Origin of the sequence: Cohnella nanjingensis, from assembly GCF_014212125.1 — a bacterium.
Lineage (GTDB): Bacteria > Bacillota > Bacilli > Paenibacillales > Paenibacillaceae > Cohnella > Cohnella nanjingensis.
Window position 1 is genome coordinate 29,228 of record NZ_JACJVP010000032.1, and the last position, 115,343, is coordinate 144,570.

A 115,343-nucleotide genomic window follows, 5' to 3' on the forward strand; every position below is an offset into this window, starting at 1 on the left:
ACCCAGTACGTCACTTTACGCTCCTTCGCCTCACCAAGGCTAAAGAGACGTACCCAGTACGTCTCTTTACGCGTGTTCGCCGCTCGCGGGAAAATAAGAAGCCGAAACGCTCCCGGGGAGGAGACGTTTCGGCTTCTTCGGTTGCCAATCCAAGATTAAGGAATCTGTTTCTCTCCGCCGCCGTCGGCCGGTGCGAAGTTGTGTTCGACCGAGGCTTCGAGGATGTCGCGTACAGCCCAGTGGCTGTTCGGAACGTCCCGCCATGGGGACTGCTCGACGCCATAGAGCGGCCCTCGGACCAGCGTCCGGTTGAGGACGACGACCGCTTCGGCCCGCGTCAGCGAATGATTCGGCCGGAACGCGCCGTCCTCGTAGCCTTTCAGGTAGCCTGCGCCTTGCGCGGCTCGGATCTCGTTCTCCGCCCAGTGGCCGATCGTATCCTTGAAGCCTTCGCCCGGAGCTTCAGACGTGGCTGTGACGCGAACGGCGAGGGCGGCCATCTCGGCGCGGGTGATAGGCTGCTCCGGCTTGAACGTGCCGTCGGCAAAGCCGTTCATCAATCCCATTTCCGTCGCCTGGGCGATGGCTTCCGCCGCCCAATGCCCCGGCTTGACGTCGCTGTACGCGCGGGTCGATCCGCCGGCATCGCGCGTGACGACGCGGGACAGGATCGTCGCCATCTCGGCGCGGGTGATGACTTTCTCCGGCTTGAACAGTCCGCCTTCGAAGCCTTGGATATAGGCGGCATGCGCGGCGGCGGCCGTATCGGCCGCTTTGACGAGCGCGAACGTGCTGAACTTGGAAGTCGTGAACTGGAGGCCGAAGCTGCCGCCGAACGCCGCGACGCTTCCCTTCTTGAATTCCTTCGTGCCGTCGCCGTGCTCGATGTAGACGCCGAGCCGTCCTAGTTCGGCTGCGCTCGGATTGCCGCCCTGTAGCGGCAGCATGAGCGACACTTCGCGATTCTGCAGATTCGTCTCGATCTCTACCGGCCGGCCGTTCAGCGCGACCTTGGCGCCGCCCGTCGCCGAGGCGACGGCCGTCGTCCCGTTCGCGCGCTGCACGATCTGCGCTCCAAGCTCCGCCGATCTGACCGGCACGAGCGTGAAGATCACGTCGCCGTCCAGTCCTTGGAGGGATGCGTTCGGAATATGGATCTTCGCGTGGACCGTGTCGAGGTCCAGATCGAGCCCGCTGCGGAAGATCCGGCCGACCGCGTCTTGGTCCAGCGTCACGTTGATTGAAGACGCCTCGTCCTTCGCATCCGTGATGGCGACGACGACCGCTTTCGAGCCGGACGCCTGCTGCCGGTCGATCAGCGCTTTCGCGATGTCGCCCGTGAGCTTCGCTTCGTCTTTGAAGGTTCCATCGGGCTGCTGCGTCCGCTTGACGATGACGATCGGCGTCGTATCGACGGTTCCCCCGCCGCCACCACCGCCGCCACCGCCGCCGCTACCGCCGTCGCCCGGGGACCCCGGATCCGGCTCGCTTGTCGATGCCGGTACGGCGAATCGGAGCGCGTCCACGAGCATCAGCTCGCCCGACGTTTTGACGACCTTGATCGTATGCAGGCCGTTCGCTAGCCCGCCGATCGCGAACAGCTGCTGCTGCGCGTTGCGGGTCGCCGCATGCGCGCTCACCGTCTGTCTCAGCTGTCCGTCGATATAGACGTCCATATCGCCTTGTCGCGGACCGGTCGGAGACAGCAGCTCCACGCCCGTGCCCTTGAACGCATACTGGAAGTATGCGCCGTTCTCCGCAGATGCGTGCACATCGTCTCCATAATCGCCCGCGAAGCTGAACGTCAGCTTCGTCGTGCCGACCGGCTGCGCTGCCAGATAGGTCGGCAGGAAAGTGACCCGACTGCCTTCTACCGTATAGTCGGCGCCGCGGACGAGCGCGCTCGCGCCGTTCGAGATGCCGGTCAAGCTATCGATGCTGGCGAGCACGTTCACGCTCAAGCCCGACGGCCCGGCAACGGCCTTGTCGTAGTCGACCGAAGAGACGTCGAGCAGATCGGGGAGCTGCACCCGCAGCGCGTCCAGCAGCATGAATTGGCCCGATCGCTTGACCGCTTTGATCGTATGGAGACCGTTCGTGAGGCCCGAGATGGAGAAGACAGTCTGCTGCGGCTTGTTGTGGGCATTCGCCTCATAGGTGCTGAACAAGCCTTGGCTCGCGTCGTCGATGTAGATCTCGATATTCCCTTGGCCCTGATCGACCTCGGTTAAGTAGTCGATGCCCGTTCCTTGGAACGTATACGTGAAGGAATCCCCGTTGTTCTCGACCCAATGCACATCGTCCTTGTAGTCCCCGAGGTTACGGCCGCTGCTGCGGTTCCACGCCCCGGTGTACCGAATGGCGGGATCGTCGTCGTTGATCATCGCGTAGCGCCCAGGCGAAGACGAATTATTCACCGTGACGGCGAGCGTCCGCGCGTCGCTGCGGGCGAACTCGAACGTCAGCTTTGTCACGCCGACCGGGCGGTTCGCCAGATACGCCTTCAGGATATGGACGACGTCGCCGGCTACGACGTAGTCTTCGCCTTCCTTCAGGCTGCCGTCGCCGTTCTTGATGCCGGTCAGACTGTTTCCTTCGGGAAGCGTCAGCTTCACCGCGAGGTCGGCCTGGGCCGTCGGACGCTTGTCGAAGCTGGCGACCGTCGGTTCGATCGACGTGCCGGAGATCGCCAAGGTCAGGCGCTGCGTATCGCCTCCGGCGAATTCGAACGTCAGCTCGGCCGGCTGGCCGGACGGCTGCCGCATCAGGTAGTCCGACTTGATCGTCACGACGTCGTCGCTGACCGTATAGTCGGTGCCAAGCTGCAGCGCCGCAGCGCCATTCTTGATGCCGGCGAACGAAGCGGAGCCGAACGGCAGCGCCGTCGTGATATCCGCCGGTTGATCCTTGTTGAAGCTGTTCGACGAAGGCGCCTCGAGCAGCGAGTTCGTCGTCACCTTGAAGGCGTCGAGGAGGAAGTAGTATTGGCCGCCGTCGTTCCGCACGATCCTAATGGTGTGCGATCCCTGATCCAGGCCCGAGATGCCGTACGCGGCATACTGGCCCGCCTGCGACGCGTTCTCGGCGTCAACCGTTTCCTTGAATTCTCCGTCGACATAGACGTCCAGCTTGCCGCTGCTGGGGCTCCGCTCCACCAGCACCTCGATGCCCGTGCCGCTGAACGTATACGAAACCTCCGGCTGCGTGCCGTTGTCCGGCTCTCCGTAGTGGACGTCGCCCATGTAATCGCCGAAGGAGCGGCCGCTGCTGTAGCCCCAGCGGTTGGCATATTGGATCGCCGGATCGTTGTCGTTAATCATGACGGTATGGGAGACGGCCGCGGCATCCGCCGCCAGCGCTTCCGGCTGCGTCTGGCTATCGCCGGCTGCCCCGTCCCCGGTCGATTGCGCCGTTCGCGCAGACGAGGAATCCGAGACGAGGACGGTCAGATCCTGCGCGTCCCGCACCAGTTCGTTGCCGCCGTTTCGCGTCCACGTTCCGGTGTATCTCATGCCGGTGTCGTCGTCGTTGACCGTGGCCGTGCCGCTGTTGGCCGTTACCTTGAACAGACGGGAAGCATGCGGCTCCAGGTAGACCGGCGCGATGCCGGAGGCGAAGGCGCCGAGCTCCTGATGGCTCCACAGATCGCGCACGGAGGCGGAGCCGTTCAAGCCGATATCCCGCCAGTTGACGCCGACCGAAGCGCCCTTGCTGCCGAGGTTGAACAAGGCTACCGTATACGTCCCGTCGCCGTTGTTGGCGTACCAGGCTTGCTGGTCGGACGCCGTCGACACCGGATGCACCGGGTGGCCGGCCTGATTGACGGCGATGACTTCGTCGTTGGTCAGCAGGCCGAGGCCGTATTCGTCCAGATTGGACAGGTCGTCGCCGGTGTAGAGCTGCGCGGACGAGGCGGCCCACAGCGTCATGGCCGTCTGACGCTCGTCCTTGGTCAGCCCGGAGGTCGCGCCATTGCCGACGTTGAGGGAGTCGAAGTCGTTCCATCCCCCGGGGCCGGCATCGCGCCACCACATCGCCGCGTCCGGGAACAGCCTGGCGATGTTGCTCCATTGCGTCATCCCGACGTCGCGGTTGTACGCTTCCACGTCCCAATCGACGCGCCAGCCGTTGGCGTATTGCTTCCAATAATCCGCGTAATTGTGATCGAGCGCCCAACTGAGCTCGAACCAGATGTGGTGCTTGCTCAGCGCCTGCGACCAAGCTTTGACGTCGTCGCGGGCGTCGATAGACGTATCGTTATGGCCGGAGCCGGGCGTCACGCTATCGAATTTGACGAAGTCGACGCCCCATGAAGCAATCAGATCGGCGATCGAATCGACATATTTCTGCGCGCAGGGGTTGCTGAAGTCGATCTTGTATCCGATGTTCCAATAATCCGCATATTTGTAGGGCTTTACGGCGATATCCCCGATCGTGCAGCCGGACGGCCCCGAAGGATCGTAGATCGGGAGGTTCTGCTCGACCGCGGCCGGGGATACGCCCGGGATGAGATAGATCCCGATCTTCTGCCCGTTGCGGTGCACGTAGTCGACGAGATTCTCGAATCCGCCGGGATACAGCTGCGCGCTCGGGATCGGCCGGCCGTAGCCGTCCATGCTGCCGTTCCAGCCCGCATCGATATTGATATAATTGTAGCCGTGAGCTTGCAGCTTCTCGTGCATGGCATCGGACATCTTCTTGATCTTCGCTTCGGAGATCCAATTGCCGGCTTGGCCGTCGTACACCTGCAGGCTGTAGCTGCTCCAGCCCATGTACGGCTTCAAGGCCAGTCCGTTGTCGGCCGCCGCCGCTACGTTCGGCCTCGGGCCGGCGAATCCGATCTGCGCGATGACGACGAGCGCGAGCAGCAGTCCGATCCAGCTCTTGCGCCGCCGATGTGAATGATGTTTCAATTCCCGCAACCCCTTTTAAAAGAAGAGTGGTCTTGCCCCCGCGCGGCAAAGCCTATCGCCTTCGACCGCGAGCGACGGTCTGGCGCGCCCTCCTTCGCAACCTCCTTTCTTCGTCAGGCCAATCATTTATGAGAGCGCTTACCGTACATCGATTGTAGATCAGGTCGCCTTTCTCCAGGTAGGTACAACTCGGTCGTTCATCGTACGAATTGTCCGATATCCGGGGTACAAATCGCGCGAAGAGCGGACATTTCGCTCCGGGATCCGGCGCGTCCCGCGAAGGACGGAGGTTCTGATCGCTTCTTTATAGAAGGAAGAGATGCGGCTATCGTCCTGCGCCCGGCCGGACCGTCCGTCTCGAAGCCGCCGGATTCCGCAATGAGTTCCGGTCTAAGGGGCGCCAAGGATGTGCCTAATCGAAGCCAACCTGCCATCGCTCCCAGGGCGGCACCTCGCAACCGTACGATGAAGGCGGGAGGAGGCGCGCGAGAGTGGCCGCCCAGCGCGAAACTGTACCTCGTTTAACGGGAGAGCTGTACGGTTGAAAACGCAATTGTACCTACCTCGCAGGCTTGAAACCCTTTACGATTGATCCTGTAGAAAACGCTCTCATAACATCGCGCATTGCATCCATCACGAATTGGAAGAAGGGATTCATTTGGAAGCCGCAGGCAAACGCCCCGAAGCCAGAAAAAGCTTCGCCAGGCACTGGCAGTTGTATCTCGTTATCGCACCGCCGCTTTTGTTCTTTCTGATCTTCAAATACTATCCGATGCTGAACGCCGTGCTCGCCTTCAAGGACTACTACGTCACGAAGGGCATATGGGGAAGTCCGTGGATCGGATTCAAAAACTTCGAAATGTTTTTCGAGAATCCGATATTCTGGACGCTCGTCAAAAATACGCTGCTCATCAGCTTCTATCTGCTGCTGGCGGGATTCCCGATTCCGATCTTGCTCGCGCTCATGCTCAATGAAGTGAGGAACCAGAGGTTCAAGCGGCTCGTGCAGCTGGTTACCTTCGCTCCTTACTTCATTTCGACCGTCGTCATGGTGTCGATTCTCATGCTGTTCCTGGCGCCGCGCCTCGGATTCGTGAACGTCTTCCTGAACCATCTGGGGATGAGCTCCGTGAACTTCCTCGGCAACCCCGGCCTGTTCTCCTCCATCTTCGTATGGTCGGATATCTGGCAGACGGCGGGATACTCCGCGGTGATCTATCTGGCGGCGCTGTCGGCGGTCGATCCCACGCTCTACGAAGCGGCGAAGGTAGACGGGGCTTCCCGGTTCCAGAAGATATGGAACGTCGACCTCCCGGGCATTCTGCCGACGATCACGATCATTCTCATTCTGAACGTCGGCAGCGTCATGGCGATCGGCTTCGAGAAGATCTATCTGCTGCAGAACAACTTGAACATCTCGAGTTCCGAGATCATCGCCACGTACGTGTACCGGATCGGCTTGCTGAACGCCAACTATAGCTTCGCGACGGCGGTCGGCCTGTTCAATTCGGTCATCAACCTGGTACTGTTGTTCTCGGTGAACGCGTTGGCTCGACGTTTCTCCAATTCTAGCATTTGGTAATCGAGGGGTGATGACATGGCAACAGCAGCAACCAGAATCAAGGAATCCGCAGCGGATCGGGCGTTTCTCATCGTCGTCTACGCTATATTGATCGTCGTGGTGATCGCCGTGCTCTATCCGCTCATCTATATCGTCAGCAGTTCGGTCAGCAGTCCGTCCGCCGTGTCCGCGGGGCGGGTATGGCTGTGGCCCGTCGATCTCTCGTTGAAGGGCTACCAGACGCTGTTCAAAGATCCGCAGGTGCTGACCGGTTACGGCAATTCCCTGTTCTACACGGCAGCCGGCACGGCCATCAGCGTGTGCCTGACGGTGATGCTCGCTTACCCGCTATCGCGCAAAACGCTGTTCGGCCGCAATCTGCTCATGATGGTGATCACGTTCACGATGCTGTTCAGCGGCGGACTGATCCCCACGTACATGGTCGTCAAAGCGCTCGGCATGATCGACTCGCGTTGGGCGCTGCTCATTCCGAACGCGGTCTGGGTGTGGCAGGTGATCATCGCCCGATCGTTCTTTCAATCGTCGATCCCCGAAGAACTCGTCGAAGCGAGCGAGATGGACGGCTGCAGCGACCTTCGCTTCATGCGGAGCGTCGTGATCCCGCTGTCCAAGCCGATCATCGCCGTACTCGTCCTCATGTACGCGGTCGGCCAATGGAACGCCTACTTCGACGCGCTGATCTATCTGAAGACCGCGGACAAGTTCCCGCTGCAGCTCATCCTGCGCAGCATCATCATCCAGAACAACAGCGGCAACTCCGTCATGGACGCGATGAAGCAGGTCGAACGCCAGCAGCTCGCCGAGCTGCTCAAGTATTCGTTGATCGTCGTCGCTACGCTGCCCGTGCTGATCATCTATCCGTTCGTGCAGCGCCACTTCGTGCAAGGCATGCTCGTCGGCTCGGTCAAAGGATGACCGGGCCCCGCGCCAATCGGAACCGGCATTCCTCGGGAGGGGTGATCGACATGTAGCGCGCCGTCGGAGATCGCGAACGAAACGGCAAAGGGAACGGCATGTACAGCTTCACCCAACCGACATGATGAAAAAGGGAGCGAAAAACGCATGTTGAAAAAGAGAATGGTAAGTCTGCTGGCGATCGTCCTGGTGCTGGGAGCGGTATTGTCGGCCTGTTCCAAAAACGGCAACGGGGAAGGCGGCGCCTCCTCGCCGGCGGCATCCGGCTCCTCCTCGGAGGCGGCCGCCAAGCCGGTCAACATCAAGATGTTCGCGGTGCAGGAGCCCAACATCGATCTGGCGACCAACAAATACACGCAGTTCGCGGAAAAGAAATTCAACATCAAGTTCAACTTCGAGACGGTCACCTCGGACGGCGCCAAGGAGAAACGCCAAATCTCGCTGGCGAGCGGCGACTATCCGGACGCGTATATGCTGACGGCCTACATCGATCAATTCTCGCAGGCGGATCTGCTGAAGTACGGCAAGCAAGGCGTGCTTATTCCGCTCAACGATCTGATCGACCAGTATGCGCCCAACATCAAAGCCGCCCTCGACAGCAACGCGGACTTCAAGGCGTTAAGCGTCTCCCCGGACGGCAACATCTACGGCTTGCCTTCCTATACGCAGTGCTTCCACTGCTCGTATCCGAACAAGATGTGGATCAACACGAAGTGGCTCACCGACCTGAAGCTGGATATGCCGAAAACGACGGAAGACTTCAAAAAAGTTTTGGAAGCGTTTAAAAACGAAGATCCGAACCATAACGGCGCGAAAGACGAAGTACCGCTCAGCGGCTCGATCGAGGATTACGGCGTGCGCGTCATTCCGTTCCTCATGAACGCGTTCGTCTACGACGACGACCGCAATCACCTGCTCATGAAAGACGGCAAAGTCTCTTCCGCCGCCACGACGGAACAATGGAAGCAAGGTTTGGCTTATATCAAATCGCTGTACGACGAGGGCTTGATCGATCCGGGCGCGTTCACCCAGAACTCCGAAGCGTTCAAGAAAATCGGCGAGAACGGCAGCGCGCAAATTCTGGGCGCCGGCGCGGGCATGCACCCGGCCATCTTCGTGAACATCGACGTCGGCAACAAAAATTCCAAAGACTATAACCCCGTTCCCCCTCTGACGGGGCCGGGCGGCATCGCCTTGGCCACGCACGACGGCGGCGGCGTATCCCCGGGCGCGAAGTTCGCCATCACGAATAAGGCGAGCAAGGACGCGCAAATCGCGCTGATCAAGTTCGTGGACTACATGTACACCCCCGAAGGTCAAACGAACGCGGCGTCGGGCATGGAAGGCATCGACTGGAGAAAGCCGAAGGAAGGCGAAGTCGCGCTCGGAGAAGGCGTAACGCCGCAGTTCGCTTCGATTCCCGCGGTGGAAGGCGAAGCGCCGCGCAACGCCGGCTGGAGCGGCATGGGCCACTTCTATCAGCCGAAGGAGTATCGCGACAGCTTCGTTCAAGGCACGGACATCTACGATTCCGCCAACTACGAGCGCCGGTTGTACCAAGCGACCCTGCTCTATCAAGGGCACGAGCCGCAGGAGCTGTTCCCGCTGTGGGCGATCTGGCTCGATCCGTCCGAGACCGACGAAGCAAGCCTGCTGCAGACGAACATCCGGACGTATATCGACGAGAACGCGCTGCAGTTCATCACCGGCCACAAGAACCTCGACAAGGACTGGGACGGCTACCTGAAAGGGCTGAAGGATCTGAAGCTGGACCGCTATCTCGAGATTTTGCAAAAAGCATACGACGGTTCCACCTTCAAGTAAACGGAAGGATGGCGGGCCGGGCGCTTGACCGCGATTCGCGGCAGCGCCCGGCTTTCTTTTATGAAAATGGGTCTTGGCCATTATCGCTTTCAGGGCTTACACGCCTAATAATCGCAGGGAATATTCGTCTTCGGTTGAGCAAAGGTCACCTGGAATTCATCGGCTGGGACCTGTCCGGTGGTGCTTGATGGTGGTTCTTTCTTGTGGCTCTTTCTCGTGGTGGCTGTTCCCCAATAAATTGTATTCATNNTACATTTACAACTGTTCGGTCGGAGTTGGAGGTCCGGAGGTCTGGAGGTCTGGAGGTCTGGAGTTCTGGAGGTCTGGAGGTCCGGAGGTCTGGAGGTCCGGAGATCCGGAGGTCTGATAAATCTATGATGATGGAACAATAGGTGCATAGAATGTCAGAATGTCCGCTTACCACCAAATAAGAATCAGATAGGCCATGTAGAATTTATCGTTGCAGCTCGTAAAGCCGGAAGACGATGACCGCGATTTTCTGACCGTGATCCGCCGTAAGCACATGATTAAGCAAAGTTGTCTTGCCTGCTCCTAGAAAACCGGTTAGCACGGTGACGGGAATGCGGGTATCGACGGGGGAGACTGTCATTGCTTTTCACTCCTTCAGATGTTTATTAAATGTAATAATTACTATTAAGAGAATAATGGATGAAGAATCGCTTGTCAAACGTACGGAACGATCCGTTGTCTGAAATATCATCATGTTCATGTGGAGGTTCAATAGGATCGGAGCTTTGCGGCATGATGACAACGTCCCGCATCCGATGGATGCGGGACGTTGTCGCGGGATGAAGAAGGGGATAGGGGATGAGGGGATGTCTCTTATCGAATAGAAGCTTCGTAAATGTCCCGAACGGATTGGGACAGCATCGCGTCGAATTCCTCGTCGGTCTGTCCGGCAGCGAGTCCCTGCGACAGGGCGCGCGAGAAGCTGGCGATCAATCCGTGATGGCGCGCGAGCTTCTCGTTGGCTTCCGCTTGCGAGTAGCCGCCGGACAGCGCCACGACCCGCACGACATGCGGATCCGCCATCAGATCGCTGTAGAAGTTGTCTTCCGTCGGGATGGAGAGTTTAAGCATGATTTTCTCGTCATCGCCAAGGGCCGACAACTGCTCGACGATCGCCGCCTTCAACAGCTTTTCCGAGGCAGCCTTGTCCGCGCTGTAGATATCGACTTCCGGTTCGATGATCGGAACCAGGCCCTTGGCTATGATTTGTTTGCCGATGGCGAACTGCTGCTCCACGACTTTGCGGATGCCGGCGGGATTGGCTTCCTTAATGACCGACCGCATCTTCGTCCCGAAGATGTTGCGCCCGACCGCCCGCTTTAACAAGTCGTCCAGATCGGGGATGGGCTTCAGGAGCTGAACCCCGTCTTCCGGGTCGGCGAGCCCTTTGTCGACTTTGAGGAACGGTACGATGCCCTTCCGCTCCCAGAGATAATCGGCGGTCCATTGACCGTCGATGGCACGGTCCATCGTGTTCTCGAATAAGATCGCGCCTAAGATGTGCCGGGAATCGAATGCGGGACTCTTGATGATGCGCGTTCTCATCTCGTGCACCAAGGCGTACATCTCATCCTCGTTGGAATAGCTGTTTTCCGCAACGCCATACTGCAACAGTGCCTTGGGGGTGCTTCCGCCGCTCTGGTCCAAGGCCGCGATAAAGCCTTTGCCCTTACGGATTCGATCCAATTGCTCGGCATTCATGGATAGTTCTCCTTCCCTTTGGTGGACTGAATGGCATCTTTGATATCATCATTATAGCACTTGGACGGTCCAAGCGGCGACATAGGCACACCTTGTCAGTCAGGAAGCGTGATTAACAAGCGAATGAAATGGATTTGGTTCGCGCATCCTACACGCAAGGAGGCGAAAACTGAAAATGTATAAAAAATTTGGGGTAGTGGCGTTGACTATGTTGCTTGTTTTTGTCGGAACAGGATGTACGAAACATAATGGTTTAAAAACGAATCAATATAAAGCACGTTCAACTCAACAAAGTACAAACGCCAATTCGACACATCCTTCCTTTAACAAAAAGGTTTCTGAAAAAATCACAAAGCATGTTATGACAGTTAAGGGCGTTAAAAAAGCAACTGTCTTTGTGCATGATCGCGATGCGATTGTCGGCATCGATGTAAAAGATGGCGAAAATACGACAAGGGTTGCGCAGAACGTGCGGAATAGCGCCGAAAAGGCCGAATCTGGATACAAAGTCCATGTAACGGCAGATAAAAATCTGCATACTCGTATACAAACCATTCATACGCAAAGTTTGGCGCCTCTGGACGGTCATCCGGTTCGAAACTTTGCGGAAGATGTCAGGATTCTCATTCGCGATATTGGCCAAACTGCTACTGCTCCTTTCCGTTGAAGCGGGGTGCGTTAACGCTCGCGAGCAGGGACGGTTATCCTATCCCAAGCGATGACCATCACGAATGGAAGGCTTGATTCCCAAAAGGGGTCATCCCGTAAGCGAACCGCTTAAGGGATGACCCTTCTTTTCTTACGACCCGCGGCAAGTCGGGTTATTCAAGCACGTAGGTTCTGAGCATGCCGCTATGCATGAGCTTGATATCGACGTCGATCGATTCCAGCGAATCTTTGGTCAAATGAACGTTACCTTGTTTTTCGATTCGCTTCCACCTATCGTAATGATGTACATACGTGGAGTAGTCAAGTTGGTAGATATCCGCTTTTAACGCAACCGCGTGAAGGAATGTCTCCCGGATCTCCTTCCGGATAAGGGATTTCGCGAGTCGCTTCATTTCCTGCTCGGTTGCGGCGTCGTTCATCTCGACGATATTGCCCTTAACGGACAGTTTGATTCGGTAACGGGGCAACCCCTTCACGAATGTCTCCCTCATTTTCACCTTGGGACTCCCTAACGATAGAACCCCGATCACCCGACCGCCGTCCATGATCGGAAGCGGCGTTCGCTCCGTCCCCGGGTTCATCCAGCGCAGCCCGATCAGTTGATCGTTGCTCAGCCATCCTTTGACGGTCTTGCCGCTGATGAGGAAGGCGCCGCTAACTTGCAGTTTGGGTTCCGCCTCCCGGTTCTTTTTCCATTGACTCTGGTTGACGCTAAGCGTGGGCAGAACGACGGTCTTGCCGGGCTCCAGAATGTCCGCAAAAAAATGAAGCCAGCGAATCGGTTTGATCCACGATCTTTGTTTGTAATTGCTAATCGGTTCGTGAAGAATCGTCGATATGGAAGACATATTGAATAAATCGGGCGTCGTGAACAACGTTTCGATGTTATCCCGCGTCCCGTAAATCCATTGCGAGAAGCGCGTATCGTAAAACCGGTCATAAGCGTCCTCGAATCCCTGAACCCCTTCTTTCAAAGCGGCTTCCGTCACGACGATCGAGGTGATATGGCTCCACAGCGTTTTTTGCTGAGCCGTCTGATACAAATGGTTGGCGGCCATGTTGACGGTTGCCCCTACCCCTTTCCCGACATAAGTAACGGGCGGAGACTCGCTCTTCCCTTTTTCCTGTTTCGCCACGTAACTGAAGTCAAGCATCTGCGCGAACATGGTATGCCGATGATCGGCATAGTCGAAGGCGATCGCGGATACGTATCGATTTTTTTCGATGTCGGAGCTGTCCCAACATCCGGTTAGCGATAACGTCGCGAGCGCGGCCGAGGCTATTCCAACGATCCGAATCGGATTCATGACTGTCCTTACTCCTTATCTTCGAGATCCGGTCGTCTTAGCATGACCGGCTTCTTGTCTTTCCAACGCTTCGGAACGTCCAATACCGCCTTTAGAATATCCTTGAACGAGACCGGGGATAGTGGTTCCAAATATCCGATGCCCAGCGAGCTTAGTCCCGACAAATAGACGACAATGGAGAACATGCCGATAAAAAAGCCGAACATGCCAAGTACGGAAGAGACGATCAGTACATACAGCCTCATGACGCTGACGGTTCCGCTAAGAGACAAGTTAACTAGCGTAAATGTCGATACGGCCGTAACCGCCGAAACGACCAGCATCGTAGGAGACGTTAACCCCGCGCGAATCGCCGCATCGCCGACGATCAAACCTCCGACGACCGCTACCGTTTGGCCAACGGCCTTCGGAAGTCGGGCCCCCGCCTCGCGAAACAACTCGAACATTCCCAGCATGAGCACCGCCTCCATCGAGACCGAGAGCGGCAGGCCGACTCTGGAGTTGGCCACGGTGGCCAGCAGACGGAAAGGCAATTGCTCGCTGTTGAAAGCGCATAACGCGACCCAAAAACCCGGCAAAAAAATGGCGACGAATAGACCGATCATACGAAGCAAGCGTTCGAAAGCCACGAAGTAATACGGCAAATGCAAATCTTCCGGCGACTTGATCTGCTCCAACAAATTGCTTGGAAAGATGAGGGCCATCGGCGATCCGTTCATCAGCACCGCCAGGCGTCCCCGCACCAAGGACTCAGCGACGAAATCGGGCCTTCCGATGTAATCGATCAGCGGGAAGAGGGGGGATTTTGAATCTCCCAGCGCTTCTTCCAATTGGGAACTGCTCAGCAACGACTCGGATTCAAACGCTTTGATCCGGTCGCGCGCTTCCTTGATCAAGGCGGAGGGGGCGATTCCGCTTATATGCATCAGGGACACTTCCGTCCTGGAATGGTCCCCCAACGTAAATTTTTCATTGTGTAGTTTGGAGGTGCGCAATCGTTTGCGGATTAACGCGACGTTCGTCGACAACTCTTCGGTAAACCCGTCCCGGGGGCCTTTTAACGAAATTTCGGTTAATGATTCCGAAGGGGTTCTCTTTGGAATGTTCTCCATGTTATGGGCGAAAAACCGTTTCGTCCGATGATGAAGCAGAAGCAGCGCCCCGCTGAACAGGCGGAGCGACAAGTCCTCGTCGGATTGCAGCTCCGTCAGCTCCAATCGGGCCTGCAGGGCGGTCCACGCTTCAGAATCGGATTTGCCGCTGCGGAACGACTGCTCCAAGGAGGGGAGAACGGTCTCGGACAACTGCTTGCTGTCCCCCATCCCTTCGCAATAAACCAACGTAAACGTCTCACCCGTTTCGCCGAAGGCGTTGGTGCTGATTTTGATATCCTCGCTGCCCCGATAATACGAACGCAGCTTCTCCTCATCCCACTCATGAATGTAGCTTTTCTTGTTCATGCCCCTGCCCCTTTCTTGCGCGCAGTCCATACTACCGTCAATAGCAGCCATAAGGAGGAGAAGAGAATAATGGCGAAAGCGCCGATATAGTACCATCTGACGATGCGCAGATAAACCATATCGTTGATCATCGGTATGGCTACCAGCAGCAGCAAAATGCCGGCTACGATGGCGATCGTGTATTTTCGCGAACGCTCGCTCTTGCTTTTCAGCAAATCGGCGATCAAATAAAGCATCAGCGAAATACGGATAAAGGCGCCCGCAAGCCATTGGTAGATCGACAGAAAATCCAGGTGGGAAACGTAGTCTCCGATCCGGACCAGCCGCCATTGCTCGAAGGTCGGGTATCTGATCTGCGCGGACTTATATCCGAAGGAGGCAATGGACCCCGCCAAAGGACCGATGGTCAATCCGGATATGATCAGCACCAGAATCATGAGATGATACCACTTGAATTTGCCGCGGATATGATGCTGAATCAGCACGAGAATGAATATCTCGATAAAGCTGCCGGCTGCATACATCATGCAAGATGCGATCGAGGAGAAGCGGTTCGTAAAGAGGGGAAAGAGAAGGGCATAACGCTTGAATTGGAAATTCGCCGACATGACGAAATAACCGAGCACCCAGACGGCAGGCAGCAACACTCCCGCGCAGATGGCAATGGATCGGATGCCTTTCATGGCCGAATAAACGCAGAGCGCGAGCAAGGAGAGAGCCGTCACCAGAATCGGGGTTTCCGGCAAGTACGAAGTCCTTGTCCAGACGATCACTTCTTTGAACGTCACAAAAGCGTTCGTCAGGAAAAAGGATAGAAACGGGACGAGTAGAAGCAGGGCTAAAGCAGGGTGAGCGTGCGTGCGAAGCCACGATAAAATGTTCGTCTGGCGGGTTTTTTTGGCGATCCAGTAGGGCAGCAGCGTCCACAACAGGCAGAGGGGGAGCACTAGAATGACGCTGATCCAGGAATCTTTATTGGCGGTATGGAGGAGCAAAGGGATGATCGTCACGTGGTTGTCGAGGCCGATCGCCATGATCAAGACCATGCTGGCCTGTAGAATGGTAATGCTTCCTTTGGGCAGCAAGGCTCGTATCCCTCCTCGGACTCGGTCACTCCAAGTATGGACAGTTACCAATCTAATTAGCCCTCTCCGCGCGACAAAAAATCCATACCGAATGCAGTTGCCGGCCGAACGCTAAGACGCAGCTGGCCTTCATGTTTCAATGCCCTCACTTATGATCAAACTAGGTTGGTGAGGAAAGCGAGGGGACATGGAGTGAAACGGAATAACCGTCCGCTACAAGAGCAAATCGGACAATTCAAAAGCGAGTTGGGCAACAGCGCCGACTTGTCCATACGCGAATGCGCCGTTGGGGTCAAACAAATACCGATCGCGGTCCTATGGCTGGACGGGATTGTTGACACCCAATCGCTGAATGAAGGCGTGCTGGCTCCGTTGATTTCTCGTACCCGAGAGTTAGACGTGACCGCGCATGAAGACTTATATATATGGCTTCAAAATTCCGTCATCACCGCCAAAAAAGTATCGCATGCGCTATCGATCGATCAGGCGATTACGCTTCTGCTTTCCGGGCATTCGATTGTGGTCATGGACGGATGCGAGGGGAGCATCGCAGTCGAGACTTTGGGAATTGAGACGCGCAGCATCGAGGAACCTGCTTCCACGGTCGTTGTGCGAGGCCCGCGCGACGGGTTCGTTGAATCGCTCGAGGTGAATGTGTCTCTCATTCGCCGGCGAATCCAGAACAAGAAGCTGCGAGTAGAAGCGATGACGGTCGGCAGCGTTACCCATACCTCAATCCTGATCCTCTATTTACAGGACCGCGCTCCGGAGGAGACCGTCGCCGAAGTGCGCAGACGTCTGAGTCAAATTCATATCGATGCCGTTCTCGAGTCGCATTATATTGAAGAAATCATCAGAGACAATGCCCGGTCCCTTTTCCCTACCGTCTACAGCACGGAACGTCCGGACGATATCGCGGGCGGAATCGTCGAAGGCAGGGTTGCGCTAATGGTCAATGGCACGCCGTTCGTCCTGCTCGTCCCGTGTACGCTATTTCATTTGATGAAGACTTCGGAAGATTATTATTTAGCTTACCCGGTGGCGACCTTCGTCCGCTGGCTTCGTTATATCGGCTTGTTCATTGCCTTATTATTTCCATCCCTATATGTGGGCGTGCTCATGTTTCATCCCGAGATGGTTCCGCCGTATCTCCTGAGCAGTATACTTTCCGCGCGCGAAGGCGTTCCGTTTCCGCTGTTGATCGAAGCGCTTCTCATGGAGCTCACCTTCGAAGGTTTGCGAGAAGCCGGTATTCGGATGCCGCGCGCGGTCGGTTCGGCTATCAGCATCGTCGGGGCGCTTGTTATCGGGGAATCGGCAGTCAGAGCGGGGATCATTTCTTCTCCGACCGTCATTATCGTTGCCGGCACAGCTATTTCCTCTTTTATTATTCCATCCATCGACCTGTCGGGCACCATACGATTGCTCCGGTTTTTCATGCTGATTTGCGCTTCGTTGTTTGGATTATACGGCGTTTTATTCGGTTTGATCCTAATTGGCATTCATTTAACGACGCTCCGCTCCTTCGGGATCTCGTATCTGGCCCCTATTGCTCCGTACAAGAAGGATGAAGCCCGGAAAACCTTGATTCGCGTACCCTGGTGGACACTACGAACCCATTCCAGAAGACATCGGTGATTGGGGGAACGGCATGCATACTTGGAAGCGCCCCTATTCCCGCTTGGGGCTTCGTTTATTAAAGGGATTTTCCCTTCTATTTTTGTTGCTTGTAATGAGCGGATGCTGGGGGCAAAAAAATATCGATCAACTCACGGTAGTCGCGGCGATCGGGCTGGATGCCGCCCCGGACGATCGAATCGAGATGAGCGTACAATTGGTGAATCCTACGCTGCCCGTAGCTGCAGGCGCAGGCGGACAGCGGCGACCGTTCGCCATGTATGCCGCCGAAGGCGACACGATTTTCGAGGCGATGGAGCAGATTCGCAAACAGGCGAAAAAAAATCTTTTTTTTCCGCAATCGCGAATCATTCTGATCGAAGAGGAGCTGGCCCGACGCGGAATTGAAGAATATACGGATTTCTTTTGGCGCGACACGCAGCAGAACCCGCTCAGCTGGATCTTGATCTCTAAACAACCCGCCCGCGATACGCTGCAGAAGTCGAAGGAATTGGAAGATGTCCCCTCCGAAGAATGGAGCGATTTTATTAAAAACAGACGCGGGAATTCATCCGTTACTTTGGAGCTGTATAAGTTTCTGCCGCGGCTGGATCAAGTCGGTTTCCAAGCGTACGCGGCAGGCATAGCTCCGGTATCCAAGGGCGGGGAAGAGACCATGGCCATTCGCGAAATAGCTGTTTTCAAGCAGCATAAGCTGGTGGGTTGGCTGACCGATAGGCAAGCGCAAGTCCTTGGCTGGCTGCAAGGCAAGTCGCACAACGGAATGATCCAATTTGAGCTGCAAGATCGAGGACCGAAGCCTGTCGTATTCGAATTGAAACAAATCAAAGTGCGACTGGTTCCCAGTGTTTACCGCAATCGGGTTGCGTATCGCGTCGGGATCAGGGCAAAGGCCGAGCTCAAATCCTCCGTAAAAAGTCTTGACTTGACAGATGTTCAAACGAATCGGTTATTGGAAAAGAAATTGGCCGCGCAAATCCGGGAATCCGTCGAACAAACGATTGAACGCGTATGCAGAACATATAACAGCGATGTCATCGGGTTCGGCGAAGCTTTGCATCAATCCTACCCGCGGCAATGGAAACGGATGAAGAAGCGCTGGAACGAAGAGTTGGCTGATCTGGACGTTCAGGTCAGCGTATCGGTTCCCATTATTAAAACCGGATTGAAAAGCGATCAACGCGGATTACAACCGGAATGAGCGAAAGGAGGAGGAGCGTTGAAACGTAAAATTTCGGATCTCCAATTCTTTTTCATCATTTTCGTCTCCGTTGCTTCCCTTACCTATTTCTCCATCCCGACGCAGCTCGTTCCGAAAGCGAGGCAGGATTTATGGCTATCGATGGCGATCGGTGCCGCCGTCGACATTTATGTCGCCTATATTCTTCATTGGCTGGGGCGAAAATACCCCGGCCAATCGCTTATCCAGTACAGTCGAACCGTACTGGGGCCAATCGGGACGCTATTTGGCTTTATTTTTGTCCTGTTTTTCTTAATCGTGATCGTTTCCGCCATGTGGCTGTTCTGCAAATTTCTTTCAACCACGCTGATGCCGGATACGCCAGGGATCATATTTTCGGCAACAATGACGCTTGCGACCGGCTGGGCGGCTTATCACGGTTTGGAATCTATCGCCAGATTGGCTCAATTCATTTCGGTTCTCATCCTGTCGGCTTCCGTGCTGCTGATTCTGTTTTCGATTCGGGAACTGAACCTCCATTATTTGCTGCCCCCATTCGAAAACGGAGTAGGCCCTGCGATCAAAGGGGCGGTTTACCCGGCGAGCTGGTTTGGCATCTGCATCGTCATAGGGATGTTAATGCCGCACCTTGCAAATCCGAAACGTACGTTCAAGATGAAAGCTTCTGCCGTTTTGCTCGGCGCTTTCGTCATGACCGTTACGTTTCTATGCAGTATGGCCGTCATCGGGCCCTATATGGCCAGTCGCATCGATTATCCGATTTACATGTTTTCCCGCATTATTCATTTGGCCTTTTTTGAACGGTTCGATATTTTATTGATGCTCATTTATATTTCCGGAACGTTCATCACTTTTTCGACGTTGTATTATGGCGCGGCGGTAGGCGCGGCACAGTTGTTCGGCACCCGAACGCATCGCAATTGGGTGAAAGCTTTTGCGATTTTTTTTGTCGCAAGTCCGCTTCTGCCGTTCAGCAATAATGCTTCGTATGCATTTCTCTTTTTCGATAAATGGTTTCCGTTATTCGGTTTGCTAATTGAGGGGGGAATCACGACGCTGATCTTCGTTGCGGCACTCGCCAAAGATAGAATCGAACGTCGAAGATAGCAAGGATTAAGATGTGTATGAGTTGCCCGAAGCGGCCTCGACCTTGGAAGTTCATCGGATTACAATGCTTCGAACACGCCTTGAGGCGTGTTTTTTTTGCGCCTTATTCGGTAATAGATTTGCCGGTCCAATTTACATACAATAAAGGGGGAAGGCAACGCTCCTCTCCATCAGAATCGTCAGATTCAAAAGATTCTTTTCATTCTCATTGAAAATGATTATCATTTATAGTGGCATGCCGGAGCATGTTCAGCAGGGGGAGAACGATGCCGAACGTATTGGAAATAACCGGACTCGCGAAACGATCGCGACAGGAGGGGAACGAGGCTTCCTCTTCCGGTCTTTTGTTCTCCGAAGTGACCGCGACGATCAAGGAGCCGGAACGGATCGCGCTGCTCGGCGTGTCGGGCCAGGGCAAATCGACGCTGCTGCGCATTCTGGCCAAGCTGGATACGGCGGATAACGGAAGCATCGCGCTCTACGGGACCGCGTCGGACGGCGCGGATCCGCGCAGGTGGAGGATGCGGATGGGCTATGTCGCCCAGCTGCCGGTCATGCTGCCGGGGAGCGTCGAATTCAATCTGAGGACCGTCAGCAGGTTGCATGGAACCGAATATGACCGCAAGCTGGCGGAGCGGCTGATGGGCGAGCTCGGTCTTGAGAATCTGGCGTTGTCGAAGCCGGCGACGGAGCTGTCCGGCGGCGAGAAGCAGCGGCTGTCGCTGGCTCGCTCGCTGATGCTGAGACCCGATGTGCTCTTGCTTGACGAGATTACGGCATCGCTGGACCGGGGCAGCAAGGAGAGAGTCGAGCGGCTGCTGCTGCGATGGCATCAGGAAGAAGGAACGGCGATGATCTGGGTGACCCATGACCTCGAGCAGGCGCGGCAAACGTGCGGCCGGGTATGGTTCATGGGGGAAGGCACGCTGCTGGAGGATACGCCTGCCGATGCATTCTTTCGGGCGCCGGCGACGGAACTGGCTAGCGCGTATCTGCGAACCCCCGCCGGAAGGGAGCTGGAGCATTCATGACGTATACGGCGCTTAGCTTCACGCTGTTGTTCGTGATCGCGACGATTCTGGTGTCCGTCTGGCAGAAACTCGGCCTCGAGCGGGATATCGCGTTGGGGACCATCCGCGCGGCCGTTCAGCTGCTGGCGGTCGGCTATGTGCTGCAATTCGTGTTCGAGGCCGATCATCCGGCTTTTCTGGTCCTCATTATCGCGTGCATGATCGGCGTCGCTTCCTGGAATGCGGGCAAGCGCGGCCGGGGTATGCCGGGTATCGTCTGGCGGATCGCCATGGCGTTAACGGCGACCGAAGCGGTATTAATGTCGCTGTTTCTAGGTCTACATATGATTAAAGCCACGCCCCAATACATCATCCCGTTAAGCGGCATGACGATCGGCAGCGGGATGATCGTCGCGGGATTGTTCATCGGTCATCTGAAGCGGGAGGCCGAGACGGTCCGGGGAGAGATCGAGACGCTGCTGTCGCTGGGCGCGACGGCGAAGCAGGCGATCCACGATTGCCTGAAGCGGGCGGTCAAGTTCAGCATGATCCCGACCATCGACGGGATGAAGACGGTCGGGCTGGTGCAGCTTCCCGGCATGATGACGGGGATGATCGTCGCCGGAGCCGATCCGGTCGAAGCGGTGCGCTACCAGATTCTGATCGTCTTCTCGTTTACTTGCTCGGCCGCGCTCATGAGCATGCTGCTGAGCGCCCTGATCTACCGTTTATGGTTCACCGCGGATCTGCGGATTCGAGAATGACGAAGAAGGAGGCGGATGCGGGAATGCGCTCGCAGGAGAACGATTACTTGAGCGGAACGATATTCGAGATCGTCGAGGCTCGCGTCGCGGCGCAGGCGCCGTCTTGGGCAGGAGGGGACTCGGCGCTCCGCCGCCACACGTTGTTGTTCGCGTCCGCGGGGTGCGGCGAACTGACCGTGAGCGGCCGATCGGCGAAGCTGGCGCCGGATCATCTGTACCTGTTCGCCCCGGGGACCGACGTTCAGCTGGAACTGGAGGAGGGACGGGAAGCGGAGATCTATTGGGTCGCGTTCGACCTGTTCCGCATGGCGGAGCGCTCCGATTCGATCCGGTCGTTCGAGCGGGACCTCACCTTCCCGGCCGAAGGGAATTACCGGATGAGCGGGAGCCGCTTCAAGCGCTTCTTCAGCCTGCTCGCCCAGGAAGGGGAGGCGCCGACGGGCGGAAGCCGGTTCCTCGCCCAACAATATTTGTACGAGATGCTGGATGACCTGCTCCAGCGGCGTACCGAATCGGCGGATTCGGACGACGCGCAGGCGGGGCTCAAGCTATCCATCTCCTATATGCAGCGGCACTATCGGGAAGACATACGCGTGGACAAGCTCGCGGAGCTCGCCCGTCTGCACCCGACTTACTACTCCCATCTCTTCAAGCGGACGATGAAGCGGACGCCCGTCTCTTTCCTGACCCATCTGCGCATGAACAAAGCCAAAGAGATGCTGCTGCAGACCGACAAGCCGGTGCGCGATATCGCGCGGGACGTCGGGTACGACGACGAATTCTACTTCAGCCGGCGCTTCAAGAAAACGAACGGCATCGCCCCGACCGTCTACACGAAGCGAAGCGATCTGAAGATCGTCTCGTTGTCCTATCCTTACACCGACCACTTGTATACGCTCGGACTGACGCCCTGCGCCGCCCAAGTCCATCGTTATATCCCATTGGAGACCCGCAAGCTGGATCTGCCCAAGCATGCGTCGGAGCCTTGGGAGATCGGCAGACAGGCATTCATCGACATCCAGCCCGACCTCATTCTATGCAAGGATAACGTGCTGCCGAAGGCAAGAGAGCACGTGAACGACATCGCGCCGATCATCTCTATCCCTTGGACGAGCAAGGATGTCTTCGAGCATCTGCGCGTGATCGCCGAGCTGCTAGGCAGGAAGCAGGAGGCCCGGCTCTGGCTCGACAACCACGAGAGGCGGGCGGAGCAGCTCCGCCGTCAGGTGCGCAGCTCGATCGGATCGGCGACCGTGGCGATCTGCGTCGTGAAGGAATCGGGTCTGCGGATGTACGGATCGCGCAACGTCGGACACGTGTTCTACCGGTCGCTCCAGCTCTCCCCGCCGGAGCGGATTGCGCAACTCATGGAGCCCCATCCGGCGGGAACGGCTTTCAATTGGACCGGATTCGCTCCCGAGGAGCTGGCGCATTTCGAAGCGGATTACTTGCTGCTCGCCGTATCGAGCGCGAATCAGCGGAGGAGCATCCAGCGGCTGCTGATGACGGAGCCGGCCTGGAAGACGCATCCCGCGGTACTCGGCCGTCGGGTCCGATGAGAGAACGGAATGTCGGCTCCAGGAGCGGCAAGGCCGTCGCCGCGTGCGCCATCTTGACTGTCGTCGCGCTGGCCGTTATCCTCGTCGGACTGAATACGGGAACGCTCCGCTTGTCCCCGGCCGAGGTAGGGAGAACCTTGTTCGGCTACGGGCCCGCCGACGGCAGCATCGCGCTGTTCGAATACCGTATGCCGCGCATCTTCGTGACCGTGCTTGCCGGCATCGGTCTGGGCACCGCGGGCGCGGTTCTCCAAGGCGTGTCGCGCAATGCGCTGGCCGATCCGGGCATTCTGGGACTGTATGCGGGGGCCGCGTTCGGTCTGATCGCATTCGTCTCCTTTTTCCGGACGATGGAAGGACCGGCGGCGCTGCTGATCCCGCTTTTTACCTTTGCCGGCGGGATCGTCATTGCGGTCATCGTCTTCGCGCTATCGTACGACCGCTATCGGGGGCTGCTGCCGATTCGGCTCATCCTGGTCGGCATCGCCGTCGAAGCCGGATTTAGCGCGGTGACGCTGTTCCTGTCGCTGCGCCTGGACGAGAATACTTACGCGTTCGCGGCCCGCTGGCTGGCCGGCAGCGTATGGGGCCGCGATTGGATCAACGCGTGGGCGCTGCTACCTTGGATCGCGGTACTCGTACCGTACGTCTATTCCCGCTCCCGCACGCTGGACGTATTGGCGATTGGCGACGATCGGGCTACCGGCCTTGGGATCGCCGTCACGCGACACCGGATCGCCTTGCTGGCGGCGGCGGTCGCCCTCTCTTGCGCAAGCGTCTCGATGGCGGGCGGGATCGGCTTCATCGGACTCATATCCCCGCATATCGCCAGAAAGCTGGCGGGCCCGATACACCGCCATTTCCTGCCGGTGTCGGGACTGACCGGCATGGTCATCCTGGTGACGGCGGATACGATCGGGCGGTCCGTATTCGCGCCGAACGCGATTCCCGCCGGCGTCGTCGTAGCTGCGCTCGGCGCGCCGTTCTTCTTGTATCTGCTGCTCAGGCATAAAACCTAAACGCATGGAGGTCATTTTCGCAATGAAAAAGTTTCGCATCGTCTGGCTCGTTAGTCTCGTCCTTATGCTCGTCGTTCTGTCCGCTTGCGGCCAACGCGCCAGCTCCAATACCGGCGGCTCCTCGCCGTCCGCTTCGGCCGGGAGCTCCGGCTCCGCGGAGACTGCGGCATCCGGCGCGTCGGCAAATCCGGTATCCGTAGCGACGTCCACGTCCGCCAAAGCCGACGAGATCTTGCACCGCAATCCGAATGCGAAGATCGCTTCCGTGTCGATTCATATTACGAATAACTTGCTGGCGCTCGGGATCACCCCGGCGGGTTCGGTCGTAGGCGGCGACGTGAAGGATTTCCTGCCGCTTGTCAAGGATCGGCTGCAGGGCGTCGCCCGGTTCGGCGTCGTGACGGATCCCGATATGGAGGCGATCCTGGCGCTCAAGCCGGACGTCATCTTCATCGACGAGACGTATTCCGGCAAGGATGTCGCCAAGTTCGAGCAGATCGCTCCGACGATCAGCATCGACATGGACGAAGGCACCTGGCGGGATCATCTGACGGCTGTCGCGGAGCATGCCGGCCGCGAGCAGCAGGCGCAGGCGTTTATCCAAAGCTACGACGCCAAAGCGGAGAAGGTCGGCAAGCTCATCCGCGCGGAGCTGGGCGAGAACGCCAAGGTCATGACCATCCGGTCGACGGCGAAGGAGCTTCGGGTGATGGGGATGAAGCGTCCCGTGGGTCCGATCATGTATGACGATCTGGACCTGCGGCCCGCCGCGGGCGTCGAGAAGATCGCCAAAGCCTACGAGGTCATCTCGCAGGAAGTGCTGCCCGACTTCGACGCCGATGCGATCTTCGTCATCATCAGCAAAGGCAGCGAAGCGCAGAGCAACTATGACGCATTGAGAGCCAATCCGCTCTGGGCCGGTCTAAAGGCGGTGAAGAACGGCCACGTGTACCTGCTCGACGGACAGACCTGGCTCGATTATTCGTCGATCGGACAGGACCTGGCGCTTGACGACGCCGACAAGCTGTTCTCCCGGACCTAGGCCGCGGTTCCCCCAGCTATTTTGAATTTCAGCCGGGACCATTTCCTGCTATATTAGAGAGAGATCAAAAAAGGAAGTGATGAGATGGGCGATTTATTGGCTCCCTGGCATATCTTAACGCTGGTCGTCATCGGGCTATTGTTGTTCGGACCGAACAAGCTTCCGCAGCTGGGCCACGCATCGGGAAGGATGCTGAGAGAGTTCAGAACCGCGCTTAGAGGCGAGGACAAGACCTCGGATACGGAGAAACCCAAAGAGCTGGAAGGCTAATTCCGGCAGGGCGAACGCCTGTGCAGGCTTGCGTTCTCCGCAAGGTACGATCGCATGGACGAAACCCTTCCGAGGAAGGGTTTTTTCTTTTTAATAGATCCCCTTACGGCCTTGGAATTACTGACAACGCCAGTCTCCTTCTTTAACTCTCAATACACATTTAATAACTAGGAATAGTTTGTTTTTTTCGTTGACGGTGTACCGTCCAGCCAGTATAGTAAATATTAGGGGGCCCAATCATGCCGCATCATTCGAAACGCTCTGCCATTCTGCAAGTCGCTTGCAGACTCGTCCGGGAAAGAGGAGCATCCCGGCTTACGCTCGACGCCGTCGCGAAGGAGGCGGGCGTAAGCAAGGGAGGTTTGCTCTACCATTTCCCGACGAAGGAAGCGCTCATTCAAGCTGCATTGGACGACTTCCTGAACCGATTCGATTCGAGCACGGAAGAAGAAGCCGCGCGCAACGCGAAGCTGGACAACCGTTGGGCGCAAGCTTATCTCAGGCAGACCTTCGAGATCAGCAAGGAAGATTTGGAGATGAGCTTCGGCATCTTGGCTGCCGCTTCCAGCAATCCCGACTTGCTCGAGCCTATGCGCCAGCGGTATATCGATTGGCAGAGCCGTATGACTGCCGAGTGCAGAGATCCGGTGGAAGCAACCGTGGCACGGCTGGCAGCCGATGGATTGTTCTACTGCGAGCTGTTCGGTTTTGCGCCTATGGATGAGAAGCTGCGTTCGGAAGTGCTGTCCTGCCTCCTCACCATGGTCAGGAAGAAGGAATCCTGATTCAGCGAATGATGCTTCAACGCGGTCGCGCCCCAGGCCCATCCTCGTTCGAGGCCGACGACCCGACAACGGGAGAAGAGAAAACAGGTTGGTTTTTTTATTGATTTAAAGCCAACTATTTCAATAAGTATAGTTACAAAACAAGTGAGGTGTTCGGATCTTGATCGCGCAGCGGAAACCCCATAGAAGAGGCAAGGAAAAAGGCAACGCGTTCTATCTGGGCATCTCCGGCCTATCCGTCTTGGCGGCCCTGTTCCTGTGGTGGCTCGCCGCCCGGAACGCTTGGGTCAACCCGCTATTCCTTCCCTCGCCATCGGACGTATGGGCCGCATTCGCGGATATCGCCAAGGAAGGCTACAAGGGTTCGACGCTGCTTGCGCACATTGGCGCCAGCATGAGGCGTATCTTCATCGCGCTGGCTTATATCTTCGTTACTGCCATTACACTCGGGATTCTATGCGGCAGAGTAAGGTGGATACGGGCGATATTCGATCCTTTCGTGGAATTCTATCGGCCGCTACCCCCGCTAGCGTATTATTCCCTACTCGTCCTATGGTTCGGCATTCAGGATACTTCTAAGATTGTGCTGTTGTTCTTGAGTGGATTCGCGCCGTTATTCATCACCGCCGTCCACAGCAGTAGCAGCGTGCCGATCGACCGGATCAACGGAGCGAAGTCCCTCGGGGCGAAGGGCTGGCGCTTGTATGTTTACGTGATTCTCCCGTCCTGTCTGCCCGATCTATTGACCGGATTGCGGACCGCGGTCGGCGTCACCTACGCGACCCTGGTGGCGGCGGAGATGATCGCGGCTGTCTCGGGCATCGGATGGATGGTATTGGATGCCAGCAAGTATCTAAGAAGCGATATTATCTATGCGGCCATCATCGTCATGGGGATCATCGCTATTCTCATCGATACCGCGCTGCGCCTGTTGATCAGGAGAGTGTCGCCGTGGGTTGAACATTAACCACTTTTGGAGGAGGAGATCTTATCCGATGAACAACATTCGAATCGCTTCGAAAAAAAATCTGCTTGCGCTGCTCTTGGCAGGGATGATCGCGGTACTCGCGGCTTGCGGCGGCAATAACGGCGATGCCGGCAAACAATCTGCTTCGTCCGGCAACGGGGCGAGCTCGAGCTCCTCGGCTGGCGCATCTGCAACCGCGGCAACCGACCTTCCCAAAGAGATCCGTATCGGCTATCAAGTATCCCCGAACGGAGAATTGACCGCCAAGGCGCTGGGCCTCGCGGAGAAGGAGTTCCCCGGCGTGAAGATCTCGTGGCTGAAGTTCGATTCGGGCCGCGACGTGAATACCGCGATCGCCAGCGGGAGCATCGACTTCGGCCTGGTCGGTACGCCTCCGGGAGCGTCGGCCGTCGCGCAGGGACTTCCCGATGAGATCTATTACATTCATGACGTGATCGGAGAGAGCGAAGCGCTGGTCGTACAAGACGCATCCGGCATTCGATCGCTGGAGGATCTAAAGGGCAAGACGATCGCCACGACCTTCGGCTCGACGTCTCATTTCAGTCTCCTCTCCGCCTTGAAGCAGGCGAACATCGATCCGTCCGCGATCAAGATTATCGACATGCAGGCTCCCGACCTGCTCGCCGCTTGGCAGCGAGGCGACATCGACGGAGCGTACATCTGGCAACCTGTCCAATCCAAGCTGCTTGGCGAGAAGGGCAAGATCGTCATCACTTCGAAGGAAGTCGCCGAAAAGGGCGCGCTAACCGGCGAATTCGGCGTCGTGCACAAGGACTTTATCGCGAAATATCCGAATGTCGTCAAACGTTACATCGCGATTCTGGACGCAGGGACGAAGTATTATCGCGACCATCCGAAGGAAGCGTCCGAAGCGCTATCGAAGGAGCTGGGTCTGACCCCGGAGGAAACGCTCAAGGCTATGAACGAGATTACGGTGCTGGATGCGTCTCAGCAGACCGATCCCAAGTATATGGGGACGCCCGAACAACCGGGCGAGTTCGGAACGCTGCTCAAAGCTACCGCAGACTTCCTCGTAGAGCAAAAGTCGATCAAGGAAGCGCCTGACGTATCTGTGTTCCAGAAGGCGATTCGCAACGACCTATACGCCAAATCCTGATCCCTACACCGGCATGAATGTCAATTCATAAGGAGTGGCGACCATGACCATGATAGCAACGGCGGAATCCGGCGGGATCGCGTTGAACGGAATTAGCTTAACATACAACCGGAAGCGATCGACCGTATCCGCGCTCCAGGGCATTGAATTGGACCTTGCGCCTGACGACTTCGTCTGCGTGCTCGGCCCGTCCGGCTGCGGGAAGTCCTCCTTGCTGAACATCGTTGCGGGGTATTTGGAACCGACCGAAGGCACGGTGCTCATTAACGGCAACGAGCATACCGAACCTAATGCCCAAGTCGGCGTCGTCTTTCAGCACGCAAATCTGTTCCCTTGGCTTAACATCGCCAAGAACATCGAATTCGGCGTCAAGATGGCGAAGCTTCCCCGCGCCGAGCGCAAACGGCGGGTCAACTTCTACTTGGATCTGGTCGGTCTTGGCCAGGCAGGGGCGCTGCTGCCGCACCAATTGTCCGGCGGCATGAAGCAGCGGGCGGCGATTGCCCGCACGCTCGCTACCGAACCGCGCATCGTGCTGATGGATGAGCCGTTCAGCGCGTTGGACGCTTTGACCCGAGAATCCATGCAGATGCATCTTCGCCGCATTTGGCTGCAGACGCGCAAATGCATTTTTTTCATCACCCACGACGTGGACGAAGCGCTGCTGCTTGGAAGGCGGATTCTGATCATGCATCCGAATCCCGGACGTATCGTACAAGATTTCGTCAATCCTGTCTTCGTTCCGGAAGGCGAATTCTCCTTCAGCGACGCGCGCGGCGGGCAGGCGTTCGCCGAGCTCCGCGCGTTGTTGATCTCGCAGATCGCGAACGGGAGCGGGAACGGGAGCTAAGCAAGAATAAGAGCTAATATAAGGAGGTCCTGAACGTGGAGATGTTCTGGTATTTGCCGACGATGGGGGACGGAAGATATTTGGGGACCGCCCACGGGGCTAAGGTGACCGACCTGCACTACTTTCGGCAGGTTGCGCAAGCCGTCGATCGCCTTGGTTATACCGGGATGCTGGTCCCAACGGGACATGCTTGCGAGGATGGCTGGGTCGTCGCGTCGGCGCTGGCACCGGTTACGGAGCGGTTGAAGTTCCTCGTCGCCGTGCGGCCTGGCGGGGTCTCGGTCTCGATCGCGGCTCGGATGGCCGCCTCCTTTGATCGCTTGTCGAACGGACGGCTGCTCATTAATGTCGTTGCGGGAGGCGACCCGGTCGAGATGAAGGGGGACGGCATCTTCCTCGACCACAAGGAAAGATACGAGGCGACGGACGAATTCCTTGTCGTATGGAAGCGTCTGATGGCCGGCGAAGAAGTGACTTTCTCCGGGAAGCACATCCAGGTGGAGGGTGCCAAGCTGCTCTACCCGCCATTCAATCGGCAATCGCCGCCGCTGTTCATCGGAGCCTCTTCGGCAGCTGGCCATCAGGTCGCGGCCAAGCATATCGATACGTATCTGACTTGGGCCGAGACCCCGGCGATGGTAGCCGAGAAAGTCGCCGACGTCAAAGCGCAAGCGAAGGCGCAGCATCGAGAGATCGAGATCGGATTGCGCGTACAGGTTATCGTTCGGGAGACCGCCGATGAAGCTTGGGCGGCAGCGAACAGGCTCGTGCAGCATGTCAGCCAAGCGGATATTCAAGAAGCGCAGTCCGTCTTGGATCGCTTCGACTCCGTCGGTCAGCGCCGCATGACTCAGCTGGTTCGCGATCACCAGGACCGTCTGGAGATCAGCCCGAACCTATGGGCGGGCATCGGCCAGGTCAGGGGCGGCGTAGGCACCGCCCTCGTCGGAGATCCGGATTCGGTCGCCGAACGGCTGCAGGAGTATGCGGCGCTTGGCATCGACCGGTTCATCTTATCCGGTTACCCGCATCTCGAGGAAGCCTACCGGGTCGCGGAACTGCTGTTCCCAAGGCTGCCTGTGGCGTATTCCAAACCGCCGGCGGTGTCGGAGTGGACGGCAATGGGAGAACTGCTCGCGGAGAATATTGCGCCTAAATGATGCAGAACCCGAGAGAAGGGGTACCCTGAAGTACCCGCTCTCGGGTTCTCTAGTCTGAAGCGGAGACACTCCGCTTCGCCCTTCAACGGCGGGTCATTTGCGATCTTCGTCCGAATGGCCCCCGAAGGTCTCTTGAAGATCGTCGATGATCTCGCGTACCGCGTCGCTGACCATGTCCGTCGGCGTCACGTCCTCTTGGCCGGCGGGGGTGGGCGAGGTGGCTTCGGTGTAGGAATCGGTATTTCCTGGTCCGGCGCTTAGGAGAGCAAGGTCAGGATGGTTTCTACAGCATGGTCTACAAATCGTCGATCGGGACGCGACTTCATCATCACGGTTAGTCCGATTAAGGCGACAACGAATGTCTGCGCCAAAGCTTTGGCATTCGTGTTCGCCGCTAGTTCGCCTGATCGGATCCCTTGTTCGATCGTTTCCTGGAACAGAACGGACAAATACATCTGATGCTCCCTGGTCAGCACTTCGAATTTCTCATCGTGAGGCGCAAGCTCGACCATCGTATTGATGCAGAAGCATCCCCGGTTGGGGCTTGCTTGGTATTCCTCCGCGACCAGGTCTTCAAAAAAAGCGCGGAACGCTTCTTTTGCGGAGGACTGATGCTGAAGTTTGCCCCGGACTTGCGCAGCGTGGACATTCGAGTATCTGCGCAGCGCGGCTTCGAACAAAGCTTTCTTGTCCCCGTAGGCCGAATAAATGCTCGGTCGTTGAATCCCCATGCGGGATGTCAAATCGCTTAAGGACGTGGCTTCGTAACCTTTCTCCCAGAACAGCTGCATGGCTTCGTCCAGCGCTTGCTCCTCATCGAATTCGCGCGGTCGCACCATCCGCCATCCCTCCTTCCCGTTCCATATCGAACAGTATGATATTAGTGTACTTTCGGAATGCTTGGATGTCAAACTAAGAAGTCATTCATCGTGCTTCCATGTGATAATATCCGTAATCCCTTGACAAAATGAAGGCCTTCAAGGTAACTTTAGCTCAATTAATTACGTACCAATCGGTATGTTATAAGGGATAAGAAAGAGGGAGAGGGTGGATAGCGTGGAGAAGGCGAAGAGGGAATGGGCGACAGAGGTCAAGGACGACGAAAGTGGCGATAGCCGCCGCGAATCCGATGCGGGGAGCAACCGTGCCGTTGGCGGCGCCGCTTTGCCCCGCTTTTTGGTTCTATTGTTTGCCGTGGCATGCGGGGCGGCGGTCGCCAACATCTACTATGCGCAGCCGCTGTTGGACGACCTGGCGGTCGCTTTTGGGATGGCGCATGCGACGATCGGCATCGTCATCACCGTTACGCAGATCTGCTATGCGATGGGGTTGATCCTTCTGGTGCCGCTCGGCGATCGGGTGAATCAGCGGCGGCTCATTCTCGGACAGATGCTGCTGTCCGCGTTGTCATTGGCGGCGGTAGGCCTTGCCCCGACGAGTGCCGTGCTGCTGGCAGGGATAGCGGCCGTGGGACTGCTTGCGGTCGTGACCCAGACGCTCGTAGCGTACGCGGCGACGTTGGCCTCCGCTGCCGAGCGCGGACGCGTCATCGGTCTCGTCACGAGCGGCATCGTGATCGGCATTCTGCTCGCGCGCACCGTCGCCGGCGTCATGACGGACCTTGCCGGGTGGCGTTCGGTTTATCTCGGATCGGCCGCGCTGACGCTCCTCATGGTCGGCATCTTGTATCGGTCGTTGCCGAACGCCGTCAAGCGGGACGGGGCGCCGCTGTCCTACGCCCGACTGCTTCGGTCCGTGTTTTTATTGTTGGCGCAAGAACGAATCTTGCGTATCCGCGGCGTGCTGGCGTTGTTGATCTTTACGGCGTTCAGCACGCTGTGGACCTCGCTGGTTCTGCCCCTCGGCGCGCCCCCGTTGTCTCTGACGCATAGCGAGATCGGGGCGTTCGGCCTCGCGGGCGTGGCCGGCGCGCTGGCGGCGGCCAAGGCGGGACGGCTGGCGGACCGCGGCCGGGGGCAGCGGACGACCGGCGTCGCGCTGGGACTGCTGCTGGCCTCCTGGCTGCCGATCGGCTTCGCCGAACGCTCCCTGGGCGTGCTGATCGTCGGCATAGTCGTCCTGGACTTCGCGGTGCAGGCCGTGCACGTCACAAACCAGAGCCTGATTCTAAGCGTGCGTCCGGAGTCCCGCAGTCGCCTCACCGCCGTCTATATGGTCTTCTATTCGATCGGCAGCGCGGCCGGTTCGATCGCATCGACCGCCATCTACGCTTATGAAGGCTGGACCGGCGTCTGCTTGTTCGGAGCGGCGGTCAGCGCCTGCGCCCTCCTCTTCTGGGCATGGACCCGTCGCTGACAGGGGGCACCGCCACACAACGAGGCGCCGCCCAAGCTCCGCCCGGGGTCATTGACAGGGGGTTATTATTTCACTATACTGTCTGTAATTCGATATGCGGTATACGTTGAAGGAGCCCAGTAGCAGCTTAGTCCCTGTCCTAGAAAGCCGGGGGAGATGGAACCCGGTACACACTAAGTCGGCGAATTACCTCTCTGGAGTATCTCGGGTCACGCCGAGCGGATTGGCGAACGATACCTCGCCGAGAGCGGCATGAATGGCGCGCGGCAACGCGACGGCCATTGGTGCAATCTGGGTGGTAACACGGTTATCCAATCGTCCCTATGTCTAATATAGACAAGGGGCGTTTTTTGTTTTCCCGTCATTCGTTATAGACTAATCTACAGAAATGAAGGAGCGGATGTTGTGAATATTATCGACGAATTGGAATGGCGCGATGCCATCAATCAACAGACGGATACCGAAGGGCTGCGGGAATTGACGAGTCAAAAAGCGGTCTCGCTGTACTGCGGCGTCGATCCGACGGGCAACAGCATGCACATCGGACACTTGATCCCGTTCATGGTGCTCAAGCGCTTCCAGCTGGCAGGCCATCGCCCCGTCATCCTGATCGGCGGCGCGACCGGCACGATCGGCGATCCGAGCGGCCGTCAGTCGGAGCGTTCGCTGCAGACGCTTGAGCAGATCCAGGAGAACGTCGAGGCGCTGACCGCGCAGATGAAGAAGCTGTTCGTGACGGATGGCGACAATCAGATTCGGATGGTCAACAACTACGACTGGACGCACAAGATCAACGTCATCGAATTCCTGCGCGATTACGGCAAGAACTTCAGCATTAACGCGATGCTGGCCAAGGACGTGGTGGCGAGCCGGCTCGAGAGCGGCATCTCCTTCACGGAATTCTCCTATCAGATTCTGCAGTCGCTCGACTACCTGCATCTCTACCAGCATGAAGACGTCCAACTGCAGATCGGCGGCTCCGACCAATGGGGCAACATCACGAGCGGACTCGATCTAATCCGCAAAAAAGAAGGCGCCGAAGCCAAAGCGTTCGGGCTCACGATTCCGCTCATGCTCAAAGCCGACGGCACGAAGTTCGGCAAAACGGCCGGCGGCGCGATCTGGCTGGATCCGAAGCAGACGACGCCTTACGAGTTCTATCAGTTCTGGGCGAACACGGACGACCGCGACGTCGTCAAATACTTGAAGTACTTCACGTTCCTGTCCAAGGATCAGATCGACGAGCTGGCGGAAAAGGTGCAAACGGAGCCGCACAAGCGCGAAGCGCAAAAAGCGCTGGCCGAGGAAATGACGAGATTCGTGCACGGCGAGGAGCTGCTGGAGCAGGCCAAACGCATCACCGCTGCCTTGTTCAGCGGGGACATCAAGTCGCTGACGGCCGAGGAGATCGAGCAAGGCTTCAAAGAGATGCCGACGTTCGAAGCGGCGCCCGAAGCGCAGAATATCGTCGACTGGCTGGTCGATCTCGGCATCGAGCCTTCCAAGCGGCAAGCGCGCGAGGATATCGCGAACGGCGCGATCTCGATGAACGGCGAGCGCGTGAGCGATCCGGCGCTCGAAGTATCGGCCGCCCAAGCGATCGGCGGACGGTTCATCATCATCCGCAAAGGCAAGAAAAACTACAGCCTGGTGAAAATGTCCTAGCTGTCGATAGAGCGAAGAGAGCTTCCCTCCAGATGCGAGGGAAGCTTTTTTTTTTGACGTATCAGAGAACATCTAGATGGAGGAGTTAGCCGTCTCTTCCATATGGATTTCCCTATATTGCTTTGGGGTGAGGTCCGTAAATTTTTTGAACGAGGAAAAGAAATGCCCCTTGGACAGGAAGCCGCATTGAGCGGCGATCTCCAATACCGAGAGACGGGTAGAGATCAGCTTCTCCTTCACCTGCTCGATTCGTTCCTGAAGCACGTAATCGGACAAGGAGACGTTCATGATTTCCTTGAACAGCTGACGGACATAGCTGACCGAATAAGAGAAATTGTCGGCGATCCGTTCAACCGACAATTGATCGTCGTGCAGATGATGGTTTACGTACTCTTTGATCTCGGTGACGATCTCCTCCTTGCGGCTTGAAGACTTGGGGACGTCGATTCCGGCGGCGAGCGTCTCGACGACGTCCTCCAGCCACGACTGGAAATCCTCCAACGTGCGATACCGATCGAGAAGCTGATGGATGCTGCCAATGCCTTGGGTCGCACTGGATTTGTTAAAGCTCTTCAACAGTTCGTAAGTAAAGTATGTCAAATAAAGCTTGCATTCCCGAAAAGGCATCCCCTGAATGAGTTTCATCTGCTTGCGAAGCAGCGTCACGGCCAGATCCTTGCGTCCGCCATGAATCGATCGGATCACCTCAGTCGTATCCAGCGCGTCGGAAGCGGCCGGATACCCTTCCATGAATTCCTCGTAATCGTTTTCAAGAAAGATTCGGCTTTCGCCCTTCAAAAATCTCAGCATCGTCATTTCGTAAATACGATCGTAAACGGTCCGAATGTTCGCGTCGAAGCCGTAGGCATTGCTGACGGCGACGGTGGTATCGACGTCCAGAATGCGCGCGGTCTGCTCGCGCACTTCCATCAAGCGGCGCTGAAGCTGGGAACTGTCCGGTTGGGGTCCTCCTATGAGCAGGATGAGATGATCGCCTCCCATGTCCAAGCCTTCGGCCTTGCAAGATCCGGCGCCGATGACATCTTCGGCAATGTTCCGAATGGCGTACTTAATCAGCTTGCGCGACGGAAAATCGTAGCGCTCGCAAAAAACGGGGAAGGCTTCGATCCGGATGACGGCCAGGAATAGGGACGCGAAGGAAGCCAGCTTGGTCCGGCGCTGGATGTACTCGATATTTTTCATCCCCGGCGTTCCATGCAGCACCCACTGGCTGAGAGATTCCGATCGGACGAGCTCCGACTGGTTCCTCATCGAGGCATGAAGGTGCTCCACATTATCCAGCAGCGCTTCGATGCCGTCGTCGATCCATTGAATGTCGGCCTTGGGCTCGGAGCGGGAGGACGGGAACTTAACCTTCCTCTGAAGCTTCTCCGACAACAAAGTCAACGAACGCAAGGAACGGCGCGAGCTCCAGAAGAACAGCATGGAGACGATTCCCAGCAGCAGCACTGTATACGCTATTAATTTCTGTTGAAAGGAAGAGATATGGCGCGTCAAAATGCGATACTCGTTCGAATAATACAGGGTCCAATTGTCGTTCGGCATGTCGGCCGTATGGACGAACCATCTCTCATGCGGAAGCTTGACCTGCAGGCCGCTTCCTTGCGCCTGATGCGCGGCGCGGTACAATTGCTCGCTCAGAGCGGCGTCCGGCCGGCCCAAGACCAGGTCTCCGTTCTCGTCCAGAATTCGGATATCCTGCTCCGAGGAGAGGGATTGGCCGAACAGGAGATCGGACAGCAAGGGCTTGTCGATTAGCAGCACCAGATAGAAGTCGGACGGCTTCTCGGGCGTGGCCGGCAGAACAAGCGCCAGGTTGTCCGTGCGGTCCAGCGTATGCGGGAAGAAGTGCAAATATTGAAGGCGGAAGGCCTTCACCCTCTTCAACATGGCCTGATCGGCGAACGATTCCAGCGGTACGATGCCGGCCTTCGAATCGACGGCGAGTCCGCTTCGCAAATTAATCAGGTACGAGCGCTGGATCAGCGGCTCGGTGGACATGAAGTTGGATTGGGCGACAAGCATCGCGTGGTCGACCATCGGGTCTTGGCGGGTATTGAAGAACCAGTTTTGGATATTCTGGTCTGCGTACATGCTCAGGCCGTAGGCTTTCAGATTGCCGAGTACGGTATCCGCCTTGGAGGCCAAATTATCGACTTCATGCTGCGAGTTGCCCCGGACCTCCAACATCGAATACTTCGCAAACTCCGAGGAGAGAAAGTAGACGAACGGAATGAGGGAACAGATGAGGATGCCGGTCAGGAAAAGGAAGGTGCGAATATAAGTTTTGTTGTAAAAAGCTTCAACATCGTATACGAACCCCTCGCGCCAAAAAGTCGAATTTAGTATACCATATGCCAGCCTGTACAACCTCTTCTCCACGAAGTCCTTATTTGACAGTGGCGGAACGAAGACTTCCGTTCCGGCCCATTCGGCCCCGAAACCTCAGGTTCGATACCCGATCCGACACAATGAGGACTATTCCCCCGGTCCGGAGCCGTTCATAATGAACATCGCCGGGACATGAATCGCATCGGAGAGAAAGGAGTGAACCGTACTTGATGAGGAGCATGTTAAGGGATATCGCCCGCAACCGCTTTTTGTATGCGATGGCGGTGCCCGGGATTCTATTTCTCGTCGTCTTCTCCTATATTCCTTTGGCCGGGCACGTACTGGCGTTCAAGAACTTTCAGATCAGTCAAGGAATATGGGGCAGCGATTGGGCGGGGCTGAACAATTTCCGTTTTTTCTTTTCCGGCCGGGATTGGATGCAAGTCACGTTCAACACGCTGTATTTAAACGTGCTGTTTATTGTTTTCGAGATGGGGTTTGCGCTTCTCATTGCGATCTTCCTGAATGAGATTCGCCTGAAATGGTTCAAACGGACGATCCAATCCGTCGTTTTCTTGCCCTATTTCATCTCTTGGGTCGTCGTCGGCTATATGACGTTTATCCTCTTTAACAATACGGACGGTCTTATCAATCACGCGCTCCAACGGAACGGCGTACGCGCCGTCGACTGGTACCAGACGCCGTGGGTTTGGCCGATCATCTTGACCTTGGTCCGCATTTGGAAAAACGCCGGATATCTCTCGATCATTCTGCTCGCCGCCATTGCCGGATTATCGACCGATTATTACGAGAGCGCCCGATTGGACGGCGCTTCCCGCCTCCAGCAGATGAGGTACATTACCTTGCCGCTGCTGAAGCCGCAAATCATCATTTTGATTCTGCTCGGAATCGGGCGGATCTTTTACGGAGATTTCGGCATGATCTACGGCATCATCGGCGACAACGGCATTTTGTTCCCGACGACCGACGTGATCGATACGTATTCCTATCGGGCGCTCAGACAATTGGGAGATTTCAGCATGTCTTCGGCCATCGTGCTCTATCAGTCCGTGATGGGCTTGATTGCCGTCGTTACGTTTAACTGGATCGTTCGGAGAATCGATCAAGATTCCAGATTGTTCTAAGCGGGGAGGCGGGCGCATTGGATCGTCCGGTCGTGTCAAGCGCGTCCAATCGGACCCGTTGGCGTGCGGGAATGTCCGAGAGGATGTTGGTTCTTTTCATCGGCTTGTTTTTGGTTGCGTTTTCTTTGGTTTGCCTATTTCCCTTTTGGCTGATGGTCATCAATTCGTTTGCCGTCGACAAGAGCTTGGCGGTCAGCGGATACGCCGTGTGGCCGAGCGGCTTCACGCTGAAATCCTACCGTTTCCTGCTGCAGGGCAAACAGATCTTTACCAGCTATGGCGTCACCGCCTCGGCAACGGCGATCGGTACCGCCGCGGGTCTCGCGGTTACCGCGTTGTTCGCCTACGTGCTTGCTCATCCGAAGAACAGGTTTAGCGGCGTCCTCTCGTTTATGACGTATGTGCCGATGATCTTCGGCTCGGGGCTAGTCGGCTTTTATCTCCTGGTCGTCCGGTGGCTGCATTTGAAGGATACGTTGTGGGCGCTCGTGCTTCCTTATATGATGAATCCGTTCTACGCTTTTATTTTCGTATCGTTTTACCGCTCGCTGCCCTATGAGCTGAACGAATCGGCAACCGTCGACGGCGCGAACGAATGGGTCATCTTCTTCCGAATCATCCGGCCGATCTCGACGCCGGTCATCGCGACGATCGGATTGTTCTATGCGCTGCAGTATTGGAACGACTGGTGGCTATCGCTTCTATTCATCGACAACAGCGATTTGTACCCGCTCCAGCTGCTGCTTCGGCAGCTCATGTCGCAGATGCAGCTGTCGACGCTGAACCACGGCAACGTCCTGGCTTTGCCGCCGGCGGAAGGGGTCAAGCTGGCGACCGTATGCCTTACGATCGGGCCGATTATTTTCGTGTATCCCTTAATCCAGAAATATTTCGTCAAGGGACTGACGCTGGGCTCCGTGAAAGGTTGAACAAGGGCGGTATGAACCGGCACAGCCGGATTTATACAATAATTCATAGCGATGGACACGCGAAGGGGGCTGCAAGCATGGTCAAGTTAAAAAGCCTGTTGATGGCGGCGGCTATATGGGGGTTGACGAGCGCGCTCGCCGGATGCGGCGGCAACGACGGGAACGATGCCGGGACCGCCGGCACCGGCGGGCAGAGCAATCAATCGTTGGCGCCGGTTACGCTGAAGGTGGTCGTTCCCGGAGGCAAAGGGGCCAATTTCGACGAGGTGATGAGCGAGGTCAACAAACGGTTAAAAGCAGATTTGAACACCCAAGTAGACTTTACTTTCATCGATTTTGGCGATCTGAATCAGAAAACGAACGTGATGCTGGCTTCGGGAGAGAACGTGGACTTGATCTTCGACGCTCCCTGGCTGCATCTGGACTCGATGTCCTCCCAGGGCTTCTACGAGGAGTTAACCGATCTGTTGAACCAATACGGTTCTCATGTGCGAGAGACCCGTCCGCAGCAAATGTGGGACGCCAACAAAATTAACGGCAAAATCTACGGCGTCCCCCTGGGGAGCGCCTACACCCAGCCGAGATCGGTCTTCATCCGCAAGGACCTGCGGGAGAAGCTGAACTTGCCGCCCGTTCGAACGTACGAAGACCTCAAAGCCTATCTGTACGCCGTGCACGATCGCGAGCCGGGCATCACTCCGTTGATCGCGGGGGCGGACGACGTCACTTACAGCTGGGTCAATTGGCTGGTCCGGGACGACACGAGCCTGGGCGTCCGTCCGACCAATGGGATCGGGGCCAGCCTGATGCTGTACTACAAGGGCAACGACGGGAAAGTCTACAATCTGTTCGACGCCCAAGAGCCGAAGATATGGACTTATATCGAGGATACTCGCAAGCTGTTTATGGACAAGGTCATGTCGCAAGACGTCATGACGAACAAAAGCTCCCAATCGGATATGCAGCTGCAGAACAAAGTCGCCGCCACGCCCCAGATGGCGTTCGGCATTCCCCAATCGTTTAACGACCGGCTGAAGCAGGTCGTGCCCGACGGAGAGCTGGAAGCCGTCCGCTTGTTCGACTTGAAGCTTGGCAGCAATCTGTCCAATTACAAGATGGACAACTTTATCTGCATCGTGAAGGCGAGCAAGCATAAGGATCGCGCAATGATGTTCCTCGACTGGGCGAATCAAAAGGACAATTACGATCTGTTGGAGCGCGGTATCGAAGGGAAGAACTGGAAGGCCGTCGGCGACCATCGGTACGAGACGTTAAACAGCGACGGCGGAATCGTCTCGTTTCAGCTCATGCTGAATCCCGTGCTGGAGCGGGAATGGGCGGGCACGGACGAGGAGACTCGGAAGTACAACCAGTTCATTGCGCAAGCGGACCATTTTACGAAGGACATCATGACCGGATTTACGTTCGACCCGACGCCGGTGAAGAACGAAGTGGCCCAGTTCTCCACCATTCAAGCGAAGTACTATAACGGCCTCTTTAACGGCGCGCTCGACCCCGACGAATATTTCGCCAAGTTCAAAGCCGAAGGGGAAGCTCCGCTCAAGAAAATTCAGAACGAGCTGCAAAAGCAGGTCGACGCCTTCTTGGGAAAGCAATCTTAAATCGAACGAGAGAGAAGCGATGGGGAAATAAGCTGAACGACGGGCAGCGTCTGGTGTTGATCGGCGGGGCCGATTCGCCGCCTCGGCTTCGCCGATGGCGGAGTCGGCCCTCTTTGTGCCAAGTCGGAGCTGCGGCCGCACAGGGGACTTCCGCTCATGATTCCGGCGGCGGCGCAACCGTTTCGCGAATGACCAGATCGGTCGGCAGCAGGATCTTCTTGTATCCGTGCGACGAGGAGTCGCGAATTTCGAACAGCAGCTTGGCCGCTTCGTAGCCGAGCATGTCGAAATGCTGCTTGACGGTGCTCAATGAAACCTTGGCGAATTTCGCGCTCTCGAAATCGTCAAAACCCATCAAAGACAACTGCTCGGGGATTCGAACGCCCTCGGCCGTAAGTTTATCGAGCGCTTCGAGCGCCCGCTTGTCGTTCGCGCAGAAGAGCGCCGTGATCTCTCCGCCGCGGATTTGGCCGGCCAGCTTCTCGTAGTCCAGGTCTCGTCCTAGATACAACCATTCGTCGTCGATGCCGGCCGAAGCATTGGACATCGCGCTTCGGTAGCCCTGGTAGCGGTCGCTCTCGGAGCTGAGATGGAAATCGTAAGCCGCGAAGCCGATGCGGCGATGCCCTTGCCCGATCAAGTATTCGACGGCTTCGTACGCGCCGTCGTGATTGTTGCAGGCGACGGAGCTCACGGGATAGCCGGCAGGGAACCGGTCGAGCATGACGAACGGAATCGATCTCCTGCGGATGTCGTCCAGATAGCCTCTGGCCGCATCGGGATCGGAAGAATAGACGAGCAGCCCTCTGATATCCGATTGGATGAGCTGCAGAACAAGTTCGCGTTCCTGTTCGAAGTTGTTCTCCACGAATTCGATCATCAGCTTGCAGTCGTTCTTGCCGAGGAAAGACTGAACGCCCTTCATGATTCGCAGATAGGAGCTGTCGTGCAATTCCAGCCCCGAAATAATAAAGGCGACCAGATTGGATGTCGCTTTGACCGCGGCCGCGCTCTGGTTGGCCACGAAGCTGCCTTTTCCCCTGACGCGATAGATGACGCCCTCGTTGACGAGATCCGTCAGCGCCTTCCGAACGGTAATCGAGCTGACATCCAGCATTTTGGCAAATTCCGATTCGCTCGGAATTCGATCGTCCTGCGATATTTCGTTGTTTTCAATCTGCGAGAGTACGTAATCCTTCACCAATTGGTATTTGGGGGAAGCCGTTTGTTTCTTGTCCACTTCGTTCACCTCAAGCGAGTCATTTCTTTCATTATAACGAACTGCGTATGAATAGTATACTAAGTGATCGTGAACTTCTATGGAAATAGGGACTTGTTTGCCGTTGGATATTCGCTCGTTTAGGGGTGAGGTGTCCGCGCTTTATAGGAAAATGTCGCAATTTCGTACCTCAAATTTGTATGAAAGGGTTTGCAAAACCAGAAATTTCGTATTATTATGAAATCAATCTTAGTATGATTTTATGTGCTACTTAGTATTATAACTTGACATCCCTGTTCCGGCATAAGAACGATGCGATCATCAACTTATTGGAGGGATCACGGTGAGTTGGAAATCTTGGAAGTCGGCAGGCGTATGGGTCGTCGCGCTGCTTACGATCGCGATGGCGCCAGGCGCGGCGCTTGCGGCGTCGGAGGATGCAGAAGCGGCGGCGAAGCCGGAGACGGGCGCGGCGTCCCACAAGAAGCAGGAGCCCTTCGCGATTCGGGTCGTGGATGCCGAGACGGGGCGAGGCATTCCGGCCGTTGAGCTGAAGACGACGAACAGCATTTTGTACTACACGGACAGCGCCGGCTACGTCGCCTTTGACGAGCCGGGTTTGATGAATCAGAAGGTCTTCTTTCATCTATCCAGCGACGGCTACGACGTTCCGGCGGACTTCTTCGGCAACCGCGGCCAGGCGGTCGACGTGACGCCCGGCGGGAGCGTCACGCTGAAGATGAACCGGATCAACATCGCCCAGCGGCTGTACCGGATAACCGGGCAAGGCATCTATCGGGACAGCGTTCTTCTCGGCTTGAAGCCGCCGATCGCGGAACCGCTCCTGAACGGGAAGGTCATGGGACAGGATTCGGTGCAGGCGATCGAATACCGCAATCGTCTGTACTGGTTCTGGGGAGACACGGATCGCCCGAGCTATCCGCTCGGCAATTTCCGGGTGACGGGCGCCACGTCGAAGCTTCCCGGGAAGGGCGGTCTCGATCCCGACGTCGGCGTCGACCTGACGTATTTTACGAATGACGAGGGATTCGTCAAGAGTCTGGTGCCGCCGTTGCCCGACGGAGCGGGGATCGCCTGGGTGTTCGGCTTGATGACGGCCAAGGACGCCGCCGGGAAGGAGCGGCTGCTAGCCGGCTACAGCACGCACAATCCGGACCTGACCGCCTTCGGCATTCTCGTCTTCAACGACGAGAAGAACGAGTTCGAGCAGCTCGTCCAGTTCCCGTCCAAGGACGATTGGCGCCATCCCGGCGGCCAGGCGAGCTATTACGAAGAGGACGGTAAAGGCTACTGGATGTTCACCGAGCATCGGATGCCGAATCTGCGGGTACCAGCCGCCTTCGACGCCATCAAGGACTATACGCAGTACGAAGCCTTCACCTGCTTGACGCCGGGCACGACCTACGACGGGGCGAACACGTCGCTCGAACGCGATGCCGAGGGCAATCTGGTGTGGGGCTGGAAGCGCGACACCCCTCCCCTCCGGCAGGACCAGGAGAAGGAGTTGATCGGACTCGGTCTGATCAAGCCTAACGACCCGCATTACTTCCAACTAAAGGATGCGGACTCCGGAGGGGAAGTTCAGATTGCCTCCAGCTCCATCGAGTGGAACGCGTATCGTCGTCAATTCGTGATGATCGGGCAGCAGGTGGGCGGCCAATCGTCGGGGCTCGGCGAGATCTGGTACGCGGAAGCGGCGGCGCCGCAAGGCCCGTGGACGACGGCCAAGAAGATCGTCACGCACAACAACTATACGTTCTACAATCTCGCCCACCACAAATTTTTCGACAAGGACGGCGGCCGCGTCATTTATTTCGAAGGGACATATACGAACACGTTTACGAACCATGTTCCGACGCCGCGGTACAACTACAATCAGCTAATGTATAGGCTGGACTTGGACGATCCGAAGCTTGGGCTGCCGCCGGCGCCAGCGGCGGCGAATCCGTAACGCGCCTTGCCGCAGGTCTTTCCGCCGCGCGCCCGCGGCGGAAAGGCGGCAATGGGCTGCACGCAATGGAAGGGGTGTTTTTTTGGAGACAACGTACAGAAAAAGGCTATTACCGAGACTTTGGAAGCAGCGATATCTATATCTCATGGTGCTGCCGGGTTTTCTGACGGTTTTGATCTTTAACTACTTTCCGATGTACGGGATCACGATCGCCTTCAAAGACTTCAACGCTTCCAAGGGAATCATCGGGAGCCCGTGGATCGGATTCAAATACTTCACGACGTTTTTCCACGATCCCATGGCGTTCCGGGTTTTGAAAAACACGTTGCTGCTAGGTCTGTACTCGTTGCTTTGGTCCTTTCCCGCTCCCCTTATTCTGGCTCTATTGCTGAACGAGCTAAAGAACAAGCACTTTAAAAAGATCGTTCAGACGGTGTCGTACTTTCCGCATTTTATCTCGGTCGTCATCGTGGCGGGGCTGCTGAAGGATTTCTTGGCCAGAGACGGGCTCGTCAATCGCATCGTTGCCTATTTCGGCGGAAGTTCGATCATGTTCCTCCTCGAGCCCGATTATTTCAGGACCATCTTCATCTCTTCGGGGATCTGGCAAGGCGTCGGGTTCGGCTCGATCATCTACCTTGCCGCTTTAAGCGGAATCGATCCTACCCTATACGATGTCGCGGAAGTGGACGGCGCCAGCCGGTGGAAAAAAATGCTGCATATCACTTGGCCGTCGATCCGACCGACGACAGTCATCCTGCTCATCTTCTCCCTGGGCGGCATACTCGGCACGGATTTCCAGAAAATTATTTTGCTCTATTCGCCGGAAACGTACAGCGTAGCGGATGTCATCGGTTCCTATGTTTATCGGCAGGGGATATTGGGCGCGAAATACGAGTACACGACGGCGATCGGCTTGTTCATGTCCGTCATTTCGTTTACCATCCTGTACATTTCCAACTGGTTCAGCCGCAAGGTTTCCGAAACGAGTTTGTTCTAGGGGGGCGAGAAGGTTGAAAAAGAAGCGAAGCGAAAGCGCGGGCTCCCGAATGTTCGACGCGATCAATATCCTCGTCATGGCCGTCATTCTGGTTGTTGTGCTTTATCCCATCTTGAACATCATCGCCACTTCCCTGAGCAGTTCCCGCTTCATCTCCTCCGGGAGCGTCACCGTTTGGCCGAAGGGCATTACCTTGCAAGCCTATCGGGACGTCTTCAAAGACCCGTTTATTTACAAAGGGTACTTGAATTCCATTCTCTATGCCGTCGGCTCCACCGGCATCATGCTGATCTTTACCTCCTTGATGGCGTATCCGCTTACGGTGTCGGGGTTTATCGGGAAAAAATTTTTTACGGTATTTCTCATGATTACGATGTTTTTCAGCGGAGGGCTTATCCCGACGTACTTGCTGATGCGCAGCCTGCACCTGCTGGATACGGTCTGGGTGATGATCATTCCCGGCGCGGTCGGCGCCTATAACGTGTTCTTGTTCCGAACCTTCTTCTCCAACATTCCGGCCGAGCTGAAGGAATCCGCGCTTATCGACGGAGCCAACGACCTCGTGGTTCTGTTCAAAATTATTTTGCCTTTATCGAAAGCGCTGCTTGCGACCTTTGCTTTATTCGGCTTGGTTGGAAGCTGGAACAGTTGGTTCGAAGCCTTGATCTACTTGAGAGACCAGGACAAGTATCCTTTGCAGATGATCCTCAGAAACTACTTGTTTGCGTTGGATACAAAGGCGATTCAAGGAAGAGTCGGGGCCGGCAACGTGGCGATCAACGGGCCGGGAGCGACGCTGGATCCTAAAGCCATTCGAATGAGCGTCATCATTATTACGATGTTCCCGATTATGGCAATCTATCCTTTTTTCCAAAAGCACTTTACCAAGGGCGTATTCGTCGGAGCTATTAAGGGCTGACGGATCGAGCTTGGACGAACGAACCGATCGATGATTCCAGGAGGGAAATTCCATGAAGAACAAAGCGAAGATCGCGAGCCTCGCCGCCGCCTCGTTGCTGGCCTTGGCCGTGGCAGGCTGCCAATCGTCGGATCAAGACGCCGACGGCAGCGGATCCCCGGCAGGCGAAAGCGGAGGGACGATCAGCTTCTCGGTCACGCTGCCATCCGGCGGCGTAGACGACGTGAACAGCATGGTCGGCAAAGAATGGCTGAAACAAATGGAAGCCAAGATGGGCAAGAAGATCGACATCAAATACAATTACATTCCTTCCTCCGAGTACGACGAAAAGGTCAAGCTGATGATCGCGAGCGACGACTTGACCGACTTGTTCGTCACTCCCTTGTTTTACGATACGACGGACATGGCCAAGCAGGGCCAAATTTTGGAACTGAGCCCGTACGAGAAAGACATGCCGAACTACATGAACTATTTGAGCCAGGTGAAAAACGGATTGGCGCGCGTCACGAACGCCGACGGCAAGATGTATTATTTCAAAGAAACGTCGAGACCCCGGTTTCCCGCCGACAGCGGAATGCTGGTCCAGAATACGTCCTCGTACCGCTACGATCTGTTCAAGGCCAACAACATGGACATTCCGCGGACGCTCGACGAATTTTACGAGGCGGCCAAAAAGCTGAAGCAGCTGTACCCGAACAAGTATCCCGTCAACACGAGATGGAACGATCTTCGTTCCTTATTCTCGGCGAGCCATATCCGAGCCGATATTTTCTGGAACGGAAGCAAGTACGAGTACGGCGTGCTCGGCGACGGCTACAAAGACGCGCTGCAATTCGCGAACAAGCTCTACTCGGAGAAGCTGCTGGATCCCGAATATACGATCGATACGGACGATACGCTGAAGAAAAAAGCGTTGAACGGCGACAACTTCATGTGGATGGCCGATTGGTTCACGCTTCCGGGCGATTATACGAGAACCGCTGACGACGGCAAAATTTTCGCCGTTTCGTTGTATCCGAGCAACCCGAAATACGGGACGGCGTGGCAGGAAGTGGCGAATGTCAACACGCCGGACTGGGGCTGGGCGACTTTCTGCATCAGCGCCAAAGCAAAAAATCCGGAGGAGCTCATCAAGTTTATCGATGCGCAATATTCGGACGACATCACGAGGCTGGTGTCTTGGGGCATCGAGGGAACCACCTACGCCATCGGCGACGACGGCAATCCGACCTTCGTGGATTCGATCAAAAACGCGAAGGATCCGTGGGTGGAAGGAGACAACTACGGGATGCGGGCGAGCAAAAAGCATAATCCCGGCCTGCAGATGTCGATCGATTCCACGGCGTTCGTAGATTTCGCCCCGAACGACTATACCGTGTTCGACGGCAAATTCGAAGAAGTGCCCATCGAAAAGTCGCCGTTTATCCGCAGCTTGCCCATGCCTCGCAACGCGTACATTCCGTCATGGTTCGAAGAGCCGGCTATTCAATTTACGCCGGACGAAAGCCAGCAAATTTCGGAGATCATGAACCCGGTCAAAACGTTCGTTACCGAAGAGCAGGCCAAATTCGTATCCGGCAAGAAAAACTTTAACGATTGGTCCAAGTTTATCGACAAGGTCCAAAAAACGGGCGACATCGAAAAAGTGCTGAAGATATACAACGATGCCGCGCAAAGAGTTCTGTCCAAATAAAAGGGAAGACGACGGGCGGTCCCTCCGTCATGCTTGGCGGCGGAACGTGCTGCAAGCGCTGGACATGATTTAATCTGGCGTTCATCGTAACCGGGTTTAATCGAGCCGCTGACCGGGCGGGAACTCGTGAACGGTCTTCTCCTTGCCGATCAAATGAACGCTTGCGGGAACCGGCGAACGGGATGCAAGGAGACAATCTAGACGCGCAGTTCGGCAGACAGCAAAAGAACGGTCCTTCGGGCTTACGCCCGGGGACCGTTTTTTGTTTCTTGCTTTACTTCGAAGTCCAGTATTCATTTCCGGTGCCGTTGGCCGGGACCGAATAGTCATGGGTGACAGATGCTTCCAAGATGTCTTTGTAAGCCCAGAAATCAGTGCTGATATCCTTCCACGGCGAGTCGACTTCTTGATTATTAGCCGAGCGGCCAAGCGCCCGGTTAAGGATCTTCACGGCTTCGGCTCGGGTCACGGCCTGATTCGGCCGGAACGTATCATCCGAGTAGCCGGATACGTACCCAAGCGATTCGACAGCAACAATGGCAGCTCGAGCCCAATGCTTGCCGATATCGGTAAACGAACTCTTCCCGGCGGTTGAAGTGTCCAATTTCTTTATTTTGATCAGAAGAGAGGCCAACTCAGCTCTTGTAACGGGGGCATTCGGATGGAACGTACCGTCCGGATATCCGTTGACGATAGACAGGCTGGAGAGTTTGCTGATCGCGTCTTTGGCCCAGTAAGCTGCAGGCACATCTTTGAAGGCAGCGGCTGAAGGACCAGCGGTGCCGTCCGGAATGATCCGCGCGAGGATGGTTGCCAGCTCGGCCCGTGTCAGGCTGCGGTTCGGTTTGAAGGTTCCGTCGCCATAACCGCTTATATAAGCGGAGTGGGTACCTTTATCAGCCAAGTTCGGATCCATGGCATAGTCCATCTGAACGATCGTCTGACCGACATGGATGATGCCATTGCGAATGTAGCTGGAATCCCCTTGTTGTTCATTGCGCAGATCCTTCCGGCTGTCGTATACGACATAGCCGTTCTTCTCGGCAATCATATAGTAGTCGCCATCCGGGTAGACCATCCACCCGTATTCGCCCGCAGCCGTGGTCACCTGTGGATTATGGTTCTGGTTAGGGGTCATGTCGGGCAGCTCCGGGAGAGATACGGCAGTGCCAGGCGTTCTGTTCTTGCTGCGATTCAGATCCGTATCCGCCCAATACAAGGTGGCGGTGGCTCCCGCAATCGGCTGTCCGGTCAAGCTGTCGGTCACGATGCCGAACGGATCGATAAGCTCGGTCGTGAGAGAAGCGGAACCCTTGGCATCTACAATAAGCACGGCCCTCTGACCGGCAAGCTTCTGGCCGTTCGGCGCGATAACGTTAAGGATAAGCGTGTACGTGCCCGCCGGTACATTGCGGAGTTGCAGAGTGCCTTTGTCGAAGATAACGGCGTCCGCCAGATTCAGTTTCTGGTCGGAATTCGTATGAATTTCTGCGGTAAATTTAACGCTGATGCCGATCCTTTTAAAGATATCAACGAGACTTCCGCCGCCGATACCGCCGATTTTGACTTCAACCGTTGTCGTTACGGTCGTAGTTGGGGGCGGCGTGCTCCCTGGAGGGGAAGCAGGCTGTTCCCGAGTAACGTTAATGGTGTACGACTGGCGCGTCGAGCCATCCTGCGCGGTCACCTCAATGACTATAGAGTTGACTCCATCGTTCAAGGCAATAGACTTTGCGGCGCCGCTGGGAACGTCGTCGCCATTGATCTTGATGGCGGCCGCAGTATCGGCTGCTGTAGCCGTTACATCCAAACTGTAAACGCTGTTGGCAACGGAAGCGGTATAAGCCGTCGTTCCGGACTCGAATGAAGGGCTAAGCAAACCTTTGCTAATCGTTAGATCGCTAAGATCTGCTTGAGCCGAAGCCGAACGAGTAACCGTAATCGTGTAGCTCTGCTGCGTCGTGCCATCCTGTGCGGTTACCAGCACGTTAATCGTGTTCGGTCCCACGGCCAGTGCGACGTTCTTGGCGCTGCCGCTGGCAACGTCGTCGCCATTGATCTTGATAGTGGCCGTAGAATCGGCTGCAGTAGGCGTTACATCCAAACTGTAAACGCTGTTGGCGACGGAAGCGGTATAAGCCGTCGTTCCGGACTCGAATGAAGGGCTAAGCAAACCTTTGCTAATCGTTAGATCGCTAAGATCTGCTTGAGCCGAAGCCGAACGAGTAACCGTAATCGTGTAGCTCTGCTGCGTCGTGCCATCCTGTGCGGTTACCAGCACGTTAATCGTGTTCGGTCCCACGGCCAGTGCGACGTTCTTGGCGTTGCCGCTAGAAACCGAGGATCCGTTAACTTTCACCGTTGCCGTGCCGTCGGCAACGGTAGGCGTTACATCCAGGCTGGCGGCGCTATTGCCGACGGAAGCGGTGTAAGTCGTTGTGCCGGATGCGAATGCTGGGCTTAGCGTCCCTTGGCTGATCGTCAGGTTGCTAAGGTCAGCATTCGCAGAAGCAGCTCGCGTTACTGTAAGGGAGTAGGTCTTCTCGGTCGTGCCGTCCTGCGCGGTTACCAGCACGGTAATCGTGTTCGGTCCCACGTCCAGAGCGATATTCTTGGCGTTTCCGCTGGTAATCGCAGACCCAGCAACTCTCACCGTTGCCGTGCTGTCGGCAACGTAAGGCGTCACATCCAGGCTCGTGACGCTGTTGCCTACAGAAGCCGTGTAAGCCGTTGTGTCTGCAGCAAAGGTTGGGCTCAGCGTGCTTTGGCTAATCACCAGGTTGCTAAGGTCAGCATTCGCAGAAGCAGCTCGCGTTACTGTAAGGGAGTAGGTCTTCTCGGTCGTGCCGTCCTGTGCGGTAACTAGGACCGTAATCGTGTTCGGCCCGACGTTCAGGGCGACGTTCTTGGCGTTGCCGCTGATAGCGGCAGACCCATCAACCTTCACCGTTGCCGTGCTGTCGGCAACGTAAGGCGTCACATCCACGTTCGTGACGCTGTTGCCAACCGAAGCGGTGTAATCCGATGTGCCGGAGGCGAATCCCGGACTCAGCGTCCCTTGGTTGATGGTTAAGTTGCTAAGATCCGCATTCGCAGAAGCGGCACGAGTCGCCGTAATGGTGTAGGTTTTCCGAGTCGTGCCGTCCTGCGCAGTGACCGTGATCATAATCGTGTTCGGTCCCACGTTCAGGGCAACGTTCTTGGCGTTTCCGCTGATAACGGTATCCCCGTTAATCGTCACCGTTGCCGTGCTGTCTGCAACGTAAGGCGTCACATTCAAGTTCGTGACGCTATTGCCAACCGAAGCGGTGTAATCCGGTGTGCCGGAGGCGAATCCCGGACTCAGCGTCCCCTGGTTGATGGTTAAGTTGTTAAGATCTGCATTCGCAGAAGCGGCACGAGTCGCCGTAATGGTGTAGGTATTCTGAGTCGTACCGTCCTGCGCAGTGACCAGAACGGTAATCGTGTTCGCTCCAACGTTCAGAGCAACGGTATATGCGCTGCCGCTGGCAACAGCAGTCCCGTTGATCTTCACTGTCGCCGTGCCGTCGGCAACGGTAGACGTTACATCCACATTGCTTACGCCATTGGCTACTGAAGCTGTGTAGGAGGTTGTGCCGGACGCAAATGCCGGGGAGAGAGTGCCAGCGCTGAGCGTTAAATTGCTCAAGTCGGCATTGCTGGATAGCGGTGCTGCCCGGGTTACGTCAATCGTGTAGGATTTAATGGTATTCCCATCTTGTGCGGTAACGAGTATGGTAACGGTATTAGATCCGACGATTAGCGGAACGGTTCGGGCGGAGCCGCTAGCCGTTGCGGAGCCGTTAACCTTAACGGTTGCGTTACTGTCCGCGATTGTAGGCGTTACATCAATGCTCGTAACAGAACTGCCTACAGACGCCGTATAGGAAGTCGTCCCTGCGCTGAAAACAGGAGTGAGCGTACCCGAACTAATGGATAATCCGCTCAGGTTGGCGTTGCTCGATGCCGCGCGCGTAACGGTTAGGGTGTAAGTCTTGGTTGAAAGTCCATCTTGGGCTGTAACGACGACAGATATCGTATTGCTTCCCGTATTAAGAAATACGGATTGGCCGGCTCCGCTGATAACGGCAGTTCCGTTGACGGTAATGGAAGCATTGACGTCCGCAGAAGTCGGAGTGACCGTGATGGAATTCGTCGCATTGCCGACGGATGCCGTGTAGGAGATCGTTGCGCTGTTGAAGTTAGGGGTCAATGTTCCGCTGCTGATGGACAACGCGCTAAGATTGGCATTCGCATCAAGATCCTGGGTCAGCAAAGTGCCACTGTCGCCAAGGGCAATAACTTTGCCATGTACTGACTTGATTCCGTTTAGCGCAGACGTTGTGCCTGACGTCTCGGTTGTCCATGCGATTCCGTCACCGGAGACCGTAATCACACCGCCAGGCCCTGCGGCACTGAATTTATTACCGCCGAAAGTAATGCCGTACAACGCAGTTACCGCACCCGGAAGGGTGCGCGGCGTCCAGGCAATGCCGTCCGTAGAGGTATAAGCCTGATTGGACTCCCCCACTGCAACAAACAAGCCTCGTCCGTAGGTAAGGCTAAACAAGTTTGTTCCCGTACCGCTCGTTTGGAGCGTCCACGTTGCCGCATTCGTAGAGGTATAGATTTTGCCGGAATCGCCGACTGCAACGAATAATGAGCCATTATAAGCGACACTGTTAAAGTCTACGCCTGCGGGTCCATAATTGGTCCAGCTGGCGCCGTCGTCGGATGATACGAGAATGGTCCCTTGCCAACCTACGACAACCGCTTTGCCGGCTCCATAGGCGGAGCCCCATAAATCCCGATTCACGACTGCCGAAGTTCGGGCGGTCCATGATCCTGGAGCGGCGTTAGGAGACGTCGTGATTTTCCCATCAATCCCTGCCAGAATCCAGGAAGTTCCGGTATAGAGCGCCGTGTAATAAGTTGCGCCGTTACTCGCGCCCGGAACCGTTTGCTTGGTCCAGGTTGTGCCGTCTGGGGAGGTGGAATAATCGCCTTGCGAACCTGTGGCCAGAAATTGCCCCCCTCCGTAATCGGCAGCATACAACGGATTCGTATGCCCTGACGTCCGGGGCGCCCATGTGCTTGCCGCAGACGCATCAGGCGTCCATGCGCCGAGACCAAGAGATGCAAAAACAAGCAATCCCGCAACCAGCAGGACCGCCATCCTCCTCATGTTACTTCTCCCTTTTCTACTGCTCATAATTTTCTCCTATCTATAGTTAAAATTAACTAGAACGATGTAATTAAATAGTAGCGTAATAATGAAATACCGTAAATTAAAAAATGGAAATAATTAATAGGCATATGATATGATCGAGTTGAATCGACATATTTCTCCAAGCCCTGTTTTGAAGGATGGGTGAGTATGGAACTAAGAGCCGCCGGTCTACAAGACGAGAAGTTTCTGTATGAGCTTTATGCCTCAACCAGGGAACAGGAATTGCAAGCATGGGGTTGGGATGAAGCGGCTCGGAGTATGTTTATTGAGATGCAGTGGAGGGCGCAAAGAGCCTCTTATTTGGCCTATTATCCCGGAGCTGAAGATTTTATTATCTGGCTTGGAGAAGAAAGGGCCGGGAGACTCTATGTATCTAGGTGCGCCGATCGAATCGTCTTGGTAGACATCGCCCTTTTGCCGCGACACTGCAACAAGGGTTTGGGCAGCCGGCTCTTGGCCGATCTTCAAGAGGAGGCAGCCCGAACAAGATTACCGGTACAATTGAGCGTTCGAATGGATAACCGGGCCAAGCATTGGTATGAGCGCATGTCCTTCACGGCCACCGAAGAAGACGGTTTGTATGTGCGCATGGAGTGGACGATGTCTTAGCCTTGGCAGTCTAAACTTACTTTAAGAGGTGATTGGGTTGAGCGAGAGGTACTTGGGGGAAATTCGATTGTTCGGCGGCAATTATGCCCCGGAAGGATGGGCGCTTTGCGACGGCAGGATACTTGATATTTCAAACAATGAAGTGCTGTACACCTTGCTTGGAACTACATATGGGGGAGACGGCGTCTCGACATTCGGTTTGCCTGACCTGCGAGGAAGGGTTCCGCTGCATTATAGCTCGACTTATCCTCAGGGAACGTTAGGGGGTACTGAATCTGTCACGCTGACCAGCAATCAAATGCCGGTCCACAATCATCCGGCCGTTGCTTCCGGATCGCCTGGCAACATCGATAACCCCGCCAATGCCTATTGGGCGGCGGCTCCGTCCAACAATTACTCGGACGGGTCGGGTCAGACGCTTGTATCCATGAGTCCCTCCTCTCTGTCTCCGGTGGGAGGCAGCCAGCCGCATAATAATATGATGCCGACTTTAGCGATTACCTACATAATAGCTACTACGGGAATCTTTCCAAGCCAGAATTAAGCCAACTTAATCGTAGAATGAGGAGGAATTGATAATTATGGGAGAACAGTTCCTGGGTGAAATTCGCTTGTTCGCCATCGGATTCGCTCCGAGAGGCTGGGCGGATTGCAATGGGCAGATCATGTCGATTAACAGCAACCAAGCGCTTTTCTCATTGCTCGGCACCACTTATGGCGGCAACGGCGTCAGCACCTTTGCGCTCCCGGATCTGAGAGGCAAGGTGCCGGTAGGTATAGGGAGCAGTTATCCGCTCGGTATGACGTCGGGCGAAGCGTCCCATACGATAACGACGAATGAAATTCCGATGCATACCCATCAAGTCTCGGCTTCCAACGTCGCGGCTTCTTCGGTCTCGCCGGAGACTGCTGTGTGGGCAAGCTCTTCGAATCAATTCGCCGCCTCCGGTAATTTGGGGCTTATGAATGCCCAGGCCATAGGCAGCGCCGGAGGCTCGCAGAGCCATTCGAACATGCAGCCCTATTTGACTGTTCGCTATTGCATTGCGTTAAACGGAATTTATCCTAGCAGGAACTGAGGAGGAACGGACATGGCAGACGCTTATACAGGGGAGATTCGGCTATTCGGTGGCAATTATGCGCCCAAGAATTGGGCGCTCTGTAATGGCCAATTGCTGCCTATCTCATCGAATACAGTACTATTTAGCATACTGGGTGTCCAATACGGCGGCGATGGAAGAACCAATTTCGCTCTGCCGAATTTGAATGGCAATACCGCCATGGGACAAGGGGCTGGTCCGGGACTTACGCCGAGAACGGTAGGAGAGTCGGTCGGCGCGCCTGCGGTGACGCTGAACGTTAACGAGCTTCCCGCTCATACGCATCATCCGCAAGCGGTTGCCGCGCCGGGCAACTCGACGGCTGCTACAGGGAACTTGTGGGCCGAGACCCCCAAGCAAGGCCGGGGAGGCACTCAACTTCCGTTATATGGAGCTACCTCTAACGTGCCCCTTTCAGCGCAAGCTATTAATACGGCTGGAGGAAATCAGCCGCATAACAATATGCAGCCCTTCTTGGCCATGAATTATATTATTTGCTTATATGGGGAATTTCCAGTTAGACAATAATCTTCTTATAGACAGCAACCTTAGTTCGGTACTCCACCGGACTAAGGTTGTTACTTTTATTCTGGAATGAAATACTTTTTTTGTGCAAGGATTTCCTGATGCATATCCGAGAGAACCTGATTGAAGTAAGAGGGATAATGACTCGGAAACGATGATCAGGGAGGAGCTTCGTGCGCTCGGAGGCATGCGCCTCTTCGGCGACAGCGCCGGAGAATCGCGATTTGAGCCGCGCTGCTCGGCTTCCGCCGACGTTGGCGATCGACGCAACGCCTCGCTCATTCGGCCGGCCAAGAGAACGGATGGGAGGTCCTTGCGTTCCGGACCTCCAGCATCACGTCCGATAAGTTCAGGCCGCGTTCCCTCATGTCGTCTACGTAAATATCCGCGCGGATCAGCCCCTTGTGAAGGATGATCGCCCGGTCGATCACGTTCTCGATCTCGTCGATCAGATGGGTCGTCAGCAGCACCGTCTCTTCGCCGCTCAGACCTGCGATCATCCGATTCAACGAGTCCCGGCGCGAGAAGATATCCTTCCCGACGAACGGTTCATCCATGATCAGATAGTCCGCCCGTTTGGCCAGGCCGGCGCAGATCTCCAGCTTCATCTTCTGGCCTTTGGAGAACGTCCTGATCTTGCGGTTCGCCGGGAGTTCATAAGCGTCGACCAAGGAGGCATAGCGCGCCTGATCGAACCTCGGGAAGTAATCCGCCAGGAACCGGCCGTACTTCTCCGGCGTCAGATCGGGCAGATAGCTGCCCTCCTCCGTAATGAACGCGATCCGGTCATACTGCGCCGTGACCGGTCTTCCCTCGATCGTGATCTCCCCGTTCTGCAGCTCGCCGATGCCCATGATCGCTTTGAGCAAGGTGGTCTTCCCGCTGCCGTTCTCCCCGAGGATGCCGACGACTTCGCCTTTGGGGATCGCCAGGTGGTTCACGTACAGCAGGGCATTGCTCGCGGGATAACGCTGATCTACGAATTTCAGTTCAATCATGCTCTGTGCCTCCCGCCGCGGGAATCGATGCTACGCTCAGATTCGCGAAACGCCTATAATCCATCGAATCATAGCTGAAGCCGCCTCGCGAAGCCTGTCCGTAGATCATCTCCATATTGTCTTCATTCCGATCGGTGAGGAGCTCTCCCCGGTAGACCAGCTTCGACTGCGCGTAGACGTAGATATAGAAATGCTGCGGAAGCGCGAGATCGTACATAGGCGATGCGTCGGAAGTCCGCGCTTCGTGAATGTTCCGGAGGACGTAAAGCTTGCCGTTCCGATAGCTCATATAGTTGGTATCGCCATACCCCAAGTTGGCGCCCTCGGCAAGGTCCGCCTGGACGGTATTGACGACTTGAACGCCGCGGGAGACGTCGAAGCTCAGAATGAGCCGTCGACCTTCGCTCCCCCGGAAGCTGACGTTCAGCATGTCCTGCGCCGGATCGGCGTACGCTTCGTAATTCTCGACATACCCATTCGTCCCGGCGGGCTTCTCCCCCGGCCGGCCCGGCAAGTAGAAGTCGGGAACAGACGCCTCGCCGAGCAGCTTGCCGCTGTCGCTGTCATAGCTGCTGATCTTCAGCGTAGGGCCCTCGACCGACAGCAAGATCAGCTTGGCGCCGACCGCCTCGAGGCCGAGCACTTCGATGTGCGGCTGCTCGGGAGAAGCGTTGGCGTCGAGATTGATCTCTGCAACCTTGCGGGCGGCATACTGCTTGCGGTCCACCGCCGGCGGTAAGCCCCATTGGTGGAAGCGAAGCTCGTAGATGCCGCTCTTGCCCGTGAATTCGGCGGATACCGGCACCGTGAAGTACACCTTGTCGCCGACCTTGGCTACGCCGTATTCCGGCTGGTTGGCGAAGGTGGCGCTATTGGTCTTGCCGTTCGAGATCGCGGGCGTGACTTCCGCCGAACCGACGGGGATGAAGTAGGCATCGGGGTTCGTGAGTTTGTAGGAAGTAATCTCATAGGTGCCGATCCCGCTCACGTTGAATTGCATGTCGTCGATTCGTTTGGCCATGCCGGGGTTGTAAGTGTACATATCGGCAGATCTAGGCTGTTCGAAGATCGCGGTGTGTGTCGTCACCGTCCCCGCTTGCAGACGGAAGTTCGTCCGGTGATAGCCGTCCAACAGTTCCCCGCCGATCGCGACATCCCCGATGGCGTCGCGGCTGCCGGTCAGATCCTTCAACGCGAAGGTGCCGTTGTCTCTCATCCCGTAGGTTTGTACGGCGATGGCGATCAGGAGCGCGATCGCCGCGACGAATGCGGGAATGGCGGCGTGTTTCTTGAATTCGGCCATTGTCGTGGTCCCCTCTCCTTTAAGCGATGGCGCCTCTTCGGATCCATCTCAAGCTGTGCCATACGAAGTACCCGCTGAGCGCGAGGAGCAACAGGCTGCTCGGGTACAGACTCTTGGACGCCATGTAATGGCTGGCCTCGTTCAAGCGATAGACGAGGACGTTGTACAGAACCAGCCCTGCGGTGCCGACCATGACGAATCCCGCGTACTTCCGGCTCCGCTCGCATAAGACGCCGTAGTAGAATCCGGTCGCGATGACGAGGAGCATGCTGACGGACGACAGTAAGCGGCTGAAGTGAAAGGGCAGCAGCAGCCGGAAAAAGTCCGATCGTACGAAGGCCAGGAACAGCCCGTTGTGCATGATCATCTTGCCTTCCTGATAGGCGCTCGCGCGATCCATGACGAGCGCGTAGCCAAGCCGGATGCTGAGGAGCTGCGCGACGATCAGCAGCAGCAGGCTGACGAGGAAGACGAGCAGCTTGCTGAGATAGAGCGACTCCCGCCTGACGGGCAGCGTCAGGTACGTATAGATGCTCTTGCCGCCCCAGTAGCCGGCATAGATCGTCTTCAGGAAATATGCGCATAGCAGGAGCACCAAGAGAAAGAAGAGGAGCGGGCAGCCGGATGCCGCGTACAGATCCTCATATCGCGCATGATTCGCAAACACGTTGTAATCTTTGGCCGCCGCGTTCAACAGATAGAGCGGAGCCAAGAGCGCGCCGGCGCACAGGAGGGCGACGAAGCCCAGCCAGCGGCCGAATTCCCAATTCAACAGACGGTACAAGCCGCGCAAACGAACCACCTCTATTGTATTAAGTATATAGTACAAGAAAGGCGCAGAGGCCCGATGGAACCGTCGATGCGCCGTTAATCCCAATGCTCGCTGATCAATTCGACGACCGTCTTGAACGACAGCTGAATCTCCTTGGCCGATTCGACGAACGACTTCACCAGCTCGCGCGTGAGCTCGGCCTCGATGCGTCCCAGGATGGCGTCATCGACGTAGACGACGCTTCCGAGCGTGCTGCTGGTCCGTATGAATCCTTCATCTTCCATCAGCTTGAACGCCTTCTGAACGGTATTCGGATTAATGTTCAGCTGCGAGGCGATCTCCCGCCTGGACGGCAGTTTGTCCCCTGACAGCGCCTTGCGCAGCAGGATTTGCCGTTTCACGTACAATACCGCTTGCAGATAGACAGGTTCCCGGTTGTTCAGCTTGAGATCGTAAAAGTTCAACACGCCTACATTCACCCGCTTCCTCGCATGACTGTATTATTGCAGTAGTACAAAGAGGTTGTCAATGGGGATCGGACGGGGGACATCCGAATGAATTGGCGATTTTCTTTTTCACCGCATGATGATGCTCCGCTTGCGGCCGTTCAGCGCCGCGACGGGAACGGCGAGCTTCGATCGGTTCCATGCGAATTGATTGGATAAAGGGCGTCCGGTAGGACGCCCTCTCGTTCTCCTTATCATCTCCGTCTGCCATGACCTCAGCCGGACCGATCCTCTAGGAAATACATATTTCGGTGCCAGATTCAGAAGCGGGTCGGTGATCTGGGAGCTCTCGAAGCGTGAACCGAGATCGGCCTGCCGCTTTATTCAGAAGTAGAATGACGACGATCAGGCGCATGTTGGTGATGGTCATGATCATCGTGCTTATGATGATCGTGTTCATGATGATCGTGCTCATGATGATCGTGATTGTAATGCCGATCGTGCACAATCGTCAGGCGCGGGCCGTGTCCGTTCCCCTGAGCATCATCCTCCGTATACCCGACGACTGCGCGAAGCACGTTCGGACGCTCGTCCAAGTCCGATCAGTCGACCGGCATCCAGACGATCTATCAGATGCAATGGCTGGCGGAGAAGGCGAAGGAGAAGGGATGGAACGAGCGCGTTCTGGACCAATGGGAATACAAAGCCATCTATAACGAACGGCTTTTGGCGCGGGTGAACGAGCGCGTCAAGCTTTTGAGAGAAGGCAAATTGAAGGCGGAGGATTAAGTGCGTCTTCGTTCCGACCCGGCCGGTTCCCCCTCCCATCGACATCGTCGGGGCCTGAGACGCTTTCGCCGCGGCTTCGCTGTGCGCGCTTGGCGCCGGAGGTACGGGGCCGGAAGCGGTTGCCCTCGCCCATTGCGCGTCTTCGGTCGTCATCCGGAAGATCGGCACGGCCGGAACCGCCACCTGGGAAGAAATCAACGAGGTTCATACCGGATAGGCGATGACGCCAACGCCATTCGAAAGGGGGAACGAAAATGCTTTCCGATCGTCATATTGATCGTTGGTTGTCGGGATTGATCGCCAAATACCCGGATTTGTCGGCATGCCGAAACGATACCGAAGCGGGTTACCGCTGTCTGTCGAGAGCCTACCGAGCCGGAGGCAAGCTGCTTGCGTGCGGGAACGGCGGAAGCGCAGCCGACAGCGAACATATCGTAGGAGAACTGATAAAGGGGTTCATGTCCAAGCGGCCGTTGTCCGCGGATCGGCGCATAATGTTTGAATCCCTATTTCAGAAGGACGGCGCCTATCTTGCCGACCATCTGCAGGGGGCGCTGCCGGCGATTTCGCTCGTCAGCCATTCCGCCCTCGTGACGGCTTATTCCAATGATGTCGCGGCGGATATGGTATTCGCCCAACAGGTATACGGGCTTGCGAAACCGGAGGATGTCCTGCTTGCAATCAGCACGTCCGGAAACTCCGGCAATGTCGTTCGGGCAGTTCGGGTCGCGTGTGCGCTCGGGGTGACGACGATCGGTCTCACTGGAAGCAGCGGCGGCACGCTGGCTGATTTGTGCGCCGTGACGATCCGCGTGCCTTGGAAGTCGACGCCCGACATCCAAGAGCGCCATCTTCCGATCTATCACACCCTGTGCATGATGGTCGAACAAGACTTTTTCGGCGGCATGGACGAGGACGGACTCGAGGAGGATGGCGATGTTCGAAGAGCATAAGCGGGAGCATCGGGAAGGCGAAATGGTCATGCTGCAGACGAACATCGACGACATGAATCCCGAGCTCTGCCCATACGTGAGCGAACGGCTGCTCTCGGCGGGCGCCCATGACGTATTCTGGATTCCGATCCTGATGAAAAAAGGGCGGCCGGGTTTCTTGCTGAATGTCTTGACGAATGCCGACCGTCTGAATCTCATGGAGACCATCGTCTTCGAAGAGACGACGACGTTGGGCATGAGGTATATATGGACGGAATGCAAGCGGCTTGAGCGCCATTTGGTCGATGTCGAGACCCCCTGGGGGACGATCGGAGTCAAAGTCGGCGTCATGGGAGGGAAAACCGTTCAGTTCGCTCCCGAATACGCGCAATGCGAAGCGGCGGCCAAAGCGAACGGCATCCCTTTGAAAACGGTATTCGAGGCGGCGAGGAGAGCTTATCAAGACTCCGTTCGCGCCGAAGGGGGCGAGACGGGATGAAAGGCGATTCTTTCGCGGGGACGCGGGATTATCGGAAATACATCATTCCCCTGGTATTTCTTCATATCGCGGGCGCTTCCATGCTCGGGTCCGCGACCGACCGATTTCCTGCTTTGTGGGGGATGGGTTTGATCGCGTATACGCTCGGCAGCGGGAATATCCAGCAATGGTTGGGGAAAATCGACATGGGCCGGTGGGGATACGGACTCGTCGTTCTCTTTGCCGTTGCTTGGTTGGTAGGCTATGCAGGCTGGAAGAAGGGAGATAGCCGTTTGCTCCCCCGCCGGATTTATCGCCGATAATGGACGGAAGGCGTAAACCGCGTATGTTGCGTTTTTACATACGCGGTTTTTTTCTTTGCAAAAAATCTATCTCGCACAACCTGTTAATTAAAAAATTATCTAAATTTTAATTGTTGATTGAGTTGGGGACTCTATTGAAAGTTAACGATTTCATGCCGACTTCATTGTCCCATGTTATTGTAAGTTAAAAGATCGTAATTTCGTCGCGAGATTTGTCACATCGGTGTAATTGTTCTATACTAGTTAGAGAAAAAAGAATTAACGAAACGTACTGAAGATGTTAATATTTAATTATATTTCGATATAGAGCAAAGCGAAGGTGCCGAAGGATGGCTAAGAAAACGAAGAAAGTAACGTTGCGCGACATCTCGGAAAAACTGGGACTATCGACGGCAGCCGTTTCCAAGGCATTGCGCGGACATGAAGGGATTAGCGAAGCGACCCGCGAGCTTGTTCTGGAGACGGCGAGAACGATGGAGTACAAGGGCGTTCCGGAGCAAAGTCCGGATGCCGCGCCGAATGCGGTGGTCTTCATTATTGTGAATCGCCGCGAATTAAAGGAACCTCATACGATGTCGACCTATTATTTTATCGATAACGCTTTAAAGACGCATGGCTGCCAGGTAGCCATTCACGGCGTGCCGATCGATGGCGATGATCAGGCCATATTCGATTTGATCGAACGGGACAATCCGCTGGCTTTGTTTTTGTTCGGGAGATTTTCGCAGAAGTTTGCCGAGCAGCTGCAAGCAACCGGAAAAATTATGATCGTGATTGACCACGATTTTCCTTCAATGAACTTCGACGTGGTTTTGACGAACGATAATCAGGGGGCCTTTGCGGCGGTACGCCACCTGGTTCACCTGGGGCATCAGAGGATCGGTTATATCGGCGACAACAGCTTGTCTCCCACCTTTCACGACAGGTACAACGGATTTATTGACGCCATCCGATACTGGGGGTTGGAACTGAATGAAAAGCATATCTATGACCTGCATTTCATCAACTCCTTCGGCGATATCGACTACAGCCCCGTGATGGAACGGCTTGACGCGGACGACTTGCCGACAGCGTTTTTCTGCGCCAATGATCCGATTGCTTACATCCTTAGCAACGGATTAAACGCCAGAGGCATCAAAGTGCCGGAGGACGTTTCCATCGTCGGTTTTGACAATTTAGAATCGTCGCAGTTTCAATATCCGCCCCTGACGACGTTGGATTATCCCCGTGAACATATTGCTCAAACCGCTGTCGAACTGCTGGTCTGGCGGATGCATCATCCTCAAGCGCCGTGTCGCAAAATTCTGGTTCAGCCCCGTCTCGTCGAGCGTAAGTCGACCGCAATTCCGCACAAGCCTGCCCTCTAAGCGTAATCGTCAGCGCAGCAAGAGAAAGACGCCTCTACCCTTTGGTAGAAGCGTCTTTTTATTCTAATTGATGTTAATATTAACTAAAATATTAATTGACCTAATGTTATATTTGGATTAATATATAACTGAAATCGGTTAATCCAACACGCAAGAGGGAAAGAGGTGCAATCGTTGGACTTCGTTCAAGTGAACGCTGAGGGGTCCGGTTTCAAGGAGAAGGGCACGGGGCGACGATTTATTCCTTTCGGCTGCAATTATTTCGATCCGATGACCGGTTGGGCCCGCACCTATGGCAACTGTTTTCGCCGGAGCGGACAGAACGTCACTTCACATTGGGATCCGTACTCGGCGGAAGATCATGTTCGTCCGCTTCATGCGAGTGATCCGATGAGTTTTCGGAAGAAGTTCAGACGTTATGGTGCCGGTCGGTCGTGGAACAGGCAAGGGACTTGGCGAGCGGATGGATGACATGGGGCTATTCCGACGTGAATACGGCGATGGACGCAACCAAAAGGAGCGGACTGGTAGACGATAATGGACGGATTAAGAGGTGGGGAGACGCCTTTCGCGGGTTGGCCCCAACCGATGCGGACGATGCGGCTTCTCCGGTTGGTTAGCAGGTGTGCGCTTTTTCTAGCTATCGCGGTATTATTGTTATCCGGATGCCGGAACGAACCTCATCGCGAATCGGATCAAGCGGGGGAACGGCAACCGAAAGCAACCGCAATGAATTCGGAGGAAAAACAAATGGATAATCGGACGCCCGACAAAGACATGTTCGCTCAATCTTTGGTGAACCAAGGGGATGAGCGAAGAATCGTCAAGGCGATGCAGAAAGCGCTTCGGAAGGAAAAAGTAACGTTGGGTTTTATCGGAGGCTCGATTACGGAAGGAGCTTTGTCTACCTCCCCTGACAACAGCTACGTTGGCTTGATTGGAAAGTGGTGGAAAGAGCAGTTTCCGGATGCGCAGCTCCAAGCGATTAACGCGGGAATCGGGTCGACGGGCTCATTAATTGGAGTTCATCGCGTAGACCAAGATCTGTTGAAGTTTGAGCCGGATCTGGTCGTGGTCGACTTCTCCGTGAATGATGAGTACTCTCCCGGCCTGGCGAATCAGTACGAAGACTTGATCCGTAAAATTCTACAGTCGAAAAACAAGCCGGCGGTTATCTTGCTCTTCATGATGCGGCAAGACGGGACGAACATGCAATGGGCGCACAGCCCGGTCGGACTGCACTATGATCTGCCGATGGTCAGTCTAAGCAGCGGCGTATGGCCGCAAATGCAATCCGGCCATCTCAAGTGGCAGGACTATTATGCGGACGACGTTCACCCGAACGATGCGGGACACCGCTTGGTCTCTCAGTTGATCATCAACCGTTTGGAATCCGTCCGCAGCCATGTCGGTCAATCGGAAGAACCCGATCTTGCAAGCGAAGAGTTGCCGGCGTCCATGACCTCCGACGGCTACCTGCATACCGAGCTGCTGACGAGCGATCGCCTCGCTGTTTCTTCCAATAACGGGTGGGTCAAGGAAGAGACGGCTCGTTTCTCGCCGGGATGGATCGCGACAAAACCGGGACAATCGTTCTCGTTTACGGTAGAGGCTGCCAATATCGGGGTGATCTATGAAAAATTGAACAACGGAAGAATGGGTCGGGTTCAAGTCCAAGTAGACGATCTGCCTCCCGTGGAACTGGAGGGGCACTTCTCGGCGGATTGGAAAGGCTACCCGGCCGGAGAGCTTGTCGCCGAAAATTTGGACGAAGGCAAGCATAGCGTGACGATTACGTTCATGCGCGAGCACCATCCGGACAGCACGGGGGAATTATTCAAAGTATGTGCGATCATGGCATCTCGCTAATAGCATACGAGAATAGAAAAGGAGATAACAAAATGGGGAAAATCAAAGGTAAAAAGGGTCTTGCTTTGATTTTGAGCGCGGTATTCATGGTCGCAGTCGTATTATCCGGATGCTCAGGCAACAAGGAAGCCGCATCGGAAGACAGCAAACCCGCTGCAACGGATAGCCCGGCGAAGCAGGAGGCAACGGAGACGGCGTCGGCTTCACCGGAAGAGAAAGAAGCGACGATTCGGATTACCGCGCAGGTTTTTACGCCTACGGACGAGAAAACGCCAACCGAGAATACGCCGATTCCGCGCGTGGCATTAGATAAAATTATCGAAGATTATCAGAAGCAGCATCCGAAAATCAAAGTGGAGATCGTGAAAGCGCCTACATCTTCGCGAGAAGAATACTTAACCTGGATGACCACCCAGATTGCAGCGGGAGAAGCGCCGGATATCGCATGGACGTCCGACTCCTTGCAAGGATTCGTAGAAAAAGAATGGCTGCTTCCGCTGGATTCTTATCTGGGGCAAGACAACCCGTTCGGCGATCAGAACGTGACCTGGATAGATTCCTTTACAAACCCGGAGCTGTTCCGGAAATTCCCGAACGGTTCGTACTATTCGGTTCCGATTGTGCAAGCAGCCGGCTCGGCGACTACGTTCTACTACAATATCGATATTTTCAAACAGTTGAACTTGTCCGTTCCCCAAACTTGGCAGCAATTGCTCGACGCGCTGAAAAAAGCGAAGGAAGCGGGCTATATCGCCGCCATTCCCGTCGTGGAGAATAAAGGCCCGACCTTATGGCAAATGGGAGCCCAAGTATCCATACCGCTTACGACCAATCTGCTCGGCGATTTTAATTACACCGGGGCGAAGAGCGCGGTGGAATTGAAAGGGGACGAATACATTCGGGCGATCAAGAAAGGAATCGTCTCCATGGACCGTCCGGAGTTCCGCGAGATCTGGCGTTTATATAAGGAATGGGCGCAAATGTGGCCGGACGGCTGGGCAACCCAGGATATGATGCCGCTTTGGCGCGAAGGCAAGGTTGCGGTGCGAGAAGGCGGAATGTGGGAGCTGCAGCAGGAACTTAGCGATACGAAGCGCCAATTCAAGTGGGGCGTATTCCCGATGCCTGCCGTCGGTTCCGATTCCAGCAAGTATGCCGTAGATCTGCCGAAGTCGAAAGGGTTTCAGAAAAATACGTCCTCGATGTTCGATCTGGGGATCGTGAAACCGACTGTGGAAAAGAAAGGAACGACGGAGGCGGCTATCCGCTTTTTGCAATATTTGACGACGGCGAAAGTGAACGAATATATGGTCAATGAAGTTCCTCAGGGACTTCCTACGGTGAAAGGCGCTGCGACCTTGCCGCTGTTCGATGCGATTAAAGAATCGGAAAGCCCGGTTTATCCCGAGATCAACATTCCGATGAACGTTTGGATCAACTCGGAGGCACGGGATACGATCGGCAGGAATGCGGCCATGTGGATTCAAAACAAATTGCCGGACGACAAGTTTTTCGCCAATGTGGAGAAGGCGCTGACGGAAGGCGCGGACAAGTCGATTAAAGAGCAGAAGCTGGACACGTCCAAGTGGTAAGTGACGGACGATGAATCGAGGCGAGGAGGGAGCCGTTCCCTCCTCACTCTTTACGATGGCGGTGACTTATGAAAAAGAAATGGATAACGTTGCTCGTGATCGCGCTATTGGCAGGCGTGATCACGATATTGTGGCGGGTCGACGAGAATCGGGAGATTGTTTTTGAAGTCAAGCTTGCTCCGGATCAGATGACGGCTGATGGGAAGAGCTCCGTTAACGTACAAATCCAGGTGACAAATACCGACGGTACCCCCCGCTCGGGGGACGATCTGCAAATTATTCGGCTAAAAGGACACGGGCAGCTGTCCGTCAGTCGGGTCAAGACGGATCGGAACGGTCATGCCAGCTTTGTTTATTTTTCTTATCGCGCCAGTTCTTTTACGCCTGCCATGACCAATGAAATCATGTTGTCCGACGTGTCGGTCGGGAAAATCGTAGGCGTATACAAAAGGCATGCGCTTGAGATCCCGGTTTTGGAGCCTGCGGGCGAAGACTCGGATAAGGGCGGAACCGATGGCGACGGATACATTTCATTAGGGGGATGACGATGTCACGGAAAATGCGCGAAAGCTTGCAGGCTTACTTCTTTTTGTCCCCCATTGTCATCGGGTTGTTGATATTCGCTTATTATCCTCCGTTACGCGGCTTGATTACCGCTTTTTTCGAATGGATTCCGGCCGGCGATCAATGGAAATTCGTCGGTTTCGATAATTTTGCCAGAATGCTTACGGATGAAGTGCTGATCGCTTCCGTTCCCAATATGATCCTGCTGATGTTCGGAGGACTTCTAATTGGCGTGACGGTCCCGTTCATCATGGCGGAGTTGATCTTCTTCGTTCGAAGCGAAAAGCTGAAATATTACTATCGCGTTATGCTTCTGCTTCCGCTTGTCGTGCCGGGAGTCGTGGGCATGCTCGTCTGGAATTTCATTTACGACCCGAATATCGGCCTGATCAATTCCTTGCTGGACGCGGTTGGGCTGGAACAGTTGAAGCACGCCTGGCTCAGCGATAGCAGTACCGTATTGTTTGCGTTATTGTTTATGGGTTTTCCTTGGGCGGCGGGCATCGGACCGTTGATTTATTTGTCGGGTTTGATGAACATTCCGACCGAAGTGATCGACAGCGCGAGGCTGGACGGAGCGACCGGGTTGAAGCGGGTACTTCAGGTCGATATTCCAATGGTGACGGGGCAAATCAAATTTTTCGTGGTGACCGGCATGATCGGCGGGCTTCAGCAGTTTGGACAGCAGCTGGTGTTAACGGGAGGAGGGCCGGGTTATTCGTCGATGGTACCCGGCTACCATATGTACGTGCAAGCATTCACCTACAATCATTTCGGTTATGCAAGTGCCATCGGCCTTGTGTTGTTCGCCGTCGCATTCGGGCTGACGATCGTCAGCATGAAGTTTATCAAGTCCGAATAGAGGAGTGCTGCCGCTTGAGGCTATCCGGTAAAAGAGCAAGTCAGCTTGCCCTGAACGCTTTTATCGTTTTATTGCTCGCCATGAGCATTTATCCGATGACGATCTTGTTGTTCGGATTCACGAAAGATTCGTTGACATGGCAATATAACCAATGGCTTCCGGCGCTGCCCATGTGGTTCACGAATTTGAATTACGCGTGGAAGCAAGTCGGTACCGCGTTCTGGAACACATTGTTCGTTGCGGCAGCGGCTACGTTGGGCGGCGTGTTTCTGTCTTCTCTCGGCGGATTCGTGTTTTCGAGAATGAAGTTTTACGCCAAAGAAATCATCTTCTACTTCATTATTGCTCTTATGATGGTTCCTGCAATTCTCGGTTTGATCCCGTGGTATTTGCTGATCAAAGAGCTGGGATTGCTCAACTCGTTATGGGCTTTGGTTTTTACGAGCGTGTTTGGCGCTCCTATTTTCGGGATTTTTTTGCTTCGCGGATTTTTCTCGTCGATTCCGGAAGAGTTGTTCGAAGCGGCAAAGATAGATGGCTGCGGCAATTTCAAACTCTATTATAAAATCGCGGTTCCGGTCAGCCTGTCTAGCCTGGCAACCTTGGCGATTATGCAGGTCATGGGAGTGTGGAACGATTTGGTGGGGCCGTCCATCGTGTTGACCAGTCCCGATAAGTTCGTGATTACGCTAGCGCTTCGCAATTTCTCCATGTCGATGAGCGGGGGCGGCATGCTGACGAACTATCCTGCTCTGTTCGCCGCCTACGTCATTTCTTCGATTCCGCTCGTGCTGCTATTCTTTTTCGCAAGCAAATATTACATTGAGGGACTAACCTCGTCCGGAATGAAATTGTAGGGGGAATGGGTATGAATTGGGGCGCCGTTCGCTCGAAGGCACTGCCGGTTGCTTTGGCTGCCTCCATTCTGTTGATCGGCGGTTGCAGCGCGGCGAAAAGCGGGGATGACAAACCTCGGGCCGCTTGCGCAGGCAAGAAGGGCCTCTGCGTTGATGAAGCGGGCACGCTGATGAAAGACGGTAAACCGTATCGGGGGGCAGGGGTCAATTATTTCAACGCATTCGCGCGTACGCTGCTCGATCCCGGCGATACGACATACCGGCACGGATTTGAAGTGCTGAAGAATTACCATATCCCCTTTGCGAGATTCATGGCGTGTGGATATTGGCCTAGTGAATTCAAACTCTATCTGGAGAATAAGGAAAAATATTTTCAATTGATGGACGGCGTCGTGAAGGCTGCCGAGGACAACGGGATCGGATTGATTCCTTCGCTGTTCTGGTATCACTCGGCCGTGCCCGATCTTGTCAAAGAACCTCGGGATCAATGGGGCAATCCGGACAGCAAAACGATGGTTTTCATGCGAGAATACGTTCGGTTATTCGTTACGCGTTATAAGGATTCCCCGGCGATTTGGGGCTGGGAATTCGGCAACGAATATAATCTGGAGACCAATCTCCCTAACGCGGCCGATCATCGTCCGCTGATTTATCCGAATCTGGGCACGGCAACGGAACGAAGCGCAAGGGACGACTTGACGACAAGCATGCTTCAGACCGCTTTTGCCGAATTCGGCAAGGAAGTCCGCAAATACGATCCGGACCGGATCATCATTACCGGCAACAGCATGCCGCGTCCTACGGCTTGGAACCAGAGAAAGTCTTTGCGTTTCCAGCAGGATACCGAAGGTCAATTCGCGGAAATACTTGCGGCTGAAAATCCGAATCCGGCGAACGTCATCTCGGTTCATTATTATCCGGGAGACGAGCAACGTTTCGGCCACGTTCTGGAACATAAAGAAATGCTCTCGCGGATGATGGATATTGCCCGAGAGGTCCGAAAACCGCTGTTTATCGGGGAGTTTGGCGTTAGCGACGCCGTGGAGGAAGGCGGTCTGCTGGATCCGGAACTGGCGGAGAAGAAATACATGGAGCTCGCTGGTGCAATCGGAGAAGCAAAGGTGCCGTTATCGGCTTTGTGGGTCTATGATTTCTACGGGCAGAGCGAGAACAACGTGACTGCGGACAATGGCAGAGCCTATCAGCTTACGGCTTTGGCGCAGCTAAACGACCAATTGGCGAAATCGTAACCTCGGGAGGTATATCCTTGAACATCAATATGGATTTACGCGATAACTGGCAAGTAACGGGTTACGGCCCGAAAGGCGAGGTCATCGGTCCGATCGCAGGAACGGTTCCGGGGCATGTGCATACGGATTTGTTGAAACTGGAAATGATCCCCGATCCCATGTGGCGCGATCAAGCGCTTGACGTGCAATGGGTCGAAGACTTCGATTGGGTATACGAAACCGAGTTCGTTTGGCCGGAGAACGGAAACCGCGCCGCCGCCGTTCTTCGCTTCGAAGGACTGGATACGCTCGCTTCCGTCTATGTGAACGACATGCTCGTCGGTTCGGCCGACAATATGTTTATCGAGCACGTATTTTCTGTTTCCGACGCCATTGTATCCGGTTCGAATCGCATCCAGGTTCGGTTCACATCGGTAAAAACCTATTTGCAGGATAAAGACGTCAACCGTTACGTATCCCTGTTCTCTCAAGATCGCGTGTATTTGCGGAAAATGCAATGCACGTTCGGGTGGGACTGGGTGCACCGGCTCGTTAGTTACGGGATCTGGAGGCCGGTGTACTTGGAATCGAAACCGGGCGGTTCCATCGGGAATACATGTTTACGCACTATACGTTTGAATGAACACAATGCGGAACTGGCGTGGGAAGTTGAAGCCGCGCCGGGTCCGGAAGGCTGCCGCCTGCAATTGGAACTGGCGGATCCTAGCGGGGTTGTGGTGTGGACAAACGAATGTAAATGTGAAGCCGAAAGTGTGTCCGGGCGATTCACGCTCGAGAAGCCCAAGCTTTGGTGGCCCGTAGGATATGGCGAAGCTTGCTTGTATCGGTTCCGGACACGGCTGGTGACGCACCAAGGCGAGACGGTAGACGAGCGTTGCGACGAAATCGGGATTCGTACGATAGAGGTGGAAGAAATCCCGGATCAACAGGGGAGTTCGTTCACGATTGTCGTAAACGGGCAGCGCATTTTCGCCAAAGGCGGAAACTGGGTTCCGGCTGATCCGTTCCCGTCCAGGGTGACGAGGGAGAAATACGATCATTTGCTTAACGCGCTTGTGGAAGGCAACATGAACATGCTGCGCGTGTGGGGCGGAGGCATCTACGAATTGCCCGCTTTCTGGGAAGCGTGCAACCGGATGGGCATTATGATCTCGCTAGACTTCATGATGGCTTGCGCGCAATATCCCGAGACGGAAACATGGTTTCTTGCGGCAATGGAAAAGGAAGTCAAGCACGCGATCAGAGAGCTTCGCAATCATCCGAGCTTGATTTTCTGGTGCGGCGATAACGAGCTGGCGATGAACAACAAGCCGGAGGACGATTATTGGGGGAAAATCGTCAGCGCTCAAGTGACGGCTCCTCTATGCGCGGAGCTTGATCCGTCCCGACCATACTTTCCGACCTCGCCTTATCGAGGATCGCCCTTCAACAGCCAGGATGCGGGGGATTGCCACTTCTCGACGTGGTACGATATCGATTTCATCCTGGGAGATATGACGGATTACCGGGAACAAATCGCCAGAGGACGCGGACGTTTCTTAAGCGAATGCGCGACCGCCGGGTCGCCGCCTTTTTCTTCGCTGCTGAAAATGATGACGATGGAGGACGTTGCCGACGAGAAGGGGGAGATTTGGGAGTTTCGCACCAAAGATAATCCTTACAACGGACAAGATGAACTGACCCACTACCGGATGCTGGAAAAAACGGCTGTGACGCTGTACGGCGAAAGCGAGGACCCGGTCGAGAGGGTGAAAAAGCTGGAGTATGTGCAGTACGAGTTCGCCAGATTGATGGGGGAGCACTATCGGAGGCGCAAGTACGCGACGAGCGGATTGCTGTTCTGGATGTACAACGACTGCTGGCCGGCCAGCGGCTGGTCGATGATCGACTATTACGGGGCGCCAAAAGCGGGATATTATGGCGCCAAAAACGCGTTCGCGCCGCTGATGGTGTCGATCGAAAACCTAGGAGACGAGCTTGGCCTATGGATGGTCAACGACACGCTTCAAGCATGCGAGGGAGAGGTTGCCGTTCGCGCGGTGCGGACGGACGGTACGTTCCTATTCGAGCGTCGATTTGCCGCCCATGTGCCGGCGCACGCCGCCATGCTTGTTGCCGCCGTGCGGAAGCAAGATGTCGGGCTGGCGTCCGGCGCCGCCGATGTCGTCGTCGAGGCACTCTGGCGGCCAGACGCAGGGAGGCAAGGACAAGGGCGCGGCGCGGAGAGCCGGACGGTGTATTTCGACGCGCTGCCGAAGGAGCTTCGGCTGCCGAAGGCAACGCTGCAAGTGGAAGTGCGGGCCGCCGACGACTGCTCTGGAACGATCGCCATTACGGCCGATGCTTTCGCCAGAGTGGTGACGATTGAGGAGGATCTTCTCTTGTCGGACAATTATTTCGATCTGCTGCCGGGCGAGCAGCGCATCGTCTCTTACCGGACGAGAGATGCCGCGCCGTGGACGGGAGCGCTGAAGGTAACATGCTGGAACAGGGTTACCGAATGCTGAGCCGTATAGCTCACCAATTTAAGAGGAGGATTCGGCATGGCGGAACAACGGCTTGTCAGAATAATCTCTCTATCCAAGGTTATGCTTTTCGCCCTCATCTTGTTTGCGGCCTCTGTATGGTTTGCCCGGTCGGTATGGGCAAATACGACGTTTACGGTGGATGCTTCGACGAACGCCGGGACGATTCGTTCCACCGAAGGAGCGATGATTGCCTGGGATTTGAGCAATTTCAGCAATCAGAACACGGTCGGGCTTCCCGACGGTTGGTTCAAGGCGGTGTACCCGTGGGCGAATAACATCATCATGATGACGTCGACCGGGGGACGCAGCACCAACGACATGTATCATGAAATCGCGGGAACGCCTTATTACAATTTCAATCCGTTATTGGAATCGGTAGGGAATGTGCTGCGGGCAGGGAAGGATGCGCAAGGCAACTTTACGATTAAACCCGTTATCGCGCTGGCGCAAATTCCGTACGAGCTTGCGCTGAACCCGAGCGCGCCGAGCTTCAACCCGTTCGGCGTCAATAACGTGAGCCAACCGAAAGATTATACGAAGTATTACAATTACATCCAGGCGCTGGCGCAAGCGTTGGTCAATAAATTCGGACTGACCGAAGTCGAGTCCTGGTCGTGGAAGCTATATACGGAGCCGGATAATAATCTGGGCTGGTGGGCGCCGTACGGTACGAATACGACATCCAACCGCGATGAGTATTTCAAGCTTTACGATTATACGAATGCCGCCTTGCAATCGGTCATTCCTTCCAACAAATTGGTGGTCGGACCGGGCAATATGTTGAACGAGACGACCTGGGGAAGCCAGATCATCGCTCATGCGGCTACCGGAACGAATGCCTACACGGGGACGACCGGCACCCAGATGAACACGTTTACGTTCTCCTGGTACGCCCGGCACGGAGCAGGCTACTACGATCTGACAAATTCCGGAAGCGAAAATTTGCAGACGCGCATCAACAGCTTCCAGAGCAGCTTGGCGCAATATCCGCAATTGAATGTTGCGCTCACCGGTTCGGACGAAACCGCTATGTACGATGATGAGAACGGAAATGCGTACCGCGCAGGAGACGGAGGCGAAGTCGGCGCTTCGTGGTACGCCGGTTTGTACAAGCGCGCTCAGGATAATCATCTAGCCCGGGTGACCCCGTGGTTCTTCTGGACGACCGGAAGCTTGACGAACCCGGCAGGCAATAAGTCCGCCATGTATAATGCTTATCTGCTGACCAACATGCTGGGGGCTTCGGGAACCGCCAACCGTTTGTCCGTAAATACATCGGGAACAGTCTCGAACCCGGGAGACGAAGTGCAATCCGTCGCCGCTTACGACCCGACCGCGAACACGATTCGGGTGCTCGTCTACAATCATAATCCGTCGCGGTCGACGAATGTGAACGAGCCGGTAACGGTCGCGCTGAACAATGTCGCTGCTTCCAACGGTTCCAACTACGTGCTGCGGCAATGGCGGGTGGACAGCACGCACAGCAATTTTTATCCGACCTGGTTGAACGAAAAGGCGTCGATGGGCATTCCGACCAATAGCGGAGTTGCCACGAATGATTTTGATCTGTATCAGTCGATTCCTTTATGGGGATGGGATTTCTATTTGAGCCGTATTCCTTATTACAATACGTTAAGCAACTTGCAGAAGATGCAAACCGACCAGACCGTTGCTCTCGCGGGCTCTTCGCTTTCCGCTGCGGTCACGTTGCCCGGTCATTCCGTAGCGTTGCTGGAATTTGTCGGCGTCAACCCGAGCAATGCGCCGGCGACGAGTCCGAAGGCGCCGACCGGCCTTGCCGCCGCGACGACTTCCAGTCAAGTCGATCTGTCGTGGAATGCGGTCTCCGGGGCGAGCAGCTACACGGTCAAGCGTTCCTTGACGGCAGGCGGGCCATATTCGGCTATGGGCAGCGGCATTGCCGGAACGTCTTATACGATCAACGATACTTCCGGGACGCAATACTATTACGTGGTTTCGGCCGTATCGGGAACGACGGAAAGCGCCGTTTCCAATGAAGTAGGACCGGTCTCGGTCGTCCTGTTCCAGGATACGACCTTCCTGAATACGGCTGCGAATTGGTCGGTCGATCAAGGTACATGGAGCGTGTCGAACGGACTGTATCAGGAAACCGTTGCCGATTCGAATATGAACCGTACGACCATTAAGAACATCAGCAATTTCCAGGATTTCAGCGCTTCCGTCGATATTCGTATCGATTCCCAGCCTTTCGGATCCAACAACTGGGCAGGCTTTCTTTTGCGGAAAACGAATATGAACGACAGCGTCACCGATAGCGGTTACCTGGTTGCCATTCAACCGAACGGAACGGTAGGCATCAACAGGGGAACGACGAATCTGGCCACCGTCTCTACTTTGGCGAATCCGACAACGGGCTTTGTTCGGATGAAGGTCGTGGCAAGAGGCCCGGTTTTCGATCTTTATGCCAATGGTCGGAAAGTGGCCACGGTACAGGACTCCACGTTCACGTTGTGGGGTGTCACTGAATATGAGAAACGGAACTCCCCGTTACAGTCAGTGACTCACCGTTACCTTCCGTTACAGAACCCAATAGAATCAAAGGATGTGCGTGTGTGAGTGTGTCCTGTATGCAGAGAGGACAACCTTTCCGGAGTGCGACAGAATCCGGCGGTTGTCCTCTCATTTTACGTTATTCGGGAGTGCCTGACGCTGCCAGGCGCTACCGCCGGCAGAAAAACATAAAAACGTTAGATGCCGCGTTACTACGGCGTTATCGCCGTTAACTCGATCCCGGAACAACTCATTTTGCAGCAGATTGTCTCAAATCAACAGCAGATATTTTCGGAACTGAATTTCGGAACTGACGATTATTTTCGGAACTGCCGCAAACCCGCGTCATCATTGGTTTTTTGCACTGGCGAAGGACTTTAATTCCGGAACAGCGACTAGAGTTCCTCCAGGAGCAGATTTGCTGCTTTGTTGGCCGGAATTATGTCCACAACGAGGCCCAATATTTGCATGTGTTTCTCTTTCGGATCGTAGATCATTTCTGGTATACCGTCGTTTTCTGAGATTAAATGCGCCAGCCCGTTCTCGGTCCGGAATCGTTTAATTGTTACCCCTTCGTCCACCATAACAAGAGCGATTTCGTTATCTTCGACCCTTTCCTGCTGTCGAACAACAACATATCCCCCATTTTCAATTCCTGCGTTTACCATCGAATCGCCATCAACTTTCACAGCAAAACAGTTTTTGAATTTATCAGCGACTCGGATATAACCTTCGATAAACCTCACCATTTCAATTGGCACCCCTGCGGCAGCACGTCCGAGGACTGGTATCGCACTAGGACTTGAATACGTGGCGGCCTTTTCCTGAATTTTCGGAGTTACATTCCCTATAGGTGCTGTTGAAGGTGAACTTTCAGGTAAAAAAATCTGATCGTCTTTCTGATTCAATGCCATCTGGATATATCGATTTACAAAAGCGCGATCCGTCTCGTTGAGTAGCTCATACAATTCTGCAAAGTGGTAATTGAATTCCCGTTTATCATTAAAAAAAAGAGGCTGCTTTTCAGTTGCGACTATATTCTGTGGCTGCGGATTCAAGTCGCCGCCTTTAAGAATCCAGTCAGTAGAAACTTTGAAGAACTCAGAAAGTGCAATTAAATTGTTTCCTCCTGGGACACTACCCTTCTCCCACTTATTAACACTACCTCTAGGGGCTCCGATTGCGTCCTCTAATTTGTTCATGGACAATCCCGCTGCTTCCCTTAATTCCTTGATCCTACTTCCAATAGAAGACAAGATAGCACCTCCACCGACTAAAATCTGGATATGTACTGACTAAATTCGGTACTTAATGACTAAAGTCTGCAATATGTATTGACTCTGCGGATTTAAGTCGGTATTATGTGGTTGTGGTAATTGAATTCCCAACTGAATTATATCAGTAAAGTGATCAAACATGCCATGGCTAAGAATGTCGAAAAAGGAAATCTCAAGGTAGGTGATAGGGTGAATCGTAAAAGGCCGATCACAGCATTTGGCTGGGCTATCAAAGAGAGGTTGGCCGCAAAAAATATGGATCAACGCGAGTTTTGCGAACTTCACGGTATTCCGCCTAGTCGACTTGCAGAAATGATCACAGGTACACGTAAATCTGTTCGTTACAGAAAAAAGGTTGAACAACTGCTTGGGCTGGATAGGCAGCATGAGAAGCAGGCCAAGTAAACGCCATAAAGGAGACGATCCACTTGGGAGACAAGGATAAGACTATCCCCGAATTCATCTCCTGGGCAAACGCAACCCAGATCTGGCAAGAGCATTGCCCAGGCATCAAATCCCCCCGCAATGCCGCATTGTTGGAAAGCGACAAACACGCGCTCACCCGACTCGCGGAGATGGCCGAGCCACTCGTGAAAGAAATCGGCCAAGTATCGCTGGAAATTGAACAACTGGAAAGCCGTAAGAGATTTCTCTCGGCGCTTTATAAAGCATTGGAGCAGCAATACATGGAGTATAGCGAGTCATATCAGAAGCGCTTATCGGCAGGTGAATCAAAATGAAACGGGTTAGAGTTTACAAAGGCTGGAGCATTTACGAAAGCACCGATGGCACATACCGCTATGCAGCCTATCTTCCCGGAGAATCGCCACGCGCTCTTTGCTCCCCCGAATGGGAAGCTGACAGCTTGCAAGAACTTGAAGACTTCATCAACTGCTATTAAGGAAGGAGGAACCGCATGCAAGCAGTGCTGACCGTCTCTAAGCTAGCTAGTCTTATGGGCGTGTCGGATCGCTATGTCAGGATGAAGATTGACAGGGGCGAGATTAAAGGTCAACAGACGCAGACTGCCGAAGGCAGAGGGCGCAGGGGTTACGTTATCCCAGTCAGTACCTTATCTGTCGAGCTGCAGCGCAAGTTTTGGACGAGTGATGCTGAAGCTGCCCAAGAGATAGCGCCCGAACCCGAAACACCCGCAAAGCAGGATGATCTGCAGCCAGGCATCAACTACACACTGGCGGAACTGAAGAATGCTGTTGGTGAAGCTAAGTTTGAATCCATGCTGCAAGAAGCCGAAGCAAAACTTTCCATTATTAAGGAAGCGATGAACCCGCCAGACGGGGTCGAGCGGACATACTGGATTAATACTTTAGCCAACCGCTATGGACGAAGTGCAGCCACCCTCTACCGCGACATAGAACGTTATCAGGAATTTGGGGTGTTGGGGCTTATGAGAAAGAACCGGTTACTGACGCAAGGGCCGCAGCGCTCATCGATCGACGAGGAAGTCGAGAAGCTCATCCGAGCCATGTACCTTGCGCGAACAAAGCCGAAGCCGGCGCATATCTTCCGGGAAACCTTGAAAATTTGTGAGACGAAGGGTTATCGCCCACCTTCCCGCGCTAGCGTATTCCGGTATCTTGCTGACATGGAGCAGTTTGAGCCTGACCTCTGCTGTTATGCCCGAGAAGGCGATGAAACATACTGGAAGCGATTCGCCGAAAAAGCGAGCCGGAAGGAACCGGACTTTGTCAATCAGGTTTGGATGGGTGACCACCACAAGCTCGACTTGTTCATCGCCTATCAAGGCAAGGCCGTCCGACCGTGGATGACCGTATGGTTCGACGTCACAAGCCGTGTCGTTGTCGGATGGACGCTCGCGATCAATGCAAATGGTCGAACCATCGCACTCGCCCTCCGCAATGCCATGTTGCCGAAGCGTATCCAAGGTGAAGACGGTGCGGAGGATGTGCTGGAGATCGGCGGTATCCCCGGCATGCTGTACATCGATAACGGCGAGGACTACAAGGCCCAGATGAGACAGGGCCGAGAGCATGAAGGCTGGGAACTCTCGCGGGAGACACGGGGAATTTGCGCAAGCTTGGACATCAAGGTCCAATTTGCGACGCCGTATCATCCATGGGCGAAGGGGCAGGTCGAGCGTTTCTTTGGAACCTTTACCGACCAATTCGCGCGTTATCAGCCCGGTTGGTGCGGAGCGAACAATAAGGCGCGGCCAGAAGGCTTCGATGAGAAGGCGCTCCTCGCAAAAGGCCAGCTGATGGACCTCGACGAGTTGACCGAGCGGGTCGAGACCTACCTGTACGAGTACCACATGACCGAACATCGCACTTTAGGTATGACGCCCTTGCAGAAGCATTTCAGCGTGCCGAAGATTCGTCCCGGATTTGCGGACGAGCGTGCGCTTGATATTTGCCTCATGGATGTCGATAAAGCAGCGGTTACGGCCAACGGCATCGAACGTTTCGGCACCAGAGGCAAGAAACGCTATTACTGGCATCCTGAACTGCCTGCCTATGCCGGTCAGAAGGTCATTATCCGCTATGATCCGAACCGGATCGGCGAGCTGCTTATCTTCCATCCGAAGACCGGGAGGTATCTGTTCTCGGCTACTAACAAGGAACTGCTCGCCTTTGACGCAAGCAAAGACGATATCAAAGAGCTGGAAAAACGCCGATCCCAGCAGCGCAAGCTCATTCGGCAGACCTTGCTCCAAACGCGAGCGAGCGTCGAGTCCATCACGAACGAACGCAAGGCGGCGGGAACAAGAGTTACGACGGCGAAGAACACGCCGGCAGTCGGAAACGTGCGGCCGATGCTCGGTACCGAGCAAGTCGTTAGGCAGCGTGACGATGAGGCCAAGAAATCAAAGATGAAGCGTCAGGACAAAGCTAGTGTGTTCGAAGACTATATCCTGCGGGAAGGTACGGAAGGCTAATCGCCTACCAGAAGGGGGAACCAGCATGACATTGTTGCAAATCACACCGGCCGAAGAGGTCGCATCCAAAGAAAAAACCCTCCTCCAGATGCTAGTCCGGAAAGAGGGCGTCAAAATCGCAGATGCCGCTAAGCAGATTGGGAAGTCTCGCAGCGCCATCTCACTCTATATTAACGATAAATACACGGAAACTGAAGACCTGAAAATTGCTGTAAGAGAATACCTCAAGGCCGTCGGTGTCTGGACAGAGGATTCCGAGGTTGACGAAGCTAAGCCGGCCATCGATTACATTATCGGATCGGACGAGCTGCCCTTCGTGGAAACCTCCGACGTCAAGCGGATGCGTTACGTTCTGAAGAAGGCCGCGACCAAGCAGAAGTTCGGTATCGTCGCCGGCGACCCCGGACTAGGTAAGACCGAAACGCTCAAGAAGTACATGCTCACGAATCCGGGCAGCGCGATCTATATCCGTTGCAAGTCCACCCACACCGTGAAGAGCCTGCTGCAAGAGCTTGCCGACGCCCTTGGCCTCCCGGATGCCGGTAGCGCCAACCAGCTGACGCGCCGAATCGTGAAACAGCTGATACGCAGCCCTCATTTCCTCATCTTTGACGAAGCCGATTTGCTGAAGACGGTCGACAAGTACGAGGCGCTCCGAGACATTTACGACGAAGCCGGCAACATCGGCGTCGCCCTGATCGGGAACCTGGCCCTGGCTGAGATGTTCCTGGACTTCGCCGATATGCGTCCGGAGCTGAAGCGACTGGCCGACCGCGCCCCCTTCCATCAGCGCCTCAACGGCCCCAGCCGCGAAGAGGTCGAGCAGCTCTTGGAGCGCGTCAACCTGACCCGCCCAGCTAGGCAGCTGATGATTCAGATCGCCATGAACCCCCGGAAGGGCGGCTTGCGAAACTGCGTTGAGATCCTCGACGTGCTGCTCGACATGACGGAAGGCAAGCCGATTTCCGAAGACATGGTGCTTGATATTGGACAGATCAATCTTAATGCGAATGCGTGAGGTGTGATTAAAGATGGCCGTTCTTATTCGATTCATCAACCGACTGTTGCGCTTGGCCGGCTTCCAGCCGGCGCAAACCAGTCAGCCGAATGTGTACCCTGCAACTACGCTGACGCCTATCAATACAGGCATCGTCCTTCGCAGCGAGAACGTACAGCGTCTCGCCATCCGGAAAAAGCGAAGTCAGGCGCGAAACTGGAACAAATGGCGAAGGCGGTGTTCACGCCGGGGAGGGCCGCCGTGATGGAGATCGTCGGCAGGACTGTCAGCCAGCAGCGCGGGAATCCGTTCGGAGGAGGCGCAGCGAGAAAAAAGCCTCTCCGGTGGGAGGATCGCATCCAAGCCGCCCGACGACGTGGAACGACGCTGCGGCGGTTATATCGGGACAAACCCCTGCACGTTTACCGCGTTTCGTTCACGCGGCCGAGCGGCCACAAATGGGATCTGATCATGGATGCCATCCGTGACGAGGCGCATGCCATTGAACGCGCGCGGGTCCATTATGAGGCTGTTGAGATCCACCGCGTTGCATTTATTGGCTACATGCCTTTACCCCATTAAGGAGGCGCTATGCGCAACTATCCAGGCCCGGTGGACCTCGCCATCCCGAACCAAGCCAACGAGCTGCGCGGGACGTGCGTCAGCGAGGTAACCACACGGCAAATGACATCTGAAGAGCGTCAGAGACTTGGTAGCCTTGAAGCTAACCCTCGGGACTCGAAATTTAAAAAGCCCTTCTCCCTCCCTACGAGGAGGAAAACCACTAATTGATGGAGGCGATCTACATGAAATTGAATATCCAGCTCGTGATCGACGACAACGTTGTCCGCGCAGCCTTAAAGGAACGCGGGGTCGATGTGAACAAAGCGAATATAGCACGGCTCGGCAAGCTAATCTCTGGCAATCACCTGCGTGCCGACGCAGAGTTTCTCCAAACCCTGACCGAAGACCGTTCGGAGCTGTTGATGCACGGCTTCACCTTCCGAAAGGAGGCCGAACGGATTGGATAAACGACTGATGGCTCAGCTTCGGGATTCTCATGTAGTGATCAAACGTGACGATTTGTCTCACTTGACGAAGCTGGAGCGAGGTGCTCTCGCGTTGGTTATGGAATCTGTTGCCCGTTACAGGATCGAGTCCGGCAAGCGGCCGAATCATCGATATCTTGTCATCAATACGGACGAGCCTTATGCAGAGGATATCGTCGACATCCTTCGTGCCAATGGTCACTGGGAAGACGGACAAGCGGGGCGGCCTCGTGTGAGTCGGGCGGATATCTACTGGGATGCGCTCAACGAAGTGCGGCAGCTCACGGCCGGTCACGAAGGCGAACCATTTGACTGCATCGGTGCCACAGCGGAATATGCGCTAGCCATAACGGAGCCGGCTGCGGCCGCACGAGAATATCTTCGCCTTAGCAACGTAGAGCGTGGCCTTCAGGATTACCAAAACATTATGCCTTCCGGTGCAACTGCTAAGGACGTGTTCGCCTGGATCGAATCTACCACCGGGTACCGCAGCGCTATGGAAGATCTGCCTGAGTCTTGAGGGACAGGCAATTATTACCCGATTGGGGGGGGAGAACATGCCATACATCATCCAAGATATGGACACAGGTGCTTGGCTGAAACATAAAACCGGCCATGGGGACGATCATCCTTTCGAGGACGTCTTCGACCAGACTGTCGCCGAACGCTATGTTGGGTTCGAACATGTATGCTACGTCGCGTTCTGGTATACCGACAAGGACCGCAAGTGGAGAATCGTCGATGTCGAATCGGAGGAGACGTTCGTTCATGCGGGAGGCGGAAAATTCGTTCGTGAAGATCGATCTGCTGTTTTTGAACCAGAGGAACCTGACAGTCTGACGCCTGCAAAACGCTTCCGTTGGACAGACCGGCTAGCCTGCGTAGAAGCATTATCCTTGGAGACGGCAGACAACGGCGGCAGATATGCCGCAGCACTCCGCACCATCCGACTCCGTGATTATTGTCGGAACGCTTCCAGAATGCCACAACGCCAGCATGCGAGCTTGAAACGCGATGTCAACAAAATGGTGAAGGATATTCTGCACATGCGGGAATCTGCCGACGTCGGGGATATCGTAAAGATTCAAAAACTTGTTCCGTCCGTCTTGCCTGGCAGCGCGATCCGCGACGGCCGCAAATTGGTAGAAGCGGAAGTCATCAGCAAAGTGAGAGTCGCATCGTCCTTCCGCTATCAAGTCAGGAGGCTGGACGATCAAGCGATTCAGACCGGTAACGGCCATCTGATCAAATCCATTGTTCGGAAAAACGACTCTATGAAAGGTGACTTGTATGACGAAAAAACGACCAGCAGCGCAGCCTACCCTCGTCGCACAGCCACCAGATCCTAATCGATCGTTTGTCCTCCTGTCGCTCAATGAACTGAACGCCGGAACGTTGGCCGTCTCTCTTGAAAGCCTCTATCGCCAGGTGCAACGACAGCCTAGAGAACGAAAGGTCGAAAAGCTCCACTTTGACGAGACGGGTCGGGTTCTTGATGTCCGTTACGCGGAAGAGGCTAAGCCATGATCAGCATGAAGGACGCCATCCAGCAGAACACTGGTCTGATGGCCCGCGTTGCGGAAGTGCAAAACCGGTATACTCCGGCGTACTACCGCGAGCAGCTCCCGGAACTGGCAGATCTCGACGTTACAGACGACCAAATCCGCAGGGCGAGTGTGCAGCTCTACGAGCGCATACGCCAGAAGGAACAGTGCGCGAGCTGCACAGGCTATCTCAAGTGTCAGCGGCCGGTAGATCATGAAGGCATGATCGTCGTCTTAGATGTGCAAGGGAACGACGAAGCCGCTCATGGCAGGCACATCTGCAGCCGGCTGCAGAAGTGTGAACGCTTGGAAGAATACCTGCTGGAGCAGCGCTGGTCGAAGCTCCTCCAACTATCCGGAAAGGCGGCCAATGACAAAGGACTTACGTTTAGCAATTTTCCCAGCGCTCAGACGCGCCGGCACAAGAAGCTCTGCGCTTACGTTCATGATTTCGCGAACAATTTTGAGCCGGGACAGCCAAAGAGCGGCGTTTACATCTTTGGGCCGCCGGGTACCGCCAAAACCCATCTGATGCTTGCGATGGTCAATCGTTTGGAGGAGCGGCGAATACCATGCCTATTCATTCGCACAGACGCTGTCTACCGTAATCTGCGGGGCATGCTCACCCGCAAGGAAGCACTGGATACCGTTCTTGAATCGTACAGCAGCACTCCTGTCCTGGTGATCGACGAGTTTGCTCAAGAAGCCGCTACAGATTTTACTGTCGACATCATCTTCGAACTTATCAACGCTCGTTACGGAAATGGATTGCCAACCTTCGCGACCAGTAATTACAGTCCAGATGACATCTACAGCAAGGCAAGCAAAAAGCTAGGCCTTGACGCGAAGGTCGAAGCAATCCGCAGCCGGCTCCAGCAGCTCATGATGCACAAATACATGGACGGTGAAGACGGCCGCCGTCTCAACCGGCCGGATCTATAAGGGGGAACCATCATCATGCCCTACAATCTTTTCGAAGTCCCGCAGGTGAACGGCTTGGACGAGCTAAACGCAGCCCACCGTGAGCTGAACCTCGCCTGGCAACAATTCGACCAGTCGCCGCCCGATCCGGCACTGATCGACGCGGCGATCTTTCGAATCAATTCAGCAGAACGCCGGTACAGCGCGATCAAGTCCAATCATCGAGATTCCCGCTCTCCCCGTTCTAACGAAACACTAACTACCACATCGAGAGGATGGCATCAATGGCTAAAACGAAAGAGCAACCCGTTTTCCAATCTTGGGACGAAGTGAACGAGGGGATGCGTTCCCTAATCGAGATCGACCAACACGTAACGAACATTGAGTCGACCATGAACAATCAACTGAACGAGATCAAGAAGGATGCCGAGCTACGAGCGAAGCCCCTGCTCGCCCAGAAAGAGAAATTAATGAAGGACATCCAGGCCTTCACGGAGCATCATATCGATGAATTCCGCGAGAGCAAGACGAAAAGTCTCACCTTTGGTGAGGTCGGCTTCCGCCGGGCGACTAGTATCTCGTATCGGAATGTCAAGGCCGTCCTGGAAGCGTTGAAACTGCACAAAATGACGGATTGCATCAAAGTGACGGAGGCCATCGAAAAGGATCAGTTAAGCAAATACGATGACGCCGCCCTTGCACGGATCGGAGTGAAGCGGACATCGAAGGACAAATTCTTCTTGAAACCTGCTGTCGAAAGGATTGAGGTTCAATGACAACGAGAATCACGCCGAAGGAACGGTCGACCAATCGGCCGCAGCCGCTCCTCCGTTCCCTACCAACCGGCCGAGCACAGGTCCAACTAGATATGGACATCACGACGTCGACGCGCGGCGCGATGGACTTACTGAGCGGTGTCAGCACGTTTATCCAAACAGCAGGAGATAAAGGGAAATTTCGCTTGATCCTCTCGCTCGAAAAAGCATCCGAGGAGGAATCCGTGAATGATGATAGCTGAACAAGCAATCGAATTTAGCCCCCACTACGACCGCCTCTTCGACGCCGATCTGACAACAACAGGCGGATCGTATCGCTGGATGATGTCGATTGAGGATTGCATCTGGCAATACCAACATGGAGTGGATAACTAGCGCGAATGACACATAACAAACAGAAGACCCTCATTCGTGAGGGTCGGACTGTTTCAGGAGGAACACTTGTGGCAAGCGGCTGCATTTTTGGGGAGTGTCCATATTGTGGTGAGCTGGTGTGGGAGGACGGATATAGCCTCGATAGATTCGACCGCATATGTTGCATAGGCTGCCGTGTCAAAGCAGGAAAGAAAGCCGCGATGGAACTCAAGCTGAAGATCATGCAAGAAGCGTTAGAAAAATTGTCTCGGGAATCATTTGTCGCAACTGAAGCGCTATTTAAAGTCCGAGAGATTGACGGGCAGCTTTGAAGTTGGTGATTGGGAGGGATTTAAGATAATGATCACAGCTGAACAACGAAGGAAAATATTCGGCCTGCAAAAGCAACATGCGGTAGATGAAGATGACCTGTACTCAGTGGTCGAGCAGATCAGCGGAGGCAGAAGCATCTCGGCCTTGACCAAGGACCAGGCTATCCAAGTTATCGACCGTCTGGCCCGACTGGCCGGGGAAGCAAAACCCGAGCAGCGCAGCAATCGTGCAAGCGATGCCCAGCTCAGCAAGATTCAAAAGCTGGAGAAAGACATGGGTTGGTCGACCGATCCATCCAGGCTACAGGGCTTCTTGCGCAAGGTCGTTGGCGTGGACCGGCCGATCTGGCTGACCAAGCAACAGGCGAGCAAGGTCATCGAAGCCTTGAAGAACATGCAGGGCCGCGCGGAACGCCGACCACCGCCGCAGCCATAAAACATTGCGGGGGAGGAATGTGTATGAGCATAGTTGAACATTGGGTAAATGATATCAGACCCGAAGACCTACCTGATCCGTATAACAACATCGCGCTGGAGATTGGTGTGGATCAAACAATGAAGATAGCCTTGCGTTTTGGCGGGACTCAGGTGTACTTTCCAAAGTACGACAGCGTACTGAGCAACGCCCGAGATCGCCAGATTCGCAAAGAGTACGACGGATACAATACGAAGGAGCTTGCATTAAAATTCAACTTGACGGAGAATTGGGTGCGGAGTATTGTACGGGGTAAGTCTCCGGAGGAGGATCTGGACCAGAACCAGCTGAAGCTCTTTGACGACGATCCCCTGTGAGTGTTTCACCAAAGTATGTTTCTCAACTGCTTTACCCGACTATATGAGCCATATTCGATAAGCTATCAATGTAACCACACATTGATAGCTTTTTTATTTTTCAAAGGGGGATTTCAACTGGATACGTTGCCTGTCGGAGTACTTGCATTTCTGGTTGTGACGATGCTTGGCGTCGTGAGCTATTTTCTCAAGGATCTGAACTCGTCGATCAAGCAAAAGGAAACCCAGCAAGACAAATCTTTGGACGGTATCAAATCGGAATTCAGCAAGCTGAAAGAAGAGCTGCCGGCGAAGTATGTGATGAAAGAAGATTTTAATCGAGTCCTGCATGAGCTCAAGGAAGATCAAGCTCGCAACCTGAAAGAACTGAAAGACGATCAGACACGCGCCATTGCTGGCGTCGAACATAAAGTAGATACGCTGACCCGGGACGTGCGCGACATGCTGCAGCTCGTCTCGAAACTTACAGGGGCTGGGGGCAAATCGGAATGAACAACTCAAACAAGGAAGTTCGCGGCTTCATCCTTTCCATTCTAAAGCTGCAATATCCAGGAACGGCGAGCGACCGGCTGATCAGTCTGACGCTGAACGATTCGCATCTTGAGTCCGCTCTGCCGCAGATTCGCGGTCACCTCCACTATCTCGAAGAAAAGGGCTACGTCAAGACGGAGGAAGGCAACGAACTCGGCATGCAGCGGACGATGGCGACGCTGACGGCCAAAGGCATCGACCTGCTTGACGGCAACATCCCGGATGAACCGGGCATCATGGTGATCCGATAATGTCCCGCCGCAAGCACAGCAAAGTCCTCCAGCTGCCGGAGGAGATCGTCGAAGCGGTCAACAAGCAACTGACGAGCGGCATCCCCTATCGCGACATTGCGGATGCGATCAATAAGCTGACCCCGGAGACCGGCATCGAGGTCAGTCACATGGCCGTGCAGCGATACGGCAAGGACTTCCTCGGCCGGCTGGAGCGATTGAAGATCGTCAATGAGCAGGCCAAGGCCATTATCGACTCGCACGGAGACGGCCCGGATACGGCGCTCAGCGAGGCAGCAAACAAGATGGCGCTGTCGATCATCATGGAGACGCTCCTCTCCGCACAGAACAGCCTGGAAGGCGAGAGCCTGACAGCTGTCATGCGGGCGCTTGCCCAGCTGCAGCGCAGCTCCATCGCGAGTGAAAAGCTGAAGTTCCAGTTCGATAAAGGCGTATCCAAGGCGGTCGCCGAAGTCCGGGCCGGTCTCCAGGAAGAGCTGAAGAACGATCCCGATCTGCATCATCGGCTGCTGGAGAAGCTCAGCCAAGTGGAAGCGAACTTGCTAGCCGCTGCCAATTAAGTCGCTGATTGAACGAAAGAGGTAGGGTTATCCATCCTACCCAGAGGCCTGGGATGTGGGTCCTCCCCCTCCCTGCATCCTGGGTCTCTGAGTGCGGATGGATATCGCACTACGCTCCTTGATAACGGCTGCCAAGCCGTGCGTCTGACAAGCGCACCATATCGCCCCTTATTAGGGATGCAGGGGCCGCTAGCCGAGCAATCGGGACGGGCTGGGAACCCGTACGGCGTTGCGACGATCCGGTTGATCCGGGGAGCGATCAGTGAGAACAACCGCGAACCTGCATCCGCTGGAGACGATGTCTCCGAATCGAGCCGGAGGTGATGGACAGTGAAGCCGTCCAAAGGCAAGACGAGCGGCTCCTCCCTGCTGCAGAGCCTCGTCGGCCAAGAAGAAACACGACAAACCGAAAGTTGGGAGCTTGCGTTGTGGGAGCAACATGCGATCAAGTTCTCGGCTGTCTATGCAAATAAAGGCAAGCTGCCCTTTGCCGGCCCCGCCGGATTGCGCCGGATGCTTGGGGCGCATGACTTGGAGTATTTCGGGAAGGCCTACTTCCCCCACTACTTCAGCCGGCCCGCCCCGGAGTTCCATCGTGAGCTTGACGCGATCTGGCAAAAAGGCGTGTTGAAGGGCTTGGTCCCGCTCGAACCCGAAACGGTTAAGCGGATCAGCCGCATGAAGGGCGTCAAGCGAGCGATTGCCGCGCCCCGTGGTCATGCCAAGTCGACATCCTTTACGTTCAAGGATGACATCCATGCCATCCTCTATCAGTACAAGCATTACATCCTGATTCTCTCCGACTCGTCCGACCAGGCGGAAAGCTTCCTCGAAAACATACGCGAGGAATTCGACGAGAACGAACGGATCAAGGAGGACTTCGGCGATCTACAGGGCAAGGTGTGGCGGAACGACGTGCTGCTGACTAGTACCGACATCAAGGTCGAGGCGATCGGTTCGGGCAAGAAGGTCCGGGGCCGGAAGCACCGGAACTGGCGGCCGGATCTCATCGTCCTGGACGATATCGAGAACGACGAGAACGTCCGGACCAAAGAGCAGCGGAAGAAGCTGTCGAACTGGTTTTTCAAGGCCGTTTCGAAAGCCGGCGATGATTATACGGACGTCGTCTACATTGGCACGTTGCTCCACTACGACGCGCTGCTGACGAACCTGCTCAAGAATCCCGGCTATCAGGCCAAGAAATACAAGGCCGTCATTACTTGGTCGAATCGACAGGACTTGTGGGACGCTTGGGAAGCCATCTACACGGATCTCGACAACGAGAACCGCGAGCAGGACGCTCTCACATTTTTTGAGACAAACCGTGAAGCGATGCTGGATGGGACCCAAGTTCTCTGGGAAGACAAGCTGTCGTATTACGACCTGATGGCCATGCGTGTATCGGAAGGTATTGCCTCGTTCAACTCCGAGGAGCAGAACGACCCGATCAATCCGGAAGACTGCCTCTTTAATGAGGAATGGTTCGATTACTATGACCCGCTGCAGATCGACTTTTCGGAGGGGTTCATATTTATCGGCTTCGTCGATCCCTCGCTGGGCAAGACGAAAAAGAGCGACTACAGCTCGATCATAACGCTGGCCGTCCAAGTGAAGACTGGCTACATGTTTATCTTAGATGCCGATATCCAGCGCCGCCATCCGGACGTGATTATCGAGGACGTGCTCCAGAAGGAGCGCTGGCTGCGTCTGACCTATGGCCGGGGCTATACCAAGTTTGGCTGCGAGACGACCCAGTTCCAATGGTTCCTGAAGGAGCAGCTCGCGGCTCGTTCCGCCGAGGTGGGCTTGTACCTTCCGATTGTCGAGGTCAATCCCAAGGCGGACAAGAAGATGCGGATCGCGACACTGCAGCCTGACGTCAAGAACAAATACCTGAAGTTCAACCGGCAGCACAAGCTGTTGATCGAACAGATGACAAATCATACCGAAAAAGGCGACTCCCACGACGACGGCCCAGACTCGCTGGAAGCCTGCCGAACGCTGGCTAAGGGCGTCGGCAAGCTGGATAGTAAGTTGCTGGGAGTCTTTAGGGGGGTGAAGATTTGGCCGCGAATTGGCTGAAGACCTTTATCGGTGAAATATCGAAGCTGCGCACGAACGCCTGGAAGATGATCACCGGTCGGATCGGAGGCAAGTACAATCTTGGGTCCAGCGGCCTGACTGTGGACAATAGCCGGGTGGATTACGCGAAGGCACGGGCGCTCTATGACAATAGCGAGGATAGCTATAAGTTGTCCGCCGGCTTTTGCAAGCCGCTCATCAATGCGAAAGCCGGCTTCATGGGCGTTCCTGCCTTCGAATCCGAAGATGAAGACGCCAATGAAGTGCTGAAGGATTTCTTCGGGGAGAATCATTCCAGAATGAATCGGACGCATGGCAAGGCGCTTTCGGAAGGTGACTGCTTTGTTTGGCTCACGCGGGAAGAGACGGACAACGTCCTCTATCCCGAATCGGGTGCGCGGCTGAAATACACCATCATCCCGAACGAAGAAGTTATCAGCATTTTGCGAGATCCGCTGACTCGCGAACCGGTCGAGTACGTCCTCCGCTCGACGGTGGAATGGTTGGACGACAGTGGCGAGAAACGGAAGACGGTCGTCGATCAGCGCATCACTCGACACCGGCGGACGGTCGAACTAAGCGGCGACTTGATTCCAGGCTATGAGAGCTTTCAAGAGATTCAAAATCCTTGGGGCTTCATTCCCATTGAGCATTTCCGCAACGAAGCGGCCGAACATCGGATCTATGGCCAGAGCGATCTGGAGCCTATCGAGCCCTTCCTTCGCGCCTATCATGACGTGATGATGGACTCGCTCCAAGGTAGCAAGCTCCACTCAACGCCTCGGCTGAAGCTGACGCTGAAGGATGTCTCTTCCTTCCTCGCCAACAACTTCGGGATCGCGAATCCGCTGGAGTTTGTGCAGAAAGGCGGGACGATCTCGCTGGAAGGCAAGGAGTTCCTCATTTTCACCGAGGGCGAAGACGCTGCTTTCATTGAAGCTCAGTCGGCCATGGGCAGCGCTGCCGATGCACTGCTCAAGCTGCTGTACTACTGCATCGTCGCAACATCGGAAACACCGGAGTTTGTCCTGGGCGTGCATACGCCATCGGCCCAGGCGAGCGTCTCCGAGCAAATGCCGGTCTTTGTTCGTGCGGTCAGCCGCAAAAGGGACAGCTTCGCCAGCAACTGGAAGCGACTCGCCCGCATGGTGCTCGCCATGACGGCAGCCGCCGAAATGAAGCAGTTCGAAACGTACGCGACCGAGCTGGTATGGGAAGAGATTGACCCGCGCGACGAGAAAGAAGCTGCCGATACGCTGAAGGCGCTGACGGAAGCTTTGGACACGGCCGTCCGGGGCGAGATGTTGTCGAAGGACTCGGCCGCCGAGTTCCTGAAGGCGTACATCCCTACCATGAAGGATTATGATGCGGATGACCAAACGGCCGACACGGAGCTGAGACGAATCATCCAGAACAGAATCGTTTCGGAGCGACTGGCGGACGGCGCGGCCGGGATTGAATTCCTGAATCGAACAAACGAGGTGGCATAGATGTTCTCTTTGCGCTACTCTCCGGGATCGTCTGTCCTGATCGTCTCGGACCAGTACGAATTCGGCTTGCCGCTAGGCGCTGAAGCTCGGGTTATCGAAGTGGACCCATCCGGCTTTACTGCCACCCCTTACCTTGTCCATGTACCCGCCATCAAACGCAGCTACTGGGTCGCTACCGGGGATCTCCGCACAGCGGAAGAGCAGATGGCGGACGAGGCAGACCTGATCATCCATCATGCCCTGCTTGATTTCGCGCTCGCTACGCGCAATCAGATCCTGTTCGATTCGCTCTACCCGGAGCCGGCAAGGTGAGACGAAATGAGTGATGACCTTGAGGCAATTAAGAAGGCTGCTGGCGAGTATGCCCAACTGGCGATTGCTGCTCGCCGGGAATTTATCATCCTACGCCTGAAGCAAGATACCGAGATCCGGAACGTGCTGATCCGCGCGGCCAGCTCGCTCTCCAAAACGATGGAAGGCGGCGGGAACGCACCGATCTCCGGCCGCCTGATGACCAAGATCGAGCAGCAACTGAAGGATCTCGCCAACCAGCTGCAATCGGAATATGCCGATGCCGTGGACGGTCAGATCAAGAAGGCGGTCGAGATCGGTACGCAGACGAGCAAGACGATCACGCTCAACCTGCTGACAGGCAAAATCAAGACGCCCCTCATCACGAAGCAAGGCATCGATGATGTCTTCGTACGGATCAATGAAGATGCCGTGCGGGCCATGTGGGAACGCACAAGCCATGGCCTGAAGCTCTCCAAGAGGATCTGGAACATGTCCGAGCAGAACGTCAAGGTGATGACAACCATCGTCCAGGACGCGGTCGCGACCGGGCAGGATGCCGTCCAGACAGCTCGGATGCTGGAGCAATATGTGAGGCCGGAAGCGAACATCCCGGTCAAGTATATGAAAGGACTCATGGAGCGCACCGAAGGCATCCCGGAAGATCTCAGCTACCAGGCGTTACGGGTTGCCCGGACGGAAGCGACGGCAGCCTTCGGTCTGGGCACAATTCGAGCGGCACAGGCATCGCCCAGTGCCATCGGCATCCAGTTCTGCTTGTCTCCCTCTCATAAGGTGCGAGACATTTGTGACGAGCTGGCCACACACGATGTCGGTCTTGGACTGGGGGTCTATCCGCTGAGCGATCCGCCACCCTATCCGGCGCACCCGAATACGATGTCCTTCCTGGTCGAAAAGCATCTGGAAGGCGACGCATTTGTGCAGGATCTGCTCGCCTGGGTGGATGATCCGAACAGCCAGCCGAACCTCGAAAGCTGGTATCAGGACGTTTACAAGCGGACGACCGCCTAGAATCGATTCTGAGCCGCTACGGGAATTGTCGCCCGATTGTAGGACGAGCGACGTTTACCCGCGTTATCACGCGTTATAACGGCGTTAACGGGCGCAATTTGCCGAACGGTGTCGCGCACATCGAAATTTAGAGGCACGAGGTGATGAAATGGGCAAAAAAATGACCTGGTCGCGGCTGCCGGGGATGACCAGCTCCACGATCCGGCCGGAAGACATTCCGCCGGCACCCGGGGTCGACGTCGAGGCCATCAAAGCCGGTGATGCCGATCCTCTGGAAGTGGTGGTCGAGGTACCGGCCGGCAAGTCGACACGAGGTTGGAACTACAAGCCAGAAAGTTTGAAGGCAATCGTAGATCACGTGAACCGCGATACGCTTTCCGGATTCCTCGGCCATCAAAAACCGGAGGATGTGTCGAGTGCATTCGAAGCGCCCGTGACGCACTGGGTCGGGGCTAAGATGGACGGCGCAAACGCCTACTTTCGCGGAGTCATTGACGCAGCTGCGTCGGATCTCAAACGCTGGATTCGGGCACGCAGGATTAAACAGGTCAGCATCTTCGGCATGCCCAAGTTGGCAACCGTCGCCGGGGAGACCGATGTGGTCGATTACCGACCGCTGTCCATCGATTGGACCCCTCTCGACCGGTCCGGTATGCCGACGAGGATCGTTGCCACTGGCGAGATGGACGTATTAGAAGAAGACGAAGACCAAGGAGGAACCCAAGTGAACTGGAAAGAACTGATCGCGCAGCTGCTCGCCCTTGTATCGGGCGGCACGGTTTCCGTGACCGATATCATGGCCGAACTTGATCCGGAAGGATCGGCCAAGGCCAAGCAGGACGCGGAGCTGATCGCCAGCATCCGCACCGCGCTCGGGATTGCCGATGATGGCGATGTCCTGGCTGCCGTGACGGAGGCTGCGAAGGCGCAGGCCGATGCCGGCAAGACCGATCCGAACGCGCTGGTCAACAACGCCGTCAAGAGCAAGGTCGCCGGCGAGATGGCGCAACAGCTCATCGCCAAAATGTTGCATCCCAAGGAAGATGCGACGCAGGAGCAAATCACCGGCGAGCTGGATGCGTTGCTCGCAACGCCGAACGTCAAGGAAATGATCAGCAAACTGCATCTCGACCACACCCTTACGGGCGATGGCGCAGGCGGCACGGCCGCAACCAAACGAACCGCGTCGATCTAAGACGCCAAGGAGGATCAACCAAAGATGAATCCTGTATCTTCAACGAAGTTCGCCGTCGGCATGAACAAGATCAGCGACGGCAAGGCGGTTGACGTGACGGTGCCGCAGAATACCTCGCTGAAGGCTGGCGACTTCGCCATGCTGGACGGGTTTTTCGGGCTCGTACCGATCAACGTCAAGACGGAGGCCGGCGAGACGGTCGTCATCCCCCTGCAGATCGATCAGGTCGAATATGCCACGGATCAGATCACGGTAGCCCAAGCCTTCGCCAAGGGCACCAAGTGCTACTGGGATGCCGCCACGAACAAGCTGACGGAAACGGCGTCCACGAATCGCCTGGTCGGTATTGTCACGAATGGCAAGTCCGCCAGCAACGTCATCGACTTCTTGCTCGGTCCGCAAATCTAAGCATCCGCGTCTAGCGGATAGCCACGGGAGGAAATCAAGAATGAAAGTAATCACGATGGACGGCCTCCGCGCCGCCCGGCGCACTGGCACGATCCAGCAACCTGTCAGCTACAAAATGAACGGAAAATCGCATGCCGTCACGAAGCAAATCGTCAACGGCGAGATGGATGTCCGCTGGTTTGAAAAACCGCTCGGCGAGCTGATGACGTTCGGCAGCATCGCCGATCAGAAAGCCTTCAGTGAGAAGGTCGTCCTGGACGTCGAACTCGGCCGGGAGCAAGTGCCGTTGCTGTACAAAGAAATCTACGACGAGATTAGCGACCCGAACCTGCCCAAATTGCTGGAAGCCAAATGGGCGCTGACTGGAGCTTGCATCTTCGCGGAGCACATCGAAGCCGGCGAGGTCAAGTTCAGCACGCTTATGGCTGAGCAAGGTCCGATAGCCAAGATCAAGACCTACACCGGCGGTTTCGAATATACGAAGGAAATGTTTGAGTACAATCAGACTTACGACGTTGAGACGCTCAACAAAGGCATGGGCGAAGGCTGGAATGCACTGCTCAACCATCTGCACCTCGGCGCGATTATTACCGCCACCTACAAACCGGAGAACAAGACGGCTGTCGTACCAGGTGAAGCCGGCGACGAGCGCTGGGTGACGTTCTATCGCACTCTTTCGGCTGCCGTGAAGGCTGCCGCGACTGCGAAGCGACCGGGTACGCTGCTGCTCGCCGCAACGTCGGACCGTCAGGACATCGAACAAGCGTTGAAGGGCTTTACGCATGATGGTACGGTCTACCCGCCGATTCCAGGTATCACGACCATCGTGTACTATGACGGATACCAGATCACGGTCGGCAAAAAGGAATACAGCTACCCTGGCGTTACGCCGGGCAAAGCGTATCTCATCCGCCCGAAGCGCGGCTTCAAGGAACTGATCAAGCGCGACTTGGAGATTGAGACCAATCAAGGCGATCTCTCCCGCCTGGTCGAGAGACAGGTTGTCGGCTACGGATTCCGCGGCGTGTTCGCGGCAATCGGAGAGAACATTCAAGAGATCTCCTTCTCCTAATCAATACCTACAAGCAAAGGCCGGCAGTTCGCCGGCCTTCGTGCTGATTGGAGGGCAATATGATCGCAACCCCTGAATCCATTGTGGAGCTGCGAGAGCTGTTGGACGAAGAGATCCCGGATGGCGGCAGCGAAAAGGATACGGCGTTCACCGATGCCCGGCTAGTCTCCTTGCTTACGGCGGCCAGCAATTTACATGCAGCTGCTGCAGAGGGATGGCGCAGGAAAGCGGCGAAGCTGCAGAAACGACTCGGCGAGATGGCGTCCTATTCGGTCGGCGATGAAAAGTACCAGTATACGTCGCTCTCGTCTGCGCTTGAAGCAGCGCTGAAGATGGCCGACACGTTCGACGAAACGGCTGGGAAGTCCTCGTCGACCGGCAGTCTCATGATGCGGTTGACGCCGCCGAATATCCTATGATCCCTACGATTACGCCCGCGATGCGTGAGCGGCACGTCCGCTGGAACATTGCCCAGAACCCGGTGGAGATCCTGCTCGAACGCACGAGCAAGGTCCGCGCCGGTGGCGGGTACCGTGACGAAAAGTCGAGCCATGGCCCCTTTACCGTTCGCATCTACATGGCTAGCTCCGCAGGAGCCAACGAAAAATCGTCCACAGTCGGAACCAAAAACGTGAGCGCCACATTTTCGCTATTGGCCGATGCGTCTGCGGACATCCGGGCCGGGACTGATGTGACGGACCGGTTCGAAGCAGCCGGGGTCGGAAGTTTTGAAGTCTCGGACGTTGTGCCGATCATGTTGCAGGGCGAGATATGCGGTTATCAAGTCAAGCTGGAGAAGGTGACCTGATGGGCTTGGCGGATCAATTCCAGCAGAAGATTGAACGCCGGCAAGCGGCTACGTTGGCCCTCGGACAACATTGGGCAAAGCGCATGGAGTCAGAGGCCAAGCAAAAGGCGAGCTGGCGGGATCGCACCGGCCACGCCAGGCAGGGCATTCATGGTGGCGTGGAAAAGCGCCGCGACGTCATCGTCTTATATCTGGCACATAGCATGCGCTACGGCCAATGGTTGGAGACAGGCAGCGCACCGCATGTCATCCGAGCCAAGACCAAGCGAGGGCTGTTCTGGGGCGCGACCCGCGCGAACGGAAAACCGCTGATCGTGAAGAAAGTCAACCATCCGGGAACGAAGGCCCGCCCCATCATCCGACCTACCATGGAAAGGAACCTGAAGGGACTGCGGGCCGATCTGCGCAAGATTTGGAGCGATGGTAAATGAGAAATGGCATACGGCAGCGGCTGCTGACGGCCGTACCGGGCATCACGGATGTCTACGAGCCGCACGCTGCAGATGCGGATTCGGTTAAGCCGTACCTTGTCATCACCCAGGGCGAGGACAGCGAAGAAAGCGACTGGGCGGGCTTCCGGCGCATCATCGAGATCTGGCCGGTCGTGGACCGGACGAGCTTTGCCGAGGTCGACAAGCTGGCGAAGCAGATCCAGTCCGCGCTGGACGAGCAGCTGCTGGCCGATCCGGATACGAGTGAAGTGTTCACCTGCTCGTATATCGGATCAAACGGTGCGGACGAGGTAGACACGGAATGGAACGCGATTACGCGGGGGCTGCGGTTCGCAGTCTATGCGATTCAGCCGGTCGGCCTGCCGGAGCTTGCCGTCGACGATCCTTGGCTGGAGGCGCTGGCTGTTTGGACGGAGCAGCAGCTCGGCGCTGACTGGACCGTCTACCGGGGACTGTGGCCGCCGGGCTACACCCGTCCTTCCGTCCTCTGGCGCATTGCCGGCATGGAAACCGGCGAAGTCGCCGCTGCGGCCATTGAAGTCCGCATGCGTTTTGTCGGTCATGTCCTTGGCACGTCCCAGACGGAGACGAATGCAGCATTAGTGCTGCTGCCTTGGAAGCTGCAGACGTCCGTCAAGATCCCGCTGGATCTGGCGGACAGGCGATACCTGCAGGTTATCAATCCGGCAGCGGACCACAAGGCCGATGCGCTGACCGGCGGCCAGCTCAGCGTCACCCTGAAACGGAAAGTCGCACGCCCGGCGGACTTCGCTCCGCTGATGGCGCAAATCTATTCCACTGGAAAATTGGAGTGAGGTGCAACCGTGGCAAAAACCGAACCGCAAGAACAAGCGCCCGCTTACCCGCGCGCCGAACTGCTGGCCCATAGCGAGCAGCTCTTCGACGTCCGGAGCGAGATCCTGATCGGCGCTCTGCACGGCCGCCAGCAGGACGAGTACACCATTGACGAGGTCCGGCTGGCAGTTAAGCAATTTCAAGAGAGGAAGGTGAAGTAAATGGCTGGAGGTACGTGGAGCCCGACAGATATGCCGATCCTCCCCGGTTTCTTTTTGAATTTCAAAGCGGCAGCTCTTGCTGCTATCGGCCCCGGTGCCCGAGGGGTTGTAGTGGTGCCGGTCAAGGCTCACTGGGGTCCCGTGAAGTCCTTTGTCGAGATCGTGAGCGAAGTCGATATCGCGAATCGCTTTACGGATGACGAGTCGAGCGGCGCGACGGCCTATACGACGTTACGCCTGGCCTTACTGGGCGGGGCCAAGAAGGTACTGGCCTATCGGATCGCGGACAGCTCCGCTGCGAAGGCGTTCAAGGTTCTGCAGGACACGACTGCGACGCCGGTTGATGCGCTGCGCATCGAAGCGCTGCATCCGGGTGCCAGAGCGAATGCATTCCGCCTGGTCGTACAGCCCAATCTGGTCGATTCGACGAAGAAAGACATCAAGCTCTATGAGGATACGACCCTGCTGCGGACATTTACTTTCGCGAGCGGCACAGTACAGGCGGCGGTCGACGCCATCAACGGCGACGCGGCTAACCAGTGGATTACGGCTATCAAGCTTGCGGACGGTAACGGTACGCTCGCCAACCAGGCGGGCGCCATACTGAGCGCCGGCGCGTCTGGCATCTCCGGTATTGTCAACGCAGACTATACAGCGGCGTTGTCGGCCTTCGAGACGCAGCAGTTCAACGTGTTGGCGCTCGACGGGATCTCCGATCCTGCCCTGCAAGCAAGCGTGGTCGCTTGGGTAGCGCGAGTGCGGAACGAAGGCAAGTTGATTCAAGCGGTGCTGGGTGGATCGGAGGCGGATGACAAGGCCAGTGACGCCGTCAGCAAAGCGACGGCCCGCAGCGCCAGCTTCAATCATGAAGGCATCATCAATGTGGGCACAGGGGGCGTGCTGGCTGGCGTTTCCTACAGCTCGGCTCAGACATCGGCCTATGTGGCCGGTTTGGCGGCGGGAACGCCTCTCTCGTCCTCCACGACGTATGCCCCATCCCCGTTCTCCGACATTACCCGGCGCTGGTCGAGATCCGAGCAGGAGCAAGCCACCAAGGGCGGTGTCTTCCTGCACATCCATGACGGCCGCCAAGTGAAAGTGCTGAAGGGCATCAATTCGCTGGTAACGCTCCGGGCAGGCCAGAATACCAGCTTCAAGAAAATCCGCGCGATCAGCGTTATGGACGCCATCAATACGGATCTCCTGCAGGCAGCCGAAGACAACTATCTGGGCAAGGTCAACAACACGGCGGAAGGCCGTCTCGCGCTCATCTCAGCCATGAAGGCCTACATGCTGACGCTCGCCCAAGGTGGGGTCATCGAAGCCACGGGATATGACGTGATGCTTGACCCGGCCTACCATAGCACGGCCCCGACCGGTGCTGCCCTGCCGGATCAGGTGTTCCTGAAGTGGACGGCGCGGCTTACTGACGTCATGGAACAAATTCTCGGCACGTTCATCGTGCAATAAGGAGCGATCCCATGCTAGATCCAACCAAAGCGATTCTAGGCACCTTCGGACAGGCCTTTATTGGAGGTGTTTGGCAGACGAACATCAACCACCTGGAAGCAAATGTCGAAGTCGAAAAACGTGAGCTAAAGCTCTCCGGCATGACTTGGTCCGCCTTTAAGATGGGCATCAAAAAAGGCACCGGCACGATGAGCGGCTACAAGATCAGCAGCGCCATGATCGAGCAAGGATTCAAAAAGTTTAACATCATCAGCAGGTTAGACGATCCGGAAGCGTATGGCTTCGAGCGCATCGAGCTGGAGAATTGCATGGTCGACAAGGTTCAGCTCGCCAACTGGACGGCCGGTGAAGAAGTGACCGACGAAACGCAATTTACGTTTGAGGGGTTCACCCTCCACGACAAAATCGAAATTTCCTAAGGGGGACTAGAACATGAGTAACAACGAAATGATGACGGAAGAGCAAGTGCTGCAGAAACTGCTTGAAGCTGACTCGGTGCCAGAAAGAGCGGTGCAACTGGCGCGTCTCGGCATCCCGGTGAAGCTGCGCGGATTGACCGGCAAAGAAGTGTTCAACATCCGGGAACGCGCGACGGAGCGCAAAGAGCGCAAAGGCCAGACGATTGAACGGCTCGATGACGAGGCCTTCAACGTCTCGCTGATCGCGACAGCAACCGTGTCGCCGAATTGGGGAGACCCGAAGCTGCGGGCCAAGTTCGGCAGCGCGAGCAACGCCGAGGAAGTCATCAAGCGTGTATTGCTAGCCGGCGAGCTGTCTGCGCTGGGTGAAGTGGTCTTGGATCTCTCCGGCTTCAATACGGAGCTGGAAGACGTAAAAAACTAATCAAGACCGGGCGTATGGCGAGCATGCTGCACTTGATGTGGGTGCGGCATCACCTGCGACCCGGTGCATTTTGGGAGCTGCCTCGCGGAGAGCAGCTCTTTTTAATGGCCTCCATGGAAGTAGAAATGGAGGCGCTGAACCATAAACCGGAAGGGGGCCGGCCTTGAAGGGAGTGAGACAATACGGCCAAAGATGATGAATTATACCGCGTTGACCTAGTCATCGGGACTAAGGGCTACGAGGAGACGACGGCCGAGCTTCAGGCCATGGACAAGTTCATGGCCCAGATCGAGAAGCGTTCGGCCGCGCTAAGAAAGGTCTCGGCTTCGCCTGCTGTGCGATTGAATGACCGCGTGACGGAACCGGTCCGGCGAGCCACGTCATCCCTGTCTACCTTGGACAAAGTCAAGGCGTCGCCTGCTGCCAAGCTCAATGATCAGGTATCCAGCAAAGTTCGCGCCGCCGGAACGCTGCTGACCGGCCTCACCCGTCGCACGTGGCACGTGACAATCCGCGCGAAGGATCTCATTACCGGGACAATTGGGAGCATCAAGTCGACGCTCTTCTCGCTTCCCGGCATGCTCGGGATGGCGGGCGGAATCGCCGGCGGGGTTGTAGCACCCACCAACTTGTCCGGTCAAATGGAACAAGCGAGAATCGCATTCGAGACGATGCTCGGCTCAGCGACCAAGGCCAGGCGATTACTGGATGACCTTCAGGACTTCGCGAACCACACGCCGTTTGAATTCCCCGAGCTGCGGGATTCATCCAAGCGGCTGCTGGCCTTCGGCTTTACGGCCGAAAAGATTATCCCCATGATGACCGGGATCGGGAATGCCGCATCTGGCCTCGGACTTGGCAGCGAGGGGATTGGTCGTATCACGCTCGCACTCGGCCAGATGAAGGCGAAAGCCAAAGTCAGTGCCGATGAGATGCTGCAGCTCACTGAGGCAGGTATCCCGGCCTGGGACATCCTCGCGAAACGAATGGGGATCAGCACAGCCCAAACGATGAAGCTCGCCGAGAAGGGACTCATCCCGGCGACTCAGGCAATCGAAGCGCTGATTGACGGTATGAACCAACGATTCCCGAACATGATGGACAAGCAGTCCAAGTCCTTGTTCGGTCTCCTTAGCAACATCAAGGACACGTTCAACTCCAAGATCCTGATGCGTTGGGGTGATGGCATTCGTACTGCGATCCAACCCAGATTCCAGAAACTATCCGACTGGATCGATAACAACGAGGCCAAGATCAAGCATTGGGGCGACGTTCTCGCCAAGAGCGGTGGACAGGCAGCGGATTGGGTGGGTCGGAAGTTTGAGAAGCTGATATCTCTATTCGACGACCCCACCTTCCAAAACGCTGACTTTTTCGGCAAAATGAGAATCGCTTGGGATAAGCTGATCTCTGATCCTTTCGCGGAGTGGTGGGCAGCTGGCGGACAAGCCAAGGTCAACAACATCGCGGCCAAGATGGGCGATGCGATTGGCGGGACGCTTGGCGGCCTGATCATGGGGGCGCTCGGCGTGGCTGCTGGCGACAGTTCGGCAGATGAGTCGCCTTTCCTGCAGGCGGGCAAGGTGGCCGGCAAAGCGTTTCTTGATGCCTTTCTTGAGGCGTTCGATGCTGGGAAGATAGCGTCCAAAGCTTCAAATGCGCTCGCGGATGTTAATATGCAGGCAATCAAAAATCCAACTAAGGGTAATTTGATTAACGCTGGTCTCGTCGACGCATTTACAATTACACTTGGGTCTATCCTTCTGGGAAAAGTCCTAAAGCCGATCAAGTTAATCAAAGGTTTGTTTGGAAAAGGAGTAGCAACTGGAACTGCTGCAGCAGGGGCGAAGGTTGCGGCTGAAGCAGCGACGCGAGCAGGCGCAGCAACCGTTGCCGAATCCGTTGTTACAAGAGGAGCCGGAGCAGCCGCAGGGGCTACCGCAGGAGCTGCAGCATTTCCAAAGAGTCCCTACAGTCCTGGTTGGAATCCGCGTTATGTTACGCCGCCTAGACCTGGGGTCCCCTTGCCTCAGACTTTTCCAAAGGGTATACCACTAGCCGGAAATCTCGTCCGAATGTTCATCGGCCCAGAAACAGTCCCTTTGATTGCTGGATCATTAATAAGTCAAAATCTTATCCAGCAGGATCTCAATAAAAAGGCGGACTTTAAGTCGATGTATCAGGACAATCCGACTATGCTTGAATGGGGTAAATTACCAGAGTGGCAACGATTTGGAGTAAACAGCGGGGCACCGATCACCCGAGTCCCGGAGCCTTCGGCTAACTATAGCCAACAACAAGTTAACAATGCCGCTGCCTATTTATCCGGAAAGGAAATCACCCAAGAAAACAAAACGAGCCTTATGGTTCACGTCCCAGCTGGAGCTGTCCAGATCAACATGCCGGCGGCCGAGCTTGATTATGAGACCATCATGCACGACATCGGAACCAATTTCGCCGAAGTGATCCGGCGCGCATACGAAAATAAATAGAGGAATTTGCCATTTCGTGGCGAATGAGTCTATCATCAAAGTTTCGTGCGGAGGTCCCCAATGGTCGTCGCGTTTTTAAATGAACATGTATGGGCATTCCAGGTCTTCTTCTTTCTCCTGATCCTTGTATTCATTTGGATGGCAAAGGATGTTATCTGGGCAGTTAAGGAGAACGATAAAAAGAAATTTACATCGTCTGCAGTAGTTATTGCAATCGATGTTTATCTTCTCTTTGCAATCTACTCTATCTAGTGAGGTGCCTGATGGACTTCCTCTTACGCGATTCCGCCGGCGGGCAGTTCACCTTTCCGGTCAATCCGGAAGAGGTGACCATCCGGCGCGAGAAGCAGTACGAAACCGTCAATATCATATCGTTGGGCGAGATCGACGTCCCACAAGCGGAGAAGGTGAAGGAAATCACCTTCTCTTCTTTTTTTCCTGCGGAATACGACGAGAGCTATTGCCGTTACTACCCGGTCAAAGACCCTAAGACGGCTATGGATTACCTGACGACCTGCATGGTGGCAAAGAAGCCTCTTCGCCTCATCATCGCTTCCGGCGACGTCAAGGTGATTAATGCGCTTGTCCTCCTCTCCGCGCACAACACGAGCCTGAAGGGCGGCGAGCCTGGGGACATCTACTTCGAAGTGACGTTCCGAACCTGGCGGCCTATGCAAGTCCGCACCGCGACGGCAACCAAGCCCGCGTCCGCGAGCAAAGCTACGACTGCTGTGCGGTCGGACACGAAGCCGGTGCCGAAGACGTATACGGTCGTCACGGGTGACAATCTGTCTTCCATCGCCAAGCGACTGCTTGGTAGCAGCTCGAAGTGGAGCGCCATTTACGAGAAGAACAAGGCGACCATCGGTTCTGATCCGAACAAGATCAAACCCGGTCAGAAACTGGTGATCCCATGAGTTATCAGGTGATGCTGGCCGGCAAATATCAGCTAGACGACTTGGTCGAGAGCTTATCGCTCGAAGAGGCGCTCGACGAGGTCGCCTATCGCGCGACGATTAAGCTGCTCGTAACGCCTGACCTGCCGCAGCTGGCTCCAGGCCAATCCATTGAGATCAAGGGTACGCCCACCGATGGCACGGATATCGTCACAATCCTTTCCGGCGTGATCTGGGAATGCGAAAGCACCAGCGCCAACAGCAAGCACCTTCAGCTGATCGCCTATGACAAGATGATCTATCTGGCGAAGTCAGACGATGAGCGCCTCATGACCGCCGGGCAGACGGCAGCTCAGCGGCTGAAGAGCTACGCAAAGGACTGGCAGATACCGCTCGGGAACATAGTGGACACCAAGATCCCCCTTGCTCGTGACGTCAAGCGAACGAAGTCCATCTGGGCCATGATCCAGGAGGATCTGAAAGAGACGGCGGACAAGGGCGGTGGCATGTTCCGCCCGCGTATGACGCCGACAGGTGTTGATCTGCTCCAGCTGGGTAGCAACAAGACGGTGTGGGATCTCGACATTTTGCAGGAGATCGGGCAGCGCCGCACGCTGGAAGGGGCCGTGACGCAGGTGAAGGTGTTGGGCACCCAAGCGCCGAAAGCAAAGACTGCCCCGGCCGAAGTCGATACCAGCAAGATGACCATGGAAGAGATCGGCCGCAAGTACGGCGCGACCGTATCTGGAACCGGAACCGGCAAAAAGGCCAAGATGCCCGAACTTCCCTCCCCTGTTCTTGCCGTCATTAAGGGAGAGACAAGCAAGCTCGGGACTATTCAGAAAGTGATACAAAATGACAAAATCAAATCGGCAGCCGATGCGCAAACAGCCGGAAAAAAAGAACTCGGCGGCATCCAGGAAACCTTTACAGTCTCCGGCCCCGACAACAACCTGATTCGGGCCGGGGACAAGGTTAAGCTCGGGGAGATGCTGTTATTCGTTACCAGCGTCAAACGGGACTTGGGTCAGCCGGGTCACATGGACTTGCAGCTTGCAGCTGAGAGCAAGGTAAGGAGGGATTACTATCGAGTCACCGTTTAAACAGATCGTTAGAGCGATGGAGGAGCGCTTCGGCTCAATCGCCCAGCAGGCCGTCTCGGGTGTACCGGCCGAGCTTGGCACCATTACTTCAACGGGCTTACTGCTTGATTCATTCAAGCACGAGCTGAAGGATTATCTCGTCGCGGACTGGCTGGTCGATGTCCAACTCCCTCCGTTCTCCCTGGTCGGCAAGATGAAACAGCCGGTTGATGCCGATGGCAATATACTAAGCACGACGACGACTTCGAGCTGGACAAAGTTTGAATTCAACGAGACGACCATTCGTGAAGTGCGGATGAACTGGAAGGCAGGTATGCAGCCCGGTGACCGTGTACTGGCCGTACCCGTTAACGGTGGACGTGATGTGATCGTGATTTGTAGGGTGGTGGATGCGGGTGGCTAACCTATTCCCGGAAGAAGAGGCCAAGGTGGAAGATGCCGAACAGTCGGCCGCCAACGAAGTCCCATTCGGCCGATCATGGCGGTTCGACTATGATACCGGCGATTTCTTGATGACACCGACTGGCGAGGTTGCTCCGGCCCAGGAGTCGGAAGCCTGGCTGGAATGGTGTAAGAAAGCGATTCGGACGGAGCGATACAAATACCTGGTCTACTCTCACTCTCACGGACAGGAATTCGAAGACTTGATCGGGCACGGCCTGTCTCGCCCGGCCATCGAAAGTGAGATTATTCGAATCACGACCGAAACGTTGCTGGAAGATCCCAGGACGGCAAGCGTTGATAGCTTCACCTTTAACTGGGAAGATGACAGTTGCTTCTTCAACTGCAGCATCTCCAACGTTCGGGGCGATGGATCTACATTAACAGGGAGCGTGGTGACGACGTAATGGCAAAATTGCCTGAATACCTAAGCGAGCAAAATGAAGAAGACATTTTGAGCCGCATGCTCTCCCGCGTTCCCTCCGATGTAGACAAGTCGGAGGGATCTTTTATTTGGGACTCTCTCTCGCCGGCATCCTTCGAGCTGTTTACCGCATCTCTATGGGCGCAGCAAGTGCTGCAGCGAGCATTTGCTTCAACAGCGTTCGGCCCATATCTGGACCTGCGCTGTGAGGAACATGGGGTGACGCGGCGGCCGGCGGTCGCGGCCATCGGCACTGTGCAGTTTAGCGGCGTCGCGGGCACGGCCGTGCCAATCGGAACGCGGGTGGCAACGCTCGCTGATCCGGTCACCAGCTCAGCCTCTATTGAGTACGAGACGACCAAGACCGTATCCATCGCGGAGGACGGGACCGCGACCGTCGAAGTCAAAGCGGTTGAGCCGGGTGCCCGTGGGAATGTCGCTGCCAGTGCGATATCGCTGATGATCACGCCGATGACTGGGATCAGCACGGTCAGCAATGCGGCGGCCACGTCGGGCGGTACCGACGTGGAGTCGGATGCATCTCTTCTAGAGCGATTTTTGATCCGCGTACGCAGCCCGGGAACAAGCGGGAACAAAGCGGATTACATCCTGTGGGCGCTTGAAGTGCCGGGCGTCGGCGGGGTTCAAATCCTGCCTCTCTGGAACGGGCCGGGCACTGTGAAGGTCACCCTCCTCGACTCTGCGAAGCGGTCGCCGAACGCGGCGCTGGTGGCTGCCGTGCAAAAGTATATCGCGCCGGCCGCCGGAACCGGCGAAGGGAAAGCGCCGATTGGTGCCAACGTGACGGTGGCTGCTGCTACTGAGGTACCGATTAACGTCTCGGTCAAGGTTACGCTTGCCGTCGGATTTAGTCTGTCCGAGGTGCGGGATCTCTTCGTTGCCGGAACCGTCGCCTATCTGCAGGGGTTGGCCTTTAAGGATACGCTTGTGCGGTGGACACGTATATCTGCTATCCTGCTGGATATCCCGCCGGTTGTCGATTATACGGATTTGGTCGTCAATGGCGGGACTGTCAACGTGGAGATGATGCCGGGTCAAGTCGCGGTGATCGGGGCGGTGACGATGAATGCGACCTGATGTAGAACTGCTGAGTATCCGAGGCAATGACATGATGACGTACTTGCCGGGCTTCTTCCGGACATCTCGGATCATGTCTGCGATTATCGATAGCCAGGGTGCAGAACTGGACGAGCTGAGAAAGGCGCTTGATGAGACGCTCTCTCAGTACTTTGTCGCATCCGCCACGTGGGGATTAGACATATGGGAGCAGGAATTCGGGATCTCGACTGACGTTTCGAAGCCCATCGATCAGCGTAGATCCGTCGTCCTTTCGAAAATGCGCGGCACGGGCACCGTGACGGTTGCGTTGATTAAGCGCGTAGCTGAAGCCTATGCGAACAGTGAATTGCTTGTAGCGGAGGACTTTCCGGAATACCTGGTTACGATCACTTTCATCAGTGCGTATGGCGTTCCGCCAAACCTGGCGGACATCCAGCAGGCCATTCGCGACGTTCTGCCCGCGCACCTGGACGTCAATTTCGTATTCCGTTATTACCTCTACAGTCAACTCAAAAATAAGACGTATGGGCAGGCAAAGTCCAAAAAATACGGAGAGGTCTACAATGGAGGTCTTGCATAATGGCTGAAACACCGAAATTTAAGTTTCCGCTCCTCGATGACAGCATGACTGCTGACGTGCCTCGCGATTTTAATGCGCTTGCCGCGCTTGTGGAGGCGGCGATTCTCACGAGAGAGGACAGCGTCAATAAAGGAAAGCCAAACGGTTACGCCGGCCTGGACGCATCGGGGCAATTACCCAAATCATTATTTGGATCTGGCATCGACGCGGATAAGTTGGGCGGCTCCCCTGCAGACATAAACCCGAACGCAAACACGATTGCGAAAAGAGGGCCTACTGGAAATTTGGCGGGGCAAGTCCTTGTATCACAAATACCAACAGGGACAGCACCGCTAACGGTAGCGTCCCAAACGGTAGTAACCAACCTGAACGCGGATATGGTGGACGGGTGGCATGTGTCCACAACGGCGGCGGCCAGCACCGTGGCCGGGCGTGACTCGTTGGGTGACATAACGGCCCAGCGTTTCATTGCGGCAATGGAGACGGGCACCGCGCCGTTTATTGTGCTGTCAACGACGGTTGTTCCCAACCTGAACGCGGACATGGTAGACGGGTATCACGTAAGGAATACTGGCGGCGGCATACCACTAGCTAATTCGGTCGTTAGTGCAAACCTCAACGCGGACATGGTGGACGGGCTACATGCCGCCTCGTTTGCGAAGTACGGCGGAGGTGTGCCGGCGTCCACCCTCAATAATGCGGCTACCTTGGACAGTGGAATGTATACGACTAGCGAAGGGCCAGGTATAGGGCTTCCGGGTTCATGGTACCACGTCATCCACATGCGCCACGCGTCGAACGATGGCCACGCAGCACAAATTGCAATCGAGTACTTTAATTCGGGCAGTATGTACTTCCGTAGCGCAAACGGTACAACATGGGGATCGTGGAGAAAAACTGCGAGCGGAACAGACACATGGTCTAGCGAAACTGCTCCAGGAGTTCATAACCGGAATGGCTATCAAAAACTACCTAATGGTTTGATCTTCCAATGGGGACTGGCCGACCCAAGCACTACAGACTATCGCAATACAACCGTGTGGTTCCCAATGACATTTCCTAACTATGTTTGTACAGTTATTTGTACGCCTCATGGTTACGAGAATCAAATAGGTGTTGAAAATTTGACAACGTCTAGCTTTTTAGCACACTCATATTTTTCACCAATTAAAGGTTACTTCTGGTTTGCAATCGGGAAATAAGGAGGCGTGAGTAAATGAGTCAGTATTACGTTAACTTTGATGCTTCGGGGAATGTCTCCGGATTCTACCTCGACGAGCTTCACGGCGATACAATTCCGGAAACCGCTAAACCAATCACAGAGGCAGAGTGGCAAAGATTCACCCATGAAGCATGGAAGTGGAAGTTCGACGGCGAGAGAATCCGCGAGAAAACACAGGCGGAACTCGACGAGGAAAATGCGAACTTGCCGCCGATTAAGAAGTCCCCAGAGCAGCGGATTACGGAGCTGGAGGGCGAGAGCGTACAAACCATGTTGGCCGTTGCCGAAGCGTACGAAACAGCTGTAGCAGACAACGCACAACGGGAACAAGAAGCCGTTGATACCATGCTGGGGCTTACTGAGGTTTACGACCTATTCCTGCAGCAACAAGAGACGATCCAAACGTTACGTGCCGAAGTAGACGCCCTGAAAGGGGGTGTTAGCTAATATGGCTCAAGTATACGCCAACCTAATCCGACGAGGCATCAAGACTATCGAAGACGTGCCGGAAAACAAGCGCGAAGAAGTGCAAGCCATCCTAAACGCCGATGCTTAGGCGGTTCATAGGGTGGCTTTCGCTTTTATACCACATGGGGAGGGGGTGGGGAGACATGGCAGTCGTTTACGCTACATTGATTATCAAGGGTGCTTACACGTTCGACCGAGTACCGGCCAACCAACAGCCGAAGGTCCGGGAATATCTGGCCGCGCTGGAGCTGGACACGGACGGCAAGCCGCTGGAAGTGTAAAACAATCGGGCTCCGCTTCAGCGGGGCCTCTTAGGAGGAAAACGTGGACAATTTCTTTACATGGGAAGTGTTATACACCATTGGCGGGGCTTCCCTGCTGACTTTCTTTATCGTGCAATACCTCAAAACGACACTTGATCGTTTTATCAACTTGCCCACAGATGTTTTTGCGGTCCTTGTGGCTTTCGCTGTTCTAGTTGCCGCTCAATTGGCGCTTGGCGCGAACCCTGCCAGCTGGAAGCTATACGCATTGTCATTCGCAAATGCCTTTGTTGTGTCGGCAGCAGCCGGACATGTTCACGACAAGGTGATCAATCCCCCCGGAAGGAAAGGAGATGAAGAAAGTGCGGCAAGGAATTGATTGCGCCCAGCCCCTCACTACATCGACGGCTGGTAAACTATATGCTCTCAATTACCGGTTTGCGGCTCGCTACCTTGTGCCAGCGGATTATTCCTGGAAGCGACTCACGCGCAAAGAAGCAGAAGCCATTTCCGCTGCAGGTCTGCAAATTGTCTCAGTTTTCGAAACAAGTGCTAATCGCCCCGAAGGCGGCGCGGCAGCCGGGGTCAAAGATGGCATTGCGGCCTATAAAGAAGCCCAGGCAATCAAACAGCCCCTTGGAACTGCCATTTATTTTGCTGTTGATTACGATGCCAAGGCGGATGACTTTGATACAATCGCAGCCTACCTCAAAGCCGCAGCAGCCCAGATCCCTGGTTATTCCATCGGTGTCTATGGTTCATACACAGTAGTTGAAGCCATGGCAAAACGCGGCGTGGCGTCGAAATTCTGGCAAACCTACGCATGGAGTGGCGGAAAACGTAGCGCTCGAGCTGAAATTTATCAGTACAAAAATGATGTAAATGTTGAAGGGATTCGCCTTGATAAGAATGAAGGGAACGGCTCCGAGGGCGCATGGTCTACAGTTGAAATTGCACAGGAGGCAATGACTGCTGAAGATGCGAACAAAATCATCAAGTTTCTCTCCGCTGCTTGGGGCGCCGCAAGCACTCAAGAAGACAAGCTTGAATTTAATCGATTGGCGAATGAGCTGAGGAAAGTTTCGGGGCAACCCTTTCAGTAAAGAACGGTAATACGTCTAATTTATACGTATTATTTATTGACACGTATAATATACACGTGTTATAATAAAGTCAGAGAGGAGGACAAGGATGAAGGCTTACAGCTCCCGGGAATTGATAAAACTAATCGAAGACGACGGATGGTACTTCGATTACGCTAGAGGCGATCATCATTACTTCAAACATCCGACGAAGCCCGGCAAAGTGACAGTCCCTCATCCGAAAAAAGACTTTCCGATTAAGACGCTTCTAAATATCCTAAAAAGTGCAGGAGTTGAGGGCTGAAAGGCCCTCTCTCCTCCAAGGAGGTTAACTATATATGGGCAAAAAAGACGTATATCGGTATTGGGCCGCATTTCATTATGCGGATGATGGCGTGTCTGTGAGATTTCCTGATTTGCCCGGATGCCTCACCTTCGGGAACACTGATGAAGAAGCTCACGCAGCTGCACGTGAGGCACTGGAGGGCTTCATCTACGGACTTGAGAAGGACGGAGACCCAATTCCCGATCCGACTCCCCTGAGCGAAACCGTAAAGGTACTGGATGAAGACGAAGCTGCCGTTGAGGTTAAGGTGTATATGCCAACTGTCCGGGACGCGATGGAGTCAAAGGCTGTCAAAAAGACGCTCACGATCCCGAAATGGCTAAACGACGAGGCCGAAAAGCAGAATATCAATTTTTCTCAAGTGCTGCAGGAGGCGCTAAAACGTAACCTCGGTATCGAACAGCAACAATAACCCGACTGCAGCAAAATGATTCGGACTCCTGGGTGATCAACCCAGGTTATTTTTTTTAGCTTGTACAAGAACATGTGTTCCTATTATGATGTGAAGTGAGAACCATAACTTAGGAGGTTGAGATGCTCTACAACGAAGATTGTGTCGAAGGGTGCAAGAAATACATTGCAAATGATTCGGTTGATCTAATTGTCACTGACCCACCATATAACTTGGGGTTCGGGGGCACCAAACAGACGAAATCCAAACAACCGAGATTTTCTATCATCGCGAATGATCAACTTAGCCATCGCGACTATCAAAGATTTACGTTTCAGTGGCTCCATCAAGCATATCGGGTACTCAAGCCTGGTCGCCACATCTATGTGTGCATCGACTGGCGGATGTACCCACACATGGTTCTCTGGATGCGGCGCGTCGGATTCATCGTTAAAAACTGCATTGTTTGGGACAAAGAGCGTATGGGCATGGGATGGCAGTATCGGTATCGGCATGAGTTTATCATCTTTGCCGTTAAAGACGCGACGCGAAACCGCCGGGTAAAAACGCGGACGTCGACAGATGTATGGCGCTATCCCCGTATTCCCGGGAATAAAACTGTGCACCCCACCGAGAAGCCGCTGGATCTTATGAGCAAAGCTATTCAAGAGAGTTCTGAGGAAGGGGAGCGCGTACTCGACTTATTCATGGGATCAGGACCAGCGGCGGTTGCAGCTCTAACGTTAAACCGTGAATTCACGGGTTTTGAAGTTGATTTGTCTCATTTTGATACGGCGAGCAAGCGTGTCTCCGAACTGAGTTTTAACAGATGATCAAGCGTCCAGATAAAGATACCTGCAGTTGTCTTGCGCGCGGAAAGTGGCGTTATCAATTCATTAATGGTGAAAAGGTGTACATGTGCGTCAGGTGCAACAAGCCTAAATATTCCCATCACACGATAGCAGTTGCCGGATCAACAAACCGACACTGGGAACATCATGAATGGTAGGTGAGAGCATGATTGGAGAAAACATAAGCAGGCTTCGAATACGGAAGAGTTTAACAGCTCAACAACTGGCTGAACGGACAGGGCTTACTAGAGAACAGGTACTACGATTCGAACATGGAGAGGCTCGACCATCGGATATTCAACTCTCAATATTAGCCAACACGCTCGATGTAACAGTGCCTAGAATTTTGGGCACAGACATCGACTTCACTAGATGCAACATCCATGTCAACGGGGGCCTTCCGTCCGATGAGACGAGCCTGGAGGACCTTAGAGAGTGGATTCGTGAGATGGATCGAAAAAACGCCCTTCGCCGATAATTGGCGCGGGGCGTTTTCGCAAATATCGTGCGACTTTTTCGCAAATTCGGTGCGACGCTACACACGTCGGGGTATATCAGCTTGATTTGTTTCAACAACACGGTTTCTTACGCGAATTTGAATATTACGAATTTGCCGAATATCCTGTCGAACCTGACCGCCGCAGGAGGCCAGGGAAGCATAACGTTGAACTGGGACATGGATGCCAAAGCGGCGACGTATAAGGTCGAACGGAAAATGAACAGCGGCGACGCGTATACGACAATCGCGAGTTCGCTGACCGGCTCTTCGTATCGGGATACGACCGCGCTGAACGGAACCTCGTATATTTACAGAGTCGCTTCCGTCGACAGCCTGGGGAGTGTCGTCAATACGTCGAACGAGGCGACGGCTGCCAATTATGCGTATAGGGACTTTTTCACGAACGGCTCTTCCAACTGGACGGCCAACGCGGGAACGTGGAGCGCGTCGACCGGCGTTTATAACCAGACGAGCAAGACCAATAATCCGCCGATGTCGACGCTGAATGGATTGACGTACGGCAATTTCCAGGCGCAGGCTGTGGTCAAGATTAACGGTTCCAGCAATCCGGACAATTGGGCCGGCATTGTTTTCCGCAAGACGAATGCGGCCGATTCGCCCTGGACCAGCGGTTATCTGTTCGTCATACAGGCGAACGGGACGGTAGGCTTCTCCAGGCAAGGCACGGCCGTAGGGCCGGCGGCGAGCACCGGGTTGGACCCGACAGCCCAATACGTCACGCTGAAGGTCGTTGCGAACGGCAGCACTTTAAGAGGATACGTGAACGGAAGTCTCGTGATCACGACAACGGATACGACCTGGAGCTCGGGCTATTTCGGTCTCGTCACGTTCAACAACAGCGCAAGCTTCCAGAACGTGCTGATCACAAATTCGATCCCGGCAACGCCGACCTCGCTGAGCGGTTCTTCCGCGACCGGTTCGCAGGTTGTCAATCTTACCTGGACCGCCTCGAACGCCAATAGCTATGTGGTTATGAGAGCGACTTCGGCAAGCGGTCCCTTCACTATGATCGGAACGGCGAACGGGACGTCGTTCACCGACAATTATGCGTTGATAAACCATGCTTATTACTACTTGGTCACCGGCGTTAATTATGCAGGGGCCGAGAGCAACGATTCGAACATTGCGGGGCCGATCGCCGCAAGCTATTGATCGCCGCCATAGAACCGCCGCAGGGCTGCTCAAGCCCTTAATGCGGTGGTTCTTTTCGTATGCGGTTATCCGGAACGATGAGGAATGACGCGTTATCCATCATTCCTCACTTAACGTGTCGGGATACCGTTCAATCTTTGACGAAGTCTTGCTGCTCCTTGCGGACTTTTTGGAGATCCGTCTTGAGCGCCAGCACGTCCTCTTTCAGCATTTGGACGTCTTTTGCGGGCCGGCCAGTCTCTTCACTCCCCGGTCGCGCTTTCCGTCGCTAACATTTGCAGGGGGGCCGTAAGCAGCCGTTCGAATACCAAGGCGACCGCGCCGATGGCGTTCTGGGAGGAACCGAACGTTGCGGGTTCAATGGTCAAACGATTTCGGACGAAAAAATATATGCGTTCTTTCACGCGAGCTCTTATTTCTTCCATATACATGTCGAGATAAGGGTAGAGCCTGCCGCCAAGCACGATGATTTCGGGGTCGTACGCATTGAACAAGGTCGTTAACGCGGATTCCAGATCGCGCAGCGTAACTTCGAGACATTGCAAAGCGCTCGGATCTTCTTGGCGAACGGCATGAAAAAATTCATCGATCGAATCCCCAGCCGACCAACGGCGCAAGATGCCGGGGATCGATCCGACCGTCTCCCAGCAGCCCCTATTGCCGCAAGCGCACAATTGTCCGTCGGGCACGAGCGTAATATGTCCGACTTGGCCGTACAGCCCGTTCGCGCCTTCTGCCAATTCTCCTCTTGTAATGACGCCGCCGCCGATTTCCATGCCCATTGTAATAAAAAGAAGGTCCCGCACGCTGCGGCCTTGCCCGTATCATCGTTCGGCCAAGGCGGACGCCCGGGCGTCGTCCTCGACGAAGACGCGAAGTCCGAATTTTTTCTCGAGCGTCGATGTGATCGGGTAGCTTTCCCATCCGGGAAAATTCGGCGGGCTCAGCAGCTGTCCGGATTTGCGATCCATCGGTCCGGGAATGCTGACGCCGAGGCCGATGACCGGCGTTCCTCTGGAAGAGGCGTAACGGCCCATCGAGCGGACATGCGGAGCGATCAAATCCAGAATTTTCTCGGGCTGGCCGATGCCGACGGTGTTGCCTTCCACCGATTTGATAATGCGCCCCGCAAGATCGGCCAGCACCACTTCGAACGAGGTCCGTCCGATATCGAGACCGATGATCATATAACGGTCCGTGCGCAGCTTCAACATGACCCTTTTGCGGCCGACGGAACCGGAGGACGTTTCCGATTCGCGGATAAGCCCTGTCTGGAGCAACTCCTGGGTGAGGTTGGTGATCGTTCCCGAAGTCAGTCGGGTCAACTAACCAGATCGACGCGGGAGATCGATTCATGCTCCCATATCTTCTGCAAAATGTCGGCCATGTTTTGCTGCTTGACTTTCTGCAAATAAACCGGTTTCAAGGTGGTCAACGATCGGTTCTCCATTTGCTTTATTTATTAAAATTATTATACTAAACTTGAATTCACCGCGCAAAAGGATGGGGAGATAGCTTTCGGAGTGTCGTTCGCAATATAAACTTACTCATTAAGTTATTATCCAAAGCCGACAAGTGGCCTTGGACGCGCTCGGATCGTCCGGCGGCGGTACGCTCAATACCGGGAGCGAGCGTTCTCCGGCACGGGATCTTGTTTCGACTTGAAGGGCAATTATGCATCGTCAACAGGGATGTATGCCAGGCTGCGCGCCAATCTCGCGAGCGCGAGCCCGGGCCGTGAAGCCGCCGACCTCATGATCGCCGCGTCGAGCGATGGAAATTCCATCACGAAGGGCACTTTATCCCGTAAAATCGATCAATCTGCCACTTTGGGAAGCACGAATTGATTTTTTGCCTACGGAGAAACGACGATCCCTCGGCCATTCGGAATCCGGCCGAGGAATCGTATCGGTTAGCGATGTTGAATGGATCCGCCCTCGACTTCGTCGCGTCCGTCTCCATAAGCAGGCGCATACCGACGCACGGGATGAATCCAGTAGAACAGGGCGATCGCGAGCAGCAGCAGCGCGCTGACGGCGACCGTCACCGTCTCGTCGAACCGCTCCGCCATCCATCCGCCCGCGATCGGTCCGAGGATGACGCCGATGCCTTCGATGCCGGACAAGACGCCCCAGCCCGTCGCTTTCTGATCGGCAGGGACAAAGTAGGACATCAGGGCGTTCCATGCCGGAAGCACGGCCGCGTATGCCGTACCCAAGCAGGCCGCCAGCAGGAACGTGCTGAAGAATTGGCGGGAATAGATGAGCAGGCCGAGAGAGACCGCGAGCGCGGCGAAGCCGACGATCAGGAGACCTTGATGCCCCCGCTTGTCGGCCAAGCGGCCCATCGGGATCAACAGCAGGACCGTCATCAGGCCGCCGCCCATCAAGACGAGAGAGTAGCTGGAGTAATCCAGCGTCAGATAACGGGAGGCAAAGCTCGGCAGCACGGGCACCAGCAGTCCGGCCGCCAACGTCTGCACGATCATGCCCGGCACGAGCGGCTTCATGCGCGACAGCTTCCGGCGCAGGTCGCGCATCTGCTGCTTGAGCGGGACGGCGGCAGCGGACAGGCTGCCCTGGACGAACGGTATGCGCTTGGCCGCGGCCAGCGCCCATCCGGCGATCCAGATCCCCGCGAGCAGCCAGAAGGTCATGGCGTAGCTGCGGTCGATGAGGAAGTTGACGGCCACCGGCCCAAGACCGAGCGCCGCCAGCCAGACCGTGTAGACGGAACCCATCTGCGAGCCACGCTGATCCTCGCGAATGAGCGAGAGGCAGAGCAGCCAGATCGGGGAGATGCCGATGCCGAGCAGCGCGGCGCCAACGATGATCGCCCACGGAGCGATGATGCCGTAGGAGAGGAACAAACCAAGCAGTCCTAGCAACAGGAACACGTTCAGAATCAGACGAAGCGGGAACCGGTCGAGCGCGTAGCCGGCGACGAGCTTGATGACGGTATCGGCCAAATAATGGACCGAGATGGCGACGCCGACCGCCGCGATCGTCATCTGCTGCTCCGCGGCATAGGCCGGCAGGAAGGAGAGCAAGAACGCGCTTCGGACGAGCTCCGTCAGGAACAGCGCGAACGTAAGTTGGACGACGGAAGTAGATTTGCCTATTCTCTTGGCTTCGCTTGGATATCCCATGCTTTACAACGCTCCCGTATAGTGGCTTGTGGATGGAGAAGAGCTCATCTTCCGGCTGGCGATCGTACGGAGCACATCCCGGACGATCGTATCGGCTGCCCTTCCCTCGGCGAACGCCTCATGGCGCGTGGATAGCGTCTGTCTGAGCGCGGCGGAGTCGAACAGTTCTTGGACTTGCGCGACGATCTCCTTCACGCTCGCGGACACCAAGGCGGCCTGTTTGCTCTCCAGATAGCGGGCATTCTCCCTTTCCTGTCCCGGGAACGGCTTGAAGATCAGAATCGGGGTGCCGATCAGGATGAGCTCGGACAAGGTGATGCCGCCGGCCTTGGTGACGACGCAGGCGGCTTGGCGCATCGCTTCGTGAAGCGATTCGACATAGCCGAACAGCCGTATGCGAGGCTCATGCGCATAGCGGCGCTGAAGCTCCCGTCTCAGCCGATCGTTTTTCCCGCAGATCACGTCCACGTAGACGCCGGGAATCGTCAGCAGGCTTCGGACCAGGGGCTTGATGTCCGGCAAAGCGCCGTGGGCGCCCGCGATAACGAGGATCGATCGCGAGGCTGCGCGCGCGCTTGGCTTCGCGCGAGATTCATAGAAGAGCTCCCGTACCGGGATGCCGCTGACGGTAATCTTGCCCGGCTGCACG

The 115,343-nt window shown here is 55.5% G+C and carries 112 protein-coding genes and 2 pseudogenes (1 of these 114 cut by a window edge); 96 read left to right on the forward strand and 18 right to left on the reverse strand.

Features of this window, described 5'->3' with window-relative positions:
- Positions 1-155 precede the first annotated feature (155 nt).
- Positions 156-4,913: a X2-like carbohydrate binding domain-containing protein gene (locus H7C19_RS19805; protein ID WP_246469618.1), complete on the reverse strand. Its 4,758-nt coding sequence runs from the start codon at positions 4,911-4,913 to the stop codon at positions 156-158.
- 658 nt (positions 4,914-5,571) lie between these two features.
- On the opposite strand from H7C19_RS19805, the gene H7C19_RS19810 reads away from it, so the two are divergent.
- From H7C19_RS19810 to H7C19_RS19820, 3 genes are all read left to right on the forward strand, one after another.
- Positions 5,572-6,495, forward strand: coding sequence for an ABC transporter permease (locus H7C19_RS19810; protein WP_221469351.1), 924 nt, complete (start codon positions 5,572-5,574; stop codon positions 6,493-6,495).
- Positions 6,496-6,510: 15 nt separating this feature from the next.
- Positions 6,511-7,410, forward strand: coding sequence for a carbohydrate ABC transporter permease (locus H7C19_RS19815; protein WP_185670786.1), 900 nt, complete (start codon positions 6,511-6,513; stop codon positions 7,408-7,410).
- Between the two features lie 147 nt (positions 7,411-7,557).
- The gene (locus H7C19_RS19820) at positions 7,558-9,234 is read left to right on the forward strand and encodes an extracellular solute-binding protein (protein WP_185670787.1); all 1,677 of its coding nucleotides are present in this window, start codon (positions 7,558-7,560) and stop codon (positions 9,232-9,234) included.
- Between the two features lie 463 nt (positions 9,235-9,697).
- On the opposite strand, the pseudogene H7C19_RS19825 reads toward H7C19_RS19820, so the two are convergent.
- Together H7C19_RS19825 and H7C19_RS19830 are read right to left on the reverse strand one after the other, a co-directional pair.
- Positions 9,698-9,844: pseudogene (locus tag H7C19_RS19825) on the reverse strand (GTP-binding protein); the annotation flags it as partial.
- A gap of 233 nt (positions 9,845-10,077) precedes the next feature.
- Positions 10,078-10,965, reverse strand: a complete 888-nt coding sequence (locus tag H7C19_RS19830) for a fructose bisphosphate aldolase (protein ID WP_185670788.1) — start codon at positions 10,963-10,965, stop codon at positions 10,078-10,080.
- Between the two features lie 175 nt (positions 10,966-11,140).
- Between H7C19_RS19830 and H7C19_RS19835 the strand changes: the two genes are divergently transcribed.
- Positions 11,141-11,632, forward strand: coding sequence for a YhcN/YlaJ family sporulation lipoprotein (locus H7C19_RS19835; protein WP_185670789.1), 492 nt, complete (start codon positions 11,141-11,143; stop codon positions 11,630-11,632).
- A 154-nt stretch (positions 11,633-11,786) separates the two neighbouring features.
- Here H7C19_RS19835 and H7C19_RS19840 read toward each other — a convergent pair whose 3' ends face one another.
- Genes H7C19_RS19840 through H7C19_RS19850 form a run of 3 tightly spaced genes read right to left on the reverse strand, consistent with a single transcriptional unit; the run spans position 11,787 to position 15,486 of the window.
- Complete coding sequence (locus tag H7C19_RS19840) at positions 11,787-12,941, reverse strand: Ger(x)C family spore germination protein (RefSeq protein ID WP_185670790.1); 1,155 nt, start codon at positions 12,939-12,941, stop codon at positions 11,787-11,789.
- Between the two features lie 8 nt (positions 12,942-12,949).
- Complete coding sequence (locus H7C19_RS19845) at positions 12,950-14,401, reverse strand: spore germination protein (RefSeq protein ID WP_185670791.1); 1,452 nt, start codon at positions 14,399-14,401, stop codon at positions 12,950-12,952.
- A complete protein-coding gene (locus H7C19_RS19850; protein WP_185670792.1) occupies positions 14,398-15,486 on the reverse strand; it encodes an endospore germination permease in 1,089 nt (362 codons plus the stop codon). Before H7C19_RS19850 ends, H7C19_RS19845 begins: the two co-directional genes overlap by 4 nt.
- 192 nt (positions 15,487-15,678) lie before the next feature.
- On the opposite strand from H7C19_RS19850, the gene H7C19_RS19855 reads away from it, so the two are divergent.
- The 14 genes from H7C19_RS19855 to ssuD all read left to right on the forward strand — a co-directional run bounded on the left by H7C19_RS19855 (position 15,679) and on the right by ssuD (position 29,996).
- Positions 15,679-17,124, forward strand: a complete 1,446-nt coding sequence (locus H7C19_RS19855) for a spore germination protein (protein WP_185670793.1) — start codon at positions 15,679-15,681, stop codon at positions 17,122-17,124.
- A 13-nt stretch (positions 17,125-17,137) separates the two neighbouring features.
- Positions 17,138-18,325: a Ger(x)C family spore germination protein gene (locus H7C19_RS19860; protein ID WP_185670794.1), complete on the forward strand. Its 1,188-nt coding sequence runs from the start codon at positions 17,138-17,140 to the stop codon at positions 18,323-18,325.
- A gap of 18 nt (positions 18,326-18,343) precedes the next feature.
- Positions 18,344-19,432 (forward strand): GerAB/ArcD/ProY family transporter, encoded by a 1,089-nt coding sequence (locus H7C19_RS19865; protein ID WP_185670795.1) that lies wholly within the window; start codon positions 18,344-18,346, stop codon positions 19,430-19,432.
- 266 nt (positions 19,433-19,698) lie between these two features.
- A complete protein-coding gene (locus tag H7C19_RS19870; RefSeq protein WP_185670796.1) occupies positions 19,699-20,463 on the forward strand; it encodes an ABC transporter ATP-binding protein in 765 nt (254 codons plus the stop codon).
- Positions 20,460-21,206 carry an ABC transporter permease gene (locus H7C19_RS19875; RefSeq protein ID WP_185670797.1) on the forward strand — a complete coding sequence of 249 codons (747 nt, stop codon included), beginning with the start codon at positions 20,460-20,462 and terminating at the stop codon, positions 21,204-21,206. The genes H7C19_RS19870 and H7C19_RS19875 overlap by 4 nt, the downstream gene beginning before the upstream one ends.
- Before the next feature lie 47 nt (positions 21,207-21,253).
- Positions 21,254-22,765: an AraC family transcriptional regulator gene (locus H7C19_RS19880; RefSeq protein ID WP_185670798.1), complete on the forward strand. Its 1,512-nt coding sequence runs from the start codon at positions 21,254-21,256 to the stop codon at positions 22,763-22,765.
- Entirely contained in the window at positions 22,762-23,784 is a 1,023-nt protein-coding gene (locus H7C19_RS19885; RefSeq protein ID WP_185670799.1) for a FecCD family ABC transporter permease, read from the forward strand. Before H7C19_RS19880 ends, H7C19_RS19885 begins: the two co-directional genes overlap by 4 nt.
- A 22-nt stretch (positions 23,785-23,806) precedes the next feature.
- Positions 23,807-24,826: an ABC transporter substrate-binding protein gene (locus H7C19_RS19890; RefSeq protein ID WP_185670800.1), complete on the forward strand. Its 1,020-nt coding sequence runs from the start codon at positions 23,807-23,809 to the stop codon at positions 24,824-24,826.
- Positions 24,827-24,910: 84 nt separating this feature from the next.
- Positions 24,911-25,096, forward strand: coding sequence for a Sec-independent protein translocase subunit TatA/TatB (locus H7C19_RS19895; RefSeq protein ID WP_185670801.1), 186 nt, complete (start codon positions 24,911-24,913; stop codon positions 25,094-25,096).
- 239 nt (positions 25,097-25,335) lie between these two features.
- Positions 25,336-25,881, forward strand: a complete 546-nt coding sequence (locus tag H7C19_RS19900) for a TetR/AcrR family transcriptional regulator (protein ID WP_185670802.1) — start codon at positions 25,336-25,338, stop codon at positions 25,879-25,881.
- A 160-nt stretch (positions 25,882-26,041) separates the two neighbouring features.
- Positions 26,042-26,848: an ABC transporter permease subunit gene (locus tag H7C19_RS19905; protein WP_221469352.1), complete on the forward strand. Its 807-nt coding sequence runs from the start codon at positions 26,042-26,044 to the stop codon at positions 26,846-26,848.
- 28 nt (positions 26,849-26,876) lie between these two features.
- Positions 26,877-27,986 (forward strand): taurine ABC transporter substrate-binding protein, encoded by a 1,110-nt coding sequence (locus H7C19_RS19910; protein WP_246469619.1) that lies wholly within the window; start codon positions 26,877-26,879, stop codon positions 27,984-27,986.
- 43 nt (positions 27,987-28,029) lie between these two features.
- The gene (locus tag H7C19_RS19915; protein WP_185670803.1) at positions 28,030-28,836 is read left to right on the forward strand and encodes an ABC transporter ATP-binding protein; all 807 of its coding nucleotides are present in this window, start codon (positions 28,030-28,032) and stop codon (positions 28,834-28,836) included.
- A 35-nt stretch (positions 28,837-28,871) separates the two neighbouring features.
- Entirely contained in the window at positions 28,872-29,996 is a 1,125-nt protein-coding gene (gene ssuD / locus H7C19_RS19920) for an FMNH2-dependent alkanesulfonate monooxygenase (RefSeq protein ID WP_185670804.1), read from the forward strand.
- A 257-nt stretch (positions 29,997-30,253) separates the two neighbouring features.
- On the opposite strand, the gene H7C19_RS19925 is transcribed toward ssuD, so the two are convergent.
- Positions 30,254-30,835 carry a TetR/AcrR family transcriptional regulator gene (locus tag H7C19_RS19925; RefSeq protein ID WP_185670805.1) on the reverse strand — a complete coding sequence of 194 codons (582 nt, stop codon included), beginning with the start codon at positions 30,833-30,835 and terminating at the stop codon, positions 30,254-30,256.
- Positions 30,836-31,160: 325 nt separating this feature from the next.
- On the opposite strand from H7C19_RS19925, the gene H7C19_RS19930 reads away from it, so the two are divergent.
- Together H7C19_RS19930 and tyrS are read left to right on the forward strand one after the other, a co-directional pair.
- The gene (locus H7C19_RS19930; RefSeq protein ID WP_221469373.1) at positions 31,161-32,312 is read left to right on the forward strand and encodes an MFS transporter; all 1,152 of its coding nucleotides are present in this window, start codon (positions 31,161-31,163) and stop codon (positions 32,310-32,312) included.
- Positions 32,313-32,717: 405 nt separating this feature from the next.
- Positions 32,718-33,977 carry a tyrosine--tRNA ligase gene (gene tyrS / locus H7C19_RS19935; protein ID WP_185670806.1) on the forward strand — a complete coding sequence of 420 codons (1,260 nt, stop codon included), beginning with the start codon at positions 32,718-32,720 and terminating at the stop codon, positions 33,975-33,977.
- 72 nt (positions 33,978-34,049) lie between these two features.
- Here the strand turns inward: tyrS and H7C19_RS19940 are convergent, their stop codons facing one another.
- The gene (locus H7C19_RS19940) at positions 34,050-36,380 is read right to left on the reverse strand and encodes an AraC family transcriptional regulator (protein ID WP_313731849.1); all 2,331 of its coding nucleotides are present in this window, start codon (positions 36,378-36,380) and stop codon (positions 34,050-34,052) included.
- Between the two features lie 179 nt (positions 36,381-36,559).
- Here H7C19_RS19940 and H7C19_RS19945 point away from each other — a divergent pair, with 179 nt between their 5' ends.
- The 3 genes from H7C19_RS19945 to H7C19_RS19955 all read left to right on the forward strand — a co-directional run bounded on the left by H7C19_RS19945 (position 36,560) and on the right by H7C19_RS19955 (position 40,025).
- Positions 36,560-37,474, forward strand: coding sequence for an ABC transporter permease (locus tag H7C19_RS19945; RefSeq protein ID WP_185670807.1), 915 nt, complete (start codon positions 36,560-36,562; stop codon positions 37,472-37,474).
- Between the two features lie 152 nt (positions 37,475-37,626).
- Positions 37,627-38,403, forward strand: a complete 777-nt coding sequence (locus H7C19_RS19950) for a carbohydrate ABC transporter permease (RefSeq protein ID WP_246469620.1) — start codon at positions 37,627-37,629, stop codon at positions 38,401-38,403.
- 77 nt (positions 38,404-38,480) lie between these two features.
- Positions 38,481-40,025: an extracellular solute-binding protein gene (locus tag H7C19_RS19955; RefSeq protein WP_185670809.1), complete on the forward strand. Its 1,545-nt coding sequence runs from the start codon at positions 38,481-38,483 to the stop codon at positions 40,023-40,025.
- A 154-nt stretch (positions 40,026-40,179) separates the two neighbouring features.
- On the opposite strand, the gene H7C19_RS19960 is transcribed toward H7C19_RS19955, so the two are convergent.
- Entirely contained in the window at positions 40,180-41,274 is a 1,095-nt protein-coding gene (locus H7C19_RS19960; RefSeq protein ID WP_313731851.1) for a substrate-binding domain-containing protein, read from the reverse strand.
- Positions 41,275-41,587: 313 nt separating this feature from the next.
- Here H7C19_RS19960 and H7C19_RS19965 point away from each other — a divergent pair, with 313 nt between their 5' ends.
- The 4 genes from H7C19_RS19965 to H7C19_RS19980 all read left to right on the forward strand — a co-directional run bounded on the left by H7C19_RS19965 (position 41,588) and on the right by H7C19_RS19980 (position 46,828).
- Positions 41,588-43,216: a hypothetical protein gene (locus H7C19_RS19965; RefSeq protein WP_185670811.1), complete on the forward strand. Its 1,629-nt coding sequence runs from the start codon at positions 41,588-41,590 to the stop codon at positions 43,214-43,216.
- A gap of 145 nt (positions 43,217-43,361) precedes the next feature.
- Positions 43,362-44,216 carry an ABC transporter permease gene (locus tag H7C19_RS19970; RefSeq protein ID WP_246469621.1) on the forward strand — a complete coding sequence of 285 codons (855 nt, stop codon included), beginning with the start codon at positions 43,362-43,364 and terminating at the stop codon, positions 44,214-44,216.
- Between the two features lie 49 nt (positions 44,217-44,265).
- Positions 44,266-45,135 carry a carbohydrate ABC transporter permease gene (locus H7C19_RS19975; protein ID WP_185670960.1) on the forward strand — a complete coding sequence of 290 codons (870 nt, stop codon included), beginning with the start codon at positions 44,266-44,268 and terminating at the stop codon, positions 45,133-45,135.
- A 52-nt stretch (positions 45,136-45,187) separates the two neighbouring features.
- Positions 45,188-46,828 carry an extracellular solute-binding protein gene (locus H7C19_RS19980; protein ID WP_185670813.1) on the forward strand — a complete coding sequence of 547 codons (1,641 nt, stop codon included), beginning with the start codon at positions 45,188-45,190 and terminating at the stop codon, positions 46,826-46,828.
- A 274-nt stretch (positions 46,829-47,102) separates the two neighbouring features.
- Here H7C19_RS19980 and H7C19_RS19985 read toward each other — a convergent pair whose 3' ends face one another.
- The gene (locus tag H7C19_RS19985) at positions 47,103-52,025 is read right to left on the reverse strand and encodes a cadherin-like beta sandwich domain-containing protein (protein WP_185670814.1); all 4,923 of its coding nucleotides are present in this window, start codon (positions 52,023-52,025) and stop codon (positions 47,103-47,105) included.
- A gap of 201 nt (positions 52,026-52,226) precedes the next feature.
- Between H7C19_RS19985 and H7C19_RS19990 the strand changes: the two genes are divergently transcribed.
- Genes H7C19_RS19990 through H7C19_RS20005 form a run of 4 tightly spaced genes read left to right on the forward strand, consistent with a single transcriptional unit; the run spans position 52,227 to position 54,316 of the window.
- Positions 52,227-52,688: a GNAT family N-acetyltransferase gene (locus H7C19_RS19990; protein ID WP_185670815.1), complete on the forward strand. Its 462-nt coding sequence runs from the start codon at positions 52,227-52,229 to the stop codon at positions 52,686-52,688.
- A 28-nt stretch (positions 52,689-52,716) separates the two neighbouring features.
- Positions 52,717-53,232, forward strand: coding sequence for a phage tail protein (locus H7C19_RS19995; protein WP_313731854.1), 516 nt, complete (start codon positions 52,717-52,719; stop codon positions 53,230-53,232).
- A 37-nt stretch (positions 53,233-53,269) separates the two neighbouring features.
- The gene (locus tag H7C19_RS20000; RefSeq protein ID WP_185670817.1) at positions 53,270-53,767 is read left to right on the forward strand and encodes a phage tail protein; all 498 of its coding nucleotides are present in this window, start codon (positions 53,270-53,272) and stop codon (positions 53,765-53,767) included.
- A 12-nt stretch (positions 53,768-53,779) separates the two neighbouring features.
- Positions 53,780-54,316, forward strand: a complete 537-nt coding sequence (locus H7C19_RS20005; protein ID WP_185670818.1) for a phage tail protein — start codon at positions 53,780-53,782, stop codon at positions 54,314-54,316.
- 275 nt (positions 54,317-54,591) lie between these two features.
- On the opposite strand, the gene H7C19_RS20010 is transcribed toward H7C19_RS20005, so the two are convergent.
- The 4 genes from H7C19_RS20010 to H7C19_RS20025 form a co-directional block, all read right to left on the reverse strand.
- Positions 54,592-55,311 carry an ABC transporter ATP-binding protein gene (locus tag H7C19_RS20010; protein WP_185670819.1) on the reverse strand — a complete coding sequence of 240 codons (720 nt, stop codon included), beginning with the start codon at positions 55,309-55,311 and terminating at the stop codon, positions 54,592-54,594.
- Complete coding sequence (locus H7C19_RS20015) at positions 55,304-56,614, reverse strand: hypothetical protein (RefSeq protein ID WP_185670820.1); 1,311 nt, start codon at positions 56,612-56,614, stop codon at positions 55,304-55,306. The genes H7C19_RS20010 and H7C19_RS20015 overlap by 8 nt, the downstream gene beginning before the upstream one ends.
- A gap of 19 nt (positions 56,615-56,633) precedes the next feature.
- Positions 56,634-57,398 carry a hypothetical protein gene (locus tag H7C19_RS20020; RefSeq protein WP_221469353.1) on the reverse strand — a complete coding sequence of 255 codons (765 nt, stop codon included), beginning with the start codon at positions 57,396-57,398 and terminating at the stop codon, positions 56,634-56,636.
- Positions 57,399-57,481: 83 nt separating this feature from the next.
- The gene (locus H7C19_RS20025) at positions 57,482-57,865 is read right to left on the reverse strand and encodes a GntR family transcriptional regulator (protein WP_313731855.1); all 384 of its coding nucleotides are present in this window, start codon (positions 57,863-57,865) and stop codon (positions 57,482-57,484) included.
- 600 nt (positions 57,866-58,465) lie between these two features.
- Here H7C19_RS20025 and H7C19_RS20030 point away from each other — a divergent pair.
- The 13 genes from H7C19_RS20030 (at position 58,466) to H7C19_RS20090 (ending at position 73,841) form a co-directional block, all read left to right on the forward strand.
- Entirely contained in the window at positions 58,466-58,621 is a 156-nt protein-coding gene (locus tag H7C19_RS20030; RefSeq protein ID WP_185670822.1) for a hypothetical protein, read from the forward strand.
- A gap of 284 nt (positions 58,622-58,905) precedes the next feature.
- Entirely contained in the window at positions 58,906-59,574 is a 669-nt protein-coding gene (locus H7C19_RS20035; RefSeq protein ID WP_221469354.1) for a D-sedoheptulose-7-phosphate isomerase, read from the forward strand.
- On the forward strand, positions 59,558-60,052 hold the full coding sequence (larC2, locus tag H7C19_RS20040) for a nickel pincer cofactor biosynthesis protein LarC2 (protein WP_185670824.1): 495 nt from the start codon (positions 59,558-59,560) through the stop codon (positions 60,050-60,052). The genes H7C19_RS20035 and larC2 overlap by 17 nt, the downstream gene beginning before the upstream one ends.
- Positions 60,049-60,354, forward strand: coding sequence for a hypothetical protein (locus H7C19_RS20045; RefSeq protein WP_185670825.1), 306 nt, complete (start codon positions 60,049-60,051; stop codon positions 60,352-60,354). The genes larC2 and H7C19_RS20045 overlap by 4 nt, the downstream gene beginning before the upstream one ends.
- A 329-nt stretch (positions 60,355-60,683) precedes the next feature.
- Entirely contained in the window at positions 60,684-61,721 is a 1,038-nt protein-coding gene (locus tag H7C19_RS20050) for a LacI family DNA-binding transcriptional regulator (protein ID WP_185670826.1), read from the forward strand.
- A 750-nt stretch (positions 61,722-62,471) separates the two neighbouring features.
- The gene (locus H7C19_RS20055) at positions 62,472-63,590 is read left to right on the forward strand and encodes an SGNH/GDSL hydrolase family protein (RefSeq protein WP_185670827.1); all 1,119 of its coding nucleotides are present in this window, start codon (positions 62,472-62,474) and stop codon (positions 63,588-63,590) included.
- Between the two features lie 32 nt (positions 63,591-63,622).
- Positions 63,623-65,182 carry an ABC transporter substrate-binding protein gene (locus H7C19_RS20060; protein WP_185670828.1) on the forward strand — a complete coding sequence of 520 codons (1,560 nt, stop codon included), beginning with the start codon at positions 63,623-63,625 and terminating at the stop codon, positions 65,180-65,182.
- 68 nt (positions 65,183-65,250) lie between these two features.
- Positions 65,251-65,727, forward strand: coding sequence for an Ig-like domain-containing protein (locus H7C19_RS20065; protein ID WP_185670829.1), 477 nt, complete (start codon positions 65,251-65,253; stop codon positions 65,725-65,727).
- Positions 65,728-65,729: 2 nt separating this feature from the next.
- Positions 65,730-66,608 (forward strand): carbohydrate ABC transporter permease, encoded by an 879-nt coding sequence (locus H7C19_RS20070; protein ID WP_185670830.1) that lies wholly within the window; start codon positions 65,730-65,732, stop codon positions 66,606-66,608.
- Positions 66,609-66,622: 14 nt separating this feature from the next.
- Positions 66,623-67,465, forward strand: a complete 843-nt coding sequence (locus H7C19_RS20075) for a carbohydrate ABC transporter permease (protein ID WP_185670831.1) — start codon at positions 66,623-66,625, stop codon at positions 67,463-67,465.
- Between the two features lie 11 nt (positions 67,466-67,476).
- Positions 67,477-68,715: a cellulase family glycosylhydrolase gene (locus tag H7C19_RS20080; protein WP_185670832.1), complete on the forward strand. Its 1,239-nt coding sequence runs from the start codon at positions 67,477-67,479 to the stop codon at positions 68,713-68,715.
- A gap of 17 nt (positions 68,716-68,732) precedes the next feature.
- Positions 68,733-71,222: a beta-mannosidase gene (locus H7C19_RS20085; RefSeq protein WP_185670833.1), complete on the forward strand. Its 2,490-nt coding sequence runs from the start codon at positions 68,733-68,735 to the stop codon at positions 71,220-71,222.
- A gap of 156 nt (positions 71,223-71,378) precedes the next feature.
- Positions 71,379-73,841, forward strand: coding sequence for a GH39 family glycosyl hydrolase (locus H7C19_RS20090; protein ID WP_221469355.1), 2,463 nt, complete (start codon positions 71,379-71,381; stop codon positions 73,839-73,841).
- Between the two features lie 329 nt (positions 73,842-74,170).
- Here H7C19_RS20090 and H7C19_RS20095 read toward each other — a convergent pair whose 3' ends face one another.
- Positions 74,171-75,031, reverse strand: a complete 861-nt coding sequence (locus H7C19_RS20095; RefSeq protein ID WP_185670835.1) for a helix-turn-helix domain-containing protein — start codon at positions 75,029-75,031, stop codon at positions 74,171-74,173.
- Positions 75,032-75,151: 120 nt separating this feature from the next.
- Between H7C19_RS20095 and H7C19_RS20100 the strand changes: the two genes are divergently transcribed.
- The 51 genes from H7C19_RS20100 to H7C19_RS20345 all read left to right on the forward strand — a co-directional run bounded on the left by H7C19_RS20100 (position 75,152) and on the right by H7C19_RS20345 (position 111,546).
- Entirely contained in the window at positions 75,152-75,457 is a 306-nt protein-coding gene (locus H7C19_RS20100) for a helix-turn-helix domain-containing protein (RefSeq protein WP_313731859.1), read from the forward strand.
- A gap of 23 nt (positions 75,458-75,480) precedes the next feature.
- Positions 75,481-75,792: a hypothetical protein gene (locus H7C19_RS20105; protein WP_185670836.1), complete on the forward strand. Its 312-nt coding sequence runs from the start codon at positions 75,481-75,483 to the stop codon at positions 75,790-75,792.
- A gap of 176 nt (positions 75,793-75,968) precedes the next feature.
- Positions 75,969-77,969 carry a TnsB C-terminal domain-containing protein gene (locus H7C19_RS20110; protein WP_185670837.1) on the forward strand — a complete coding sequence of 667 codons (2,001 nt, stop codon included), beginning with the start codon at positions 75,969-75,971 and terminating at the stop codon, positions 77,967-77,969.
- Between the two features lie 25 nt (positions 77,970-77,994).
- Positions 77,995-78,987 carry an AAA family ATPase gene (locus H7C19_RS20115; RefSeq protein ID WP_185670838.1) on the forward strand — a complete coding sequence of 331 codons (993 nt, stop codon included), beginning with the start codon at positions 77,995-77,997 and terminating at the stop codon, positions 78,985-78,987.
- Between the two features lie 243 nt (positions 78,988-79,230).
- The gene (locus tag H7C19_RS20120) at positions 79,231-79,548 is read left to right on the forward strand and encodes a hypothetical protein (RefSeq protein ID WP_185670839.1); all 318 of its coding nucleotides are present in this window, start codon (positions 79,231-79,233) and stop codon (positions 79,546-79,548) included.
- Between the two features lie 224 nt (positions 79,549-79,772).
- A complete protein-coding gene (locus H7C19_RS20125; protein WP_221469356.1) occupies positions 79,773-79,997 on the forward strand; it encodes a hypothetical protein in 225 nt (74 codons plus the stop codon).
- Complete coding sequence (locus H7C19_RS20130; protein ID WP_185670841.1) at positions 79,990-80,535, forward strand: hypothetical protein; 546 nt, start codon at positions 79,990-79,992, stop codon at positions 80,533-80,535. Before H7C19_RS20125 ends, H7C19_RS20130 begins: the two co-directional genes overlap by 8 nt.
- A 37-nt stretch (positions 80,536-80,572) precedes the next feature.
- Complete coding sequence (locus H7C19_RS20135) at positions 80,573-81,364, forward strand: hypothetical protein (protein WP_185670842.1); 792 nt, start codon at positions 80,573-80,575, stop codon at positions 81,362-81,364.
- Positions 81,365-81,538: 174 nt separating this feature from the next.
- Positions 81,539-82,501 carry an AFG1/ZapE family ATPase gene (zapE, locus tag H7C19_RS20140; protein ID WP_185670843.1) on the forward strand — a complete coding sequence of 321 codons (963 nt, stop codon included), beginning with the start codon at positions 81,539-81,541 and terminating at the stop codon, positions 82,499-82,501.
- A 15-nt stretch (positions 82,502-82,516) separates the two neighbouring features.
- Positions 82,517-82,813 carry a hypothetical protein gene (locus tag H7C19_RS20145; RefSeq protein WP_185670844.1) on the forward strand — a complete coding sequence of 99 codons (297 nt, stop codon included), beginning with the start codon at positions 82,517-82,519 and terminating at the stop codon, positions 82,811-82,813.
- Complete coding sequence (locus H7C19_RS20150) at positions 82,765-83,256, forward strand: host-nuclease inhibitor Gam family protein (RefSeq protein ID WP_185670845.1); 492 nt, start codon at positions 82,765-82,767, stop codon at positions 83,254-83,256. The genes H7C19_RS20145 and H7C19_RS20150 overlap by 49 nt, the downstream gene beginning before the upstream one ends.
- Positions 83,257-83,348: 92 nt before the next feature.
- On the forward strand, positions 83,349-83,498 hold the full coding sequence (locus H7C19_RS34380) for a hypothetical protein (protein ID WP_221469357.1): 150 nt from the start codon (positions 83,349-83,351) through the stop codon (positions 83,496-83,498).
- Complete coding sequence (locus H7C19_RS20160; protein ID WP_185670847.1) at positions 83,485-83,631, forward strand: hypothetical protein; 147 nt, start codon at positions 83,485-83,487, stop codon at positions 83,629-83,631. The genes H7C19_RS34380 and H7C19_RS20160 overlap by 14 nt, the downstream gene beginning before the upstream one ends.
- A gap of 339 nt (positions 83,632-83,970) precedes the next feature.
- Positions 83,971-84,378, forward strand: a complete 408-nt coding sequence (locus tag H7C19_RS20165) for a regulatory protein GemA (RefSeq protein ID WP_185670848.1) — start codon at positions 83,971-83,973, stop codon at positions 84,376-84,378.
- 23 nt (positions 84,379-84,401) lie between these two features.
- Positions 84,402-84,734 carry a Mor transcription activator family protein gene (locus tag H7C19_RS20170; RefSeq protein ID WP_185670849.1) on the forward strand — a complete coding sequence of 111 codons (333 nt, stop codon included), beginning with the start codon at positions 84,402-84,404 and terminating at the stop codon, positions 84,732-84,734.
- A 156-nt stretch (positions 84,735-84,890) separates the two neighbouring features.
- A complete protein-coding gene (locus H7C19_RS20175) occupies positions 84,891-85,226 on the forward strand; it encodes a hypothetical protein (protein WP_221469358.1) in 336 nt (111 codons plus the stop codon).
- Positions 85,223-85,516, forward strand: a complete 294-nt coding sequence (locus tag H7C19_RS20180) for a hypothetical protein (RefSeq protein ID WP_185670851.1) — start codon at positions 85,223-85,225, stop codon at positions 85,514-85,516. The genes H7C19_RS20175 and H7C19_RS20180 overlap by 4 nt, the downstream gene beginning before the upstream one ends.
- On the forward strand, positions 85,516-86,076 hold the full coding sequence (locus H7C19_RS20185; RefSeq protein WP_185670852.1) for a phage protein Gp27 family protein: 561 nt from the start codon (positions 85,516-85,518) through the stop codon (positions 86,074-86,076). Before H7C19_RS20180 ends, H7C19_RS20185 begins: the two co-directional genes overlap by 1 nt.
- A gap of 330 nt (positions 86,077-86,406) precedes the next feature.
- A complete protein-coding gene (terL, locus tag H7C19_RS20190; RefSeq protein WP_313731862.1) occupies positions 86,407-88,158 on the forward strand; it encodes a phage terminase large subunit in 1,752 nt (583 codons plus the stop codon).
- Entirely contained in the window at positions 88,140-89,648 is a 1,509-nt protein-coding gene (locus H7C19_RS20195) for a phage portal protein (RefSeq protein ID WP_246469622.1), read from the forward strand. The genes terL and H7C19_RS20195 overlap by 19 nt, the downstream gene beginning before the upstream one ends.
- Positions 89,649-89,960, forward strand: a complete 312-nt coding sequence (locus H7C19_RS20200) for a hypothetical protein (RefSeq protein ID WP_185670853.1) — start codon at positions 89,649-89,651, stop codon at positions 89,958-89,960.
- A 6-nt stretch (positions 89,961-89,966) separates the two neighbouring features.
- Positions 89,967-90,971, forward strand: a complete 1,005-nt coding sequence (locus H7C19_RS20205; protein WP_185670854.1) for a retron-type reverse transcriptase — start codon at positions 89,967-89,969, stop codon at positions 90,969-90,971.
- 148 nt (positions 90,972-91,119) lie between these two features.
- On the forward strand, positions 91,120-92,166 hold the full coding sequence (locus H7C19_RS20210; RefSeq protein ID WP_185670855.1) for a transcriptional regulator: 1,047 nt from the start codon (positions 91,120-91,122) through the stop codon (positions 92,164-92,166).
- 24 nt (positions 92,167-92,190) lie between these two features.
- Positions 92,191-92,574, forward strand: a complete 384-nt coding sequence (locus H7C19_RS20215; RefSeq protein WP_185670856.1) for a DUF2190 family protein — start codon at positions 92,191-92,193, stop codon at positions 92,572-92,574.
- Positions 92,575-92,614: 40 nt separating this feature from the next.
- Positions 92,615-93,646: a phage major capsid protein gene (locus H7C19_RS20220; protein ID WP_185670857.1), complete on the forward strand. Its 1,032-nt coding sequence runs from the start codon at positions 92,615-92,617 to the stop codon at positions 93,644-93,646.
- Positions 93,647-93,705: 59 nt separating this feature from the next.
- Entirely contained in the window at positions 93,706-94,065 is a 360-nt protein-coding gene (locus H7C19_RS20225) for a hypothetical protein (protein ID WP_185670858.1), read from the forward strand.
- Positions 94,062-94,454, forward strand: coding sequence for a Fe-S protein (locus H7C19_RS20230; protein WP_246469623.1), 393 nt, complete (start codon positions 94,062-94,064; stop codon positions 94,452-94,454). Before H7C19_RS20225 ends, H7C19_RS20230 begins: the two co-directional genes overlap by 4 nt.
- On the forward strand, positions 94,454-94,885 hold the full coding sequence (locus H7C19_RS20235; protein ID WP_185670860.1) for a hypothetical protein: 432 nt from the start codon (positions 94,454-94,456) through the stop codon (positions 94,883-94,885). Before H7C19_RS20230 ends, H7C19_RS20235 begins: the two co-directional genes overlap by 1 nt.
- Positions 94,882-95,721, forward strand: coding sequence for a hypothetical protein (locus tag H7C19_RS20240; RefSeq protein WP_185670861.1), 840 nt, complete (start codon positions 94,882-94,884; stop codon positions 95,719-95,721). Before H7C19_RS20235 ends, H7C19_RS20240 begins: the two co-directional genes overlap by 4 nt.
- Positions 95,722-95,730: 9 nt before the next feature.
- On the forward strand, positions 95,731-95,922 hold the full coding sequence (locus H7C19_RS20245; protein WP_185670862.1) for a YqzN/YkzM domain-containing protein: 192 nt from the start codon (positions 95,731-95,733) through the stop codon (positions 95,920-95,922).
- Positions 95,923-97,392 carry a phage tail sheath family protein gene (locus tag H7C19_RS20250; RefSeq protein WP_185670863.1) on the forward strand — a complete coding sequence of 490 codons (1,470 nt, stop codon included), beginning with the start codon at positions 95,923-95,925 and terminating at the stop codon, positions 97,390-97,392.
- 11 nt (positions 97,393-97,403) lie between these two features.
- Positions 97,404-97,811, forward strand: coding sequence for a phage tail tube protein (locus H7C19_RS20255; RefSeq protein WP_185670864.1), 408 nt, complete (start codon positions 97,404-97,406; stop codon positions 97,809-97,811).
- 13 nt (positions 97,812-97,824) lie between these two features.
- On the forward strand, positions 97,825-98,235 hold the full coding sequence (locus H7C19_RS20260) for a phage tail assembly chaperone (RefSeq protein WP_185670865.1): 411 nt from the start codon (positions 97,825-97,827) through the stop codon (positions 98,233-98,235).
- A 395-nt stretch (positions 98,236-98,630) separates the two neighbouring features.
- Positions 98,631-100,727, forward strand: coding sequence for a tape measure protein (locus H7C19_RS20265; RefSeq protein ID WP_221469359.1), 2,097 nt, complete (start codon positions 98,631-98,633; stop codon positions 100,725-100,727).
- 263 nt (positions 100,728-100,990) lie between these two features.
- Entirely contained in the window at positions 100,991-101,644 is a 654-nt protein-coding gene (locus H7C19_RS20270) for a LysM peptidoglycan-binding domain-containing protein (RefSeq protein ID WP_185670867.1), read from the forward strand.
- On the forward strand, positions 101,641-102,726 hold the full coding sequence (locus tag H7C19_RS20275) for an XkdQ/YqbQ family protein (RefSeq protein WP_185670868.1): 1,086 nt from the start codon (positions 101,641-101,643) through the stop codon (positions 102,724-102,726). The genes H7C19_RS20270 and H7C19_RS20275 overlap by 4 nt, the downstream gene beginning before the upstream one ends.
- 16 nt (positions 102,727-102,742) lie before the next feature.
- On the forward strand, positions 102,743-103,129 hold the full coding sequence (locus tag H7C19_RS20280; RefSeq protein ID WP_185670869.1) for a hypothetical protein: 387 nt from the start codon (positions 102,743-102,745) through the stop codon (positions 103,127-103,129).
- Positions 103,122-103,574 carry a DUF2634 domain-containing protein gene (locus H7C19_RS20285; protein ID WP_313731863.1) on the forward strand — a complete coding sequence of 151 codons (453 nt, stop codon included), beginning with the start codon at positions 103,122-103,124 and terminating at the stop codon, positions 103,572-103,574. The genes H7C19_RS20280 and H7C19_RS20285 overlap by 8 nt, the downstream gene beginning before the upstream one ends.
- Complete coding sequence (locus H7C19_RS20290; protein ID WP_185670871.1) at positions 103,574-104,689, forward strand: baseplate J/gp47 family protein; 1,116 nt, start codon at positions 103,574-103,576, stop codon at positions 104,687-104,689. The genes H7C19_RS20285 and H7C19_RS20290 overlap by 1 nt, the downstream gene beginning before the upstream one ends.
- A gap of 34 nt (positions 104,690-104,723) precedes the next feature.
- On the forward strand, positions 104,724-105,251 hold the full coding sequence (locus tag H7C19_RS20295) for a YmfQ family protein (RefSeq protein ID WP_221469360.1): 528 nt from the start codon (positions 104,724-104,726) through the stop codon (positions 105,249-105,251).
- Positions 105,251-106,453, forward strand: coding sequence for a pyocin knob domain-containing protein (locus tag H7C19_RS20300; RefSeq protein WP_185670873.1), 1,203 nt, complete (start codon positions 105,251-105,253; stop codon positions 106,451-106,453). The genes H7C19_RS20295 and H7C19_RS20300 overlap by 1 nt, the downstream gene beginning before the upstream one ends.
- A 14-nt stretch (positions 106,454-106,467) precedes the next feature.
- Positions 106,468-106,920, forward strand: coding sequence for a hypothetical protein (locus H7C19_RS20305; RefSeq protein ID WP_185670874.1), 453 nt, complete (start codon positions 106,468-106,470; stop codon positions 106,918-106,920).
- Between the two features lies 1 nt (position 106,921).
- A complete protein-coding gene (locus H7C19_RS34385) occupies positions 106,922-107,029 on the forward strand; it encodes a CD1375 family protein (protein WP_221469361.1) in 108 nt (35 codons plus the stop codon).
- Positions 107,030-107,084: 55 nt separating this feature from the next.
- On the forward strand, positions 107,085-107,222 hold the full coding sequence (locus tag H7C19_RS20310) for a CD1375 family protein (RefSeq protein ID WP_185670974.1): 138 nt from the start codon (positions 107,085-107,087) through the stop codon (positions 107,220-107,222).
- 43 nt (positions 107,223-107,265) lie between these two features.
- The gene (locus tag H7C19_RS20315; protein ID WP_185670875.1) at positions 107,266-107,583 is read left to right on the forward strand and encodes a hypothetical protein; all 318 of its coding nucleotides are present in this window, start codon (positions 107,266-107,268) and stop codon (positions 107,581-107,583) included.
- The gene (locus H7C19_RS20320; RefSeq protein ID WP_221469362.1) at positions 107,558-108,307 is read left to right on the forward strand and encodes a DUF1906 domain-containing protein; all 750 of its coding nucleotides are present in this window, start codon (positions 107,558-107,560) and stop codon (positions 108,305-108,307) included. Before H7C19_RS20315 ends, H7C19_RS20320 begins: the two co-directional genes overlap by 26 nt.
- Before the next feature lie 88 nt (positions 108,308-108,395).
- A complete protein-coding gene (locus H7C19_RS20325) occupies positions 108,396-108,590 on the forward strand; it encodes a type II toxin-antitoxin system HicA family toxin (RefSeq protein WP_185670876.1) in 195 nt (64 codons plus the stop codon).
- A gap of 34 nt (positions 108,591-108,624) precedes the next feature.
- Complete coding sequence (locus H7C19_RS20330; RefSeq protein WP_185670877.1) at positions 108,625-109,044, forward strand: type II toxin-antitoxin system HicB family antitoxin; 420 nt, start codon at positions 108,625-108,627, stop codon at positions 109,042-109,044.
- Between the two features lie 122 nt (positions 109,045-109,166).
- The gene (locus tag H7C19_RS20335) at positions 109,167-109,856 is read left to right on the forward strand and encodes a DNA-methyltransferase (protein ID WP_185670878.1); all 690 of its coding nucleotides are present in this window, start codon (positions 109,167-109,169) and stop codon (positions 109,854-109,856) included.
- A 184-nt stretch (positions 109,857-110,040) separates the two neighbouring features.
- Positions 110,041-110,352, forward strand: coding sequence for a helix-turn-helix domain-containing protein (locus H7C19_RS35750; RefSeq protein ID WP_376775389.1), 312 nt, complete (start codon positions 110,041-110,043; stop codon positions 110,350-110,352).
- 117 nt (positions 110,353-110,469) lie between these two features.
- The gene (locus tag H7C19_RS20345) at positions 110,470-111,546 is read left to right on the forward strand and encodes a 3-keto-alpha-glucoside-1,2-lyase-like domain-containing protein (protein ID WP_221469363.1); all 1,077 of its coding nucleotides are present in this window, start codon (positions 110,470-110,472) and stop codon (positions 111,544-111,546) included.
- 242 nt (positions 111,547-111,788) lie between these two features.
- Here H7C19_RS20345 and H7C19_RS34910 read toward each other — a convergent pair.
- Positions 111,789-112,760 (reverse strand): annotated as a pseudogene (locus H7C19_RS34910) (ROK family protein).
- Positions 112,761-113,207: 447 nt separating this feature from the next.
- Here H7C19_RS34910 and H7C19_RS34390 point away from each other — a divergent pair.
- On the forward strand, positions 113,208-113,393 hold the full coding sequence (locus H7C19_RS34390) for a hypothetical protein (RefSeq protein ID WP_221469364.1): 186 nt from the start codon (positions 113,208-113,210) through the stop codon (positions 113,391-113,393).
- 65 nt (positions 113,394-113,458) lie between these two features.
- On the opposite strand, the gene H7C19_RS20360 is transcribed toward H7C19_RS34390, so the two are convergent.
- Together H7C19_RS20360 and H7C19_RS20365 are read right to left on the reverse strand one after the other, a co-directional pair.
- Positions 113,459-114,694 (reverse strand): MFS transporter, encoded by a 1,236-nt coding sequence (locus tag H7C19_RS20360; protein WP_185670883.1) that lies wholly within the window; start codon positions 114,692-114,694, stop codon positions 113,459-113,461.
- 3 nt (positions 114,695-114,697) lie between these two features.
- Positions 114,698-115,343 carry the 3' portion of an MGDG synthase family glycosyltransferase gene (locus H7C19_RS20365; RefSeq protein WP_185670884.1) on the reverse strand. It continues 509 nt past the right edge of the window, so only the last 646 of its 1,155 coding nucleotides appear in the window; its start codon lies beyond the right edge, outside the window; its stop codon occupies positions 114,698-114,700.

What these genes read in the sequence shown, in the direction of transcription:
- H7C19_RS20145 (WP_185670844.1), top strand. Translation starts at nt 82,517, where the DNA reads ATGCCCTACAATCTTTTCGAAGTCCCGCAGGTGAACGGCTTGGACGAG.
- H7C19_RS20230 (WP_246469623.1), top strand. Translation starts at nt 94,062, where the DNA reads ATGATCCCTACGATTACGCCCGCGATGCGTGAGCGGCACGTCCGCTGG.
- H7C19_RS19840 (WP_185670790.1), bottom strand. Translation starts at nt 12,941, where the DNA reads ATGAATCCGATTCGGATCGTTGGAATAGCCTCGGCCGCGCTCGCGACG.
- H7C19_RS34380 (WP_221469357.1), top strand. Translation starts at nt 83,349, where the DNA reads ATGGACATCACGACGTCGACGCGCGGCGCGATGGACTTACTGAGCGGT.
- H7C19_RS19860 (WP_185670794.1), top strand. Translation starts at nt 17,138, where the DNA reads ATGCATACTTGGAAGCGCCCCTATTCCCGCTTGGGGCTTCGTTTATTA.
- H7C19_RS20260 (WP_185670865.1), top strand. Translation starts at nt 97,825, where the DNA reads ATGAGTAACAACGAAATGATGACGGAAGAGCAAGTGCTGCAGAAACTG.
- H7C19_RS20160 (WP_185670847.1), top strand. Translation starts at nt 83,485, where the DNA reads ATGATGATAGCTGAACAAGCAATCGAATTTAGCCCCCACTACGACCGC.
- H7C19_RS20200 (WP_185670853.1), top strand. Translation starts at nt 89,649, where the DNA reads ATGTTCTCTTTGCGCTACTCTCCGGGATCGTCTGTCCTGATCGTCTCG.
- H7C19_RS20270 (WP_185670867.1), top strand. Translation starts at nt 100,991, where the DNA reads ATGGACTTCCTCTTACGCGATTCCGCCGGCGGGCAGTTCACCTTTCCG.
- H7C19_RS20045 (WP_185670825.1), top strand. Translation starts at nt 60,049, where the DNA reads ATGAAAGGCGATTCTTTCGCGGGGACGCGGGATTATCGGAAATACATC.
- H7C19_RS20220 (WP_185670857.1), top strand. Translation starts at nt 92,615, where the DNA reads ATGAAAGTAATCACGATGGACGGCCTCCGCGCCGCCCGGCGCACTGGC.
- H7C19_RS19815 (WP_185670786.1), top strand. Translation starts at nt 6,511, where the DNA reads ATGGCAACAGCAGCAACCAGAATCAAGGAATCCGCAGCGGATCGGGCG.
- H7C19_RS19980 (WP_185670813.1), top strand. Translation starts at nt 45,188, where the DNA reads ATGAAGAACAAAGCGAAGATCGCGAGCCTCGCCGCCGCCTCGTTGCTG.
- H7C19_RS20210 (WP_185670855.1), top strand. Translation starts at nt 91,120, where the DNA reads ATGGGCAAAAAAATGACCTGGTCGCGGCTGCCGGGGATGACCAGCTCC.
- H7C19_RS20235 (WP_185670860.1), top strand. Translation starts at nt 94,454, where the DNA reads ATGGGCTTGGCGGATCAATTCCAGCAGAAGATTGAACGCCGGCAAGCG.
- H7C19_RS19900 (WP_185670802.1), top strand. Translation starts at nt 25,336, where the DNA reads ATGCCGCATCATTCGAAACGCTCTGCCATTCTGCAAGTCGCTTGCAGA.
- H7C19_RS20225 (WP_185670858.1), top strand. Translation starts at nt 93,706, where the DNA reads ATGATCGCAACCCCTGAATCCATTGTGGAGCTGCGAGAGCTGTTGGAC.
- H7C19_RS19910 (WP_246469619.1), top strand. Translation starts at nt 26,877, where the DNA reads ATGAACAACATTCGAATCGCTTCGAAAAAAAATCTGCTTGCGCTGCTC.
- H7C19_RS19990 (WP_185670815.1), top strand. Translation starts at nt 52,227, where the DNA reads ATGGAACTAAGAGCCGCCGGTCTACAAGACGAGAAGTTTCTGTATGAG.
- H7C19_RS19955 (WP_185670809.1), top strand. Translation starts at nt 38,481, where the DNA reads ATGGTCAAGTTAAAAAGCCTGTTGATGGCGGCGGCTATATGGGGGTTG.
- H7C19_RS19945 (WP_185670807.1), top strand. Translation starts at nt 36,560, where the DNA reads ATGAGGAGCATGTTAAGGGATATCGCCCGCAACCGCTTTTTGTATGCG.
- H7C19_RS19915 (WP_185670803.1), top strand. Translation starts at nt 28,030, where the DNA reads ATGACCATGATAGCAACGGCGGAATCCGGCGGGATCGCGTTGAACGGA.
- H7C19_RS20215 (WP_185670856.1), top strand. Translation starts at nt 92,191, where the DNA reads ATGAATCCTGTATCTTCAACGAAGTTCGCCGTCGGCATGAACAAGATC.
- H7C19_RS20280 (WP_185670869.1), top strand. Translation starts at nt 102,743, where the DNA reads ATGGAGGAGCGCTTCGGCTCAATCGCCCAGCAGGCCGTCTCGGGTGTA.
- H7C19_RS20060 (WP_185670828.1), top strand. Translation starts at nt 63,623, where the DNA reads ATGGGGAAAATCAAAGGTAAAAAGGGTCTTGCTTTGATTTTGAGCGCG.
- H7C19_RS20330 (WP_185670877.1), top strand. Translation starts at nt 108,625, where the DNA reads ATGGGCAAAAAAGACGTATATCGGTATTGGGCCGCATTTCATTATGCG.
- H7C19_RS20080 (WP_185670832.1), top strand. Translation starts at nt 67,477, where the DNA reads ATGAATTGGGGCGCCGTTCGCTCGAAGGCACTGCCGGTTGCTTTGGCT.
- H7C19_RS20310 (WP_185670974.1), top strand. Translation starts at nt 107,085, where the DNA reads ATGGCAGTCGTTTACGCTACATTGATTATCAAGGGTGCTTACACGTTC.
- H7C19_RS19830 (WP_185670788.1), bottom strand. Translation starts at nt 10,965, where the DNA reads ATGAATGCCGAGCAATTGGATCGAATCCGTAAGGGCAAAGGCTTTATC.
- H7C19_RS20335 (WP_185670878.1), top strand. Translation starts at nt 109,167, where the DNA reads ATGCTCTACAACGAAGATTGTGTCGAAGGGTGCAAGAAATACATTGCA.
- H7C19_RS20030 (WP_185670822.1), top strand. Translation starts at nt 58,466, where the DNA reads ATGCAATGGCTGGCGGAGAAGGCGAAGGAGAAGGGATGGAACGAGCGC.
- H7C19_RS20165 (WP_185670848.1), top strand. Translation starts at nt 83,971, where the DNA reads ATGATCACAGCTGAACAACGAAGGAAAATATTCGGCCTGCAAAAGCAA.
- H7C19_RS19975 (WP_185670960.1), top strand. Translation starts at nt 44,266, where the DNA reads ATGTTCGACGCGATCAATATCCTCGTCATGGCCGTCATTCTGGTTGTT.
- H7C19_RS19875 (WP_185670797.1), top strand. Translation starts at nt 20,460, where the DNA reads ATGACGTATACGGCGCTTAGCTTCACGCTGTTGTTCGTGATCGCGACG.
- H7C19_RS19845 (WP_185670791.1), bottom strand. Translation starts at nt 14,401, where the DNA reads ATGAACAAGAAAAGCTACATTCATGAGTGGGATGAGGAGAAGCTGCGT.
- H7C19_RS20110 (WP_185670837.1), top strand. Translation starts at nt 75,969, where the DNA reads ATGCAAGCAGTGCTGACCGTCTCTAAGCTAGCTAGTCTTATGGGCGTG.
- H7C19_RS20150 (WP_185670845.1), top strand. Translation starts at nt 82,765, where the DNA reads ATGGCTAAAACGAAAGAGCAACCCGTTTTCCAATCTTGGGACGAAGTG.
- H7C19_RS20205 (WP_185670854.1), top strand. Translation starts at nt 89,967, where the DNA reads ATGAGTGATGACCTTGAGGCAATTAAGAAGGCTGCTGGCGAGTATGCC.
- H7C19_RS19925 (WP_185670805.1), bottom strand. Translation starts at nt 30,835, where the DNA reads ATGGTGCGACCGCGCGAATTCGATGAGGAGCAAGCGCTGGACGAAGCC.
- H7C19_RS20360 (WP_185670883.1), bottom strand. Translation starts at nt 114,694, where the DNA reads ATGGGATATCCAAGCGAAGCCAAGAGAATAGGCAAATCTACTTCCGTC.
- H7C19_RS19835 (WP_185670789.1), top strand. Translation starts at nt 11,141, where the DNA reads ATGTATAAAAAATTTGGGGTAGTGGCGTTGACTATGTTGCTTGTTTTT.
- H7C19_RS20070 (WP_185670830.1), top strand. Translation starts at nt 65,730, where the DNA reads ATGTCACGGAAAATGCGCGAAAGCTTGCAGGCTTACTTCTTTTTGTCC.
- H7C19_RS20010 (WP_185670819.1), bottom strand. Translation starts at nt 55,311, where the DNA reads ATGATTGAACTGAAATTCGTAGATCAGCGTTATCCCGCGAGCAATGCC.
- H7C19_RS20180 (WP_185670851.1), top strand. Translation starts at nt 85,223, where the DNA reads ATGAACAACTCAAACAAGGAAGTTCGCGGCTTCATCCTTTCCATTCTA.
- H7C19_RS20170 (WP_185670849.1), top strand. Translation starts at nt 84,402, where the DNA reads ATGAGCATAGTTGAACATTGGGTAAATGATATCAGACCCGAAGACCTA.
- larC2 (WP_185670824.1), top strand. Translation starts at nt 59,558, where the DNA reads ATGTTCGAAGAGCATAAGCGGGAGCATCGGGAAGGCGAAATGGTCATG.
- H7C19_RS19950 (WP_246469620.1), top strand. Translation starts at nt 37,627, where the DNA reads ATGGTCATCAATTCGTTTGCCGTCGACAAGAGCTTGGCGGTCAGCGGA.
- H7C19_RS20055 (WP_185670827.1), top strand. Translation starts at nt 62,472, where the DNA reads ATGGATAATCGGACGCCCGACAAAGACATGTTCGCTCAATCTTTGGTG.
- H7C19_RS20185 (WP_185670852.1), top strand. Translation starts at nt 85,516, where the DNA reads ATGTCCCGCCGCAAGCACAGCAAAGTCCTCCAGCTGCCGGAGGAGATC.
- H7C19_RS20005 (WP_185670818.1), top strand. Translation starts at nt 53,780, where the DNA reads ATGGCAGACGCTTATACAGGGGAGATTCGGCTATTCGGTGGCAATTAT.
- H7C19_RS20295 (WP_221469360.1), top strand. Translation starts at nt 104,724, where the DNA reads ATGACGTACTTGCCGGGCTTCTTCCGGACATCTCGGATCATGTCTGCG.
- H7C19_RS20120 (WP_185670839.1), top strand. Translation starts at nt 79,231, where the DNA reads ATGGAGATCGTCGGCAGGACTGTCAGCCAGCAGCGCGGGAATCCGTTC.
- H7C19_RS20255 (WP_185670864.1), top strand. Translation starts at nt 97,404, where the DNA reads ATGCTAGATCCAACCAAAGCGATTCTAGGCACCTTCGGACAGGCCTTT.
- H7C19_RS20300 (WP_185670873.1), top strand. Translation starts at nt 105,251, where the DNA reads ATGGCTGAAACACCGAAATTTAAGTTTCCGCTCCTCGATGACAGCATG.
- H7C19_RS20050 (WP_185670826.1), top strand. Translation starts at nt 60,684, where the DNA reads ATGGCTAAGAAAACGAAGAAAGTAACGTTGCGCGACATCTCGGAAAAA.
- H7C19_RS19870 (WP_185670796.1), top strand. Translation starts at nt 19,699, where the DNA reads ATGCCGAACGTATTGGAAATAACCGGACTCGCGAAACGATCGCGACAG.
- H7C19_RS19890 (WP_185670800.1), top strand. Translation starts at nt 23,807, where the DNA reads ATGAAAAAGTTTCGCATCGTCTGGCTCGTTAGTCTCGTCCTTATGCTC.
- H7C19_RS20290 (WP_185670871.1), top strand. Translation starts at nt 103,574, where the DNA reads ATGGCAAAATTGCCTGAATACCTAAGCGAGCAAAATGAAGAAGACATT.
- H7C19_RS19895 (WP_185670801.1), top strand. Translation starts at nt 24,911, where the DNA reads ATGGGCGATTTATTGGCTCCCTGGCATATCTTAACGCTGGTCGTCATC.
- H7C19_RS20320 (WP_221469362.1), top strand. Translation starts at nt 107,558, where the DNA reads ATGAAGAAAGTGCGGCAAGGAATTGATTGCGCCCAGCCCCTCACTACA.
- H7C19_RS20275 (WP_185670868.1), top strand. Translation starts at nt 101,641, where the DNA reads ATGAGTTATCAGGTGATGCTGGCCGGCAAATATCAGCTAGACGACTTG.
- H7C19_RS20325 (WP_185670876.1), top strand. Translation starts at nt 108,396, where the DNA reads ATGAAGGCTTACAGCTCCCGGGAATTGATAAAACTAATCGAAGACGAC.
- H7C19_RS20000 (WP_185670817.1), top strand. Translation starts at nt 53,270, where the DNA reads ATGGGAGAACAGTTCCTGGGTGAAATTCGCTTGTTCGCCATCGGATTC.
- H7C19_RS20305 (WP_185670874.1), top strand. Translation starts at nt 106,468, where the DNA reads ATGAGTCAGTATTACGTTAACTTTGATGCTTCGGGGAATGTCTCCGGA.
- H7C19_RS20240 (WP_185670861.1), top strand. Translation starts at nt 94,882, where the DNA reads ATGAGAAATGGCATACGGCAGCGGCTGCTGACGGCCGTACCGGGCATC.
- H7C19_RS20250 (WP_185670863.1), top strand. Translation starts at nt 95,923, where the DNA reads ATGGCTGGAGGTACGTGGAGCCCGACAGATATGCCGATCCTCCCCGGT.
- H7C19_RS20065 (WP_185670829.1), top strand. Translation starts at nt 65,251, where the DNA reads ATGAAAAAGAAATGGATAACGTTGCTCGTGATCGCGCTATTGGCAGGC.
- H7C19_RS34385 (WP_221469361.1), top strand. Translation starts at nt 106,922, where the DNA reads ATGGCTCAAGTATACGCCAACCTAATCCGACGAGGCATCAAGACTATC.
- H7C19_RS19985 (WP_185670814.1), bottom strand. Translation starts at nt 52,025, where the DNA reads ATGGCGGTCCTGCTGGTTGCGGGATTGCTTGTTTTTGCATCTCTTGGT.
- H7C19_RS20125 (WP_221469356.1), top strand. Translation starts at nt 79,773, where the DNA reads ATGAAATTGAATATCCAGCTCGTGATCGACGACAACGTTGTCCGCGCA.
- zapE (WP_185670843.1), top strand. Translation starts at nt 81,539, where the DNA reads ATGATCAGCATGAAGGACGCCATCCAGCAGAACACTGGTCTGATGGCC.
- H7C19_RS19970 (WP_246469621.1), top strand. Translation starts at nt 43,362, where the DNA reads ATGGTGCTGCCGGGTTTTCTGACGGTTTTGATCTTTAACTACTTTCCG.
- H7C19_RS19820 (WP_185670787.1), top strand. Translation starts at nt 7,558, where the DNA reads ATGTTGAAAAAGAGAATGGTAAGTCTGCTGGCGATCGTCCTGGTGCTG.
- H7C19_RS20015 (WP_185670820.1), bottom strand. Translation starts at nt 56,614, where the DNA reads ATGGCCGAATTCAAGAAACACGCCGCCATTCCCGCATTCGTCGCGGCG.
- H7C19_RS20135 (WP_185670842.1), top strand. Translation starts at nt 80,573, where the DNA reads ATGCCATACATCATCCAAGATATGGACACAGGTGCTTGGCTGAAACAT.
- H7C19_RS19885 (WP_185670799.1), top strand. Translation starts at nt 22,762, where the DNA reads ATGAGAGAACGGAATGTCGGCTCCAGGAGCGGCAAGGCCGTCGCCGCG.
- H7C19_RS35750 (WP_376775389.1), top strand. Translation starts at nt 110,041, where the DNA reads ATGATTGGAGAAAACATAAGCAGGCTTCGAATACGGAAGAGTTTAACA.
- H7C19_RS20115 (WP_185670838.1), top strand. Translation starts at nt 77,995, where the DNA reads ATGACATTGTTGCAAATCACACCGGCCGAAGAGGTCGCATCCAAAGAA.